This window comes from Pseudomonas lactis, assembly GCF_001439845.1.
Lineage (GTDB): Bacteria > Pseudomonadota > Gammaproteobacteria > Pseudomonadales > Pseudomonadaceae > Aquipseudomonas > Aquipseudomonas lactis.
Genome location: NZ_JYLO01000016.1, coordinates 1 through 112,655, shown reverse-complemented (window position 1 = coordinate 112,655; position 112,655 = coordinate 1). Strand labels below are relative to the sequence as shown.

103 protein-coding genes, 6 tRNA genes and 2 pseudogenes (1 of these 111 running past the window's edge) are annotated in these 112,655 nt (G+C 60.3%); 57 read left to right on the top strand and 54 right to left on the bottom strand.

All coding sequences use genetic code 11. From position 1 onward, the window contains the following. From TX24_RS25480 to TX24_RS25450, 7 genes are all read left to right on the top strand, one after another. Window positions 1–931 carry the 3' end of a 2-oxoglutarate dehydrogenase E1 component gene (locus tag TX24_RS25480; protein WP_003190008.1) on the top strand. It extends 1,901 nt beyond the left edge of the window, so only the last 931 of its 2,832 coding nucleotides appear in the window; its start codon lies off the left edge, out of view; it ends in the stop codon at window positions 929–931. Between the two features lie 44 nt (window positions 932–975). Beyond that, window positions 976–2,196 carry a 2-oxoglutarate dehydrogenase complex dihydrolipoyllysine-residue succinyltransferase gene (odhB, locus tag TX24_RS25475; RefSeq protein WP_003190009.1) on the top strand — a complete coding sequence of 407 codons (1,221 nt, stop codon included), beginning with the start codon at window positions 976–978 and terminating at the stop codon, window positions 2,194–2,196. Between the two features lie 99 nt (window positions 2,197–2,295). Next, complete coding sequence (gene lpdA, locus TX24_RS25470; RefSeq protein WP_003190010.1) at window positions 2,296–3,732, top strand: dihydrolipoyl dehydrogenase; 1,437 nt, start codon at window positions 2,296–2,298, stop codon at window positions 3,730–3,732. 204 nt (window positions 3,733–3,936) lie between these two features. Beyond that, window positions 3,937–5,103, top strand: a complete 1,167-nt coding sequence (sucC, locus tag TX24_RS25465; RefSeq protein WP_003190011.1) for an ADP-forming succinate--CoA ligase subunit beta — start codon at window positions 3,937–3,939, stop codon at window positions 5,101–5,103. After that, window positions 5,103–5,984, top strand: a complete 882-nt coding sequence (gene sucD, locus TX24_RS25460; RefSeq protein ID WP_003190013.1) for a succinate--CoA ligase subunit alpha — start codon at window positions 5,103–5,105, stop codon at window positions 5,982–5,984. The genes sucC and sucD overlap by 1 nt, the downstream gene beginning before the upstream one ends. Window positions 5,985–6,411: 427 nt before the next feature. Beyond that, window positions 6,412–7,725 carry a branched-chain amino acid transport system II carrier protein gene (gene brnQ / locus TX24_RS25455; protein WP_003190014.1) on the top strand — a complete coding sequence of 438 codons (1,314 nt, stop codon included), beginning with the start codon at window positions 6,412–6,414 and terminating at the stop codon, window positions 7,723–7,725. Between the two features lie 257 nt (window positions 7,726–7,982). Then, window positions 7,983–8,723: a DUF599 domain-containing protein gene (locus TX24_RS25450; protein WP_034135182.1), complete on the top strand. Its 741-nt coding sequence runs from the start codon at window positions 7,983–7,985 to the stop codon at window positions 8,721–8,723. A gap of 84 nt (window positions 8,724–8,807) precedes the next feature. Here the strand turns inward: TX24_RS25450 and TX24_RS25445 are convergent, their stop codons facing one another. After that, window positions 8,808–9,065, bottom strand: a complete 258-nt coding sequence (locus TX24_RS25445) for a hypothetical protein (protein WP_003190018.1) — start codon at window positions 9,063–9,065, stop codon at window positions 8,808–8,810. 157 nt (window positions 9,066–9,222) lie between these two features. On the opposite strand from TX24_RS25445, the gene TX24_RS25440 reads away from it, so the two are divergent. The 4 genes from TX24_RS25440 to TX24_RS25425 all read left to right on the top strand — a co-directional run bounded on the left by TX24_RS25440 (window position 9,223) and on the right by TX24_RS25425 (window position 13,057). After that, entirely contained in the window at window positions 9,223–9,699 is a 477-nt protein-coding gene (locus TX24_RS25440) for a PaaI family thioesterase (protein ID WP_003190020.1), read from the top strand. Next, a complete protein-coding gene (locus TX24_RS25435) occupies window positions 9,696–10,148 on the top strand; it encodes a PaaI family thioesterase (protein ID WP_003190021.1) in 453 nt (150 codons plus the stop codon). Before TX24_RS25440 ends, TX24_RS25435 begins: the two co-directional genes overlap by 4 nt. Before the next feature lie 89 nt (window positions 10,149–10,237). Then, window positions 10,238–12,142, top strand: coding sequence for a molecular chaperone HtpG (htpG, locus tag TX24_RS25430; RefSeq protein ID WP_057711607.1), 1,905 nt, complete (start codon window positions 10,238–10,240; stop codon window positions 12,140–12,142). 186 nt (window positions 12,143–12,328) lie between these two features. Further along, window positions 12,329–13,057, top strand: coding sequence for a dienelactone hydrolase family protein (locus tag TX24_RS25425; protein ID WP_057711597.1), 729 nt, complete (start codon window positions 12,329–12,331; stop codon window positions 13,055–13,057). Between the two features lie 99 nt (window positions 13,058–13,156). Here the strand turns inward: TX24_RS25425 and TX24_RS25420 are convergent, their stop codons facing one another. Then, entirely contained in the window at window positions 13,157–14,023 is an 867-nt protein-coding gene (locus TX24_RS25420; RefSeq protein WP_057711595.1) for a pirin family protein, read from the bottom strand. 63 nt (window positions 14,024–14,086) lie between these two features. Next, window positions 14,087–14,503 (bottom strand): OsmC family protein, encoded by a 417-nt coding sequence (locus TX24_RS25415; RefSeq protein ID WP_003190027.1) that lies wholly within the window; start codon window positions 14,501–14,503, stop codon window positions 14,087–14,089. Between the two features lie 139 nt (window positions 14,504–14,642). On the opposite strand from TX24_RS25415, the gene TX24_RS25410 reads away from it, so the two are divergent. The 3 genes and pseudogenes from TX24_RS25410 to TX24_RS33000 all read left to right on the top strand — a co-directional run bounded on the left by TX24_RS25410 (window position 14,643) and on the right by TX24_RS33000 (window position 17,387). After that, on the top strand, window positions 14,643–15,665 hold the full coding sequence (locus TX24_RS25410; protein ID WP_057711593.1) for an amidohydrolase family protein: 1,023 nt from the start codon (window positions 14,643–14,645) through the stop codon (window positions 15,663–15,665). A gap of 96 nt (window positions 15,666–15,761) precedes the next feature. Further along, window positions 15,762–16,532 (top strand): annotated as a pseudogene (locus tag TX24_RS33005) (MCP four helix bundle domain-containing protein); the annotation flags it as partial. Continuing rightward, window positions 16,524–17,387 (top strand): methyl-accepting chemotaxis protein, encoded by an 864-nt coding sequence (locus TX24_RS33000; protein ID WP_420865853.1) that lies wholly within the window; start codon window positions 16,524–16,526, stop codon window positions 17,385–17,387. The pseudogene TX24_RS33005 and the gene TX24_RS33000, both read left to right, overlap by 9 nt. Before the next feature lie 174 nt (window positions 17,388–17,561). Here the strand turns inward: TX24_RS33000 and fabB are convergent, their stop codons facing one another. The 5 genes from fabB to TX24_RS25380 form a co-directional block, all read right to left on the bottom strand. Next, window positions 17,562–18,782, bottom strand: coding sequence for a beta-ketoacyl-ACP synthase I (fabB, locus tag TX24_RS25400; RefSeq protein WP_003190033.1), 1,221 nt, complete (start codon window positions 18,780–18,782; stop codon window positions 17,562–17,564). Window positions 18,783–18,793: 11 nt separating this feature from the next. Further along, on the bottom strand, window positions 18,794–19,309 hold the full coding sequence (fabA, locus tag TX24_RS25395) for a 3-hydroxyacyl-[acyl-carrier-protein] dehydratase FabA (protein ID WP_003190035.1): 516 nt from the start codon (window positions 19,307–19,309) through the stop codon (window positions 18,794–18,796). Between the two features lie 249 nt (window positions 19,310–19,558). Continuing rightward, window positions 19,559–21,460, bottom strand: a complete 1,902-nt coding sequence (locus TX24_RS25390; protein ID WP_057711590.1) for an ATP-binding protein — start codon at window positions 21,458–21,460, stop codon at window positions 19,559–19,561. Next, window positions 21,457–22,386 carry an ABC transporter substrate-binding protein gene (locus TX24_RS25385; protein ID WP_057711588.1) on the bottom strand — a complete coding sequence of 310 codons (930 nt, stop codon included), beginning with the start codon at window positions 22,384–22,386 and terminating at the stop codon, window positions 21,457–21,459. Before TX24_RS25385 ends, TX24_RS25390 begins: the two co-directional genes overlap by 4 nt. A gap of 1 nt (window position 22,387) precedes the next feature. Continuing rightward, complete coding sequence (locus tag TX24_RS25380; RefSeq protein WP_087149736.1) at window positions 22,388–24,508, bottom strand: TonB-dependent receptor domain-containing protein; 2,121 nt, start codon at window positions 24,506–24,508, stop codon at window positions 22,388–22,390. A 195-nt stretch (window positions 24,509–24,703) separates the two neighbouring features. Between TX24_RS25380 and TX24_RS25375 the strand changes: the two genes are divergently transcribed. The 9 genes from TX24_RS25375 (at window position 24,704) to TX24_RS25335 (ending at window position 32,845) form a co-directional block, all read left to right on the top strand. Continuing rightward, the gene (locus TX24_RS25375; protein ID WP_003190045.1) at window positions 24,704–25,729 is read left to right on the top strand and encodes an NAD(P)H-dependent glycerol-3-phosphate dehydrogenase; all 1,026 of its coding nucleotides are present in this window, start codon (window positions 24,704–24,706) and stop codon (window positions 25,727–25,729) included. 10 nt (window positions 25,730–25,739) lie between these two features. Continuing rightward, window positions 25,740–26,087, top strand: a complete 348-nt coding sequence (locus tag TX24_RS25370; RefSeq protein WP_057711584.1) for a DUF4389 domain-containing protein — start codon at window positions 25,740–25,742, stop codon at window positions 26,085–26,087. Then, window positions 26,084–26,533 (top strand): phosphohistidine phosphatase SixA, encoded by a 450-nt coding sequence (sixA, locus tag TX24_RS25365; RefSeq protein WP_034135189.1) that lies wholly within the window; start codon window positions 26,084–26,086, stop codon window positions 26,531–26,533. The genes TX24_RS25370 and sixA overlap by 4 nt, the downstream gene beginning before the upstream one ends. 378 nt (window positions 26,534–26,911) lie before the next feature. Further along, the gene (locus TX24_RS25360; protein WP_034135190.1) at window positions 26,912–28,561 is read left to right on the top strand and encodes an AMP-binding protein; all 1,650 of its coding nucleotides are present in this window, start codon (window positions 26,912–26,914) and stop codon (window positions 28,559–28,561) included. Between the two features lie 30 nt (window positions 28,562–28,591). Then, window positions 28,592–29,035 (top strand): hotdog fold thioesterase, encoded by a 444-nt coding sequence (locus TX24_RS25355; RefSeq protein ID WP_014717751.1) that lies wholly within the window; start codon window positions 28,592–28,594, stop codon window positions 29,033–29,035. A gap of 97 nt (window positions 29,036–29,132) precedes the next feature. Further along, on the top strand, window positions 29,133–29,936 hold the full coding sequence (locus TX24_RS25350) for an alpha/beta fold hydrolase (RefSeq protein WP_057711582.1): 804 nt from the start codon (window positions 29,133–29,135) through the stop codon (window positions 29,934–29,936). Further along, window positions 29,933–30,787, top strand: a complete 855-nt coding sequence (locus TX24_RS25345; protein ID WP_057711580.1) for an alpha/beta hydrolase — start codon at window positions 29,933–29,935, stop codon at window positions 30,785–30,787. The genes TX24_RS25350 and TX24_RS25345 overlap by 4 nt, the downstream gene beginning before the upstream one ends. Window positions 30,788–30,889: 102 nt before the next feature. Then, window positions 30,890–31,708 carry a DUF4892 domain-containing protein gene (locus TX24_RS25340; RefSeq protein ID WP_034135193.1) on the top strand — a complete coding sequence of 273 codons (819 nt, stop codon included), beginning with the start codon at window positions 30,890–30,892 and terminating at the stop codon, window positions 31,706–31,708. A 72-nt stretch (window positions 31,709–31,780) separates the two neighbouring features. Further along, the gene (locus tag TX24_RS25335) at window positions 31,781–32,845 is read left to right on the top strand and encodes an AI-2E family transporter (protein WP_003190063.1); all 1,065 of its coding nucleotides are present in this window, start codon (window positions 31,781–31,783) and stop codon (window positions 32,843–32,845) included. Between the two features lie 147 nt (window positions 32,846–32,992). Here TX24_RS25335 and TX24_RS25330 read toward each other — a convergent pair whose 3' ends face one another. Next, window positions 32,993–34,024 carry a sensor histidine kinase gene (locus TX24_RS25330; RefSeq protein ID WP_003190064.1) on the bottom strand — a complete coding sequence of 344 codons (1,032 nt, stop codon included), beginning with the start codon at window positions 34,022–34,024 and terminating at the stop codon, window positions 32,993–32,995. Then, on the bottom strand, window positions 34,024–34,788 hold the full coding sequence (locus TX24_RS25325; RefSeq protein ID WP_003190066.1) for a response regulator: 765 nt from the start codon (window positions 34,786–34,788) through the stop codon (window positions 34,024–34,026). Before TX24_RS25325 ends, TX24_RS25330 begins: the two co-directional genes overlap by 1 nt. A 259-nt stretch (window positions 34,789–35,047) precedes the next feature. On the opposite strand from TX24_RS25325, the gene pyrF reads away from it, so the two are divergent. Beyond that, window positions 35,048–35,746: an orotidine-5'-phosphate decarboxylase gene (pyrF, locus tag TX24_RS25320; RefSeq protein WP_003190068.1), complete on the top strand. Its 699-nt coding sequence runs from the start codon at window positions 35,048–35,050 to the stop codon at window positions 35,744–35,746. Between the two features lie 124 nt (window positions 35,747–35,870). On the opposite strand, the gene TX24_RS25315 is transcribed toward pyrF, so the two are convergent. Beyond that, window positions 35,871–36,878, bottom strand: coding sequence for an NADP-dependent oxidoreductase (locus TX24_RS25315; protein ID WP_047710438.1), 1,008 nt, complete (start codon window positions 36,876–36,878; stop codon window positions 35,871–35,873). Window positions 36,879–37,106: 228 nt separating this feature from the next. On the opposite strand from TX24_RS25315, the gene TX24_RS25310 reads away from it, so the two are divergent. The 4 genes and pseudogenes from TX24_RS25310 to TX24_RS32990 all read left to right on the top strand — a co-directional run bounded on the left by TX24_RS25310 (window position 37,107) and on the right by TX24_RS32990 (window position 41,562). Continuing rightward, on the top strand, window positions 37,107–37,868 hold the full coding sequence (locus TX24_RS25310) for an SDR family oxidoreductase (RefSeq protein ID WP_003190072.1): 762 nt from the start codon (window positions 37,107–37,109) through the stop codon (window positions 37,866–37,868). 200 nt (window positions 37,869–38,068) lie between these two features. Continuing rightward, window positions 38,069–39,481, top strand: coding sequence for an aminotransferase-like domain-containing protein (locus TX24_RS25305; protein ID WP_003190074.1), 1,413 nt, complete (start codon window positions 38,069–38,071; stop codon window positions 39,479–39,481). Between the two features lie 80 nt (window positions 39,482–39,561). Beyond that, window positions 39,562–40,704: pseudogene (locus TX24_RS32995) on the top strand (HAMP domain-containing protein); the annotation flags it as partial. After that, complete coding sequence (locus TX24_RS32990; protein WP_373874289.1) at window positions 40,681–41,562, top strand: methyl-accepting chemotaxis protein; 882 nt, start codon at window positions 40,681–40,683, stop codon at window positions 41,560–41,562. The pseudogene TX24_RS32995 and the gene TX24_RS32990, both read left to right, overlap by 24 nt. A gap of 36 nt (window positions 41,563–41,598) precedes the next feature. Here TX24_RS32990 and TX24_RS25295 read toward each other — a convergent pair whose 3' ends face one another. Further along, window positions 41,599–42,411, bottom strand: coding sequence for an alpha/beta fold hydrolase (locus TX24_RS25295; RefSeq protein ID WP_057711577.1), 813 nt, complete (start codon window positions 42,409–42,411; stop codon window positions 41,599–41,601). 370 nt (window positions 42,412–42,781) lie between these two features. Then, the gene (locus TX24_RS25285; protein WP_032900506.1) at window positions 42,782–43,552 is read right to left on the bottom strand and encodes a hypothetical protein; all 771 of its coding nucleotides are present in this window, start codon (window positions 43,550–43,552) and stop codon (window positions 42,782–42,784) included. Window positions 43,553–43,911: 359 nt separating this feature from the next. Between TX24_RS25285 and TX24_RS25280 the strand changes: the two genes are divergently transcribed. The 4 genes from TX24_RS25280 (at window position 43,912) to TX24_RS25265 (ending at window position 44,326) form a co-directional block, all read left to right on the top strand. Then, window positions 43,912–43,987 (top strand) — tRNA-Glu (locus TX24_RS25280). A gap of 3 nt (window positions 43,988–43,990) precedes the next feature. After that, a tRNA-Gly gene (locus TX24_RS25275) sits at window positions 43,991–44,066 on the top strand. 105 nt (window positions 44,067–44,171) lie between these two features. Next, window positions 44,172–44,247: transfer RNA gene (locus TX24_RS25270), tRNA-Glu, on the top strand. 3 nt (window positions 44,248–44,250) lie between these two features. Next, a tRNA-Gly gene (locus TX24_RS25265) sits at window positions 44,251–44,326 on the top strand. 79 nt (window positions 44,327–44,405) lie between these two features. Here TX24_RS25265 and TX24_RS25260 read toward each other — a convergent pair. Next, a complete protein-coding gene (locus tag TX24_RS25260; RefSeq protein WP_057711575.1) occupies window positions 44,406–45,197 on the bottom strand; it encodes a helix-turn-helix transcriptional regulator in 792 nt (263 codons plus the stop codon). Between the two features lie 137 nt (window positions 45,198–45,334). Here TX24_RS25260 and TX24_RS25255 point away from each other — a divergent pair, with 137 nt between their 5' ends. The 3 genes from TX24_RS25255 to gltS all read left to right on the top strand — a co-directional run bounded on the left by TX24_RS25255 (window position 45,335) and on the right by gltS (window position 48,346). After that, a complete protein-coding gene (locus TX24_RS25255; protein ID WP_003190082.1) occupies window positions 45,335–46,438 on the top strand; it encodes a polyamine ABC transporter substrate-binding protein in 1,104 nt (367 codons plus the stop codon). A gap of 28 nt (window positions 46,439–46,466) precedes the next feature. Further along, window positions 46,467–46,754, top strand: coding sequence for a hypothetical protein (locus TX24_RS25250; RefSeq protein ID WP_003190084.1), 288 nt, complete (start codon window positions 46,467–46,469; stop codon window positions 46,752–46,754). Between the two features lie 380 nt (window positions 46,755–47,134). Next, the gene (gltS, locus tag TX24_RS25245; RefSeq protein ID WP_003190086.1) at window positions 47,135–48,346 is read left to right on the top strand and encodes a sodium/glutamate symporter; all 1,212 of its coding nucleotides are present in this window, start codon (window positions 47,135–47,137) and stop codon (window positions 48,344–48,346) included. A 5-nt stretch (window positions 48,347–48,351) separates the two neighbouring features. Here the strand turns inward: gltS and pdxR are convergent, their stop codons facing one another. Continuing rightward, complete coding sequence (gene pdxR, locus TX24_RS25240) at window positions 48,352–49,842, bottom strand: MocR-like pyridoxine biosynthesis transcription factor PdxR (protein ID WP_003190087.1); 1,491 nt, start codon at window positions 49,840–49,842, stop codon at window positions 48,352–48,354. Window positions 49,843–49,919: 77 nt separating this feature from the next. Here pdxR and TX24_RS25235 point away from each other — a divergent pair, with 77 nt between their 5' ends. Beyond that, window positions 49,920–51,581, top strand: coding sequence for a M24 family metallopeptidase (locus TX24_RS25235; RefSeq protein WP_057711574.1), 1,662 nt, complete (start codon window positions 49,920–49,922; stop codon window positions 51,579–51,581). Window positions 51,582–51,766: 185 nt separating this feature from the next. Here the strand turns inward: TX24_RS25235 and TX24_RS25230 are convergent, their stop codons facing one another. The 7 genes from TX24_RS25230 to TX24_RS25200 form a co-directional block, all read right to left on the bottom strand. Further along, window positions 51,767–53,506, bottom strand: coding sequence for a dipeptidase (locus tag TX24_RS25230; protein WP_003190089.1), 1,740 nt, complete (start codon window positions 53,504–53,506; stop codon window positions 51,767–51,769). Between the two features lie 166 nt (window positions 53,507–53,672). Beyond that, window positions 53,673–54,101, bottom strand: coding sequence for an allene oxide cyclase barrel-like domain-containing protein (locus tag TX24_RS25225; RefSeq protein ID WP_232964720.1), 429 nt, complete (start codon window positions 54,099–54,101; stop codon window positions 53,673–53,675). A gap of 155 nt (window positions 54,102–54,256) precedes the next feature. Next, a complete protein-coding gene (locus TX24_RS25220; RefSeq protein ID WP_003190093.1) occupies window positions 54,257–55,474 on the bottom strand; it encodes a phospholipase D-like domain-containing protein in 1,218 nt (405 codons plus the stop codon). Between the two features lie 56 nt (window positions 55,475–55,530). Continuing rightward, entirely contained in the window at window positions 55,531–56,178 is a 648-nt protein-coding gene (locus TX24_RS25215; RefSeq protein WP_003190096.1) for a MotA/TolQ/ExbB proton channel family protein, read from the bottom strand. Between the two features lie 25 nt (window positions 56,179–56,203). Beyond that, window positions 56,204–58,483, bottom strand: a complete 2,280-nt coding sequence (locus TX24_RS25210; protein ID WP_003190098.1) for a TonB-dependent receptor — start codon at window positions 58,481–58,483, stop codon at window positions 56,204–56,206. Window positions 58,484–58,507: 24 nt separating this feature from the next. Continuing rightward, window positions 58,508–59,242: an energy transducer TonB family protein gene (locus tag TX24_RS25205; protein WP_057711573.1), complete on the bottom strand. Its 735-nt coding sequence runs from the start codon at window positions 59,240–59,242 to the stop codon at window positions 58,508–58,510. Between the two features lie 2 nt (window positions 59,243–59,244). Then, window positions 59,245–59,652, bottom strand: coding sequence for an ExbD/TolR family protein (locus tag TX24_RS25200; protein ID WP_034135199.1), 408 nt, complete (start codon window positions 59,650–59,652; stop codon window positions 59,245–59,247). A 190-nt stretch (window positions 59,653–59,842) separates the two neighbouring features. On the opposite strand from TX24_RS25200, the gene TX24_RS25195 reads away from it, so the two are divergent. Continuing rightward, window positions 59,843–60,397: a GNAT family N-acetyltransferase gene (locus TX24_RS25195; protein ID WP_057711572.1), complete on the top strand. Its 555-nt coding sequence runs from the start codon at window positions 59,843–59,845 to the stop codon at window positions 60,395–60,397. Then, window positions 60,394–61,968: an alkaline phosphatase D family protein gene (locus tag TX24_RS25190; protein WP_057711571.1), complete on the top strand. Its 1,575-nt coding sequence runs from the start codon at window positions 60,394–60,396 to the stop codon at window positions 61,966–61,968. The genes TX24_RS25195 and TX24_RS25190 overlap by 4 nt, the downstream gene beginning before the upstream one ends. 137 nt (window positions 61,969–62,105) lie before the next feature. On the opposite strand, the gene TX24_RS25185 is transcribed toward TX24_RS25190, so the two are convergent. Then, the gene (locus TX24_RS25185; protein ID WP_057711569.1) at window positions 62,106–62,750 is read right to left on the bottom strand and encodes an alanyl-tRNA editing protein; all 645 of its coding nucleotides are present in this window, start codon (window positions 62,748–62,750) and stop codon (window positions 62,106–62,108) included. Between the two features lie 89 nt (window positions 62,751–62,839). On the opposite strand from TX24_RS25185, the gene TX24_RS25180 reads away from it, so the two are divergent. Then, window positions 62,840–63,772: a LysR family transcriptional regulator gene (locus tag TX24_RS25180; RefSeq protein WP_057711567.1), complete on the top strand. Its 933-nt coding sequence runs from the start codon at window positions 62,840–62,842 to the stop codon at window positions 63,770–63,772. 139 nt (window positions 63,773–63,911) lie between these two features. On the opposite strand, the gene TX24_RS25175 is transcribed toward TX24_RS25180, so the two are convergent. Next, window positions 63,912–64,319, bottom strand: coding sequence for a PA2817 family protein (locus TX24_RS25175; protein WP_003190109.1), 408 nt, complete (start codon window positions 64,317–64,319; stop codon window positions 63,912–63,914). A 75-nt stretch (window positions 64,320–64,394) separates the two neighbouring features. Next, window positions 64,395–66,842, bottom strand: coding sequence for an acyl-CoA dehydrogenase (locus TX24_RS25170; RefSeq protein WP_003190110.1), 2,448 nt, complete (start codon window positions 66,840–66,842; stop codon window positions 64,395–64,397). 190 nt (window positions 66,843–67,032) lie between these two features. Between TX24_RS25170 and TX24_RS25165 the strand changes: the two genes are divergently transcribed. The 4 genes from TX24_RS25165 (at window position 67,033) to TX24_RS25150 (ending at window position 70,210) form a co-directional block, all read left to right on the top strand. Then, window positions 67,033–67,692, top strand: a complete 660-nt coding sequence (locus TX24_RS25165; protein ID WP_003190111.1) for a transglutaminase-like domain-containing protein — start codon at window positions 67,033–67,035, stop codon at window positions 67,690–67,692. A 56-nt stretch (window positions 67,693–67,748) separates the two neighbouring features. Beyond that, a complete protein-coding gene (locus TX24_RS25160; RefSeq protein ID WP_057711565.1) occupies window positions 67,749–68,366 on the top strand; it encodes a glutathione S-transferase family protein in 618 nt (205 codons plus the stop codon). A gap of 135 nt (window positions 68,367–68,501) precedes the next feature. Next, a complete protein-coding gene (locus TX24_RS25155) occupies window positions 68,502–69,434 on the top strand; it encodes an ABC transporter ATP-binding protein (RefSeq protein ID WP_003190114.1) in 933 nt (310 codons plus the stop codon). Further along, window positions 69,431–70,210, top strand: a complete 780-nt coding sequence (locus TX24_RS25150; RefSeq protein WP_003190115.1) for an ABC transporter permease — start codon at window positions 69,431–69,433, stop codon at window positions 70,208–70,210. Before TX24_RS25155 ends, TX24_RS25150 begins: the two co-directional genes overlap by 4 nt. A 512-nt stretch (window positions 70,211–70,722) precedes the next feature. On the opposite strand, the gene TX24_RS25145 is transcribed toward TX24_RS25150, so the two are convergent. Then, a complete protein-coding gene (locus tag TX24_RS25145; protein WP_003190116.1) occupies window positions 70,723–71,262 on the bottom strand; it encodes a TetR/AcrR family transcriptional regulator in 540 nt (179 codons plus the stop codon). A gap of 91 nt (window positions 71,263–71,353) precedes the next feature. Here TX24_RS25145 and TX24_RS25140 point away from each other — a divergent pair, with 91 nt between their 5' ends. The 3 genes from TX24_RS25140 (at window position 71,354) to TX24_RS25130 (ending at window position 75,735) form a co-directional block, all read left to right on the top strand. Continuing rightward, window positions 71,354–72,541 carry an MFS transporter gene (locus TX24_RS25140; protein WP_057711563.1) on the top strand — a complete coding sequence of 396 codons (1,188 nt, stop codon included), beginning with the start codon at window positions 71,354–71,356 and terminating at the stop codon, window positions 72,539–72,541. 111 nt (window positions 72,542–72,652) lie between these two features. Next, entirely contained in the window at window positions 72,653–73,801 is a 1,149-nt protein-coding gene (locus tag TX24_RS25135; RefSeq protein ID WP_034135207.1) for a TDT family transporter, read from the top strand. 59 nt (window positions 73,802–73,860) lie between these two features. Continuing rightward, entirely contained in the window at window positions 73,861–75,735 is a 1,875-nt protein-coding gene (locus TX24_RS25130) for an MFS transporter (protein WP_057711562.1), read from the top strand. 576 nt (window positions 75,736–76,311) lie between these two features. On the opposite strand, the gene sugE is transcribed toward TX24_RS25130, so the two are convergent. The 3 genes from sugE to rdgC all read right to left on the bottom strand — a co-directional run bounded on the left by sugE (window position 76,312) and on the right by rdgC (window position 78,785). After that, a complete protein-coding gene (gene sugE / locus TX24_RS25125) occupies window positions 76,312–76,626 on the bottom strand; it encodes a quaternary ammonium compound efflux SMR transporter SugE (RefSeq protein WP_010211634.1) in 315 nt (104 codons plus the stop codon). A gap of 112 nt (window positions 76,627–76,738) precedes the next feature. Then, entirely contained in the window at window positions 76,739–77,698 is a 960-nt protein-coding gene (locus TX24_RS25120; RefSeq protein WP_003190129.1) for a bile acid:sodium symporter family protein, read from the bottom strand. Between the two features lie 166 nt (window positions 77,699–77,864). Next, entirely contained in the window at window positions 77,865–78,785 is a 921-nt protein-coding gene (rdgC, locus tag TX24_RS25115; protein ID WP_003190130.1) for a recombination-associated protein RdgC, read from the bottom strand. Between the two features lie 159 nt (window positions 78,786–78,944). Between rdgC and TX24_RS25110 the strand changes: the two genes are divergently transcribed. Further along, window positions 78,945–79,020: transfer RNA gene (locus TX24_RS25110), tRNA-Val, on the top strand. A gap of 19 nt (window positions 79,021–79,039) precedes the next feature. Further along, window positions 79,040–79,116 (top strand) — tRNA-Asp (locus TX24_RS25105). Between the two features lie 89 nt (window positions 79,117–79,205). Here TX24_RS25105 and TX24_RS25100 read toward each other — a convergent pair. After that, entirely contained in the window at window positions 79,206–80,339 is a 1,134-nt protein-coding gene (locus TX24_RS25100; RefSeq protein ID WP_003190131.1) for a catalase family protein, read from the bottom strand. A 29-nt stretch (window positions 80,340–80,368) separates the two neighbouring features. Continuing rightward, complete coding sequence (locus TX24_RS25095) at window positions 80,369–82,177, bottom strand: di-heme-cytochrome C peroxidase (protein WP_057711559.1); 1,809 nt, start codon at window positions 82,175–82,177, stop codon at window positions 80,369–80,371. Between the two features lie 247 nt (window positions 82,178–82,424). Here TX24_RS25095 and TX24_RS25090 point away from each other — a divergent pair, with 247 nt between their 5' ends. The 4 genes from TX24_RS25090 (at window position 82,425) to TX24_RS25075 (ending at window position 85,197) form a co-directional block, all read left to right on the top strand. Then, window positions 82,425–83,165 carry a BamJ family beta-barrel-assembly machinery protein gene (locus TX24_RS25090; RefSeq protein WP_005786709.1) on the top strand — a complete coding sequence of 247 codons (741 nt, stop codon included), beginning with the start codon at window positions 82,425–82,427 and terminating at the stop codon, window positions 83,163–83,165. Between the two features lie 772 nt (window positions 83,166–83,937). Further along, window positions 83,938–84,393, top strand: a complete 456-nt coding sequence (locus tag TX24_RS25085; protein WP_003190134.1) for a YkvA family protein — start codon at window positions 83,938–83,940, stop codon at window positions 84,391–84,393. Between the two features lie 97 nt (window positions 84,394–84,490). Continuing rightward, on the top strand, window positions 84,491–84,829 hold the full coding sequence (locus tag TX24_RS25080; protein ID WP_003190136.1) for a helix-turn-helix domain-containing protein: 339 nt from the start codon (window positions 84,491–84,493) through the stop codon (window positions 84,827–84,829). Next, window positions 84,826–85,197: a hypothetical protein gene (locus TX24_RS25075; RefSeq protein WP_003190138.1), complete on the top strand. Its 372-nt coding sequence runs from the start codon at window positions 84,826–84,828 to the stop codon at window positions 85,195–85,197. The genes TX24_RS25080 and TX24_RS25075 overlap by 4 nt, the downstream gene beginning before the upstream one ends. On the opposite strand, the gene TX24_RS25070 is transcribed toward TX24_RS25075, so the two are convergent. The 8 genes from TX24_RS25070 to TX24_RS25035 form a co-directional block, all read right to left on the bottom strand. After that, the gene (locus tag TX24_RS25070) at window positions 85,194–86,963 is read right to left on the bottom strand and encodes a bifunctional diguanylate cyclase/phosphodiesterase (RefSeq protein WP_057711558.1); all 1,770 of its coding nucleotides are present in this window, start codon (window positions 86,961–86,963) and stop codon (window positions 85,194–85,196) included. The two genes, TX24_RS25075 and TX24_RS25070, sit on opposite strands and share 4 nt — an antisense overlap. Before the next feature lie 117 nt (window positions 86,964–87,080). Then, window positions 87,081–89,162 carry a carboxy terminal-processing peptidase gene (locus TX24_RS25065; RefSeq protein ID WP_223816873.1) on the bottom strand — a complete coding sequence of 694 codons (2,082 nt, stop codon included), beginning with the start codon at window positions 89,160–89,162 and terminating at the stop codon, window positions 87,081–87,083. A gap of 886 nt (window positions 89,163–90,048) precedes the next feature. Further along, window positions 90,049–90,702: an HAD family hydrolase gene (locus TX24_RS25060; RefSeq protein ID WP_003190142.1), complete on the bottom strand. Its 654-nt coding sequence runs from the start codon at window positions 90,700–90,702 to the stop codon at window positions 90,049–90,051. Window positions 90,703–90,735: 33 nt separating this feature from the next. Next, window positions 90,736–91,725 carry an ABC transporter ATP-binding protein gene (locus TX24_RS25055; RefSeq protein ID WP_003190143.1) on the bottom strand — a complete coding sequence of 330 codons (990 nt, stop codon included), beginning with the start codon at window positions 91,723–91,725 and terminating at the stop codon, window positions 90,736–90,738. Then, on the bottom strand, window positions 91,722–92,522 hold the full coding sequence (locus tag TX24_RS25050; protein ID WP_003190144.1) for an ABC transporter permease: 801 nt from the start codon (window positions 92,520–92,522) through the stop codon (window positions 91,722–91,724). The genes TX24_RS25055 and TX24_RS25050 overlap by 4 nt, the downstream gene beginning before the upstream one ends. Next, a complete protein-coding gene (locus tag TX24_RS25045; RefSeq protein WP_003190145.1) occupies window positions 92,509–93,354 on the bottom strand; it encodes an ABC transporter permease in 846 nt (281 codons plus the stop codon). The genes TX24_RS25050 and TX24_RS25045 overlap by 14 nt, the downstream gene beginning before the upstream one ends. Beyond that, window positions 93,351–94,157 (bottom strand): alkaline phosphatase family protein, encoded by an 807-nt coding sequence (locus TX24_RS25040; RefSeq protein WP_003190148.1) that lies wholly within the window; start codon window positions 94,155–94,157, stop codon window positions 93,351–93,353. The genes TX24_RS25045 and TX24_RS25040 overlap by 4 nt, the downstream gene beginning before the upstream one ends. Window positions 94,158–94,336: 179 nt before the next feature. Beyond that, window positions 94,337–95,413: an ABC transporter substrate-binding protein gene (locus TX24_RS25035; protein WP_003190150.1), complete on the bottom strand. Its 1,077-nt coding sequence runs from the start codon at window positions 95,411–95,413 to the stop codon at window positions 94,337–94,339. 351 nt (window positions 95,414–95,764) lie between these two features. Between TX24_RS25035 and TX24_RS25030 the strand changes: the two genes are divergently transcribed. Continuing rightward, window positions 95,765–96,478, top strand: coding sequence for a UTRA domain-containing protein (locus TX24_RS25030; protein ID WP_057711556.1), 714 nt, complete (start codon window positions 95,765–95,767; stop codon window positions 96,476–96,478). A gap of 146 nt (window positions 96,479–96,624) precedes the next feature. Here the strand turns inward: TX24_RS25030 and TX24_RS25025 are convergent, their stop codons facing one another. The 10 genes from TX24_RS25025 to soxR all read right to left on the bottom strand — a co-directional run bounded on the left by TX24_RS25025 (window position 96,625) and on the right by soxR (window position 104,116). Then, window positions 96,625–97,578: a metal ABC transporter substrate-binding protein gene (locus TX24_RS25025; protein ID WP_057711554.1), complete on the bottom strand. Its 954-nt coding sequence runs from the start codon at window positions 97,576–97,578 to the stop codon at window positions 96,625–96,627. Beyond that, window positions 97,578–98,477 carry a metal ABC transporter permease gene (locus TX24_RS25020; protein WP_003190154.1) on the bottom strand — a complete coding sequence of 300 codons (900 nt, stop codon included), beginning with the start codon at window positions 98,475–98,477 and terminating at the stop codon, window positions 97,578–97,580. Before TX24_RS25020 ends, TX24_RS25025 begins: the two co-directional genes overlap by 1 nt. Further along, the gene (locus tag TX24_RS25015) at window positions 98,474–99,220 is read right to left on the bottom strand and encodes a metal ABC transporter ATP-binding protein (protein ID WP_034135002.1); all 747 of its coding nucleotides are present in this window, start codon (window positions 99,218–99,220) and stop codon (window positions 98,474–98,476) included. Before TX24_RS25015 ends, TX24_RS25020 begins: the two co-directional genes overlap by 4 nt. Further along, window positions 99,217–100,137, bottom strand: a complete 921-nt coding sequence (locus TX24_RS25010) for a metal ABC transporter substrate-binding protein (RefSeq protein WP_034135210.1) — start codon at window positions 100,135–100,137, stop codon at window positions 99,217–99,219. The genes TX24_RS25015 and TX24_RS25010 overlap by 4 nt, the downstream gene beginning before the upstream one ends. A gap of 19 nt (window positions 100,138–100,156) precedes the next feature. Next, window positions 100,157–100,717, bottom strand: a complete 561-nt coding sequence (locus tag TX24_RS25005; RefSeq protein WP_003190160.1) for a DUF6162 family protein — start codon at window positions 100,715–100,717, stop codon at window positions 100,157–100,159. Then, window positions 100,714–101,037, bottom strand: a complete 324-nt coding sequence (locus TX24_RS25000) for a hypothetical protein (RefSeq protein WP_003190163.1) — start codon at window positions 101,035–101,037, stop codon at window positions 100,714–100,716. The genes TX24_RS25005 and TX24_RS25000 overlap by 4 nt, the downstream gene beginning before the upstream one ends. After that, a complete protein-coding gene (locus TX24_RS24995; protein ID WP_003190164.1) occupies window positions 101,034–101,570 on the bottom strand; it encodes a hypothetical protein in 537 nt (178 codons plus the stop codon). The genes TX24_RS25000 and TX24_RS24995 overlap by 4 nt, the downstream gene beginning before the upstream one ends. After that, entirely contained in the window at window positions 101,567–102,769 is a 1,203-nt protein-coding gene (locus tag TX24_RS24990; protein ID WP_003190166.1) for a PepSY-associated TM helix domain-containing protein, read from the bottom strand. Before TX24_RS24990 ends, TX24_RS24995 begins: the two co-directional genes overlap by 4 nt. 351 nt (window positions 102,770–103,120) lie before the next feature. Further along, window positions 103,121–103,582, bottom strand: a complete 462-nt coding sequence (locus TX24_RS24985) for a VOC family protein (RefSeq protein ID WP_034135001.1) — start codon at window positions 103,580–103,582, stop codon at window positions 103,121–103,123. 84 nt (window positions 103,583–103,666) lie between these two features. Next, the gene (gene soxR / locus TX24_RS24980) at window positions 103,667–104,116 is read right to left on the bottom strand and encodes a redox-sensitive transcriptional activator SoxR (RefSeq protein ID WP_034135000.1); all 450 of its coding nucleotides are present in this window, start codon (window positions 104,114–104,116) and stop codon (window positions 103,667–103,669) included. Between the two features lie 100 nt (window positions 104,117–104,216). Here soxR and TX24_RS24975 point away from each other — a divergent pair, with 100 nt between their 5' ends. After that, window positions 104,217–104,582: an antibiotic biosynthesis monooxygenase gene (locus TX24_RS24975; protein ID WP_003190171.1), complete on the top strand. Its 366-nt coding sequence runs from the start codon at window positions 104,217–104,219 to the stop codon at window positions 104,580–104,582. Here TX24_RS24975 and TX24_RS24970 read toward each other — a convergent pair. Then, the gene (locus TX24_RS24970; RefSeq protein ID WP_057711552.1) at window positions 104,571–105,668 is read right to left on the bottom strand and encodes a sigma-54 interaction domain-containing protein; all 1,098 of its coding nucleotides are present in this window, start codon (window positions 105,666–105,668) and stop codon (window positions 104,571–104,573) included. The genes TX24_RS24975 and TX24_RS24970 overlap by 12 nt on opposite strands. Window positions 105,669–105,934: 266 nt before the next feature. Here TX24_RS24970 and TX24_RS24965 point away from each other — a divergent pair, with 266 nt between their 5' ends. The 3 genes from TX24_RS24965 to TX24_RS24955 all read left to right on the top strand — a co-directional run bounded on the left by TX24_RS24965 (window position 105,935) and on the right by TX24_RS24955 (window position 109,454). Beyond that, complete coding sequence (locus TX24_RS24965; RefSeq protein WP_003190175.1) at window positions 105,935–106,204, top strand: hypothetical protein; 270 nt, start codon at window positions 105,935–105,937, stop codon at window positions 106,202–106,204. A 231-nt stretch (window positions 106,205–106,435) separates the two neighbouring features. Then, complete coding sequence (locus tag TX24_RS24960; protein ID WP_057711549.1) at window positions 106,436–107,596, top strand: cysteine desulfurase family protein; 1,161 nt, start codon at window positions 106,436–106,438, stop codon at window positions 107,594–107,596. A 49-nt stretch (window positions 107,597–107,645) separates the two neighbouring features. After that, complete coding sequence (locus TX24_RS24955; RefSeq protein WP_057711547.1) at window positions 107,646–109,454, top strand: aminopeptidase P family protein; 1,809 nt, start codon at window positions 107,646–107,648, stop codon at window positions 109,452–109,454. 38 nt (window positions 109,455–109,492) lie between these two features. Here TX24_RS24955 and TX24_RS24950 read toward each other — a convergent pair whose 3' ends face one another. From TX24_RS24950 to rhtA, 4 genes are all read right to left on the bottom strand, one after another. Then, window positions 109,493–110,083, bottom strand: coding sequence for a 2-hydroxychromene-2-carboxylate isomerase (locus tag TX24_RS24950; RefSeq protein WP_003190179.1), 591 nt, complete (start codon window positions 110,081–110,083; stop codon window positions 109,493–109,495). A gap of 34 nt (window positions 110,084–110,117) precedes the next feature. Further along, entirely contained in the window at window positions 110,118–110,849 is a 732-nt protein-coding gene (locus TX24_RS24945) for an SDR family oxidoreductase (RefSeq protein ID WP_034134997.1), read from the bottom strand. Window positions 110,850–110,947: 98 nt separating this feature from the next. Further along, complete coding sequence (locus tag TX24_RS24940; RefSeq protein WP_003190182.1) at window positions 110,948–111,229, bottom strand: hypothetical protein; 282 nt, start codon at window positions 111,227–111,229, stop codon at window positions 110,948–110,950. Window positions 111,230–111,392: 163 nt separating this feature from the next. After that, window positions 111,393–112,280 carry a threonine/homoserine exporter RhtA gene (gene rhtA, locus TX24_RS24935; RefSeq protein ID WP_003190184.1) on the bottom strand — a complete coding sequence of 296 codons (888 nt, stop codon included), beginning with the start codon at window positions 112,278–112,280 and terminating at the stop codon, window positions 111,393–111,395. Between the last annotated feature and the right edge of the window lie 375 nt (window positions 112,281–112,655).

The following is a 112,655-nucleotide window of genomic DNA, read 5'->3' as shown; positions in this document are numbered from 1 at the left end:
TCATGCTGTATTGCACAACCAGAAAGACGCGGGCACCTACATCCCGTTGCAGAACCTGTACGAAGGCCAGCCACGTTTCGACCTGTACGATTCGTTCCTGTCCGAAGAAGCCGTACTGGCGTTCGAATACGGTTACTCGACCACCACGCCTAATGCGCTGGTGATCTGGGAAGCCCAGTTCGGCGACTTCGCCAACGGTGCCCAAGTGGTGATCGACCAGTTCATCACCAGCGGCGAGCACAAGTGGGGCCGTCTGTGCGGTCTGACCATGCTGCTGCCACACGGTTATGAAGGCCAGGGCCCGGAGCACTCCTCGGCCCGTCTGGAGCGTTACCTGCAACTGTGCGCCGAGCACAACATTCAGGTGTGCGTGCCGACGACCCCGGCCCAGATCTACCACTTGCTGCGCCGCCAGGTGATCCGTCCGCTGCGCAAGCCGCTGGTGGTGCTCACGCCGAAGTCGCTGTTGCGTCACAAACTGGCCGTTTCGACCCTGGAAGATCTGGCCCAAGGTTCGTTCCAGACCGTGATTCCAGAGATCGACACGCTGGACGCCGCCAAGGTCACTCGCCTGATCCTGTGCAGCGGCAAGGTCTACTACGATCTGCTGGAAAAACGCCGTGCCGAAGGCCGCGAAGACATCGCCATCGTGCGTATCGAGCAGCTTTATCCGTTCCCGGAAGATGACCTCATGGAGATCATCGCGCCTTACACCAACCTCACGAACGTGGTGTGGTGTCAGGAAGAACCGATGAACCAGGGCGCCTGGTACAGCAGCCAGCATCATCTGCGTCGCAGCATCGGCAACCACAACAAGGCCCTGGTCCTTGAGTACGCCGGTCGTGATGCTTCTGCTGCACCTGCCTGTGGTTATGCGTCGATGCACGCCGAGCAGCAGGAAAAACTGCTGCAAGATGCTTTCACTGTTTAACGCCTTCGCGCTGACTGAAACCGAATTTTAAGGACCTACAGATAATGGCTATCGAAATCAAAGCCCCGTCATTCCCGGAATCGGTTGCCGATGGCACCGTTGCCACCTGGCACAAGAAACCAGGCGAGGCCGTCAAGCGTGACGACCTGATCGTCGACATCGAGACCGACAAAGTCGTTCTGGAAGTGTTGGCCGAAGCTGACGGCGTGCTGGGCGCGATCGTTGCTGAAGAGGGCGCTACCGTTCTGTCGAACCAGGTACTGGGTTCGATCGAAGAGGGCAGCGCTGCTGCCGCTCCTGCTCCTGCTGCCGCTGCACCGGCTGCTTCTGCCCCTGCTGCACCGGCTGCGGGTGGCGAAGACCCAATCGCTGCACCGGCTGCGCGTCAACTGGCTGAAGAAAACGGCATCAACCTGGCTTCCATCAAGGGCACCGGCAAAGATGGCCGTGTGACGAAGGAAGACGTGGTTGCCGCCGTTGAAGCCAAGAAGAACGCTCCGGCTGCCGCACCTGCCAAGGCTGCAGCGCCTGCTGCCGCTGCGCCTGTGTTTGCCGCTGGCGACCGCACCGAGAAGCGCGTACCGATGACTCGTGTACGTGCCACCGTGGCCAAGCGCCTGGTTGAAGCTCAGTCGAACATGGCGATGCTGACCACCTTCAACGAAGTCGACATGACCGAAGTCATGGCCCTGCGTTCGAAGTACAAGGACCTGTTCGAGAAGTCCCACAACGGCGTGCGCCTGGGCTTCATGTCGTTCTTCGTGAAAGCGGCCACCGAAGCGCTGAAGCGCTTCCCGGCAGTCAACGCTTCCATCGACGGCGGCGACATCGTTTACCACGGCTACTCGGATATCGGCGTTGCCGTCTCCAGCGACCGCGGCCTGGTGGTTCCAGTCCTGCGTAACGCCGAGCTGATGAGCCTGGCCGAAATCGAAGGCGGCATCGCTGGCTTCGGCAAGAAAGCCCGTGACGGCAAGCTGACCATCGACGAGATGACCGGCGGTACCTTCACCATCACCAACGGTGGTACCTTCGGTTCGATGATGTCGACGCCGATCGTCAACCCACCGCAAGCCGCGATCCTGGGCATGCACAACATCATCCAGCGTCCGATGGCCATCAACGGCCAAGTCGTGATCCGCCCAATGATGTACCTGGCACTGTCTTACGATCACCGCCTGATCGACGGTAAAGAAGCCGTGACGTTCCTGGTGACCATCAAGAACCTGCTGGAAGACCCGGCTCGCCTGCTCCTGGACATCTGATAGAAGCAGTTGCACGTTGCGAGCTGCAAGCTGTAGGAAAAAGCAGCTTGGCTTGCAACGTGTGACTAGAAGCTTGTCGCAAATAGAGGATCTATTTTCATGACACAGAAATTTGACGTTGTAGTGATTGGTGCAGGCCCTGGCGGCTATGTTGCCGCCATCAAGGCCGCGCAACTGGGCCTTTCCACTGCTTGCATCGAAAAATACACCGACAAGGAAGGCAAACTGGCGTTGGGCGGTACTTGCCTGAACGTAGGTTGCATTCCGTCCAAGGCGCTGCTGGACAGCTCCTGGAAATTCCACGAAGCCCAAGACGGCTTCGCGATCCACGGCATCAACCATGCTGGCGTGACCATGGACGTGCCAGCCATGGTCGGCCGTAAAGCCAACATCGTCAAAGGCCTGACTTCCGGCGTTGCCACCTTGTTCAAGGCCAACGGCGTGACTTCGATTCAAGGCCACGGCAAGCTGCTGGCCGGCAAGAAAGTTGAAGTCACCAAGCCAGACGGTTCGGTTGAAGTCATCGAAGCCGAAAACGTGATCCTGGCCCCAGGTTCGCGTCCAATCGACATTCCACCTGCACCTGTTGATAACAACGTGATCGTTGATTCGACCGGCGCCCTGGAATTCCAAGCCGTACCTAAGCGCCTGGGCGTGATCGGCGCTGGCGTGATCGGTCTGGAGCTGGGTTCGGTATGGTCGCGTCTGGGCGCTGAAGTCACCGTGCTGGAAGCCCTGGACACGTTCCTGCTGGCTGCCGACACCGCGGTGTCCAAGGAAGCGCTGAAAACCCTGACCAAACAAGGTCTGGACATCAAGCTCGGCGCCCGTGTGACCGGTTCGAAGGTCAACGGCGAAGAAGTCGTAGTGACCTACACCGATAAAGACGGCGAGCAGACCATCACTTTCGACAAGCTGATCGTTGCCGTGGGCCGCCGCCCAGTGACCAACGACCTGCTGGCTTCCGACAGCGGCGTGAACATCGACGAACGTGGTTTCATCCACGTTGACGATCATTGCGCTACCACCGTGCCTGGCGTCTATGCCATTGGCGACGTGGTTCGTGGCATGATGCTGGCCCACAAGGCTTCCGAAGAGGGCATCATGGTCGTTGAGCGCATCAAGGGTCACAAGACCCAGATGAACTACGACCTGATCCCATCGGTTATCTACACCCACCCGGAAATTGCATGGGTCGGCAAGAACGAACAGCAGTTGAAAGCTGAAGGCGTTGAAGTTAACGTCGGCACCTTCCCGTTTGCCGCTTCTGGCCGTGCCATGGCAGCTAACGACACCGGTGGTTTTGTCAAAGTCATCGCTGATGCCAAGACTGACCGCGTATTGGGCGTCCACGTGATTGGCCCAAGCGCTGCAGAACTGGTTCAGCAAGGCGCAATCGGCATGGAATTCGGCACCAGTGCCGAGGACCTGGGCATGATGGTCTTCTCCCATCCGACCCTGTCCGAAGCGTTGCACGAAGCCGCGTTGGCAGTGAATGGCGGCGCCATCCACATCGCCAACCGCAAGAAGCGCTAAGCGAGATAATAAGAAACCACGGCGGAGTTGCCCGTCGTGAGCCTTGCGCGCAAGACTCACCGCGGAATATCCGCTGGACGCAGCCTTGTGCAGCTTTACGGGCCATAAGCCCCGCAAGTTGCGCAAGCAGCAGTCACAGGTGGCGCGGCACTCATAATGAGCGCAGCGCCGAATGCGCAGTACCTAACGAAGACGGTAAAAAGCATGAATCTTCACGAGTATCAGGGTAAGCAGCTGTTCGCTGAATACGGCCTGCCAGTTTCCAAGGGCTACGCAGTAGACACCCCGGAAGCAGCAGCAGAAGCTTGCGACAAAATCGGCGGCAGCGAGTGGGTTGTCAAAGCCCAGGTCCACGCCGGTGGTCGCGGTAAAGCGGGCGGCGTTAAGCTGGTTCGCAGCAAAGAAGACGCCAAGGCCTTCGCACAGCAGTGGCTGGGCAAGCGTCTGGTGACTTACCAGACTGATGCCAATGGCCAACCAGTCACCAAGATCCTGGTTGAATCGTGCACTGATATCGCTAAAGAGCTGTACCTGGGCGCTGTCGTTGACCGTTCGAGCCGTCGCATCGTGTTCATGGCTTCCACCGAAGGTGGCGTGGACATCGAGAAAATCGCTCACGAAACCCCAGAAAAAATTCTGAAGGCCACTATCGATCCACTGGTTGGCGCACAGCCATTCCAGGGTCGCGAGCTGGCTTTCCAGCTGGGCCTGGAAGGCAAGCAAGTTGCCCAGTTCGCCAAAATCTTCGTTGGTCTGGCCAAACTGTTCCAGGATCACGATCTGGCCCTGCTGGAAGTGAACCCGCTGGTGATCAAGGCTGACGGCGATCTGCACTGCCTCGATGCCAAGATCAACATCGACGCCAACGCCATGTACCGTCAGCCTAAGCTGAAGACTTTCCACGATCCGTCGCAAGACGATCCGCGCGAAGCGCACGCTGCCAAGTTCGAACTGAACTACGTAGCCCTGGAAGGCAACATCGGCTGCATGGTCAACGGTGCTGGCCTGGCCATGGGTACCATGGACATCGTCAACCTGCATGGCGGCAAGCCAGCCAACTTCCTCGACGTAGGTGGTGGCGCTACCAAGGAACGCGTTACCGAAGCGTTCAAGATCATCCTGTCCGACTCCAACGTCGCTGCAGTACTGGTCAACATCTTCGGCGGCATCGTTCGTTGCGACATGATTGCCGAAGGCATCATCGGTGCAGTGAAAGAAGTCGGCGTTAAAATCCCGGTTGTTGTTCGCCTCGAAGGTAACAACGCTGAACTGGGCGCTAAAGTACTGGCAGAAAGCGGTTTGAACATCATCGCGGCTACCAGCCTGACCGACGCTGCTCAACAAGTTGTCAAAGCTGCGGAGGGCAAGTAATGAGCGTCCTGATCAATAAAGACACCAAAGTTATCTGCCAGGGTATTACCGGTTCGCAAGGTAGTTTCCACACCCAGCAAGCCATCGAGTACGGCACCCAGATGGTTGGCGGCGTAACTCCTGGCAAAGGCGGCACCGAGCACCTGGGCCTGCCCGTGTTCAACACCGTGAAAGAAGCCGTAGAAGCCACTGGCGCCACCGCCAGCGTGATCTACGTTCCAGCTCCTTTCTGCAAGGACTCGATCCTGGAAGCAGCATTCGGCGGCATCAAGCTGATCGTCTGCATCACCGAAGGCATTCCTACCCTGGACATGCTGGACGCTAAAGTTAAGTGCGACGAGCTGGGCGTAGTCCTGATCGGCCCTAACTGCCCAGGCGTGATCACTCCAGGCGAATGCAAGATCGGCATCATGCCAGGTCACATTCACTTGCCAGGTAAAGTCGGTATCGTTTCCCGTTCCGGCACCCTGACCTACGAAGCTGTGAAGCAGACCACTGACGCCGGTTTCGGTCAGTCGACTTGCGTCGGCATCGGCGGTGACCCGATCCCAGGCTCCAACTTCATCGACATCCTGAAGCTGTTCCAGGAAGACCCGAAGACCGAAGCGATCGTAATGATCGGTGAGATCGGCGGTTCGGCTGAAGAAGAAGCGGCTGCCTACATCAAGGCCCACGTGACCAAGCCGGTTGTTTCCTACATCGCTGGTGTGACTGCCCCTGCGGGCAAGCGCATGGGCCATGCTGGCGCAATCATCTCTGGCGGCAAAGGCACTGCAGACGAGAAATTCGCTGCACTGCAAGACGCAGGCGTTAAAACCGTGCGTTCGCTGGCAGACATCGGCAAGGCCCTGGCTGAGCTGACTGGTTGGGCTGTCAAGTAAGCCTCGCGCTTAGCTGACGCTTCACCCCACAAAGGCCACCTTCGGGTGGCCTTTGTGCATTCTGGGTATACGCAGATTTGGGGATGTACCGGTTCAATGTGGGAGCTGGCTTGCCTGCGATGCAGACACCTCGGTGCATCAGCCAAACCGAGTCGATGCTATCGCAGGCAAGCCAGCTCCCACAGGGTTGTGTATTGCCCAATTAAGTATGAAAACGCGACATTGAAATGTCGCTTATCGGACAGTCCGCCCCGCAACAGTGCGTTTGTCAGGCTAATTCTGTACTCTAGCCGCCTCTTTATGCGTCCGCGTCCCAAAAGGAAGCTGCGCGCTAGACCGGTCGGTCCCCACAAGGGCCGGCAGCATTTCCCTCATCCATAGGGAAGCCCTCTCTAAATTCCGATTCAGTAGTGTGGTATTTCCTCAAATGAAAGTGTTGAAAAGCCAGGATATCCTGGCGCTGGGCTTTATGACCTTTGCCCTGTTCGTGGGCGCCGGCAACATCATCTTCCCGCCTATCGTTGGTTTGCAGTCCGGGCCGCATGTGTGGATGGCGGCGCTGGGCTTTCTGATCACTGCGGTCGGCTTGCCAGTGGTCACCGTGATCGCCCTGGCCAAGGTCGGTGGTGGCATGGATGCGCTGAGCAGCCCGATTGGCAAGATCGCCGGTGGCCTGCTGGCGGCAGCGGCCTACCTAGCCGTGGGCCCGCTGTTTGCGACCCCGCGCACCGCAACCGTGTCGTTTGAAGTGGGCTTGGCGCCCTTGACCGGTGAAAGCCCGTTGGCGCTGTTCCTCTACAGTTCGGTGTATTTCTTGGTGGTGTTCTTTGTCTCCCTGTACCCAGGTCGATTGCTGGACACCGTGGGCCGTTTCCTGGCGCCGCTGAAAATCATCGCCCTGGCCATTCTCGGCATCGCTGCGTTTGCCTTGCCTGCGGGTGAGGTAGGGGTTGCCACGCCGGAATACGTTGCCGCGCCATTCTCCCAAGGCTTTATCAATGGTTACCTGACCATGGATACCCTGGGCGCGCTGGTGTTCGGCATTGTGATCGTCAACGCGATCCGCTCCCGTGGCGTCGAGTCGCCCAAGCTGATCACCCGCTACGCGATCATTGCAGGGCTGATTGCCGGTGTGGGCCTGGCGCTGGTGTACGTCAGCCTGTTCCGCCTGGGTTCGGGCAGCCATGCCGTGGCCGCGGGAGCCAGCAATGGCGCGGCGGTGCTGCACGCCTACGTGCAATACACGTTTGGCTCCCTGGGCAGTGGCTTCCTCGCCGTGCTGATCTCCCTGGCGTGCCTGGTGACTGCCGTAGGCCTGACCTGTGCCTGCGCCGAGTACTTCAGCAAGATCCTGCCGCTGTCCTACAAGACCCTGGTGGTGATCCTGGCGCTGTTCTCGCTGTTTGTGTCCAACCTGGGCCTGACTAAACTGATCGCCTTCTCGATCCCGGTGCTGACCGCGATCTACCCGCCGTGCATCGTGTTGGTGGCCCTGAGCTTCTGCAAAGGGTTCTGGCAGGAACAGGGCCGTATTGTCGGCCCGGTGATGCTGGTGTCGTTCATCTTTGGCTGCATCGACGCACTCAAGGGCGCGGGCCTGGCGGGTTGGATGCCTACGCAACTGGTAAACCTGCCGTTGAGCGAACAAGGCTTGGCGTGGCTGGTGCCGTCGGTGATGACGCTGGTCGTGGCCGTGGTGATTGACCGTATGCTGGGCAAGCGCAGCGAAGCTATCGCGTAACACGCGGTTCGTGCTGTGCTGAAATGCCCCGTATCAAACGATACGGGGCATTTTTTTTGAGTCGATGGCAGTGTCTTTTTTTTGGGGATGGCGTCAAAAATCTCAAGTTGAAAACACTGGTCGGTGTGGGAACTGGCTTGGCTGCGATGGCGGCACATCGGTTGTGCGCGGTGGTGACTGCAAAGACGCTATCGCAGGCAAGCCAGCTCCCACATTTGGACCGTGTCGGCCCTATCATCCTGTGTACAAGGACCCGCATGTCGTTCGTTGAAGCCAATTGGATCCACCTGCTTGCCGCGCTCTGGTTTGTCATCTGCTGGGGCGGCTACACCCGTTACGCAACGTGGAAAGCCCGGGACACGGCGTGCCTGGCCAGCGTGTTGCACCTGTACCGTGAAGACTGGATGCGCCGCATGCTGCTGCGCGACAACCGTATCGCCGACGCCAGTGTGATCGGTAACCTGGAGCGCAATGCCTCCTTCTTCGCCTCCAGCACTTTGATCATCCTCGCCGGTATTCTCACGGTGCTGGGGGCTTCGGAACGCGCAGTGTCATTGCTGGCGGACATTCCCATGGTGCAGCAGGCATCCCAGGGTATGTCGGAGATCAAATTGCTGTGCCTGGCATTGGTGTTCGTCTACGCCTTTTTTACCTTCAGCTGGTGCATGCGCCAGTACAACTTCGCGGCGGTACTGGTGGGCTCGGCGCCTATGATCGGTGAACGGCACGTGTCGGAGCAGGAGCGCAAGGCGTTTGCTTTGCGGGCGGCGCGAGTGATTTCGATGGCGGCCAACCAGTTCAACTTTGGCCTGCGCGCCTATTACTTCGGCATGACCATGCTGGCCTGGTTTGTCAGCCCCTGGTTGTTCATGTTGATGAGTAGCGGGGTGGTGCTGGTGCTGTACCGCCGCGAGTTCCATTCCGATGTATTGCAGGTGATGGTGTATACCCCGACCGATATGCCAGCAGTCGAGGCTGCAAAAGAGGGTGCATCGTAGCGCTGGCAGTAAATCGCAGACAAAGAAAAGCCCGCTTAGTCAGCGGGCTTTCTTTTTGCTGCAATACAGCTTTAAACCCAGCGATTACTGCTTGGCAGGTTCTGCTGGTGCGGCAGGTGCAGCTTCTTTTGCAGCAGCTTCGTTCGATTCGGCTTGAGCTTTGGCAGCTTCGGCGTTTTCTTTCGCAGCGTCGTTCACTTTATCCTGTGCTTTAGCCATATCTTGCTGAGCTTGCTCAGAATGTGCAGCAGCGTCTTGGGCTTTGTCTTCGGATTTCTTGTCGCAGGCAGCCAGACCGAGAGCAGCGGCCAGCATCATGGAAATAGCTAATGTCTTACGCATGGGGTGTTTCTCCTTATTGAAGATATCTACTGGCCTTTCGAACCCAAGGGGCCAGTATTAGTTCCTTATGTCCCACAGATATATAGCATGTTTCGTACAGGAACTTTACCCAGCCATTCCCATCCGCCGAATTCACACTAATAAGAGTCTAAAAACAATGACCGAAAACCCGTTGTTAGAGCGTGCCACGCGCTTTGTTTCGGCCCTGCGCCATTGCCAGGTGCTGGGGGTGAGTGTTCATCAAGCCAGCGAGGAGGGCATGACCCTCGTACTGCCGTATGGGCCGCATATCGTCGGTGACCCCCTGAGCGGGGTGATCCATGGCGGCGCGCTCACCTCGTTGATGGACACCGCCTGTGGCATGGCGACCTTGTGCGTACTGCCCGAGTTCGAAGTGTGCCCCACCCTGGACCTGCGCATCGACTACATGCATCCCGCCGAACCCCATAAGCCGGTGTATGGCTTCGCGCAATGCTACCGGGTGACCACCGATGTGATCTTCACCCGTGGCGTCGCCTATCAGGATGACCCGCAACAACCTATTGCCCATGTGGTGGGCACGTTCATGCGCATGGGCAAGCGCCTCAAAGGCACCCAAGGCTTGGGCACGGTCATCAAGGGAGAGCAGGCATGACGCATCGGTTCAAGACCCGTCTGGAGCAAGCCCACGATCGTGGCAACTATGACGCGCTGCTCGAGTTGGTGCCCTATGCCAGGCTGATCGGCATCGAATGCACCCGTCTGGGGGATGAGTTGCTGTTTCGCCTGCCGGCCAACAAGGACAATATTGGTAACCCCATATTGCCAGCGTTGCATGGCGGGGTGATCGCCGGCTTCATGGAGTTGGCAGCCGCCCTGCATCTGATGGTGTTTACGGGCGCTCCGGGCCTGCCGAAAATCATCGACTTCTCCCTGGATTACCTGCGCGCCGGCCAGTTTCGTGACACCTATGCCAAGTGCCAGGTATGGCGCCAGGGCCGGCGCGTGGCCAACGTTGCGATTACCGCCTGGCAGAGCACTGCGGCCGAACCGATTGCCACCGCCCGGGCACATTTCAAGATTGAGGAATTGGCCCGCCCTTGAAATCCTGGCCTGAGCCCCCAACTTTGATGACAACCCGCCGCCAACCCTTTCGGGCGCGGCCACTGCCATCCAATTGGAGTTTGATGACCATGAGTGTGGAAACTCAAAAGGAAACCCTGGGCTTCCAGACCGAGGTGAAGCAACTGCTGCACCTCATGATCCATTCGCTGTATTCCAACAAGGAAATTTTCCTTCGCGAATTGATCTCGAACGCCTCTGACGCTGTCGACAAATTACGTTTCGAAGCCCTGTCCAAGCCTGAGTTGCTGGAAGGCGGCGCGGAACTGAAGATCCGTGTGAGCTACGACAAAGACGCCAAGACCGTCACCCTCGAAGACAACGGTATCGGCATGAGCCGCGACGATGCGATCACCCACCTGGGAACCATCGCCAAGTCCGGCACCGCAGATTTCATGAAGAACCTGTCGGGCGACCAGAAAAAAGACTCTCACCTGATCGGCCAATTCGGCGTGGGCTTCTATTCGGCCTTCATCGTCGCCGACAAGGTTGAAGTCTTCAGCCGCCGCGCCGGCCTCGACGCCAGCGAAGGCGTGCACTGGGCCTCCAAGGGCGAAGGCGAATTCGAAATCGCCACGATCGACAAGGCTGACCGTGGCACGCGCATCGTGCTGCACCTGAAAGCCGGTGAAGACGAATTCGCCGATGGCTGGCGCCTGCGCAACATCATCAAGAAGTACTCCGACCACATCGCGTTGCCGATCGAGTTGCCCAAGGAACAGACCGTTGCCGAAGGCGAAGAAGCCCCAGCGGTGGAGTGGGAAACCGTCAACCGCGCCAGCGCCCTGTGGACCCGTCCGCGTACCGAGATCAAGGACGAGGAATACCAGGAGTTCTACAAGCACATCGGGCACGATTACGAGAACCCGCTGAGCTGGAGCCACAACAAGGTTGAAGGCAAGCTCGAATACAGCTCGCTGCTCTACGTCCCGGCCCGTGCTCCGTTCGACCTGTACCAGCGTGAAGCGCCAAAAGGCCTGAAGCTCTACGTACAGCGCGTGTTCGTGATGGACCAGGCGGAATCCTTCCTGCCGCTGTACCTGCGCTTTATCAAAGGTGTGGTCGACTCCAACGACCTGTCGCTGAACGTGTCGCGGGAAATTCTGCAGAAAGACCCGATTATCGACTCCATGAAGTCGGCGCTGACCAAGCGCGTGCTCGACATGCTGGAAAAGCTGGCGAAGAACGAGCCTGAGCAATACAAGAGCTTCTGGAAAAACTTCGGCCAGGTCATGAAAGAAGGCCCGGCAGAAGATTTTGCCAACAAGGAAAAGATTGCCGGTTTGCTGCGTTTTGCCTCGACTCAAGGCGAAGATGGCGAGCAGGTTGTGTCCCTGGCTGATTACCTGGCACGTGCCAAGGAAGGTCAGGACAAGATCTACTACCTGACCGGCGAAACCTACGCTCAGGTCAAGAACAGCCCGCACCTGGAAGTGTTCCGCAAGAAAGGCATCGAAGTGCTGCTGCTGACCGACCGTATCGATGAGTGGCTGATGAGCTACCTCACCGAGTTCGACGGCAAAACCTTCGTCGACGTGACCCGTGGTGACCTGGACCTGGGTAACCTGGACTCCGAAGAAGAGAAGAAAGAAGCCGAAGAAGTCGCCAAGTCTAAAGAGGGCCTGGTTGAGCGCATCAAGGCTTCCCTGGGCGAAGCGGTGAGTGAAGTGCGGGTTTCCCACCGCCTGACCGACTCTCCTGCGATCCTGGCCATCGGCGAGCAGGACCTGGGCATGCAGATGCGCCAGATCCTGGAAGCCAGCGGCCAGAAAGTGCCGGATTCCAAGCCGATCTTCGAATTCAACCCGTCTCACCCGCTGATCGAGAAACTCGATGGCGAGCAGAGCGAAGAGCGGTTTGGTGACCTGTCGCACATCCTCTTCGACCAGGCCGCCCTGGCAGCCGGCGACAGCTTGAAGGACCCGGCCGCGTATGTGCGCCGACTGAACAAGCTGTTGGTTGAATTGTCGGTTTAACACCGTTGTAGAAAAACCCGCTTCGGCGGGTTTTTTCGTTCTGGCTCTACTGTAGGAGCGAGCTTGCTCGCGAAAAACGTGAGATCACCGCGTTCATTCAGCATTTGCGCGTTATCGTTGACGTTCTTCGCGAGCAAGCTCGCTCCTACAGGGAGCATCGTCAATCCATCTGAATTGGGGAAAATCATGAGCCAAGTCACTGTACGTTCCGTGGTCTATCAGATTGATGGCCAGTCTTATGAAAGCCGTCTGGCGTTCGATGCCAGCCACAAGGGCCCGTTGCCGGGACTGCTGATGGCGCCGAACTGGATGGGCGTGAGTGCGGGGGCCGAAGAGATCGCCAAGGCCGTTGCCGGCAAAGGCTATGTGGTGTTGATTGCCGACCTCTACGGGCAAAACGTACGTCCTTCAAATGGCGATGAAGCGGGCGCGGCGATGATGCCGTTGAAGAATGATCGCCCACTGCTGAACAAGCGTATGCAAGCCGCCTTCGAGCAACTGCAAGGCCAGACTGAAGCAGCAGTGGACACCTCGAAACTGGCCACCTTTGGCTTCTGCTTTGGCGGTTGCTGTTCCCTGGAACTGGCCCGTACCGGCGCGCCGCTGAAGGCTGCCGTGTCGTTCCATGGCACCCTGGATACACCGAACCCGGCGGATGCGAAGAACATCAAGGGGTCAGTGCTGGTGCTGCATGGCGCCTCGGACCCGTTGGTGCCCAAAGAGCAACTGCCGGCGTTCGAAGATGAAATGAACGCGGCGGGTGTGGATTGGCAGTTGCTGAGCTACGGCGGTGCGGTGCATTCGTTCACCGACCCCCATGCCAATGTGCCAGGCAAGATGATGTACGACGCCAAGACCGCTGCGCGGGCTTTCCAGTCGATGCATAACTTGTTGGATGAAGTGTTCAAGGGCTGATTTCTCAGCGCCTGATCGGACGCCATCGCAGGCAAGCCAGCTCCTACATTCTAAAATGTGTATACCCATCAAATGTGGGAGCTGGCTTGCCTGCGATAGCTATTTCACAGGCAACTCGATTCTTTCTGACTCCCCCGGCACGGTGGGCCAATCCCCGGCCGCCCAACGCTGTCTCGCCTGCTCGATCACCGCCGGATCACTCGCCACAAAATTCCAGTTGATCCGCCGTGGCCCATCCAGCGGCGCCCCGCCAAATACCATCAGGTGGCAATCACTCTCGGCATACAGGGTCATCTCCTGCCCAGTCGGCAATACCACCAAGCTGTTGACCTCCAGGGCTTCACCGTCCAACTGCACCTCACCCTCCAGCACATACACCGCACGTTCCTCATGTTCATCAGGAATCAACAGGGTGGTGGCGGTTTGCATCTGTACCTCGGCATACAGCGTCGGCGACAGTACCGGCACCGGTGACCTGAGGCAAAAACCATCACCGGCGATCAAACGCACCTGCACGCCGAGGTTATCGCTTTTCGGCAAGCTCGCCGCTGGGTGATGGCTGTAGTGTCCCGGCCCGGTCTCGTGGTCCTTGGGCGAGGCCAGCCATACCTGCAGGCCATGCAGGCTGAAACCCCTGGCCTTGACCGCTTCCGGTGTGCGCTCGACGTGGGCAATCGCACTGCCGGCGGTCATCCAGCTGACATCGCCGGCTTGCACCACCTGGTCCGAGCCGAGGCTGTCCTTATGCTGCAAGGCGCCTTCAAACAGGTAGGTGAGGGTGGACAGGCCGATGTGCGGATGCTGGCGGATATTCATGCCGGTACCCGGCGCGTAGCGGGTCGCCAGCATATGGTCGAAAAACACAAAGGGCCCGACGCTGCGGCATTCACGCGAGGGCAGGGGGCGCAGGATGGGCTGGCCTTCTACATCTTCGGGGCGAGGGCGGATCACGGTGAGGGTGGTCATGGGCATCCCAGTCTGAGCGGGTTGGATGCAACCAAGCATAACCCGCTCGATGGGAAGTTGGGGCTATTGGCTGAAGGCGCCTTCCGACAGTTTCGTTTCGATGGTGACTTCGGCAGTGGTCATCAGCTTGTGTACCGGGCACTTATCGGCGACGCGGTGCAGTTCATCGCGCTGGGCATCGGTGAGTACGCCCTTGAGGGTCAGCTTGACGTTGAGCTTGTATTTACCCTTCTGCTCCTCGGTGCTGTCGTGGGTGACCTCCACGGTCACGCCGGTCAGCGGGATATCTTTTTTCTGCGCGTAGAGCCTTACGGTCAAGGCTTTGCACGACGCCAGCGCAGCATCGAAATAATCGTGAGGGGAGGGGGCCGAATCGTCACCGCCCAGGCTCTTGGGCAGGTCGGTAAACAGCTCGTGATTATTGATATTCACGCTGTGACGGAAGTTTTCAGCGTTCAGCGTATTGACGGTAACAGGCATGGCAAACCTCGTAAGGGCGCAGGATGAAGGTCATGCAGTTATAGAGCATGCTGGCACTCCAGTGTTCCGGTTTTTTCCATGCTGAACCCTGAAGGCTGGCGCAAGGTCTACCCGTATCCGCCCTTATTGAGGTTTTACCGTGTCTGGAGCCCGCCTGAGTCTTGCCTTGTTGCTCGCCGCCAGCAGCCTTGCCGTGCAGGCTCGTGACTATGCCTACAGCGACGCGCACCTGCATTACGTGGATTTTTTTCAGGAAACCGCCGGCATGGACAAGCTGCTCAAGGCCATGGCGGACAACCGCGTAGAGCACGTCATGATTTCCGGGATCCCCGTGGCCAAGAAATGGCACGAAGACGAACCCAAGCGCCCGCGCTACTACGCCGGTGACGACGCCGATGCCTATTGGTACAGCGCCACGGATGTGATCGTCGCGGCGGCGGTCAATAAACTTTCTCCTGCGCAACGCCAGCACTTTCATCCGTTCCTCGCCGGTTTCAATCCCAACGACAAGAACTCTGCGGCCCATATCCAGCGCATGCTCGACCTCAACCCAGGGCTGTGGCAGGGCATCGGTGAAGTGTTCACCCGGCACGATGACCTTACCGCCCTGACCTCCGGCGACACGCCGCGTGCCAATAACGAAGCCATGACGCGCATCTACCACCTGGCGGCCGAAAACGACCTGCCGGTGATGCTGCACTCCAACATCACCTCCAAGCGTGAGCGCAACCCGCTGTACCTGGCGGAAGTCGAGCAGCCGTTACGCAACCACCCGCACACGCGTTTTATCTGGGCCCATGCGGGTACCAGCAAGGAAATCCACCGTCATCAAGTACAGATGGACTTTTTGCTGCCCACCTTGGCGCGCCTGCTTGAGGCGTACCCCAACCTGTATATCGACTTGTCCTGGAGCATGCTCACGCCGTATCTGCTGGATGAGGCGGGTAAACCTCGGCCTGAGTGGGTAAAGCTGGTGGAGCGCTTCCCGGATCGTTTCATGCTCGGCTCCGACGTGGTGGGGCGCTTCAATAAGCTGGGCAAGGAAATGCGCCGTTTCGATCCTTTCCTCGATGCCTTGCCCGAAGACGTTGCCCACAAGGTCGCGCGCGACAATTTCCTGGCCATCCTGCCCCAGCCGCCTCGCGATGGCGACGCGCGTTGATATCGCGTTTTGGTCTTATGCCAATGCCCTGAGGTGCCGATAACGTCCAAGAGACCCGCTGCAGGTGGATGCAGTACTTTTGGAAGGAACCCTGGCATGAATATCCGCAGTTTGAATATCGCCCCTCGCGCCGGCCTGGGCTTTGGTGTGCTGGCGTTGATGGTGTTCGTCTTGGGCGGCTTTGCCCTGTTGCAGATGGCCAACATGCGCCAGCAGTCGGACCAGGTGGAGACCAACTGGCTGCCCAGCGTGATGGCGGTAGGGGAGATGAACCAGGATGTGTTGCGTATTCGGGCGCTGACGTTGCGCTTGCTGGTCAACCGCGACCCCCAGGCGGTGGCGCAGAACGAGCAGAAAATCGCCGAGATCAAAACCGGTTTGCACCACGCGGAAGGCGTGTACGAGGCGTTGATCGTCTTGCCTGAAGAGCGCGTGCTGTTTGATCGCTTCAAGGTCGAGGAGCAGCAGTACCTGCAACGCCAGGAGCAGGTGGTGGGCCTATCCAAGGCCAATCGGCTGGAGGAGGCCATTGCGGTGGTCAATGGCGAAATGAATCAGATGGCCGACCAAATGGCCGTCACCCTGCGTGAGCTGGTCAATCTGAACAAGTCCAGCGCCAACGAGGCCGCCCGGCTGGCACAGCAGGTGTTCAGCCAGTCGCGGGTCTGGGTGATGGTCATGATTGGCGTCACAGCGTTGATCACGATCGGCCTGGCCGTGTGGCTGACGCGTAGCATCGTGCTACCGCTGGCGCAATCGTTGAAAGTAGCCCAGGGCGTTGCCAGCGGCGATTTAACTGGCGAGATCAAGCTCAGTGGCAGCGACGAGCCGGCGCGCTTGCAGCAGGCGCTCAAGCGCATGCAGGAGAGCCTGCGCGACACTATCCGGCGAATATCGGAATCGTCGAACCAATTGGCGTCGGCTTCCGAAGAGCTCAGTTGCGTCACTGAGGATGCGACCCGCGGTTTGCACCAGCAGAACCAGGAAATCGAACAGGCGGCCACGGCGGTCAATCAGATGACGGTGGCGGTGGAGGAGGTGGCGAGCAATGCCGTGGCCACTTCCCAGGCGTCTCGCGAATCCGACCGCATTGCCCAGCAAGGGCGTGAACAGGTGCAGCAGACGGTGGTGTCGATTGAAGCCCTCGCGACCGATGTGACCGCCAATGTGACCCAGGTCGAAGCGCTGGCGCAAAAGGTCTATGGCATCAGCACAGTGCTGGATGTGATTCGCTCGATTGCCGAACAAACCAACCTGCTGGCATTGAACGCGGCGATTGAGGCGGCGCGAGCGGGTGACGCCGGGCGCGGGTTTGCGGTGGTGGCCGATGAGGTGCGGGCCTTGGCCCATCGCACGCAACAGTCGACCCAGGAAATCGAACAGATGATCAGCGGCATTCAGCAGGGCACCGACCAGGCTGTCAGCTCGATGCAGCAGAGCAACACGCGGGCGCGGTCCACGTTGGACATCGCCAAATCGGCGGGCATGGCCCTGGAAGAGATTGCCTCGGCATTCACCTTGATCAACGAACGCAACCTGGTGATTGCCAGTGCCTCGGAGGAGCAGGCGGCGGTGGCGCGGGAGGTGGATCGTAACCTGATGAATATCCGCGACCTGGCGCACCAGACATCGACCGGGGCCAACCAGACCAGTGCAGCGAGCCAGGAGTTGTCGCGGTTGGCGGTGGATTTGAATTCGATGGTGGCGCGGTTTTCGGTGTAGGGCGGGGAACCGGGTTGGCCCATTCGCAGGCAAGCCAGCTCCCACATTTGACTGTATTCACAATTCAAAGGTGGGAGCTGGCTTGCCTGCGATGAAGGCGACGCGGTTTCAAATCAAAGCACAAAAAAAGCCCCGAACCAGTCGGGGCTTTTTCATGTGATCAACCTGCGGGGCTTACTTGCCCTGCCAGCGCTTCAGTACCAGGGTGGCATTGGTGCCACCGAAGCCAAAGCTGTTGCTCATCACGGTGTCGATCTTGGCGTTTTCAACGGTCTTGGTCAGGATCGGCATATCGGCCACAACCGGATCAATTTCGTCGATGTTGGCCGAGCCGGCCATGAAGTTGCCTTCCATCATCAGCAGGCAGTAGATCGCTTCGTGAACGCCAGCGGCGCCCAGGGAGTGACCCGACAGGCTCTTGGTGGAGCTGATCTTCGGAGCCTTGTCGCCGAATACCGCGCGCACGCCTTCCATTTCCTTGGCATCGCCGACCGGGGTCGAGGTGCCGTGGGTGTTGAGGTAGTCGATTGGGGTGTCGACGGTGGACATTGCCATCTGCATGCAGCGGATGGCGCCTTCACCGCTTGGCGCAACCATGTCGTAGCCGTCGGACGTCGCGCCGTAGCCAACGATTTCCGCGTAGATCTTGGCGCCACGGGCCAGGGCGTGTTCCAGCTCCTCGACCACCACCATGCCGCCACCGCCGGCGATGACGAAACCGTCACGCTTGGCGTCGTAAGCGCGGGAAGCTTTTTCTGGGGTTTCGTTGTACTGGGTGGACAATGCACCCATGGCGTCGAACAGGAACGACTGGCTCCAATGCTCTTCTTCACCGCCGCCGGCGAATACGATGTCCTGCTTGCCCAGTTGGATCTGCTCAACGGCAGTCCCGATGCAGTGGGCGCTGGTGGCGCACGCGGAGGAGATCGAGTAGTTCACGCCCTTGATCTGGAAGGGCGTGGCCAGGCAGGCGGAAACGGTGCTGCCCATGGTCCGCGTGACACGGTACGGGCCGACGCGCTTCACGCCTTTTTCGCGCAGGATGTCCAGCGCTTCCATCTGGTTGAGGGTCGATGCGCCGCCGGAGCCGGCGATCAGGCCGGTGCGTACGTTCGAAACCTGGTCTTCGCTCAGGCCGGAGTCGGCGATCGCGTCTTTCATGGCCAGGTAGGCGTAGGCGGCAGCATGGCCGACGAAGCGATAGATCTTGCGATCGATCAGTTCTTCGAGGGGCAGGTCAATGGAGCCGGAAACCTGGCTACGCAGACCCATTTCGGCATATTCCGGGTTGAAGCGGATGCCAGGGCGACTTGCACGCAGGTTAGCGGTGACGGTCTCTTTGTCATTGCCCAGGCAAGAAACGATGCCCAGACCAGTGATAACGACGCGGCGCATGCGGATAACCCTTAAAAGTTGTCAGTGGAAGTGAATACGCCGACCCGAAGGCCTTCGGCAGTATAGATCTCGCGACCGTCGACAGTCACCGAACCGTCGGCGATGGCCAGGTTCAGCTTGCCCTTGAGGACGCGCTTGATTTGAATGTTATAGGTGACTTTCTTGGCGCTCGGCAGTACCTGGCCAAAGAACTTCACTTCGCCCGAACCCAGGGCGCGACCGCGGCCCGGCAGGCCTTGCCAACCCAGGTAGAAACCGACCAACTGCCACATGGCGTCAAGACCCAGGCAGCCTGGCATCACAGGGTCGCCTTCGAAGTGGCACGCGAAGAACCACAGGTCAGGGGTGATATCCAGCTCGGCGACCAATTCACCTTTGCCGTACTTGCCACCCTCTTCGCTGATATGGGTGATGCGATCCACCATCAGCATGTTCGGGGCGGGCAGTTGCGCGTTACCTGGGCCGAACAGCTCACCGCGACTGCAGCGCAGCAGGTCTTCCCGAGTAAAGGCGTTTTGTTTGGTCATGCGAGCTCCTCAATAATCCCATGCGGCAGGGTAGGGCAAATCTTCCCGAACCGAATGAAGCGTTCATGCCTCATAGCGGCAGCCTACACATAGACTATTGCGTTGTAGTGAAAGTCACAGCGGCAAGGCACTGAATGTACACTTGTTCACTGAAATTTTAAACCGGGCCTGTTTATCGGCCCGTTCGGGTGCCTAAGACTGCCGCACTTTCGTCTTTCACGCCAGTCGCAGTTGGCTGATGGCGCGGCGCTACTGCACCCAACGCTGTAGGATTTGCTGCAAATCCGTGCGTTTGAACGGCTTGGCCAGGTAATCGTTCATTCCGGCTGCCAGGCACGCTTCGCGGTCGCCCTGCAAGGCGTTGGCCGTCAGGGCGATGATCGGTAGATCGGCGCAGCCGGGCAACTGGCGAATCTGCCGCGTGGCTTCGTAGCCATCGATCAAGGGCAGGCGGCAATCCATCAGGATGGCGGTGAAAATCAGGCTCTCGGCGCTGCGGATCGCCTCGGCACCGTCCGTGGCCAGGCTGACTTCATAGCCCAGGCTGCGCAGCATCGCTTCGACCACGGTGCGGTTGACCGGGTTGTCTTCCACCAGCAGCACGTGGCGCCCGTCGCCGGCGCTGGCTTTGCCGAGTGCGTCAGGAGCGGCCACCGGCACATGCTGCTGGTCGATGGCCAGCGGAATTTCCAGGGTGAACACCGAGCCTCGATCCTCTTCGCTCTGGGCGCGCAAGGTACCTCCCATGCGCTCGGCCAGGGTGCGCGCAATCGGCAGGCCCAGGCCTGTTCCACCGTAACGCCTGGAAATCGAACTGTCGGCTTGCTGGAATGCATCGAACATCAATTCCAGGCGTTCAGCGGAAATGCCAATGCCGCTGTCGCGCACGGTGCAGGTGAACCACACCAACTCATGGTCCAGGGTTTGCCAGTGGGGCTCGACGGTCACGCTGCCTCGTTCGGTAAATTTCAGTGCGTTGCCGATCAGGTTCACCAGGATCTGGCGGATCCGTGTCGGGTCGCCGCGCACCCGCAGGGCTTCCAGGCCCATGGGGATGGGCAACTCCAGGCTCAGCCCGCGCTGCTGGGCACTGTGCTGGAACGCCTGGGCGCAGCTGTTGATAAGGTCGGCGAGGTTGAACGGAATATGTTCCAGTTCCAGTGCGGCGCGTTCAATGCGTGAGAAGTCGAGGATGTCATTGATCACCTTGAGCAAGTGCTCGGTAGACTCCGAAGCCAGCGCCGCATACTCGGTCTGCTCCTCGGTCATCTCGGTGGTTTCCAGCAGTTGCAGCATGCCCAGCACGCCATTCATGGGCGTGCGCAGTTCATGGCTCATCATCGCCAGGAAATCCGACTTGGCATTGTTCGCCCGTTCGGCTTCTTCACGGGTCTGGATCAACTGGGCCATGGCTTGTTGCTGTTCGCGACTGGCCTGTTGAAGACCCTCGGCCAGGTTGTTGATATGCCGCGAGAGGTCGCCCAGTTCCGAGTCATCGACGATGGGCAGTGGCGTCTTGTAATCGCCTTGCTGGATGGCCTTGACCGCATGCCCCATGGCGCTGATCGGCTTTGACAGGCTCGCCGACAAGCGCCGCGCCAGCAGGAAGGTAAACAGCAGGGCGAACAACGCCAGGATCCCGGCCTTGAACAGGATCTCCTGCTGGCGCTGGCTGAACGCATCATTGGACATGCCCACGATCACCCGCCCCAGGTAGTCCGCGCGGGGGGCCTTGGGTTCGTTGAGGTTGTCCTGGAAAAAGTCATTGTTGAGCTGGATGTGTTGCAGGCGGATCGGTGCCTGGAACACTTTCACTGACAGCGAGCGATCATGTCGCTCGGACGGCTGCTCCACGTACACCAGGATGTTCTCGGCGCTGTCCTGGATCTCGAGGAAGCGTACATGGGGCGTGGCCAGGGTTGCACGCAGCAGGGATTCAAGCACGTCGTTGTTGCCGGAAATCACGCCGTACTCAGTGGCGGGCGCCAGCTGGTTGGCGATCAATTGACCGGTGTGGTCCAGTTCCTGGCGCAAATCCTGGATGCGCACAAAGGTGAAGAAGGTGATGAGCAGCAGGGTCAACAGCAGCGCGGGGCCCAGGGTGATGAGCTGGGTGCGGGTGTTGATATCCCAACGACGACGCAAGGTCATGGACGTTGTTCTCCTTCGGCCAAGCGGGCGGCAACGGCGACTTCATCGACCTGTTCGATGCCCAGTGAGCGCGCCACTTGCGGGTTGCCTACGACTTTGAAGTGTTGCGGGTAGAGCGTGTGCGGCCAATTGGCCGGCGGCTGGTCCAGCAGGTGGCCCAGCACGGCGAGCCAGTCGGCCTGATCGCTGTAGGTGCTGGCCAGGCTGCCGGCCCGCACAAACCCGGCATTGGGCCCCACCAACGGCAGTTGTTGGGCGTAACTGCTCAGCAACAGGTTTTTTACAGTCTTGGGGTTGTACAGGTTCGGGTCGTCCAGGCCCAGTAACACGTCGCTGTTCTTGAACAGGTTTTGCAGCGGGCGGCTGTCACTGGTGTTGTCCCAGAGCTGGGGCACGATTTGCAGGCCGATGGGCTTGGCGGACTGAATCAGTTCGCGCAGCAGGAACTCACTGCCCGCATCGTAAAGCACGCCAACGCGCTGGGCCTGGGGCAGGATATGGGCGATCAGGCGCAACTGACGTTCCAGGGGCGGGTCGCTCCACAACAGGCTGATTTTCGCCGGGTGCGTATTGCCCAGGCGTTGCCGGGCCTGGAGGCGGCTGATGCGCAATACCAGGGTGGGCGGCCCCTGGGTGTCCTGCAAGCGCCAGTCGAGGCCGGGCAGGTCAAGGAGGATCAAGCGGGTGCTGGCGGGCACGTCCCTGGGCGCTGGCAACTCGTTGAGGGGGGTGAAGCTGACCTGGTCGTCGGGACGCTGCTGGGCAAGAGCCTGGGTAAAGGCGCGCACGCCGGCGCTGTCTTCGGCGGCCGTCAGCAGGATGTTGGCGCTCCACGCCGGCACCGCCAGCAACAGGCACGCGAGCAGCAGGCCGCGGCGCCACAACCGTGAAACCAAGAAGAGGGTCATCCGTGACTGATCGGCCATGTCAGAAGTCCAGCTCGGCGCTGAAGTAGAGAACGTGGCGATGGTCGTAGTTGTTGTCGGCCCAGGTGGTGGGCTGGTTATCCAGGCGTTGTTGCAACATGCCCGCCAGCTCCACATTGGTTTTGCCTACGGCAATGCGCTTGGCCACCCGCAGGTCGACCCGCTGGAAGCGATACTGGTTGAGTGCGTCGTCGCCATAGTAGAACAAGGCGCTGGACCAACCCTGGCCCCATTCACGCAGCCAACCGGCCGAGCCGCTGTTACGCGCGGTTTGCGCTTTGTCCCGCGGGTTGCTGGAGGTGGCGTCTACATAAGCATAGGTCAGGCGCAGGCGGTCGGCGTTACTCACACGCCAGTCGAACTGCGACTCGGCACCGCTAAAGCGCGCACTGTTGGCGTTGCTGGCGATGTATTGGTTGTTGCGCAGCGGCGAGCTGATCATGTCGGTGATTTCGTCATAGAACAGCTTCACGTCGACATTCAGCCCCAGCTCGGCAAAGAAGCCGTTGTAGCCCAGCTCGCGTGAGCGCATCAACTCTTTGTCGAGGTTGCCGGGGCCGCGCGTCACGACAAAATATTGCCCGGCGTTTTGCCCGTAGGTCGGGGAGCTGAGATTGGTGACACGGTAGCTCCAGTTGACGTTGTTCTCGAACATGTCCGGCGAGCGGATCGCCTCGGAGTAAACCGCGCGCAAGCCGTGGCGGGGGTTGATCAGGTAATTGACCGCCACACGTGGGGTCAGCGAGTTGCCGCTCAGGTGGGTGTCTTCGTACATGGCGCCACCTTGTAGCAGCCAGTGCTCGCTGGCGCGCCATTCCAAGTGCCCGAACAGGCGCCAGGTGGTGTCGTCCAGGGTGCCATTGAAGTAGGTCTCGGAATCGGCGCGGTCGTAGCGGTAATTCACGCCGCTGACCAGGCGCAGGCTGTCGGAGAGGCTGAGCGTGTCCTGGATCTCCAGGTCGTAGCGGCTTTCACGGGTGCTCTGGTCGATATCGCCGCATACGCTCTGGTTGGCGCCGTTGCGCCACTGGTCCAGCACCTGGTTGGCCAAGGCCTGTTCGGCGGCGTTACCTGGTGGGGCGGAGCCTTGGCTGTAAGTGTCCATGTGCCGCGCCAGCAATTCGGCATAGTTGGGGTTGAGCTGCCATAGCTGGGTCAATTCAGGGCTGAACGAGACCTTGGCGTCACAGGCTTTCCAGATTTGCTTGCGGTCCCATTGCTGTGCCGAGCCCTGGATATACAGGCTGTGATCGGGGTTGAAGTCAAAGTTCCAGCGCAGGGAGCCCGCGTAGTCTTTGGCGGTGACGTCGGAATTGCTGCCGCCTTCGGTAATCCCGGCAAACACTGGGGTGTAGGTGTATGGGCGTTGGTTGGTGCCTTCCTTGACGTTCAGTTGCCAGTCGAGGCTTTGTTGCGCGTTCAAGGTCTGGCTCACCGCCAGGCTGAAACGGTTGAGACGACGCCCGTCACGGCGGTCGGCGCCGGCCGCGTCGCTGTCAAAACCATCGTCCTGTTGCCCGGACAGGGACAAGCGCAAATCGCCGGTCTCCCAGCCCACACCCTGGCTGGCATAGAAGTCATTGATGCCACGCTCGCCACGGATGACCTTTACCCGCGAGCCGTGGCTGTTGGCCGGCGAGCGGGTGAGGATATTCACCACCGCCATCAGCGCATTGGCACCGTAGCTGACCGTGTTGGGGCCGCGAAACACCTCGATGCGCTCGATATCCTCCATGGCCACCGGGATATCGCTCCAATCCACCGTGGCCAGGCCGGCGCGGTAGACCGAGCGCCCATCGATCAGCACCTGCATGCGCCGTGCATCGCTGGCGCTGGTGCCGTGGTAATTCACTGAGGCCTGGTTACCGCTGGTGTAGCCGACCATCATCCCCGGGACCAGCCGCAGCAGTTCCGAAATGTCCCGGGCGCCGCTGGCCTTGATCAGCTCACTGTCGATCACCGTCATGCTGCCGGGCACGGCGGCGGCCGATTGCTTGAGGCGCGTGGCGGTCAAGACCTGCGGCAGCGGCTGGCTGTCGAGGAATAGATCGTCGGCTTGCGCGCAGGTAGCGCACGCCAGCATCAATAACAGTGATGAGCGAGGAGGGGGGCCTAGATACACGGCACGGCCTTGTTAATTGCGGATAGCCGCCCATGTTAACCGAGGCGCGGCTATTTGCCAGTCGTAGGACTTGCAATTACTTCGCACCTCCATGGCATTTTCCGACAACCCCGCGAATTGATACGGGGGCTGGCCGCAAGCCGGGCGCCCCGTATAATGCCGCCATCGCCACTGGTATGGATTAACGGATTGCATATGACTGAACAGCGCCCTATTGCGGTCCTGGGAGGCGGAAGTTTTGGTACCGCCGTGGCTAACCTGCTGGCCGAGAACGGCCACGCGGTGCGCCAGTGGATGCGCGACCCCGAGCAGGCCGAAGCCATTCGCGTGCATCGCGAAAACCCCCGTTACCTTAAAGGTATCAAGATTCATCCTGCCGTCGAGCCGGTGACCGACCTGCTGGAAACCCTCACGGCCTGCGACCTGTGCTTCGTCGCGCTGCCTTCCAGCGCCTTGCGCTCGGTATTGGCGCCCCACGCCGAACGCCTGGCCGGCAAACTGCTGGTCAGCCTGACCAAGGGCATCGAGGCCCACACCTTCAAGTTGATGAGTGAAATCCTCACCGAAATCGCCCCTCAGGCGCGCATTGGCGTGCTGTCCGGGCCGAACCTGGCGCGGGAAGTTGCCGAGCACGCATTGACCGCCACCGTGGTCGCCAGTGAAGACGAAGCCTTGTGCGAGCGCGTCCAGGCGGTGCTGCATGGCCGTACCTTCCGGGTCTACGCCAGCGGCGATCGCTTCGGCGTCGAATTGGGCGGGGCGTTGAAAAACGTCTACGCGATCATTGCCGGCATGGCCGTGGCCCTGGGCATGGGCGAAAACACCAAGAGCATGCTGATCACCCGGGCTCTGGCCGAAATGACGCGTTTTGCGGTGAACCAGGGGGCCAACCCCATGACCTTCCTCGGCCTGGCGGGCGTGGGTGACTTGATCGTCACCTGCTCATCGCCTAAAAGCCGCAACTATCAGGTCGGGTTTGCCTTGGGCCAAGGGCTGAGCCTGGACGAGGCGGTGACCCGTCTGGGCGAAGTGGCCGAAGGGGTCAACACCCTCAAGGTCTTGAAGGCCAAGGCCCAGGAAGTGGGCGTATATATGCCGCTGGTCGCCGGGCTGCACGCGATCCTGTTCGAAGGGCGCACCTTGAACCAGGTCATCGAGTTGCTGATGCGGGCCGAGCCCAAGACCGATGTCGACTTTATTTCCACCAGTGGTTTCAACTGAGGAACGCGTCATGAACGATCCCAAAGCTGCCCCTCCTTACGAGTCGATTGTCTTGCGCATCCTGTGGATGCTGGTGTTTGCGCTGGTGTGGCAGGTGGCGCAATTCCTGCTCGGCGCGCTGGTGGTGGTCCAATTGATTTACCGGCTGATTTACGGCGCACCCAACCTGGGCCTTATGAGTTTTGGCGACAGCCTCAGCCAGTTCCTGGCGCAGATCGGCCGCTTTGGCAGCTTTCACACCGAACAAAAGCCCTGGCCGTTTGCCGATTGGCCAACCCCGCGTGCGCCCGAAGGTGAAGCGGCCCACAGCGTACCGCCGGCACCGCACCCGGTGCGTGATGAAGAGCCGAAGCTATGAAGGTATGGATTCTGCGTCACGGTGAGGCCCAAGCGCATGCGCGCACGGACGCCGAGCGCAACCTTACCGAGCATGGGCGTGCCGAAGTCTTGCGCAGTGCTGCGCACCTGATTGGCCAGCCCTTGGGCGCCATCATTGCCAGCCCTTATGTAAGGGCGCAACAGACGGCGCAGTTGGTGCGCGATGTGCTGGGGTTTCAGCCCGAAATCCGTACTGTGCCGTGGCTGACGCCCGATGGGGATGTTCAGCGAGTGCTGGAGAAACTCGACAGCGATGACGACGTGCTGTTGGTCAGCCACCAACCGCTGGTGGGCAGCCTGATCAGTTTTTTGCAGCATGGGCATCAGCGTCAGCCACAGCCGATGTACACGGCCAGCCTGGCGGAGCTTGAGGGTGATTTTCCGTTGGCGGGGTTGATGAGTCTGGTGGGTGTGAAGAATCCCTAGGCATCGTGCGACGCTGTGGCGAGGGCGCTTGCTCCCGCGACGGCCTGCCGCCGACGCCTATCTCGCTGACACCCCGCGATCCAACTGTGGGAGCTGGCTTGCCTGCGATGACGACCTGACAGGCGACACTGTTATACCGAGTACATATCCATTCCTGCGGTAACGGCCACTTAGAGTTCCGCCCTGACTTTTGGAAAAGGACCCGGAATTCCGGCCAGCGTGGTTCGACAGGGCGCCTGAGATCAAGATCAAGAGCAGATCAAGAGCGGCTCGCTTCGCATCGTGGTTAGCGACAAGCCATTTCCTTTACCTGTGCTATACCGTCAACCAAGCAAGTGCTTGGTCGGCTGTATCTCGGATCACAAAGGAGCGCGTCCCATGCCTGTCGCTTTTCGTTTGCCGTTGCAGGTCTTCTTCGAGCGTGAAGCGCGGCACCCGCGCAAAGTCTTCCTCGTTCAGCCCATCGGCGGCGGTGAGGTGCAGGCCCTCACCTGGGGCGATGTCGGCCACCAGGCCCGTTGCGCCGCGCACTGGCTGCGCGCGCGGGAGTTGCCCCAGGGTTCGCACATTGCCTTGATTTCAAAAAACTGCGCCCACTGGATCATCGCCGACCTGGCGATCTGGATGGCCGGGCATGTGTCGGTGCCGCTTTATCCCAACCTCACCGCTGAGTCCGTCGCCCATGTGCTGACCCACTCGCAGGCGCGATTGGCGTTGATCGGTAAACTCGATGACTGGCCGGCGATGGCGCCTGGCGTTCCTGAGGGGGTGCCGACTATCAGCCTGCCGCTGTGTCCGGAGGAGACTTTCGATTTCTGTTGGGCGGACCTGCAAGCCTGTTCACCGATCCAGGACAACCCGCTACCGGATGCCGCCAGCCTGGCCACTATTATCTACACCTCCGGTACTACTGGCCTGCCTAAAGGGGTGATGCACAGTTTCGGCGCCTTGGGGTTTGCTGCCACGCGCGGTACTGAGTTGTTCGGCCTGGGGGAGGGTGACCGGTTGCTGTCGTACCTGCCGCTGTGCCATGTGGCGGAGCGGATGTTTGTCGAAATGGCGTCGATCTATACCGGGCAAACCGTTTTTTTCGCCGAGAGCCTGGAGACCTTCCTCACCGATCTGCGCAGGGCGCGGCCGACGGCCTTGTTTGGTGTGCCGCGTATCTGGACCAAATTTCAACTGGGCGTCTACGCCAAAATCCCGGAAAAACGCCTCGATACCTTGTTACGCCTGCCTTTTATCGGCAAGCGCGTCGGCCATAAAGTCCTCGCCGGCCTGGGGCTGGATGCGTTGCGCATCGCCCTGTCCGGCGCGGCGCCGGTGCCCGAGGCGTTGCTGCGTTGGTATCAGCGCCTGGGCCTGGATGTGCTGGAGGTGTATGGCATGACCGAAAACTGCGGCTATTCCCATGTGTGTCGCCCTGGTGGGCAAAGGCTCGGTTGGATCGGCCAGTCCTGCCCAGGTGTGCAAGTGCGCATCGACCCGTCAGGCGAAGTGCAGGTACACAGTGGCGCGACCATGCTGGGCTATTTCAAGGACCCGCAGAAAACCGCGGATACGCTCACCGCAGATGGCTTCCTGCGCACGGGTGACAAGGGCGAGCAGGACGCTGACGGTCGTCTGCGCCTGACCGGGCGCCTCAAGGAGATCTTCAAGACCAGCAAAGGCAAATACGTGGCCCCGGCGCCGATTGAAAACCGCCTGGCCGAACATGCGCGTATTGAACAGGTGTGTGTGGTCGGCGAGGGGCTCAGCGCACCGATCGGGCTGTGCGTGTTGTCGGCGCCGGGCGAGGACCGCCACGCCCTAGGCAGTGGCCTTCAGCGTTGGCTGGCACAGGTGAATGCCGGCCTGGATAAGCATGAGCGCATGGGGCAACTGGTGGTGGTGAAAGATCACTGGGCAGTGGAAAACGGTTTTCTCACGCCGACCTTGAAGATCAAACGCAACGTGATCGAGTCGACGTACGGGCCACAATTACAAGCGTGGAGCGCGCGCGCCGAAACCGTTCTGTGGCAGGATTAGGGTCGTAATAAAACCAACAAGGACAACCGTATGAGCCTGTGGCGTACCCAACCGAATATCGAACACCTCAACGCGATCCAGAAAAACACCATCGGTGAAATGCTGGATATTCGTTTCGAAAGCTTCGACGACGAATCCCTTACCGCCAGTATGGTGGTCGACCACCGCACCCATCAGCCCTACGGCCTGCTGCACGGCGGCGCCTCGGTGGTGCTGGCCGAAAGTGTCGGCTCCATGGCCGCCTATTTGTGCATTGATGCAAGCAAGTTCTATTGCGTGGGCCTGGAGGTCAACGCCAACCATCTGCGCGGTGTGCGCAGCGGTCGGGTGACGGCGGTGGCCAAGGCTATCCATATCGGGCGCACTACCCAGGTGTGGGATATCCGCTTGAGCAGCGACGAGGGCAAGGCCAGTTGTGTCTCACGCTTGACCATGGCCGTGGTGCCGCTGGGTGAACAACCGCCGGCGCGATAGGCGTGGCGTGAGTGTCATCATTCCTGGCAGTTACAGTCATTGCTGTAGGGGCCGGGCATGGTGACAATCCCCCTCTGTTTTTGTTGATGGAACCTGTATGCCGCAGCATGTGTTTTTTACCCACGCCAATGGTTTCCCTTCGGCCACCTACGGCAAGCTTTTTGCCGCCCTGGCCCCGGAATATACGGTGGCGCATCTGCCGCAGCACGGCCACGACCCCAGGTTCCCGGTGGATGATAACTGGCAGAACCTGGTGGACGAGCTGATCCACCATCTGGAGCAGCAGCCAGAGCCGGTATGGGGCGTGGGCCATTCCCTGGGCGGCGTGCTGCATTTGCACGCGGCCATGCGTTGCCCGCACCTGTACCGGGGCGTGGTGATGTTGGATTCGCCGGTGCTCACCCGCGCAGACCGCTGGGTGATCCGCGCTGCCAAGCGCTTTGGCTTTATCGACCGCCTCACCCCAGCCGGGCGCACGCTTGGCCGGCGCGAAGAATTCACCGACCTGGAGACCGCGCGCAGCTATTTCGCCGCCAAGACCCTGTTCCGTGGCTTTGACCCCGATTGCTTTGACGCGTACCTGCAACATGGTCTGCAGCAAGTGGGCGATCGCCTGCGTCTGCGGTTCGACCCAGCCACCGAAATCAGCATCTATCGCGGCGTGCCCCACACCAGCCCGGGCCAGGTGCGCCAGTTGAAGGTGCCGCTGGCCGTGGTGCGTGGCCGCCAGAGCCGGGTGGTGATGCGTCACCATGCCAGCGGTGTCGACCGCTTGCCCATGGGCGAAATGCTCACCATGCCCGGGGGCCATATGTTCCCTCTTGAACGCCCCCAGGACACCGCTGCCTTGATCAAAAACCTGTTCGCCCGCTGGCAGGCCCGCGAGCGCAGTTGCGCATGAGTACGCCTGTCGAAGAGGTTCGCCTGAGCTTGCCGCACATCGAATTGGCCGCGCATCTGTTCGGGCCCGAGGATGGGCTGCCGGTGATTGCTTTGCATGGCTGGCTGGACAACGCCAACAGCTTTGCGCGCCTGGCGCCCAAGTTGCACGGGTTGCGCATCGTCGCCCTGGACATGGCCGGGCATGGGCATTCGGCGCACCGCCCGGCTGGCGCCGGTTATGCCTTGTGGGATTACGTCTACGACGTGCTGCAGGTGGCCGAGCAACTGGGCTGGAAACGTTTTGCATTACTCGGCCACTCTCTTGGCGCCATCGTCTCCCTGGTGTTGGCCGGGGCCTTGCCGGAGCGGGTGACGCACCTGGGCCTGATCGACGGTGTGATCCCGCCGACCGCCAGCGGCGAGAACGCGGCCGAGCGCCTGGGCATGGCGTTGCAGGCGCAATTGAGCCTGCAGAACAAGCGCAAACCCGTCTACAACAGCCTTGATCGGGCCGTTGAGGCGCGGATGAAAGGCGTAGTGGCGGTCAGTCGTGAAGCGGCGCAGCTCCTGGCCCAGCGCGGTTTGATGCCGGTACCGGGCGGTTACACCTGGCGCAGCGATAGCCGCCTGACCCTGGCGTCGCCGATGCGCCTGACCGACGAACAAGCCATGGCCTTCGTGCGACGGGTAGGGTGCCCTACGCAGTTGGTGGTCGCGGCTGACGGCATGCTGGCGAAACATCCCGAATTGCTTTCTCAGCTACCCTTCACGGTTACCACGCTGCCAGGCGGCCATCATTTACACCTGAATGATGAGCCCGGCGCGGCTCTTGTTGCAGACTGTTTCAATCGGTTCTTCTCCACGCCTTGACTTGGCGGGGTCAACTGCCGAGGCTGGGCGGATTGAAAGGGAGTCAACCATGAACACACTCAATATCGCTGTGACCAACATTGGCCAGGGCTCACTGATCCGATGAGCCTGGGCAAAGGATGTATCCGTGCCCTTGGCATTTGCTGTTTCAGCCCCCTGGTATTTGCCGCCGACCTGCCCGGCAGCCAGGATTTACCGGCGGTAGCCCGCCAGGTTGATGCGCAAATCGTCGATTACCGCCCCGCTGAAGACAAGGAACGCATCTACCCCATGGGCGCGATTCGCAAGATCAGCGGCCAGTTGCGCTACGAAGGCCAGGCCATCGCACGCGGCCCAGCCACTGCAATCACCTATGAACTACCCGCCGAACACAGCTCCAGCGCTGCCTTTACTGCAACGCGCGAAGCCTTGCAGGCCAAGGGCGCGCAGTTGTTGTTCTGGTGCAAGGCCCGCGATTGTGGCGAAAGCAGCCTGTGGGCCAACGAGGTGTTCGGCAACGCCAAGCTGGTGGGCGCCGACGGCCAACAGGAATACCTGCTGCTACGCCTGGCCGCCCCGCAGGACAATTCCCTGGTCGCGCTGTACGGCATCACCCGTGGTAACCGCCGCGCCTACCTGCATGTGGAGCAACTCGACGCCAGCGCGCCCTTGGGCGACCTGCTGCCCACCTCGGCCACCCTGCTGCGTGAACTCAAAAGCACCGGCGAGCTGGATTTTCCCGCGCTGGGCGCCGAACCGGATGACACCTGGCTGACCCTGATATCCCGCGCCTTGAACCTCGATACCACCCTGCGCGTCAGCCTGAGCGGGCCAAAGGCCGAGTCCTGGCGCCAGGCGCTGGTTGAGAAGGGCGTGCGCACCGCCCGTCTGGAAACCGGCAGCGGTGAAACCCAAGGACTGCACCTGCATCTGATACGCTAAGCACCACAGGGCGAACGGACCCGCGCCGTTCGCCTAAGCTCTCTTCCTACAGCCTTCTTCTCGAGATACCCGATGCTCAATAACGATCGCCTGCTGGTGCAAATCCTGCTGCTGGTGCTGTTTGGTGCCAGCTTCTGGGTCATGGCGCCGTTCTGGTCGGCGCTGTTCTGGGGCGCGGTGCTGGCCTTTGCCAGCTGGCCGCTGATGCGTTTGCTCACCCGTTGGCTCGGTGGCCGGGAATCCCTGGCCGCTGGCATCCTGACGTTGGGCTGGATGTTGCTGGTGGCGGTGCCATTGGTATGGCTGGGGTTCAACCTGGCTGACCATGTGCGTGATGCGGTGGCGCTGATCAAGGACATCCAGGTCGACGGCTTGCCCGAGGCGCCGACATGGTTGGGGTCGATACCCTTTGTCGGCGAGCGCCTGGTGGCGACATGGGACAGCATTGATCAGCAAGGCGCGGCGCTGATGGTGAGCATCAAGCCGTACCTGGGCCAGGTCGGCAATTGGTTGTTGGCGCGCAGTGCGCAAATTGGCGGCGGTATTCTTGAGCTGACCCTGAGCCTGGTCTTCGTGTTCTTTTTCTACCGTGACGGGCCGCGCCTGGCGATGTTTGTGCATCGCCTGTTGGAGCGCCTGATCGGCGAACGCGCGGGCTATTACATCGAACTGGTGGCCGGCACGGTGCAGCGAGTGGTCAATGGTGTGATCGGCACCGCTGCGGCCCAGGCGCTGCTGGCGCTGATCGGCTTTCTGATCGCCGGCGTACCGGGCGCGCTGGTGCTGGGTATCGTGACTTTCCTGCTCAGCCTGATTCCCATGGGACCGCCGCTGGTGTGGATCCCGGCCACGGCGTGGCTGGCGTGGAAGGGCGATTACACCTATGCGGTATTCCTGGGCGTGTGGGGCACGTTCGTGATCAGCGGCGTGGATAACGTGCTCAAGCCGTACCTGATCAGCCGTGGCGGCAACTTGCCGTTGGTTATCGTATTGTTGGGCGTGTTTGGCGGGTTGATAGCGTTCGGCTTTATTGGCCTGTTTATCGGCCCGACGTTGTTGGCGGTGGCTTACAGCCTGCTGACAGACTGGAGCGCGAGCCAGGCCCAGGTGCGCCGCGAAGACAAACCGTGTAACTGATGGGTGTAGGTGCGACGCCGTACCTGTGGGAGCTGGCTTGCCTGCGATAGCGTTGGGCCAGCCAACACCTCATCGACTGACACTACGCAATCGCAGGCAAGCCAGCTCCCACATTTGGATCGCGGCGCGTCAGGCAGGTGGGAGTTCTCAAACCCTCGGCAACCACATCACCGCCGTCAAACCACCGCCCGGTGTCTCCTCTAGGCTCAGGTGGCCGCCGAGTCGCTCGACGGCTTCCCTGGCAATGGTCATGCCCAAACCAACCCCTCCAGAATTGCGGTTGCGCGACCCTTCCAGGCGAAAGAACGGCTCGAACACCGCTTCGCGCTTATCGGCGGCGATTCCCGGGCCGTGGTCGATCACCCGTATCACCAGGGCGCCGCGGCTGTCGGCCAGTTCTACTCGGGCGGTGCCGGCATAGCGCAGGGCGTTGTCGATCAGGTTGTTCAGGCAGGAACGCAGGGCCATCGGCTGTACCTGCAACGGCGCACAGGTTCCAGAAAATTGCACGTCGCGGCCTTGGTCCTGGGCGTTTTCACTCAAAGATTCCACTAATGCCTGCACATCGAGCCAATGCCGTGTCTCGCTGGTGCGCTGTTCGTGCAGGTAACTCAAGGTGGCATCGAGCATGCCGATCATGTCGTCCAGGTCCTGGCGCATCTGGCCTTGCAGCTTGGGGTCTTCAATCTGTTCCAGGCGCAGCTTGAGGCGCGAGAGCGGGGTGCGCAGGTCGTGGGAGACCGCGCCGAGCATGCGGGCGCGCTGGCTGACCTGTTCGCGGATGCGCTTTTGCATCAGGTTGAAGGTGGAGGCCGCCTGGCGTGCCTCGCGAGGGCCGGACTCCACCAGGGGCGGGCTGTCGAGGTCGACGCTCAGGCGCTCGGCCGCTGCGCTCAGGCGCTGGATCGGCCGGCTCAGCAGTTTGGCGCCGTACCAGGCGGCGATGATCAGCGAGATAAATTGAAACGTCAGGGGCACCACCGGGCCGCCGAACCAGGGGCGAGGCGCCTTGCGCAAGGGCGTGAGGCTGCCGTCCGGTTGTTCGACGAACGCCGCGCGGGGCGGTGGCGGCGGGCCGTAGTGGTGAAACCAGAAGAACGCCAGCACATGGGCCAGCACAATCGCCACCAGCAACAGGCCGAACAGTCGCCCGAACAGCGTGTTGAAGGGGGCGCGCATCAACCGATATCCCGGGCGTCGAACAGGTAGCCTTCGCCGCGTACGGTCTTGATCAGTTGCGGAGCCTTGGGGTCATCCCCCAGTTTCTGACGCAGGCGCGACACCAGCAAGTCGATGCTGCGGTCGAAAGCCTCGATGGAACGCCCACGGGCCGCGTCCAGCAGCTGTTCGCGGCTCAGCACACGCCGCGGGCGTTCGATAAACACCCACAACAAACGAAACTCGGCGTTGGACAGCGGCACCACCAGGCCGTCATCGGCCACCAGCTGGCGCAGTACGCTGTTCAGGCGCCAAGTGTCGAAACGGATATTGGCCCGCTGTTCGGTGCGGTCATCACGCACCCGGCGCAGGATGGTCTGGATACGCGCGACCAGTTCCCGGGGTTCGAACGGCTTGGACATATAGTCGTCTGCCCCCAGTTCCAGGCCGATGATGCGGTCGGTGGGTTCGCAGCGGGCGGTGAGCATCAGGATCGGAATGTCCGATTCGGCGCGCAGCCAGCGGCACAATGTCAGCCCGTCTTCGCCCGGCAGCATCAGGTCGAGCACCACCACATCGAAGGTCTCCGCTTGCATGGCCTGGCGCATGGCGATGCCGTCGGTGACGCCTGAGGCGAGAATATTGAAGCGTGCCAGGTAGTCGATCAGCAGTTCGCGGATCGGCACGTCGTCGTCGACAATCAGCGCGCGGGTGTTCCAGCGCTTGTCTTCGGCGATCACCGCGTCTTTTGGCGCTTCGTTTACAGGGTCGCAAGGGGTATGCATAGCGAGGTCATCTGCCTGGTTGTGGCTGTCAGCATAGGCGCCCAGTTCCAGGGCTGGAAGTGCTGGGCGGGCGGTCATGTGCGCGAGGCTAGCCGGGCGGCGTATTGGGGGCGTGTCGTGAATGTATCGGGCTTGAAACAATTGCCTTGAATCGCCGGTATTGGGCGCTTGATCGGTATTTACCGATCATCGGATCCCGCAACGGCGCTGCTTGCGCTACAATCCGCGCCGATTTCGACTTGCCTGAGAGCCCATTCCAATGTCCGTCTGCCAGACTCCTATCATCGTCGCCCTGGATTACCCCACCCGTGACGCCGCACTGAAGCTGGCTGACCAGTTGGACCCCAAGCTTTGCCGGGTCAAGGTCGGCAAGGAATTGTTCACCAGTTGCGCGGCGGAAATCGTCGGCACCCTGCGGGACAAAGGCTTCGAAGTGTTCCTCGACCTCAAATTCCATGACATCCCCAACACCACGGCGATGGCCGTCAAAGCCGCGGCCGAGATGGGCGTGTGGATGGTCAATGTGCACTGCTCCGGTGGCCTGCGCATGATGAGCGCCTGCCGCGAAGTGCTGGAACAGCGCAGCGGCCCCAAACCGTTGTTGATCGGCGTGACCGTGCTCACCAGCATGGAGCGCGAAGACCTGGCGGGCATTGGCCTGGATATCGAGCCGCAGGTGCAAGTGTTGCGCCTGGCAGCCCTGGCGCAGAAAGCCGGCCTCGACGGCCTGGTGTGCTCAGCCCTGGAAGCCCAGGCCCTGAAAAACGCACATCCGTCGCTGCAACTGGTGACACCGGGTATCCGTCCTACCGGCAGCGCCCAGGATGACCAGCGCCGTATCCTGACCCCGCGCCAGGCCCTGGATGCGGGCTCTGACTACCTAGTGATCGGCCGGCCGATCAGCCAGGCGGCGGATCCTGCAAAAGCGTTGGCAGCGGTCGTCGCCGAGATCGCCTGATTTTTAGAGTGAGCAAAAAATGTGGGAGCTGGCTTGCCTGCGATAGTATCAACTCGGTATCACTTAGAAACCGAGTTGCTTGCATCGCAGGCAAGCCAGCTCCCACATTTGTTTTTGTGGTGTGTCAGCTGACTTTGAGCACCAACTTCCCGAAGTTCTCGCCGTTGAACAGCTTCATCAGCGTTTCCGGGAATGTCTCCAGCCCTTCGACAATATCTTCCTTGCTCTTGAGCTTGCCCTGGGCCATCCAGCCGGCCATTTCCTGACCCGCCGCCGCGAAGTTCGCCGCGTGGTCCATCACCACAAAGCCTTCCATACGCGCACGGTTGACCAGCAATGACAGGTAGTTCGCCGGGCCTTTGACCGCTTCCTTGTTGTTGTACTGGCTGATTGCACCGCAAATCACCACGCGGGCTTTGAGCGCCAGGCGGCTGAGCACCGCGTCGAGAATATCGCCGCCGACGTTATCGAAATACACGTCCACGCCTTTGGGGCACTCGCGCTTGAGGGCGGCGGGCACGTCTTCGCTTTTGTAGTCGATGGCGGCGTCGAAGCCCAGCTCATCGACCAAGAACTTGCACTTCTCGGCGCCACCGGCGATCCCCACTACGCGACAGCCTTTGAGCTTAGCGATCTGCCCGGCGATGCTGCCCACGGCACCGGCGGCGCCGGAGATCACCACGGTGTCACCGGCTTTCGGTGCGCCGGTCTCCAGCAGAGCAAAGTAGGCCGTCATGCCGGTCATGCCCAGGGCGGACAGGTAGCGGGGCAGGGGCGCCAGCTTGGGGTCCACCTTATAGAAACCACGGGGCTCGCCAAGGAAGTAATCCTGCACGCCCAGTGCACCGTTCACGTAGTCCCCCACCGCGAAGTTCGGATGCTTCGAGGCAATCACCTTGCCTACGCCCAGGGCGCGCATCACTTCGCCGATGCCTACCGGTGGGATGTAGGACTTGCCTTCATTCATCCAGCCACGCATGGCCGGGTCGAGGGACAGGTATTCGTTGCGCACCAGCACCTGGCCGTCCTGGGGCTCGCCCACCGACACTTCCTGGTAGGTGAAGGTCTCTCGCGTGGCGGCACCGACCGGGCGTTTGGCGAGTAGAAATTGGCGGTTGGTCTGGGCGGTCATGGCAAGGACTCTTTAGAAATGGAACATGAGTGATAGACCCTCAGGGGCAGAAGGGCAAGGGTATGCGGCGCAGGCGAATGCCCGGCAATAGGCCTCGCTGATAATCAGCCGGGCGGCTTTATCACTACGATTCATGCAGCGCCAACCGGCCTTCTGATAGTGCTGATGCGCGGCTGCCAGCGTTGGCTAGACTCGCCTCACCGCAATTAACCCCATAGGACAGTTCCCATGAGCATGACGTTTTCTGGCCAAGTCGCCTTGGTGACCGGCGCCGCCGCTGGTATTGGCCGCGCCACCGCGCTGGCATTCGCCGCCGAAGGCTTGAAGGTGGTGGTCGCGGACCTTGATGTGGCAGGAGGCGAGGGCACTGTGGCACTGATCCACCAGGCCGGTGGCGAAGGGATATTTGTACGCTGCAACGTCACGCTCGACACGGACGTGCAGCAATTGATGGCACAGACCGTCGCCACCTATGGGCGCCTGGACTACGCCTTCAACAACGCCGGCATCGAGATCGAGAAGGGCAAGCTGGCAGACGGCAGTCTTGATGAGTTCGATGCCATCATGGGGGTTAACGTCAAAGGCGTGTGGCTGTGCATGAAGTATCAGTTGCCTTTGCTATTGGCCCAGGGTGGCGGGGCCATCGTCAATACCGCATCGGTGGCGGGGTTGGGGGCGGCGCCGAAGATGAGCATTTATGCGGCGTCCAAGCATGCGGTGATCGGCCTGACCAAATCAGCGGCCATCGAGTACGCGAAGAAGAAAATCCGCGTGAATGCCGTCTGCCCGGCCGTGATTGATACCGACATGTTTCGCCGCGCCTATGAGGCCGACCCACGCAAGGCTGAGTTTGCCGCAGCCATGCACCCGGTCGGACGCATTGGCAAGGTTGAGGAAATCGCCAGCGCCGTGTTGTACCTGTGCAGCGATGGCGCAGCATTTACCACCGGTCAGGCCCTCGCGGTGGACGGCGGCGCGACGGCGATTTAGGACGGCAGGTCGCGGGGCATTCGAAAACAGGGCCAGGTGCTGTGGGGCGTTTCCATGGCGGGCAGTGGGCTGTGCTCGAATATGTTTCACTAGGTAAATAACCCAATAAAATCAATACTTTAATAAAAGTTGGCGACCGGTTTTACCGGGCTTCTGTGCTTAACTGTTAGGGGTTAACAGACAGTTGAAGTGAGTGGCTCATGGATTTAGGGATCGATCGACAAGCCCTGGTACCGGTTGTTCAGCAGATCGTCAGCGCGGTGGCAGAATGGATTCGCAAGGAGGGGGTGAGCCCTGGCACACGCTTGCCGTCCATTCGCCAATTGGCCCTCGATAACCTGCTGAGCCAGGCCAGCGTGATCGAGGCATTCGAACGATTGGCGGCCCAGGGGTTGCTGGCCCCCCGACATGGCTCGGGGTTTGTGGTGGCGTCACCCACAACGGTCCACGAAAACCATTGGTATGAAGGGGCCGAACAGGGCTGGGGTGCATTCACCGATGGCCCACTGGGCCAGCTGAAGCTGGGCTGCGGCTGGCTACCCGACACCTGGCGCGAAAGCGATGACATCAACTACGCGATCCGCGAACTGAGCCGTACCGACACCGGCGGCCTGTTCAACTACAGCACACCCTTGGGGTTGCCGACGTTGCGCGAACAACTGCTCAAGCGCCTGACCCAGATACACGTGCCCGCTAGCCTGGAACGTATCCTCACCACCCACGGCGCCAGCCATGCCCAGGACCTGTTGATACGCACGCTGCTCAAGCCCGGTGATGAGGTGGTGGTCGAGACACCCGGGTATGGCAATCTCTATCGCCAACTGGCCTTTCAGGGGGTTACGCTGCTGCAAGTGCCGCGCACCCGTGGTGGCCCGGATATCCCGGCATTGGAAGCGCTGCTGCACACCCACCGGCCCAAGTGCCTGTTCATCAACAGCCTGTATCACAACCCCACAGGGACCAGTTTGAGCCGTCCGGTGGCGGAGCGCTTGTTGGAGTTGGCACGCGAGCGCGACTTCCTGATTATCGAAGAGGACGTTTACGGTGACCTGCAACATGCCAGTTGCACACGCTTGTCAGCGCTGGCCCATGATGACCGGGTGATCTATGTGTCGAGCTTTTCCAAGACACTGAGCGGTGCCCTGCGCGTGGGTTACCTGTGTGCCAATGCCGCGATCATCACGCAATTGGCCCAGCTCAAGACCCTGACAGGCATCGGCACCTCACGTTTTGCCGAAGCCATGGTGGCGACGTTGTTGAGTAACGGCACTTACCGTAAGTGGGTGCAGCGCCTGCGCAAGCGCCTGAACGCGCAGATGGCCGCGACGTTGCAGGTGCTGGAGGATGAAGAGTGGCAGGTATTTGCCGCACCCGCAGGTGGCATGTTCCTGTGGGCGCGACCGGGCTTGGCCGACCCTTTGCGATTGCAAGCCTGCGCCCAGCGCCTCGGTGTGTTGCTGTCGCCGGGGGCGTTGTTCAGCCCCACGGGTGAGCGCAGCGAATGGCTGCGCATCAATGTGGCCTACGCGGCTGACCAGCGCGCATTGACGCTGTTCCGCGCCATGGGCGCGGCAAGATCGACCTCGACCATTCTGAAAACGACGCACGTGTAGCTTTTTGCCATTATTGCGGCGCCAGCGGCTTGTGCTCAGTGCCTCGGGGTTGCGAATCTCGCTGCTTGTAAACCTGGCTTATGGCATTTGCCATTGCAAGAGGATCAAGTGCAATGATTTCGGGCGTGCAACGACATTTCGCCAACCTCGGTATGGCAAAAAAACTCGGCTTGGGTTTTACCCTGGTACTGCTGCTGACGGCCCTGGTGGCGGCCATCGGTGTGTGGTCCCTGCAGACCATCGGCCAGCGCTTCGAAGGCCTCACGTCGATGTCGACGCTTAACAGTGACCTGCTCAAGGTGCGCTTGATCGAACAAGACTATGCGCTGCACGCCGACCCCAAGGCCGTTGATGCCCTGCATGTCAGTGTCGATGCGCTGCTGGCCCAGGCCACGCGTCTCAAGGCTCGGTCCGCCAGCAACGAGCGAGTGATGGGCGACGTTGAACAAGCCTTGGTCGCCTATCGCCAGGCATTCGATGAGTTCGTCGAGTTGACCCAGACCAAAGACCTCGCCCTGGAAATGGCCAGTTGGTCGGTGTCCAGCGTGGCCAATAACCTGGATGTGCTGCAAGCCGGGCTGGCGGATGACGGTGCCTATGGCCTTAAGGAAAGCCAAGGCAAGGAGGGCGCGGAGTTTATCGAGCAGGCCGGGCAGGTCAGCCAGGTGTCGCGCCTGATGTTGCAGGCCATGAACGAGGCGCGGGTACGCCTGGACCAGAGCCGCAGGGCAGACGCAGAGGACGCCGGGCAGGGCAAGATCGAGCAAGCCGACCAGGCCCTGGCTGAAGTCGAGAAACTCAAAACCACGGTCAAGGACCCCGGCTACCAGACCGTGCTCAATGAAGTCGCCGGGCATATCGCTTCGTTCAGTGAAAAGCTCGGTGAATACACCGCGCTGCTGGCCCAGGAAAAAGTGGTCTACACGCAATTGCATGACCGCGCCGAGCAAGTGGTGAACCGGGTCAACCAGGCGTATGCCGCCGAAGACCAGTCCATGCAAACACAGTTGCAGCACAGCACGCTGTTGATCATCGGTTCATCTGCTCTGGCACTGCTGGTGGGTTTGATCGCTGCGTGGGTGATCACCCGCTTGATTGTTGCGCCGTTGCGTGCGGTGATCGCCGTGGCCCAGCAGATCGCCTCGGGTGACCTGAGTGGGCGCATGGAGGTCAGCCGGCGTGATGAAATCGGCCAGTTGATGCAGGCGATGCAGCAGATGGGCAACAGCTTGAGCCAGATGGTCAGTGGGTTGCAGGCGGGGATCGAACAACTCGCCAGTTCCGCGCATTCGCTGTCCAGCGTCACCGAGCAAACCACCGCCGAAGTCAGCAGTCAGAAAGACGAAACCGAGCAGGTCGCCACGGCGATGAACCAGATGACCACCACCGTGCACGATGTGGCACGCAATGCCGAGCAGGCGGCCCAAGCCGCGCAGACCGCGGATGCCAAAGTCGATAGCGGCCAGCAGGTGGTACGCATGAGCCTGCAGCGTATCGAATTGCTGGCCACGTCCAGCAACAGTGCCAGCGCCAGCATCGAAAGCCTCAGCGCGCAAATCCAGAATATCGGTACCGTGTTGAGTGTGATCCAGAGCGTGGCCGAACAGACCAATTTACTGGCCTTGAACGCTGCGATTGAGGCAGCGCGTGCCGGTGAGCAGGGGCGTGGCTTTGCGGTGGTGGCCGATGAGGTGCGGGCACTGGCCAAGCGCACCCAGCAATCGACCGAGGAAATTGAACGGCTGGTCAGCACCTTGCGCAGTGCGGCGCAGTCCTCGGTGCAGCAGATCCAGCAGAGCGGCGAGCTGGTGAAGCTGGCGGTCAGTGATGCGCTGGAAACCGAAGGGGCCCTGGGCAGCATTGCGGCGGCCGTTTCATTGATCCAGCAGATGAACCAACAGATCGCCGCCGCCGCCGAGGAGCAAAGCTCGGTGGCCGAAGAGATCAACCGCAGCGTTACCAGTATTCGGGCGAGTGCCGATCATTCGGCGTTGAGCATGCAAGGCAATGCCGCCTCGAGCATCCAGTTGGCGCAGTTGGGCGCGCAACTCAAGGGGATGGTGGGGCATTTCCGCCTTTGATCGCAGCCAAGGCGCTGCGATCTGAGGGCAGGGCAATCAGCCGTGGTTGGCGAGGAAGGTCAGCAGCGCCTCGTTGACGAAATCCGGGTTCTCGCGACTGGAGATATGCCCGGCTTCAGGGATCAGGATCAGGCTGCAGCCGATCAGCTCGGCCATTTCCTCGGATTCTGCCGGTGGCCGGGGTTTGTCCTGCTCGCCGCACATCACCAAGGTGGTGTCGGAGTCCAATCCAGGTAATTGCGCCAGGATGTCTTCGCGGCTGAAGATCAGGCGGCCCAGCGGCACGATACTGTCCAGCAAGCGTTCTTTGGGGAAGCTTTGCAGTGACTGGCGAAAATCCTGGTACAGCGCGGAATCGCGGTCGATGCCCGGGCGGAAGAAGATCGGTGCGATCACATCCAGCAACGGTTCGGGGATCGCCCCGGCGTCTTCAATCATCTTGAACAGCGAGAAATAGTACTGGCGCGTTGCTTCGGGTTCGGCCCCGAGGTAGGTGTCCATCAGCACCACGCTGTTGATGCGCTGGGGAGCCAGCAGCGCCAGGCGTGCGCCCCACATGCCGCCGACCGAGAGGCCCACCAGGTTGGCCTGTGCGATGTCCAGGTGATCCAGCAGTGCCAGGGCCTGGCGGGCAAGGTCATCCAGGGAATGGGTGAGTGCTGGCAACGGGCCGGACTCCCCGTGGCCCCACAATTCGGGGACGATTACGCGGTATTGCTGCGACAGCGCTTCAATCTGCGGCGCCCACATGTCGCTGGCCCATAGGTAACTCGAACCCAGTAGCACGACGGGGCCGGCGCCCTGGTCGATATAGTGCAGCGGTTGTCCATCAATCACGGCGACAGGCATAACAGGCCTCTAATTTCACGGAGTGAGGGGCACTTTTTTACGCTAGTCGGAGGCGGGGGGATAGGTGCACATTGATGGCATGTGATGATTTGGGCGCTGTGGCAAGCAAGCTTACTCCCGCGACGGCCCGCCAGCCGCCGCTTATCTTCCGAACATCCCCTCACTTCAAATGTGGGAGCTGGCTTGCCTGCGATGACGGCCTGCCAGCCGATGCTTGCCTACCTGGCACCCCACAATCGAACTGTGGGAGCTGGCTTGCTCGCGAAAGCGGTGGGTCAGCAACATCAATGTTGCTGGGCCGACGTCTTCGCAGGCAAGCCAGCTCCCACCTTTGATCTTCGTTGCTTTGAGCATTGCGCTCGCGTTGCCATCAATCGTAAATAGCTTTCTTCTTCCACTCGGCGTCAGCGTCAACAACTTTCAAGCCCTCGGTCAACTCGTTGACTTCGTCCTCGGCAGGCTGGCTGTTGGTCAGCACTGTGGAGTTGGCGCGCGCCAATTGGGACTCCAGCAGTTGCAACTGGGCGCTGTAGAGCACCGGCTCCGGCTGTTTGCGCAAGTACTGCACGCCGCGCTCGAACGCCAGGCGAGCCTGGCCGGGTTGGCCTTGCAGCAGGGCGTGCTGGCCGAGGTTGTTGAAAAACTCGATGTGCAGCAGCACCAGGATATGCCGGATTTCCTTGATCCAATGCTTGGCCTCGTTGGTCGGCAGAAAGCCGTCCTGGGCGGCGCGGGTGACTTGGCCGTGCAGGGCTTCGAGCAAAAAGCGCACGTCCTTGGCCTTGGCTTCGGTCTGGATCGGTGCCGGCGGGTTGGCCACTGGAATCGACTCGCCTTGGGCGATCAGCGCATTCAGTTCGGTGATACGCGCCTTGAGTGGTGCGCTGGACTTGTTCAGGTTCAACAGGCGCTGGTTGACGTTCAGCTCCAGGCGAGCCAGCAACAGCTTGAGTGCTGGGGTCATCAGTTGGCCGGGGAAGGTCTCGGTGATTTCACCGCAGCGACGCAGCCGATCGTTAAGCTCGATCTCGGTGCGCTTCTTTTCCAGCTTGTTGTTTTCCACCACGTGGTTCATGTAGCCAATGGCGATCAGTATTACGATCCCGGCTATTACCAGCAGGGTGATCATGAGTGGTGTCACCGGTGTGACCTCTTTAATAGGGTGTGCTGTGGAGTGTAGTGACTGGGTCATCCGGCGGATAGGACCGATCGACCAGTTGCCCAGGTGATTTCTTCTATATAGGCAGGCGTTGTCTGAATGGATGCACATTGCCATCATTTGCCTGGGTGAACTATAGCGCCTTGTCGAACGCCAGAATATAGGCGCCAAGGCTCGGACGGTACCAATGCCCGCGAAGGCCGTGAAACCATGGCGAAGTCATTGATTTAAATAAATTTATCCTTGGGGGTTGACGACCTTTCAATCCATCCATAGAATGCGCGCCACTTACAGCGTAAAGCACACAGCGAAACGCGGTAGGGAGTGAATGTTGTACGTGTGTCCCCTTCGTCTAGTGGCCTAGGACACCGCCCTTTCACGGCGGTAACAGGGGTTCGAGTCCCCTAGGGGACGCCATATGCGGGAATAGCTCAGTTGGTAGAGCACGACCTTGCCAAGGTCGGGGTCGCGAGTTCGAGTCTCGTTTCCCGCTCCAATTTACAAGCAGTGTGGCCCTCGGGCGGCATTGAGTGAAACCAGGACCAAGTCTTCGGACAAGGCCTCTGGGCACTGGAACACACACCATGTGTTTCAGTAGCGTGTCCCCTTCGTCTAGTGGCCTAGGACACCGCCCTTTCACGGCGGTAACAGGGGTTCGAGTCCCCTAGGGGACGCCATTTGCGGGAATAGCTCAGTTGGTAGAGCACGACCTTGCCAAGGTCGGGGTCGCGAGTTCGAGTCTCGTTTCCCGCTCCATATTTAACGAAAACGCCGATCAGTGATGATCGGCGTTTTTGTTTGTGCGCAATAAATACCGCCAGCGCACCGCCCCCCTTCAAAGCGTCGATGTAATCTCCTGCCGTGGCATAAAAAACCGCGCAAACAGCTCCGACTGAGATTTGATATTCAGCTTGCTGTAGATATTGCGGCGGTGAACCTTGATGGTTTCCGTCGACAGCGACAGCTTGCCGGCGATCTCTTTGTTGGAGAACCCACTGAGCAGTAACTTGAGCACGTCTTTTTCACGCGTCGTTACGTGTGTTTCCAACTGAGTGAGTGCCTCGGCCCATGGGGTCGGCTCGGTGAGGTTTTTTGCCGGGTCAGTTTCAAAGCCCATGCGTTGATGCATCATTGCTGTTACCCACGGCTTGATCATGTCCAATACCGTTATCTGCGCCTGGGTGAAGCGCAGGTTGCTGCCAAATGACATGCACAACGTTCTGTCGGCATCGAGCCGTACGTTGTATTGCGCCTCATCGACCGAGATGTACTGCGCAAAATATTGTTGGTAGTACTCGGTTTCCCGGAAGTGTTCCGGCGCAATATCGAGCAGATGGAAGAACCCGCTCTGCGGGTTTTCTCGATCAGCGATATAGAACGGGTCCAGCAGATACAGGCCTTTCACATAGCGATGAATAAAGGCGTCGATTTCTTCGCTGTCGGCCACCTCGGGCAGGCTGATCACACGCACTGCGTGGTCACCGAAAACCAGCACCACCCAATTGTCTATCTGCACATATTCATTCAGTACCCGAATCAGCGAACTCCAGAACTCCGGGCGATTGAGCTGCATGATCAGTTTTCCAACCGATCGGTGCCAAGCCAGGCTATGAAGGTCAAACGACATGTTCTACCCCTTTAGGGTTAGGGCTTTGCAGGCCAGAGCTAAGTACTTGTAGGTATTTACTATTCGTCGAGGCTCGGTATATTCACCCCGAGCTTACGATAGCCATGAAGGCGCGTCGTGTGGACAGGGATAGTCATATGAGTCGAGCACACTTGCGAGCTATTTTTTTAGCGTCGTTTATGGGCGCTGCAATCAGCACGCCCGCAGCCGCCGCTGAAAATTCGGTGTATCTGTATAACTGGTTCGGCTTTCTTGAGCCGCAGACGCCCAAGCAATTCCAGCAGGAGAGCGGCATCAAGCTGCATATGGATGCTTTCGACAGCGCCGAAACCATGCAGAGCAAGGTCATGGCTGGGCGCACCGGTTATGACCTGGTGGTGGCCACCTCCAATGTATTGCCCGGCTTGATCAAGGCCGGGGTGCTGCAGCCGTTGGATCGTGCGCAGTTGAGTAATCTGTCGCACATCGACCCTGACATCCTGTCCCTGCTGGCGGTCAATGACCCCGGTAACCGCTACGCCGTGCCCTATGTCTGGGGTACCACCGGCATTGGCTACGACGTGGATAAGGTCAAGGCGGCACTGGGTGATGACGCTCCGGTGGACAGCTGGGACCTGATCTTCAAAGAAGAAAACATCAGCAAGCTCAAGTCCTGTGGCGTGGCCATGCTCGACTCCCCCAGCGAGATCATTTCCATTGCCTTGCACTATCTGGGGCTGCCCAGTAACAGCACTGACCCAGAGGATTACCAGAAGGCCCAGGCGCTGTTGTTGAAAATCCGTCCCTATGTACTCTATTTCGACTCTTCCAGAATCGACACCGACCTGGCAGACGGCAATATCTGTGCGGTCGTCGGCTGGGCCAATGGTGCACTGGCGGCGCAGGCGATTAATGAAAAGTCCAACAGTGGCCGCAAGATTGCCTACAGCCTGCCGCGGGAAGGGGCGTTGGTCTGGTCTGAAAACTGGGTGTTGCTCAAGGACGCTCGCCACCCCAAAGCCGCTCTGGCGTTCATCAACTACATGCTGCGGCCACAGGTGATAGCCAAGACGTCCAACTACATGCTTTATCCCAACGCCAACAAAGATGCCACTGAGTTTGTCGAGCAAAAATTGCGGGATAACCCTTGGATCTATCCCGATAAAAAGACCATGGCGACATTGGTTCCGCTTGAGCCCTTGCCGCTGAAGGCCGAGCGTATTCGCACGCGGGTCTGGACCAAGGTTAAAAGCGGTACGTGATGGGGATGGGGCCGGGGAGGGAGACAGCATGCGCCAGGGCGGTGATCAGCGCTATTTTGAGTCAGACGACTACAAGGCCTACAAAGAGATTGAAGAGCAGATCGGCCTGTGTACGCCAGAGCAGGCCTGGGCCATGTACTACGTTTCGACGGGCATGGTGCGGGAAAACATTACCCTGGCGGTGATGGAGCATATTGGCCGGGGCAATCGAGCTTTGCTGCTTGAGTTTCCAGACCTGGTGCGAGTTGCCGGGCGTGACGCTGAGCCGGGTGCGCTCGCCTCCAACTGGCCTTTGCTGCGCAGGCGTCGTCGATAACTCTGCTGGGTGTACCTCTCGAGGGGCGATACGCAACATCGATACGAAACTGAACCCGTGACGGACTGACAGCCGGCGCTGATCTAACTGACACACCACGATCCAAATGTGGGAGCTGGCTTGCCTGCGAAGACGGCCTGACAGCCGACGCCTATCTCCCTGACACCCCGCGATCAAACTGTGGGAGCTGGCTTGCTCGCGAAGGCGGCCTATAGAGTTGTATAGATACCTATGCCTATGGGGAGGCGTAGCTCGGTTGTAGGTTATTATTGTGAGGCTTGTAGGGAAAGTCTGCATTTTTTGTAGGGTCGATGCCTTTTCGCCCTGTGTTCTCTACTCTGGCCACCCATTCTCCCTGCCCACTTCAGAGAACTGACCGGATGCTTCAACTCGATTTTTATTCAACCCTCGTTGCCGCTTCACTGGTGCTATTGCTGGGACGCGGGCTTGTGGCCCGAATCGGCTTTTTGCGTACTTACAATATTCCTGAACCGGTAGCCGGTGGCCTGTTGGTCGCCATGCTGCTCCTGGCGTTGCGCGGGTTTGCCGATATCGAAGTACGCTTCGATCCTTCATTGCAAACCCCGTTGATGCTGGCGTTCTTTGCCACGATCGGTTTGAACGCCGATTTTGCCAGCCTGAAGAAAGGCGGACGTATCCTGGCGGTGTTTTTGCTGGTGGTAACGGGCTTGCTGGTGGTGCAAAACGCCATGGGTATCGCGCTGGCGTCGGCACTCGGGCTTGACCCATTGATGGGCTTGCTGGCGGGTTCGGTGACCTTGTCCGGTGGGCATGGCACCGGCGCGGCCTGGGGGGCGGTGTTCAGTGAGCAGTATGGCGTGGCTTCGGCGTCTGAATTGGCGATTGCCTCGGCGACCTTTGGCCTGGTGCTCGGCGGCCTGATCGGCGGGCCTGTGGCGCGTTTTCTGATCAAGCGGGTCGAGGTGCCAGGTATTGGGCAACCGCAGTCGAGCCTGGCCAAGGGGTTTGAACAACCGAATGAAGAGCGCCTGATCACGGCGTTTTCGTTTATCGAGACCCTGGCATTGGTCGCGATCAGCCTACAGGGCGGCAACTTGCTGAATGCCGCCATCCAAGGCACCGCTTTCGAATTGCCGACGTTCGTGTGTGTACTGTTCGTGGGTGTCGTACTGCGCAATGGGCTGTCGATGCTCGGCTGGCATCAGGTGTTCGAGCGCGAAGTCTCGGTGCTGGGCAATGTCAGTTTGTCGCTGTTCCTGGCGATGGCGCTGATGTCGCTCAAGCTCTGGGACCTGGCGGCACTCGCCTTGCCGATCGTCATTCTGCTGGCCGCGCAGGCATTGCTGATGGCGCTGTTCGCGATTTTCGTGACGTTCCGGGTGATGGGCCGCAACTATGATGCGGCGGTGCTGGCGGCGGGCCATTGCGGTTTCGGGCTTGGTGCAACGCCCACGGCGATTGCCAATATGCAGGCGGTGACGCAGCGCTTTGGGCCTTCGCAGATCGCGTTTTTGGTGGTGCCGATGGTGGGCGCGTTCTTCATCGATATCGCAAACGCCGTGGTGATCAAGTTGTACCTGGCGCTGCCTTTCCTGGGCACTGCTGGGTAAGTTTTTCAGCGCCTGCCCACGGTGTTCATCGCCTGGGCCAGGCGCTGCGTGGCTTGCTGGATTTCGTCCCGGTCGAGAGAGGCAAAGCCCAGGCGCAGCGCGTTTACCGGCTGGTCGTTGGGTGAAAACTGACGACCGCTGCGCACCACGACGCCGTGGTCCAGTGCGGCGTTTGCCAACTTATCGACGTCTATTTCTTCCTCGAAACGTACCCATAACGCCAAGCCCCCCTCGGGCTCGCGCACCTGTATGCGAGCGCCAAACGCCTGGTCCAGGCAGTCTCGCAATACGGTGCGGCGCGCCCGATATTCTTTCGACACGCGGCGCAAGTGCTTTTTCAACTCCCCGTCATTGATCAGGTCTGCCAGCATGGCTTGAGCGACCGCATCGGCATCGCCCAGCATCAGCGCGGCATTGCGCTGCAGGGCTTCAATCACAGAGGTGGGCGCGACGATATAACTGCAGCGGAACGTCGAGCCTAGCACCTTGGACAACGAGCCGATGTACAGCACATGGCGTTGGGCGCGGTCACTGGCCAGTGGTAGGTAAGGGCGGCCACTGAAATGATATTCGTGGTCGTAGTCCTCTTCGATAATGCAGAAGTCATGCAGCGCGGCCAACGTCAGCAAGTGCTGCCGGCGTGCAGCGTGCAAGCTCACGGTGGTGGGAAACTGGTGATGGGGTGTGAGGTAAATCATGCGCACCTTGTGCTCACGGCATAAGCGCTCGACCTGATCTGTGCGGCAACCTTCATCGTCGATGTCGACCGTGACCAACTGCGCGCCGAGCTTGCGGAAAATTTCCCACGCTGGCGGGTAGCTCAGGCGCTCCACCAGTACCACGTCGCCAGGCTTGAGCAGTAGGCTGGCACTCAGGTACAGGGACATCTGGGTGCCCTGGGTCAGGCAGATATTTTCGGCAGTGACCGTCAGCCCACGGTTGTTGCGCAGCATCTCGGCCAGGGCGCAGCGCAAGTGATAGCCGGTGCCTTCGCTGCCGTAGCGCACGGTATTGGAGGCGAAGCTGTTGCGCAATGCATGGCGATAGTAACGGTGCAAAACGGCTTGGGGCAGCAGGCGGTGGTCGCTGGTGCCGTTGTCGAAAAACAGCGCGTCGTGGCGATGCTCAAGCGCGACCACTTGGGCGTTATGGGTGAAATAGGGTACCCGTGGTTGCTCCAGCAACGGCGGCGCGAAAGACGGTTGGGTAACGCCGGGCAGCTGCTTGGGTGTCAGCTGCGCATTGACGAAGGTGCCACGGCGCGGCTCGCTGACCAGCCAGCCCTTGGTCATGGCTTCTTCGTAAGCCAGGATCACCGTCTTGCGGTTGACGTCGAGCAACTGCGCCATTTCCCGCGTGCCTGGCAGCAATGTTCCAGGTGGCAGGCGGCCCTCGAGGATGGCATTGACCAAGCCTTCGGCAATCTTGCGGTAGGACGCCTGGCCGGTGCCTTCTTCAAGCCGCAGCAAGGGGCGCCATTTACGCATCTGGACCATCTGAAGTATCCAAATCTGGAGGTTTTAATGGGCCTAGTCTAGCGCAACAATCAGGTCTCACTCATCCCGAGGTCTTTATGAATACACGTCATGTCATCGAACTCTCTCCCTCGGGGAAAACCTTTGACGCGGGCGACGAACTCTTGCTCGACGCCATGCTCGCCAGTGGCCTGGCCGTGCCGTTCTCTTGTCGCCGTGGCGCCTGCGGTTCGTGCAAGGTAGTGGTCGCTGAAGGTGCGTACCGGGCCAAGCGCCTGGCGCCGGGCGCGCCGCAGCCTTCTTATCCTTTGGCAGCCAATGAGATGTTGCTCTGCCAAAGCCACGCCTGTGGCGACATGCGGCTGCTTATACCCGGCTGGTCGCTGGATACGCCCGCGCTGGTAGTGGCGGCGCAAGTTCACAGCAAGCGTGCGCTGGGGCCCGATGTGATCGAGTTGATATTGACGCCCGAAACCCCAGTGGCGGTGCGGGCTGGCCAATACCTCAAGTTCCGTCTGGCGGACGATGACACGCGCTGCTTTTCGGTTGCCAACCTGCCCGCCGATGATGAAGGGCGGTTGGTCTTCCAGATTCGCCGGGTGAGTGGCGGGTACTTTTCCGAGGGGATCCTGGGTGGTCTCGTCGTGGGTGAGCGTCTGCACGTGGAAGGGCCGTTTGGTGCCTGTACCTGGCAGGACGATGATGCGGCGCCGGTGGTGTTATTCGCCACGGGCACTGGTTATGCGGGCATCAAGCCTATCCTGCTGACCGCGCTCAAGCGCGATGTCGACGTGACGTTGTACTGGGGCGGCGCGCAATCGGTGGATTTCTATGACAGCGCATTTCTCGACCACCTGATGCTTGAGCATCCTCGTTTTCGCTGGCATTGCGTGCGGTCATCCGAGGGCAGAGTGCAAGAGGTTGCAATGAGTCATGGGCATCAGTGGGAACAGGCCCAGGTTTATGCGTGCGGCAACGGTGCAATGCTCGGCCAGGTGCGCACCCATTGCCTTGAAGCGGGGTTGCCGAGCCACCGGTTTATCGCGGAGGCGTTTGTCGCCAGTGGGCGGTCAAGTGCGCAAGCAGTCTCCCTGTCGTTCGACCCGGTCTGGGAGAAAGTCGGTCCGCGTTATTCCTTGGACGGCATGTTGGCGGCGCGGGAAAAATCCAAGCGTGCCTTGGCGGCCATTGCCAGCCAGTTGAAGGTCGGCATGACCACCGGTGAGGCCCTTGAGATGGCCGCGAGGCAACTGCAGGCCATGGGCGCTTCGCACACTTGGCATCCGACGTACATTCGTTTTGGCGCCGACACTGTGCGCCCACCGCGCGAGGGCATAGATCGTCAGCGCAGGCTGGGCGCTAATGATATTGCCGTGGTCGATCTTGGCCCGGTGTGGGATGGCTACGAAGGGGACTATGGCGATACGTTTGTGTTTGGCGATGCGCCGTTGCATCAGGCCTGTACAACGGCCTTGCACGAAGTGTTCGATGAAACACGCCAAGCTTGGCTGCGTGGCCTGACCGGGCGTGAACTCTACGACTTCGCCGAGCAGAGCGCTGCGTCAAAGGGCTGGAGGCTGGCGCGCAACCTGGCGGGGCACCGCCTTGCGGATTTTCCCCATGCATTGTTCGAGAGCAAAGAGTTGGCTGACCTGGAGATCTCGCCCAGTGAAATGGCCTGGGTATTGGAGATCCAGCTGTGCCATCCCACCGAGCCGGTCGGTGGGTTCTTTGAAGACATGCTGATGTTGCAAGGCTGAAGAGCCTGCCATTGTTGCCGAGAATTGCGCTTATCTCGATTGCCCTGCAAAGCGAGATCTCGCCCACACAACCGATCCCCTGTGGGAGCTGTCGAGCTTTAGCGAGGCTGCGAAAGCGGTGGGTCAGGCGCTGAAGATTCTGCCTGTGCCGCCGCCATCGCAGCCTCGCCGGGGCTCCAGCTGCGTCAGAGCTTCGGCAACTGCCCGACGCGGCCCATCATTTCGGTGACGATCTGCAGGTCCAGCAAGAACTGCTCAACCGTCTTGAACTCGCTGTCCGTGTGCCCGGTGTACTTCTCTTCCGGGCGCGCCAGGCCGAATTGCACGCCGTTGGGCAGGTCATGCACGGAGGTTGCGCCGGCTGAAGTGCCGAACTTGTGTGCCATCCCCAGGTTTTCCGTGGCCACCGCCAACAAGGCCTTGACCCACTCGCCTTCAGGGTTGCGGTACATCGGCGTGTCGAGCGAGTACGTGAAGTTCACCTTGACCTTGGCATCCTGGTTCCAGGCAGTGAGCTTCTGCTCAATCTGCGCCTTGAGTGAATCAGGGGTTTTACCTTTCGGCGCGCGCAGGTTCACTGCCAGTTTGAAGGCTTTGTCATCTTGGCCCACAAACGTCAGCGAGGTGGTCAGCGGGCCCATGAAATCATCCGCGTAGCCCACACCCAATTTTCCGCCCAGGTAATCCAGGCCCCAGTTGTCGGCGGCATACCGCGCGGCGTCGGTGATGTGGTTGTGCTTGAGGGCGACCTTGCCATCCAGGCTATGGATCAGCTCCAGCATGCGCGCCACCGGGTTGACTCCGGTTTCGGGCTCGGAGGAGTGCGCGGACACGCCGGTCACCGTGAGTTTGACGTCCTTGCCATCGACCTTGGCCGTCACCTGGAAATTGCCACCGTTGCGCTTGGCATAGTCGGCACCGGCCTGTTGCAGGCTGGCGGCCAATTCGGCGGGTGTATCGCTGACCAGCGTGGCCACCGAGGCCGATGGGATCTGGTTGTTCGCCTTGCCGCCGGTCATCGCGATGATCTCTGCGCCTTTGCCTTCGCCTTTGCGCACCGGGAAGGTGGCCATGACCGTCCCCGAGCCTTTCTCGGCAATCACCACCGGGTAACCGCCATCCAGCGCCAGGTTGTATTGCGGCACGGGATTGCGCTCGAAATAGTAAGGAATAGCCTCACCGGAAGTTTCTTCGGTGGTGTCCACCAGCAGCTTGAACGTGCGCGCCAGTGGCAGCTTTTCTTCCTTGATCACCTTCATGGCGTACATCGTTACCACGATGCCGTTCTTGTCATCCTCGGTACCGCGGCCATACATGCGGTCGCCGATCAGCGTGACCTTGAACGGGTCGAGTTTGGTGCCGTCTTGCAGCACCCAGTTTTCCGGGGTGACCGGCACCACGTCGGCGTGAGCATGCACCCCCACGACTTCATCACCGCTGCCTTCCAGGGAGATTTCGTAGACGCGGTTATCGACGTTACGGAAGTTCAGGTTGAAGGACTTGGCCAGGGCCTCGATCTTCGCGGCGATCTTGAGGAATTCCGGGTTATTGTATTGCGGCAGGCCGTCTACGTTAAACGTAGGGATCTCCACCAGTTCACGCAGGGTTTCGAGCGCGGCTTTGCCATATTTAACGCGGGTGTAAATGCCCAGCAGGCGATTGATCTCGTTCTGCTGCTCGGCGCTCAGGGTTTTGTTGCCCAGAAACGCGCTGATAGCAGTGCCGGTGTCAGCCGATTTGCCGAACTCGCCCTTAGCCAGGGTGCCGAGGAAACTGCGAAAATCGGTGACCGAGGTCTCGCTGAACTGCTTCAAGATGGCTGCGCTTTGGTCTGCGGTGATGTTAGCGGATGCGGGAGTGGCAACTGCCGACAGGCTCGCGGCGAACAAGGTGGCAGCCACCAGTTTTTTCAGTGGAAAGTGCATGGTTAAAGGCATTCCTTTGCAAAGTGAATGTAGGAAATATTCTGATCGTTATGTCAGAAACAATTTCACACACTAACACTGCAAAGGAACAGTAGGGGAGACCTTGAACAAGGAAAAATCCTACTTTAATAAACGCACCGTTCATTAGTCGCTGGCTTTTTCAGAGTTAGGGCCGAACCAAATACAAGGTCTGAGTGAAGGTACCATCGGGGTTGGGTTCGGAGCTCATTTCGCCGGTGGAACCGGCATAGGTGCCTGTGCTGCCGACGACGGCGACCACGGATTTTCCGGCTTCCAGTTCCTGGCCGGCGACTACCACGGTACCTGTAACAGCGCCACCTGAGCCGAAGAACAGTAACGTCCATTGGCATTGGCTGTGAACGCCTGGCCGTGTGCTGACACAGTAGCCACTGTTGCTGCCGATATCACGGCGGTCCTGATCCATCAGTGGTTGGTCGAACACGAACAGATCGCCCTGGGAAGGGCCAGGAGGGCCAATATCAACCGCGCTCTTCAAACCGCGGGTGCCGTCGGCGAGGGTGACCAGCGTGATGGGCTGACGGCTGTTGATGCAAGCTGCGAGGGAGATAAGCATAAGCAGCGTACAAGTGGTGCGAAGCAAAGCGGTTTTCATGGCTGTGGTCTCGTGGCAAGTGGACTCCGGACGCAGCACCGCTAAAGCTGCAGCCGGAAAATGCTAAGACTAGCGGCCAATCAGGAAAACACAACGCCGTGCCTGCGCGCCGTCACTTACCGCGTACCTGGGTGGGGAGGCGCATAGTCGGCCGACACATCCAGCGCTTTGGCATAGGGCCCATCCCACAGCTGTTCATGCAACTGGCCTACGCGCTTGGCCATCGCCTCACTGCGCATCACCACCTCCAGATTGCGCGAATTATCCAGGTAGCCGCCCAACCAATTGCTGGTGCCAACCCACGCCACCTGGCCGTCGACCTCCATGGTTTTACTGTGGATCACCCGCGCATAAGGGATAAAGCCTTGCTTGGCTTCGGGCAGGGTGACGATCTTGATCTCGACATTCGGCAGCACCGCCAGGCTCTTGAGATAAGGCAGCTCCAGTGGGTCGGTGTTCCAGTTGGACACCATCAGCTTGATCGACACGCCACGGGCAGCGGCGGCGCGCACGGCGTTGTCGATCACGGCGTAGTACGGCCGGGTGCGATCCGGTCCGTAGGACAGCGGCGCGTAGTCGAGCAATTGCACGCGCACTTCTTTTTTGGCTTCGCCCAGCAGGCGCGGCAGTTCCAGCTGTGAGTCGCCCACGCCGGGCGGGTTGTAGCGTTGCGGGCTGGCCACCAAGTAGTTGCCGGTACGTGCAGGTGCCTGGCCGCTGGCGGGTAGCGGCACCGGGTGTTTCCCCGCCAGCGCGGCCTGAGCTTGCCAGTCTTGCTCGAAGATCGCCTGCACCTGGCCCGCCACCGTTTCGTCAGTGATGCGCAGCCCGGTTTCGTGGATGTGTTCCAGGGCGCGCCAGTCGAAATTCTGACTGCCGACAAACGCTTGCTTGCCATCCACCAGCAGGTACTTGGCGTGGATGATTCCGCCGCTCAGTTGCCCGTAAGGCAGCACGCGCAAGGTCAGGTTGGGAATGGCGCGCAAGCGTTCCAGGGTGGCGGCGTCCGACAGCTTGATGCCTTTTTCTTCGAGCAGGAAACGAATCTTCACGCCGCGTTTGCCGGCGGCTTCCAGGTGATCAAGCACCTTGTTCATCACCGAACCTGGGTGGTCCGCGGCGTAGAACTGGCCGATATCAATGCGGCTTTTGGCGCCGTCGAACAGCTCGATCCATACCGGGCCGGGCTGGCGTAAATCGTCGGTGCTAAGGGCGGTGTCCACGGGCACGGTGTGCACCAGTTCAAAGCCTGGAATGGAAAAGTCCGCCTGGGCCAGCGGACTGAGGAGCAAGCCGGTCAGGCCGGCGATACGCAACTTTATCGAAAGGGACATAAGCGTCTCATCGCACCAAAGGAAAAGGCGAGCGCCCAAGGCGCCCGCCCTGCAGGTCAGGCTGTGCGGCTGTGCAGCGGGGTGGGCACGCGATGGGGCACTTCATCCTGTGCGCGGGCGCCGGTGGCGGCGCGGATCAACAGGATCTTCAACTGGTCGTTGATGCGCTCCAGGCTGTCCTGGAAAAAGTTGTGAAACACCACGCAAAACAGCGCGATGGCGATACCTAATCCCGTGGCGAACAACGCCGTCCCGATACCCCCGGAAATCTGCCCTGGGTCCGACACGCCCGCGGTGGCCAGCGCCTTGAAGGTGTCTATGATGCCGAGAATGGTACCCAGCAGGCCCAGCAGCGGGGCGGCGGTGGTGATGGTCTCGATGATCCACAGGCTGCGGGCCAGTGGGGCGCGGGTCTTCAGGTACTGGGTATCGATTTCGTCGTCCAGGTCTTTGCGCGAACCGTGGGTTGCCTTCTGGGCCAGCACCGGCAAGATCATGTTCAGCGGCAGGCTGTCGCGACGGGTCAGGTTTTCCGGCAGGTCGCGCTCGCTGTGTACGTTGGCGCCCAGGGCGTCGATCAATGCGCGAGCCTGGCGGCGTACGTAGGCGAAGTAGATACCGCGTTCGATGGCGATGAAGATCGCAATGGCCATCGCCGCGTACATCACATAGAAGGTGACGTCGTGGAGCAGGTTCATATCCATGATGGTGGTCCTCTTGAGGTGAGTCTTAGAAATTCGCTTCCAGCGAAACCGTGACGGTACGGTCCAGGCCGACGATGTACGCAGGGTCCCCATCGCGGAAACCGCTATAGCTGGCCGCGTTGGTCTTGGTGGTGTACACGCCGTCCAGGTATTTCTTGTCGAACAGGTTGTCGACGTTCAGGCGCAGGGTCGCGTCCTTGACCACCTTCTTGTCCACCGGCAGGTAAATACCGGCGCCGAGGTTGAACACGGTGCGGCCGGAAATCGCCTCGTCGTTGGTCAGGTCACCGTAGAGCTTGCTGGTGTACTTGCCGCCGAAGGTGCCGTAGAAGCGACCGTCGTCATACCCGATGTTGGCCGCCAGCATGTTCTTGGGCACGTTGGCGAACTGCTTGCCACTGGTGGGCAGCACGATGGGTTTGCCGGCGTTGTAGACGGTCAGGTCATCCTGCTGCTCGGCCTTGGTGTAGGTGTAGGAGGTGTAGTAATTGAAGTGGTGGGGCAACTGGCCGCTCCACTCCAGCTCCAGCCCTTTGTTGACCACGGAGCCGGCGTTGATGTCGGCAAAGTCACCGTTGATGTCCCGGGACGACACCTGGCGGTTCTTGAAGTCCATGTAGAACAGGGTGGCGGCCAGGTTCATGTCGTCGCCGCTGTAGCGCCAGCCCAGTTCATGGTTCCAGCTGGTTTCCGGTTCGGCGTCGATCGAGCCGGCGCCTTTGTCGTAGAGCACGTAGTTCTGCGGCACGCGCATGTTGCGCGACAGGCTGTAGAACAACTGGTCACGCTCGTCCAGCTGGTATTTCAGGCCGGCGTTGGGCAGCAGTTTGTTGTAGGTCTGGTTACGTTTTTCCGGGCGTTCGTTGAGGCTGCCGTGGTTGGTGCCTTCACGCTCGACGTTCATGTAGGCCAGGCCTGCGATGAAGGTCCAGTCCGGGTTGATGTACCAGGTGTCCTGGGCCCAGACCTTTTGCGCCGGCGTCACGGTGAAACGGTCGCGACCCTGCACGGTGTTGCCGTTGGCATCGACGATGGCGCTGTTGGAGTCCGGCCAGGTGTCCACCGGCTTGCCGTTGCTCTTGAGCGGAATGAACGGCTGGGTCTGGCTCTGGCGTGCGCGCTCGTACCAGTAACCGAATTGCAGGCTATGATCGCCCAAGTCCCAGGTCAGCTTGGTGGTGATACCCGGACGCCAGGTTTGCGTACGTGAAGGGCGGTAGTACACGCCGCTGTTGGGTGTGCCGTCGGCGTTGTATTGGGCGGCGGTGGGCAGGTTGCCGAGGTCGAATACACCGCCCTGGTTGGAGCCACGGTTGAGGGCATAGCTGGATGAACCGACGCCGCTGCCATTGCCCCAGTAGTAATACGGGATCACCGACAGCGCGAGGTTATCGGCCAGTTTGAACTGGGTGTTGAGCACGGCGGTGAACGTCTGGAACGGGTTCTGCGCCAGGGCGTAATAGCTGTTGTACTTGCCGTTGCTGCCCACGCTGGGTGTTGCCGGATAAGGGTCGTACTTGCGGCCATATTGCTGGAACTGCGCCTTGGTCAACTGGCTGTAACTGTTGTTGTCCTGCTCGTGGTACTTGAGGATCAGGTTGGCGGTGTTGCCATTGCCAGCGTCGAAAAAGCTATTCCACTCCACCTTGTCCGCGCGTACCGCGCCCGAACCGCGCCACATCTCTCCTTCGGTATGGGACACCGACAGCCAGTTGCTCAAGCCGTTGATTTCGCCGGTATTGAGGCGGGCAAAGGTCTTGCGTGTGGCATTGCTGCCGACGACCTGTTTGACGAAGGCGCCGGTTTCCTTGGTCGGGCGAATGGTCACGATGCCAATGTTGCCGCCGCTGGAACCAATGTGCGGGCCGTCGGACTCCGAAGCGCCTTGGGTAACGAAGATCTGGTCGATGTTTTCCGGGTCGCCCAGCAGGTTGGAATACAGCGCGTAGTTGCCCGAATCATTGATCGGCATGCCGTCCACCGACATGCCCACCTGGTCGGAGTTCATGCCGCGCATGGTGAAGCGAAAGCCCGACAAGCCGGTGTTGTCTTCGCTGGAGATGTTCAAGCCCGGGGTGTACTTGAGCTTGTCGATGGCATTGCCGGTGGCCGCCTGTTTATCCAGTGCTTCCTTGGTCACCGTGGAGCGGCCCTTGATGCTTTCCTCCGGCACCATGTAACCGCCCCCGGCGGTCGCCTTGCCTTGTACCCCAATGGTGCCGACGTCGCTGGTCTCTGCCATGACCATTCCCTGGGTCATGCTGGTCGCGGCCACAAGTGCCAGATGAATACGGGTGAACTTCATCACTGTCGTCCTGGTGTCGGGTGCTTATTGCACGCTGTAGTTGAAGGTGGCGGTGAAGCGCTGCTCATTGCGCCCCCCGAAGGCTTGCTCGGGGAACGGTTTGACTTGCTTGATGCGACGCAAGCTGTTGGTGGCTGCCCGGTTGAGCAACATGCTCGAGGCCTGAGTTTGTAACCCTGAGTCGAGTACCCGGCCTTGGCGGTCTACCAGCAACCACACCACCACTTCGCCGCTCGGGCGTTCGAGGGACGCCTGACGCCCGGTGGGGTACTGCTTGTAGGTGTCCAGTTCGTTGCGCAAGCCTTTGAGATAACCGCTTTCCAGGGCCTGGCCATCGACTTTCGGTGGCGCCGGTGGGGCGGGTGTAGGTGCCGCTTGGGCCACCGGAGCCGGGGCTGGTTTGGCGGCCACCGGTGGCGGTGTCGGCGATGGCTTGGCGACCACGGGCGCAGGCTTGGGCACAGGTTTTGGCTTGGGCTTGGGCTTGGGTTCGGGTTTTGGCAGCGGCTTGGGCGGTGGCGGCGGGGGAGCAGGCTCGGCCTCTTCCTCTTCGATCACCGGCGGTGGCGGTTCTTGCTCCACCACCGGTTCCGGTATGACCTCCGGTTCCGGCTCGACCAAGGCCAATTCGACCGCCGACTCGTCATACACCGGCTCGACTTTCAACGTCTGGGACTGGATACCCAGTGCATTCAGCACCAGGGCGATCAGGGCCGGGACACTGCCCAGCAGCTGACGCGCACGAAACAGAACGTACATGATCAGGACTTACGCGTGGCGATGGACACGGAGGTGAAGCCACCCAGGCGCAGGGTGTCCATCACTTCCACCAGGCGCGAAACCTCCACGCCTTTGTCGCTGTTGACGATGATCGTCGACTTGGTATCGGGCTTTTCGGCAGCCTTCAGCGCCGGCACCAGGGCATCCACCGTCACGTCCTTGCCGTCCAGTTGCAACTGGCCTTCCAGGCCCAAAGTGAGGATGAATTTGTTCTGCGGCTTGAGCTGTTGCGAGCTGCTGGCGCTGGGCAATTGGGTCTTCATGCCGAGCGCGGGAATCACGTTCAGGCTCACCAGTACGAAAAACACCAGGAGGAACATCATCACGTCGATCATCGGGATCAGCTCGATGTGCGCCTTGCGTTTCTTGGGTTCGTCCCAGGTTCTCATTCCGTTACCCCGTCATTGAATTAGGGGCAAAACGCTAACAGCCAAAAATGACCGATTGGTTAACTTTAATTGACCGTTTAGAGGCTCTAGGACGCGTCTTTCAGAAAACTTACCGGTCAGTTTTCGGGCGTAATGAAACTGACACTCGGGGCATCCATGCTTGAGAAATTTATCTTGAGAGCCGGCCTCCATGCCTACTGCATTGCCTCAATTGACGACCCCGCGACTGTTGTTGCGCGCCCTGCAAATGCACCAGGCGCAGGTGCTTTTCACGCTTGCCAACGGGCCGAAAATTGCCGACAACACGGCGAACATTCCATCGCCCTACACCCTTGAAACCGCCCAGGATTTTATTGCCGGGGCCACCGATAAGTACCGCACCGGTGAGCTGCTGAATCTGGGGATGCATGTGCGCGGCACCGATGAATTGGTCGGCATGGTCAGCCTGCGTATCAATGCTCGCCATCGCTATGGGCACTTGGGTGGCTGGGTGGCGGCGCACTGCCGTAACCAGGGGTATGCGGCTGAAGCGGCGAGCGCGGTGATGGACTTCGGCTTCGAGGCGCTGGGGTTGCAGCGCGTGGGCAGCCAGTGTTTCGCGCGCAACAAGGAATCGGCGCGGGTCATGGAGAAGATCGGCCTGCGCTATGAAGGCTGCATGCGCCAGGCGTTTTTAAAGAACGGCGTGTATGAGGACATGCTCGGGTTTGCCACCGTGCGTGACGACTGGGAGCGCTGCCTGTGAGCGGCGAAGTCGACCACGGCCGGCGCCGGGTCCTCGGCGGGCTGGCGGTCGCTACGGCGTTTTCTATTCTCAGCCCGTTTGCGCGCAGTGCCGGGGTGGATTATCCGTTCCCCCTTGGCGTGGCGTCCGGCGACCCGCTGCCAGATGGCTTTGTGATCTGGACGCGTCTGGCGCCGTTGTTCAATGCGGCGGATGGCCGTGGCGGCTTGAGCCGCACGGTGCCGGTGCGTTGGCGGGTGGCCAGCGATGCGGCGATGACGCGCATTGTGAAGCAGGGCGAAGTACTGGCGACGCCGCGTTTTGCTCACGCCGTGCATGTCGAAGTGGCGGGGCTGGCGGCGGATCGGCCGTATTGGTACCAGTTTGAAGGGCTCGGCGCACAGAGCCCGGTGGGGCAGTCGCGCACGATGCCGCCGCTGCAGGCGATGGCCACGGCCCGGCTGGGGTTCGTGTCCTGCTCGCACTGGGAGCGCGGTTACTTCAGCGCCTACCGACACCTTGCCGCCGAGCAGCCGGACCTGGTGTTTTTTCTCGGTGATTATATTTACGACAGTTCCTATGCGGCGGAGTCGGGCAAGGTGTTTCGCTCTCACGGCAGTGGCAACGCACAAAGCCTGAGCGATTACCGCAACCGCTACGCGCTGTACAAGACTGATCCAGACCTGCAGGCTCTTCACGCCGCGGCCCCCAGCGTCGTGACCTGGGACGACCACGAAGTACAGAATGACTACGCCAACCGCTGGTCCCAGGACCCGAAGGTGGCGGTGGCGCAGTTTCTCAAGCAACGGGCCGCGGCGTACCAGGCGTTTTACGAACACATGCCCCTGCGTGCCAGCAGCGTGCCAAAGGGCTCGGATATGCGCATCTACCGGCGCCTGGATTACGGCCGGCTTGCGCGTTTCCATGTGCTCGACGGTCGCCAGTACCGTTCCGAGCAACCGTGCATCGCGGCCAATGGCAGCCACCAAGGGCATATTGTCACCACCCCTTGCAGCGACCTGCGTGACCCTGGCCGCACGTTGCTCGGCTGGCAGCAAGAGTCTTGGCTGGACCAGGGGTTTGCCCAGTCCAGGGCGCAGTGGAATATCATCGCCCAGGATTTGCTGGTGGCGCCGCTGATGCAGCGTGACTTGACCAACCATAAGCTTGGCCGCTGGACCGATGGTTGGGATGGCTACATGGCGAACCGCTCACGGATGCTGGCGTCGATCATGCGTAACCGGGTGAAGAACCCGGTGTTCTGGGGTGGGGATATTCATTCGTTCTGGGCCACCGACCTGCATGCCGACGCCGACAGGCCAGACTCGGCGGTGGTCGCCACCGAGTTTGTCGGCTCGTCGGTCACCTCCGACGGCCCGCCCTATGACGCGTTCATGAAGATCATGCCGCTCAACCCCCATGTGAAGTTCTTCGACAGCCGTCAGCGTGGCTATGTGTCGGTGGAGTTGGCGGCCAGCACCATGCAGACGAATTTTCGTGCGATCAGCGACCCGCGTGACCCGGCGGCGACGGTGTCGACGTTGAAGTCGTTCGTGGTTGAGCCGAGCAGGGCGGGGGCTATTGCCGTGTAGCCTGTTTCTCTGGGGCGATCCAATGTGGGAGGGGGCTTGCCCCCGATAGCGGTGTGTCAGTCACTGCATCTGCTACTGCACTAACGCTTTCGCAGGCAAGCCAGCTCCCACAGGGAACTGAGCTTAACTGAATGGCATTAAGGCAAGCCTCCTCCCACATTGATTTCATAGCGCACCGAGAGCGCGCCTTTTTTCTCCGACAACGCCAAGATCGTTACCTGGCCCAGTTCGCTCAACGTTTGAACATGCGTGCCGCCACAGGCGTAAGCGGGTAATTCGCCGAAGCCGACTTCGCGGGTGCCGTCTTCCAGTGTCATGTGGCGGGGATAGTCGGCGGCGATCCATGTGTTGAGCCACTGCTGGAGCGTCTGCGCATCCATGTCTTGCGCGGCCTGGCCACGGATAAAGGTGATCTTGCCTTCGCCCGGCCAATGATGCGCCTTGATCGGCATCCAGCCGAGGCGTTCGCCAGCATTGCCAATCAAGTGCCCCGCCGAATGCAGCCGGGTGTGCAAGGCCCGCCGCTGTGCGTCGACTCGCGCAATGGCGGGTCCTGGTTCCAGGGGGCGGTCGACGTAGTGCACCACCTGTTCGGCTTGCTGCATGACTCGCAGCACCTGGGTGTCGCCGAGCCATCCGGTGTCGAACGGCTGGCCACCGCCTTGGGGATGGAAAATCGTCGATTGCACAATCACGGCGAATTGCTCTTCGTACGGGGTGCAACTGAGCACTTCCAACTCGGCCGTCAGGTGGTCGTGGGTAAAAAACAGGCGCTCGGTCATTATCTACATCCGCATCAGGGTTCTGTGGGCAGTATAAATAGTGCGCAGATGAGTGATAATCCGCTCAATTATCAATGGACCTGTGCGTCATGAGCATCAATCTTCCTTTGCCGTTGTTGGGTGAAATGGCGATTTTCGTCAAGGTCGTGGAAACCGGCAGCTTCTCCGAAGCGGCGCGGCAACTCAGCGTTTCACCTTCGGCGGTGAGCCGCAGCATCTCGCGCCTGGAAAAAGCCCTGGCCACACGCCTGCTGCAACGCACCACGCGCAAGCTGCGCCTGAGCGAGGGCGGCGAGGAGGTGTTCAAGCGTTGCCAGGAGATGGTCAATGCCGCGCGCTCCGTTATGGAAGTCAGTGGGCAATTTACCCATGAAGCCGAGGGCCTGGTGCGGGTCAGTGTGCCCAAGGCGGTGGGGCGATTCGTGGTGCACCCGCACATGCCGGAATTCTTGCGGCGCTACCCCAAGGTTGATGTGCAATTGATTTTGGAAGATCGGCATGTGGACTTGATCGACGACAACGTCGACTTGAGCATCCGCATCACCGATAGCCCGCCGCCAGGCTTGGTCGGGCGCCAGCTGTTGCCCATCGAACATTTGCTGTGCGCGACGCCGCAGTACCTGGCCGAGCACGGTACACCGAGCCATCCCCATGATCTGCTCGGGCACAGTTGCATCTATCTGGGAGAGACACCGGGAGATTCACGCTGGAAGTTTCGCCAGGCTGGCAAGGCGGTAACGGTCGGCGTACGCGGCCGGTATGCGGCGAACCACACCGGGGTGCGGCTGGAGGCGGCCTTGCAGCATGTCGGGATTGCCAGCTTGCCGTATTTCACCGCGCGGCATGCGTTGGAAGCGGGGGAGTTGGTGCAGGTGTTGCCGGGGTGGGATTTTATTGCCTCGTACCATGGCGAGGCGTGGTTGCTGCATTCGCCCACACGGTACCTGCCGCCGAAGTTGCGGGTGTTTATCGATTATCTGGTGGAGTGCATGGCCAGGGAGCCCACGCTGCGCCGACGGTAGGAACGCGGTTGCTCGTTCCCACGCTCTGCGTGGGAATGCCACCTTGGACGCTCCGCGTCCTGCCTTTATGCCTGTGCGCGGGTGACGCAGAGCGCCACAGGATAGGTTCCCACGCAGAGCGTGGGAACGAGCATAGTTGTCAGTGTTTGCTCTGGTCCTGAGGCATCGCCAGCAGTTGTTTTTCCTGGTTCCAGTCGAACGGTTCGTCGTTCTGTTCGGCTTCATAGCGACGTTCTTCCAGGGCCTGGTACAGGTCCAGTTCTTCGTCGGGCATGAAGTGCAGGCAGTCGCCGCCAAAGAACCACAGCAGGTCGCGGGGCACCAGGTGGGCGATTTGCGGGTAGCGCAGGATGACCTGGCTCATCAGGTCCTGGCCCAGGTACTGGCTTTCGATCGGGTCGATTGGCAACAGGGCGCGCAGTTCGTCGAAACGCTCCAGGAACAGCGAGTGGCTTTCCTCGGGTACCTGTTCGGCTTCGCCGACGGCAACCAGGATGCTGCGCAAGTGGTCGAGCAAGACGAGATGATCGGCAACGACGTTGGACACGAGATAAGGCCTCTAAAGCAAAAACGGGCGCGAGAGTATAAGCCTCTCGCGCCCGTTTTTATATGACCGCTCGACTCAGCGGACTTTACCCTCTGCCTGCATCAGCTCTTCCTTGCTGAAATCATCCACGTCGATCACCTTGCGTCGCGCCGCCTCGGCATCGCGCAGGGTTTGCGCCTCGGCCGGTTGCAGCACGCCGGCCTGCAAGGCCGCGTCGATGGCGTGCTCGCCGGCCACCGGCTTGACCTGGCCGCTTTTGAGCGCGCTGTGGAGTTTTTTCTGCAAGGGGTGGCTGGCACCGAGCAGGTCGTAGGCATGTTGCAGGGCGCCCACGGGATCTTCTGCCGATTGCGGGCGATAACAGCCGGCCAGCAACTCTTCCAGGGTCGGGTCGCCTTTGGCGCGGCCGATCACGGCTGCCACTTCGGCATCCAGAGCGTCGGATGGCCCGGTATGACGACGCCCGAATGGGAACACGATCACCCGCAACAGACAGCCCAGCACCTTGTTCGGGAAGTTGCTCAGCAGCTCATCCAGTGCGCGTTCCGATTCACCCAGGCTTTCTTCCATGGCCCAGGCAAACAGCGGCTCCAGGTGGTCCGGCGAGTCCAGGTCGTGGTAACGCTTGAGCGCCGCCGAGGCCAGGTACATGTGGCTCAGCACATCACCCAGGCGAGCGGACAGGCGTTCGCGGCGCTTGAGCTCGCCACCCAGCAACATCATGCTCAGGTCCGCCAGCAGGGCAAACGCAGCCGCCTGGCGGTTCAGGGCACGGAAGTAGCCCTGGCTCAACCGGTTGCCCGGGGCTTTTTCGAAGTGCCCCAAGCCCAGGTTCAGCACCAGGGTGCTGGCGGCATTGCTCACGGCAAAGCCGATGTGTTGCATCAGCAGGCCATCGAATTCCTTCAACGCCTGGTCATGGTCTTCGCGACCGGCCAGGGCCATTTCCTTGAGCACGAAGGGATGGCAACGAATCGCGCCCTGGCCGAAGATCATCAGGTTACGCGAAAGGATATTGGCGCCTTCCACGGTGATGAAGATCGGTGCGCCCTGCCAGTTGCGGCCCAGGTAGTTGTTGGGCCCCATGATGATGCCTTTGCCGCCGTGCACATCCATGGCGTGGCTGATGCACTCGCGGCCGCGCTCGGTCAGGTGGTACTTGAGGATCGCCGACAGCACCGACGGCTTCTCGCCCAGGTCCACGGCGTTGGCGGTGAGCATGCGCGCGCTGTCCATCAGCCAGGCGTTGCCACCGATGCGCGCCAGGGCTTCCTGAATGCCTTCGAAGGCCGACAGCGGTACGTTGAACTGTTCGCGCACCTGGGCATATTGCCCGGTCACCAGGCTGGTGAACTTGGCGGCGCCGGTGCCGACGGCGGGCAGCGAGATCGAACGGCCGACCGACAGGCAGTTCATCAGCATCATCCAGCCCTTGCCGAGCATTTCCTGGCCACCGATCAGGTACTCCAGCGGGATGAACACATCCTTGCCTGAGTTGGGGCCGTTCATGAAGGCGGCGCCGAGCGGCAGGTGCCGACGGCCGATTTCCACGCCAGGGGTGTCGGTAGGAATCAACGCGAGGCTGATGCCCAGGTCTTCTTCTTCGCCCAGCAGGTGGTCCGGGTCATGGGCCTTGAAGGCCAGGCCGAGCAAGGTCGCGACCGGGCCTAGGGTGATGTAGCGCTTTTCCCAGTTCAGGCGCAGGCCGAGGGTTTCCTTGCCTTCCCATTCGCCTTTGCAGATCACGCCGGTGTCGGGCATGGCGCCCGCATCGGAGCCGGCCAGCGGGCCGGTGAGGGCGAAGCACGGGATGTCGTCGCCACGGGCCAGGCGCGGCAGGTAGTGGTTGCGTTGTTCCTCGGTGCCGTAGTGCAGCAGCAGTTCGGCGGGGCCCAGGGAGTTGGGAACCATCACGGTGGAGGCCAGGTCACCGCTGCGGGTCGCGAGCTTCATGGCAACCTGGGAGTGGGCATAGGCGGAGAAGCCTTTGCCGCCGTACTCCTTGGGAATGATCAGGGCGAAGAAACCATGGGTCTTGATGTGTTCCCAGGCTTGCGGCGGCAGGTCCATGGCCTGGCCGATTTCCCAGTCGCTGACCATAGCGCAGAGTTCTTCGGTGGGGCCGTCGATGAATGCCTGCTCTTCCTCGGTCAATTGCGCCTTGGGGTAGGCCAACAATTTGTCCCAGTCGGGGCGGCCACTGAACAGTTCGCCGTCCCACCACACGGTACCGGCATCGATCGCATCGCGCTCGGTCTCGGACATCGGCGGCAGCACTTTCTGGAACCAGCTGAACAGCGGCTTGGTGAAGTATTGGCGGCGCAGGTCAGGCAGCAACAAGGGCGCGGCCACCACGGCCAGGAGCACCCAGAAGATCAGCAGCAGCCAACCCGGTGCGTGGCTCCAGGCGCCCATCGCCAGCAGGTAGACGGCGACCACGCCCAGGGCGGGCAGGGGGGCAGTACGGCGGTGTGCCAGGTAGGCAATGCCGACCACCAGCACCAGTATCCACAACAACAGCATATTCAATCCTCCGTGAACCAGGGGCGAAACCACCAGGGAGCTTAGTCGGCATCCGAACAAGCCGGGTGATCAGGGTGTAACAAGGTGTACTGGGCAACCCATCAGCCGGCGCCGGCATTTGGCCGAATCGTCGTTATCTCTCGGGCAGGCCTGGTGGTTAAACTCCAGGCTCCCCTCGGAGATCAAGCTCATGAATACGTACTTGAGTCCCAGCCGCTTCATCGATAGTGACCACCCTGTGGTGGTGGAGTTCGCCGAGAAACATCGCGGAACCCGCCCGGATTTAAGTGACCAGGCAGTCAGTCTTTACTACGCGGTGCGTGAGGCCATTCGCTACAACCCCTATACCTTCAGCCGTGACCCTAACACCTTGAACGCCAGCTTCGCCCTGGCGGCTGGCGAAAGCTACTGTGTGCCCAAAGCCACGTTGCTGGCAGCTTGCGCACGTCACTGTGGTATCCCTGCGCGCATTGGTTTGGCGGACGTACGCAACCACCTGTCCACACCGCGGCTGCTCGCCCTGCTCAAAAGTGACGTGTTCGCCATGCACGGTTATACCGAGCTTTACCTGAACGGCCGCTGGGTCAAGGCCACTCCGGCGTTCAATCAGCAACTGTGCGAAGTGTTCGACGTGCCGCCGCTGGAATTCGATGGGCTGCACGACAGCGTGTTCCACGCGTTCAATCGCCAGGGCCAGCGTTCGATGGAGTACGTGGTGGACCATGGGCAGTTTGCTGACGTGCCCGAAGCATTTTTCTTCGCGCATATCCGCCAGTGTTACCCGCACTTGTTTGGCGACGATGCGCCCACCTTGCTCGGTGATATGCAGGGCGATTTAAGCCGCGGCTGAACCGGCGTATGCTGCTGCCTTCATCAAGCCATGTTCATCAACGATAAGGCGCGGTCATGCTGAAGATCTGGGGTCGTAAAAATTCATCAAACGTCAGGAAAGCACTGTGGTGCGCCGAGGAACTCGGCCTGGACTATGAAGCAATTGATGCGGGCGGGGCTTTTGGTGTGGTCGATACCCCGCAATACCGGGCCATGAACCCCAATGGCCGGGTGCCGGTGATCGAAGATGGCGACTTTGTGCTGTGGGAATCCAACACCATCGTGCGTTACCTGTGCGCCAAGCAGGCATCGGACTTTTACCCCAGCGACTTGCAAGCCCGGGCCAACGCCGAAAAGTGGATGGACTGGACCACTTCCACGCTCGCCGATCCGTTCAAAGCGGTGTTCTGGGGCATCGTGCGCACCCCGGCTGACCAGCAAAACTGGGACAGCATCAATGCCGGGCGCCAAGCCTGTATCGACGCGCTCAAAACCGTCGAACAAGCCCTCGCCGAGCAACCCTACCTGTCCGGTCAGGCGTTCGGCATGGGCGATATTCCCTTGGGCTGCTTCATCTACGCCTGGTTCGAGATGCCCATCGAACGCCCGGTAATGCCGAATCTGGAGGCCTGGTACCAGCGTTTGCAACAGCGCCCGGCCTACCGCAAGGCGGTGATGACCGCGTTGACTTAATACACACTATTAATACGGGTGACTGTACTTGTGCGGCATGGGCACGCACCATGCTCGCACTGCATCGCAGGTTGAACTACCTGGGGTGTGCCTTCATCTATTCTTTCTATTCCCTTCTTTGGTGCGTACTTCCATATGAGTTCCGCTCTGTCCATCCGGCAGCTAACCAAAACCTACGGCAACGGTTTCCAGGCCCTGAGTGGTATCGATCTGGACGTTGCCGAAGGTGACTTCTTCGCCTTGCTCGGCCCCAACGGTGCCGGCAAATCCACCACCATCGGCATTCTCTCCACCCTGGTCAACAAGACCAGCGGCACGGTGAATATCTTCGGGCATGACCTGGACAAATCGCCGGCGGCGCTCAAGCGCTCCATTGGCGTGGTGCCCCAGGAATTCAATTTCAACCAGTTCGAAAAGACCTTCGATATTGTCGTGACCCAGGCTGGCTACTACGGCATTCCGGCGAAAGTCGCCAAGGAACGCGCCGAGCAGTACCTGACCCAACTGGGCCTTTGGGACAAGCGTGACGTGCCTTCGCGCTCGCTGTCCGGTGGCATGAAGCGCCGCCTGATGATCGCCCGCGCCCTAGTGCACGAGCCGCGCCTGTTGATCCTCGACGAACCCACCGCCGGCGTGGACATCGAACTGCGCCGCTCGATGTGGACCTTCCTCACCGAACTGAACGAGAAGGGCATCACCATCATCCTCACCACCCATTACCTGGAAGAGGCTGAGCAGTTGTGCCGCAACATCGGCATCATCGACCACGGCACCATTGTCGAGAACACCAGCATGCGCAACCTGCTGGGCCAGTTGCATGTGGAAACCTTCCTGCTCGACCTGAAGAACAATCTGTCGCTGGCCCCGCAGTTGCTCGGCTACCCGAGCCGGCTGGTGGACAGCCACACCCTGGAGGTGCAGGTGGATAAAGCCATGGGCATCACCGCGTTGTTCACCCAGTTGGCGACTCAGAACATCGAAGTGCTGAGCCTGCGTAATAAAACCAATCGCCTTGAGGAGTTGTTCGTGTCCCTGGTGGAGAAAAATCTGGCGAAGGTGGCGGTATGAGTTCCGAACTGCAACCCAACCTTGTCGCGCTGCAAACCATCGTCTATCGCGAAGTGAAGCGCTTTACCCGGATCTGGCCGCAGACCCTGCTGCCACCGGCGATCACCATGGTCCTGTACTTCGTGATCTTCGGTAACCTGATCGGCCGGCAGATCGGCGACATGGGTGGTTTCACCTACATGGAGTACATCGTGCCGGGCCTGATCATGATGTCGGTGATCACCAACTCCTACGGCAACGTAGTGTCGAGTTTCTTTGGCAGCAAGTTCCAGCGCTCCATCGAAGAACTGATGGTCTCGCCGGTGTCACCGCACACCATCCTGATCGGCTACACCTTGGGCGGCGTGTTGCGTGGGCTGATGGTGGGGGTGATCGTGACGCTGCTGTCGCTGTTCTTTACCCATCTGCAGGTGCATCACCTTGGGGTCACCATTCTGGTGGTCGTGCTGACGGCGACGATCTTCTCGCTGCTGGGCTTTATCAACGCCGTATTTGCACGCAACTTCGATGATATTTCCATTATCCCGACCTTCGTGCTGACGCCGCTGACCTACCTGGGCGGGGTGTTTTACTCCATCACCTTGTTGCCGCCGTTCTGGCAGACGGTATCCCTGGCCAATCCGGTGCTGCACATGGTCAACGCCTTCCGCTACGGTATTCTGGGCGTGTCGGATATCAAGATCAGTGTGGCGATCACTTTTATGATCGTTGCCACCATCGTCTTGTATATCGGCTGTGCGCGGTTGCTGGTGAGTGGGCGTGGGATGCGTACATGATGTGGGATTGGAAATAACAAAACGGCCTCATCAGAGGCCGTTTTTTATTGGATGCACACCGAACAAATGTGGGAGCTGGCTTGCCTGCGATGCACATAGGTATCTACACAACTTTTTAGTTGTAGCCGTCAACGGTAACCATGATGCGAAGCGAGTCGCTCTTGATCTTGCTCTGCTTTTGATCTCAGGCGCCCCGTTAAACCACGCTGGCGGATTACGGGCACACCGAGCCTGGGCGAGGTGCCGAGTGGTGGGGCAAGAGCGTTTTGCTTACTTTGGCCTGGGCCGGCATCCCGGCTTTTGCAAAGTGAGCCGCCGTCAGGGCGGAACCCTAAGTGGCCGTTACCGCAGGAATGGATAGGTACTCGGTATAACAGTCTCGGCTGTCATGCCGCCTTCGCGAACAAGCCCGTTCCCACAGTGGGATCGTGGGGTGTCAGGTAGATAAGCATCGGCTGGAAGGCAGTCATCGCAGGCAAGCCAGCTCCCACATTTTGGTCGGCGCACGCGCTTTAGTTTTTTAGTGTCAGTTCGATCAGGGCGTGCAGCTCTTCTACCGCCAACGGCTGGGCCGAAAACAGAATACGAAACACCGTCGGTGCGGCGAGCAGGTTGATCAGATGGTCAACGCTCGGCGGCTGTTCCTGCGGGTAGCGGTCCACGATCACCTGCAACTGCCCACTCAGGATGCTCACGCAATACCCAGGCGTGGGGCTGCTTTGCACGTCTCGCATCATGTTGCGCCCCACTTCCGAACTCATCTCGTCCAGGTATTGCTCGGCCCAGGCTTGCAGGTCGCCGCGCAGGCTGCCGGTGTTGGCCGGCTCGCAGTCTGGACGCATGCGCGCCAAGGCCACATCGGCCAGCAGCACGGAGAGGTCGCCCCACCGGCGGTAGACAGTAGAAGGCGTGACGCCTGCGCGCGCCGCAATCATCGGCACGGTGACGCTGGACCGCTCATGGGTTTCCAGCAGTTCGCGCACCGCTCCGTGGACGGATTCTTGTACCCGGGCACTACGGCCCCCCGGGCGGAGGCCTTCTTTGATCGCCATGGGCAGGACCTTAACACAAAGAATTTGCTTTAAGCGCCAGCGAGTAGCACACTGCACAAAAGCAAAATATTAGCTTTAGCGGAGCGTGCCCATGTCCAGCGTCATCTCTCAGCGGTCCAGCCTGGCGTTTCTGGTGATCACCGTGCTGACCTTTCTCGCTGCCTCCAGCGCGCCGACGCCGTTGTATCAGGTGTATCAAGACCACCTGCATTTTTCTGCGGCGATGCTCACGGCGATTTTCGGCGTGTATGCCGTGAGCCTGCTCGCGGCGCTGCTCACCGTGGGCTCGCTTTCGGATTACCTGGGGCGCAAGCCAGTGATCTTCGCCGCGCTGCTGCTCAATAGTGTGGCGATGCAGCTGTTTATCGTTGCTGACAGCACCGCCTGCCTGCTGGCCGCCCGCGCCTTGCAGGGTTTCGCGACCGGCACGGCGACCGCGGTATTGGGGGCGACACTGCTCGACACCGACCGCGTGCGCGGCCCGATGCTCAACAGCCTTGCACCGATGCTCGGCATGGCCAGTGGTGGCCTGGGCAGTGGGCTGCTGGTGGAGTTCGCGCCATGGCCGACCCAATTGATCTATTACGCCCTGCTGGGCTTGATGGTGTTGCAGGCTCTGTATGTGTGGCGCCTGCCTGAAACGGTCAGTCGCATACCGGGCGCCTTGAAGTCCCTGGCGCCAACCCTGCATGTGCCACCGCAAGCGCGCCGCGCGTTGTGGTTGGCGATGCCATTGAATGTGGCCGTGTGGGCGCTGGGTGGGTTCTTTTCCTCGTTGGCGCCGTCGTTGGTGCGCGTCGCCACGGGTTCGACCCCGCACTTGATCGGCGGCGGGCTGGTGGCGGTGGTGACCTTGAGCGGTGCGGTGATGATCTACAGCCTGCGCAACCATGCGGCTGACAGAGTGATGCGCTTGTCGGCTGCACTGCTGGCCGTGGGCGTGGGGTTGCTGCTGGTTGCCGTAAACACCGCCAGCCTGTGGCTGTTCTTTATCGCCAGTGTGATCGCAGGCCTGGGCTTCGGCGGCGGTTTCATGGGCAGTGTGCGCAGTATCGTGGGCCTGGCGTTGCCCCATGAGCGGGCGGGCCTGATGTCGGCGTTCTACGTATTGAGCTACCTGGCGTTCTGCGTGCCGGCACTGTTGGCGGGTAACCTGAGCCGCGTGTTTGGCCTGATCGCGACTACGGACGGCTACGGTGCGGTGCTTATCTTGCTATCTCTCGGCGCGCTTGTTGGGTTGTTGTGGCGGGACACGGTGCAGGCAAGGGCAAGCGCATGATTGCGATTAATATAGGTAAAATAGATAACAGTTAGAGATATTACCCGTTATATAGATATTCGATCAGGTTCTATCATGGTTTCAACCTCAAATGAGGAAGAGGATTTACCCATGACCTGCTCGACCACTCACCGCTACAAACCCTTCAGTCACCTGACCCGTCCCCGGGAAGTGATTCGCCAGTTCACCCCGAACTGGTTCGCCGCGACCATGGGCACCGGTGTGCTGGCGCTGGCCTTGGCTCAGTTGCCAGTCAACTTGCCAGGTTTGCACGCTGTCGCCGAGGGCCTGTGGCTGTTCACCATCGGCTTGTTTGTGCTGTTCAGCGTGCTGTATGCCGCCCGCTGGGTGATGTTTTTCCACGAGGCGCGGCGCATCTTCGGGCACTCAACGGTCTCGATGTTTTTCGGCACCATCCCCATGGGGCTGGCGACCATTCTCAACGGTTTGCTGCTGTTCGGCCTGCCGCGATGGGGCGGTGATGTGATCCCGTTGGCCGAGGCCTTGTGGTGGCTGGACGTGGCCATGTCCCTGGCCTGCGGCGTACTGATCCCGTTCATGATGTTCACCCGCCAGGAGCACAGCATCGACCAGATGACCGCTGTCTGGCTGTTGCCTGTAGTGGCTGCCGAAGTGGCGGCGGCCAGCGGCGGCTTACTCGCGCCGCACCTGTTAGACGCCCATTCGCAACTGGTGATGCTGGTGACCAGCTACGTGCTGTGGGCGTTTTCCCTGCCGGTGGCGTTCAGCATACTGACCATCCTGATGCTGCGCATGGCCTTGCATAAGTTGCCTCACGCCAATATGGCAGCGTCGAGCTGGTTGGCGCTGGGCCCCATCGGTACCGGTGCTCTGGGCATGTTGTTGCTCGGTACGGATGCCCCTGCGATCTTCGCCGCCAATGGCCTGGCCAGTGTCGGTGAAATGGCCCACGGCCTGGGCCTGATTGCGGGCATCACCCTGTGGGGGTTCGGCTTGTGGTGGATGTTGATTGCGGTGTTGATCACCCTGCGCTATCTGCGTGCCGGTATCCCGTTCAACCTGGGCTGGTGGGGGTTCACCTTCCCATTGGGGGTTTACGCCCTGGCCACGCTGAAATTGGCGAGCCTGCTGCAGCTGGAATTTTTCAGTGTGTTTGGCAGTGTGCTGGTGGTTGCGCTGGCGCTGATGTGGCTGATCGTGGCCAAGCGCACCGTGCAGGGCGCTTATAAAGGCGAGCTTTTTGTTTCGCCTTGTATTGCCGGGCTAGCGAATAAGTAAGCAGGATTAGGTAAAGTCGTGGCCTGATAAATAAAGGCCACGCAGGAACACGGACGACGATGAGCCATCCTTCCCAATTCACCTTGCTGCGCACGCGGCGCTTCTTGCCGTTTTTCATCACCCAATTGCTGGGTGCGTTCAACGACAACATCTTCAAGCAGTCGCTGATCCTGGCCATCCTTTACAAGCTCACCATCGAGGGCGACCGCTCCATTTGGGTCAACCTGTGCGCCTTGTTGTTTATCCTGCCGTTCTTCCTGTTCTCGGCGTTGGCGGGGCAGTTTGGCGAGAAATTCAACAAGGACGCGTTGATCCGCGCGATCAAGATCGGCGAGATCGTGATCATGGCGGTGGGCGCGGCGGGCTTTTTGACCAATCATCTTGAGCTGATGCTGCTGGCGCTGTTTGCCATGGGCACTCACTCGGCACTGTTCGGCCCGGTGAAGTACTCGATCATGCCTCAGGCGTTGCACGACGATGAGTTGGTCGGTGGCAACGGCCTGGTAGAGATGGGCACGTTCCTGGCGATTCTGGCCGGCACCATCGGCGCCGGGATCATGATGTCTTCCACTCATTACGCGCCGGTGGTGGCGGTGGCGATTGTGGCCGTGGCGGTGCTGGGCTATTTGGCCAGCCGCAGCATCCCGCGCGCGGCGGCGTCGACACCGCAACTGCGCCTGGACTGGAATATCTTCACTCAGTCGTGGGCGACGTTGCGCATGGGCCTGGGGCAGACGCCAGCAGTGTCGCGCTCGATTGTCGGCAACTCATGGTTCTGGTTTGTGGGTGCGATTTACCTCACGCAAATCCCGGCCTATGCCAAGGAATGGTTGTACGGCGACGAAACCGTGGTGACCTTGATCCTAACGGTGTTCTCGGTGGGCATCGCCCTGGGCTCGATGCTGTGCGAAAAGCTCTCCGGGCGTAAGGTGGAAATTGGCCTGGTGCCGTTTGGTTCGTTTGGCCTGACCGTGTTCGGCCTGCTGCTGTGGTGGCACTCCGGCGGCTTCCCGCAGAACGTGCAACCCAACGATTGGCTCGCGGTGCTCAGCTACGGCCAGGCGTGGTGGGTGCTGCTCGATATCCTCGGCCTGGGTGTGTTCGGCGGCTTTTACATCGTGCCGCTGTATGCGCTGATCCAGTCGCGCACCGCCGAGAACGAACGGGCTCGGGTGATCGCGGCCAACAACATTCTCAATGCACTGTTCATGGTGGTCTCGGCCATCGTCTCCATCCTGCTGTTGAGCGTGGCCAAGCTGTCGATCCCCGAGTTGTTCCTGGTGGTGTCGCTGCTCAACATCGCGGTTAACACTTACATCTTTAAAATCGTCCCCGAGTTCACCATGCGCTTCATGATCTGGCTGCTCAGCCATTCCATGTACCGCGTGGAGCATCGCAACCTGCAAGCCATTCCGGATGAAGGCGCGGCGTTGCTGGTGTGCAACCATGTGTCGTTTGTCGATGCGCTGTTGATTGGCGGCGCAGTACGTCGGCCGATTCGCTTTGTCATGTACTACAAGATCTATCGTTTGCCGGTGCTCAACTTTATCTTCCGCACCGCCGGGGCGATTCCGATTGCCGGGCGCCATGAAGACATTCAGATCTACGAACAGGCGTTCGCGCGGATTGCCCAGTACCTCAAGGATGGCGAGTTGGTGTGCATCTTCCCGGAAGGCAAGCTGACCGCCGATGGCGAGATGAATGAGTTCCGGGGTGGGGTGACGCGCATCCTGGAGGAGACGCCAGTGCCGGTGATCCCGATGGCATTGCAGGGGTTGTGGGGGAGTTTCTTCAGCCGCGATCCTAACAAGGGCTTTTTCCATCGGATCTGGTCGCGGGTGGTGTTGGTGGCGGGTGAGCCGGTGGCTGTGGAGGCGGCGACGCCTGAGCAGTTGCAGGCTGTGGTGGGTGGTTTGCGGGGGAGTGTCAGGTAGTTTGTGGTTGTTTGTCGGGACTTCATCGCAGGCAAGCCATAGGTATCTACATAACTTTGTGGGCTGTAGCAGCAGACGGTAACCACGATGCGAAGCGAGTCGCTCTTGATCTTGATCTGCTTTTGATCTCAGGCGCCCCGTCAAACCACGCTGGCCGGAATTCGACAGGGATTTGGGGGGTAAACCGGCAGGGATGCCGGTTTAGCCGCCCCGCGCCATGGATGGCGCGTGGCGGCGGCCCCCCAAATCACTGGCGGATTACGGGCACACCGAGCCTAAGCGAGGTGCCGAGTGGTGGGGCAAGAGCGTTTTGCTTACTTTTGCGCTTTTCAAAAGTGAGCCGCTGTCAGAGCGGAACCCTAAGTGGCCGTTACCGCAGGAATGGATATGTACACGGTCCAACTGTGTTGACTGTCAGGCCGTCTTCGCAGGCAAGCCAGCTCCCACATTTAGATCGCGGTGCCTCAGCCAGATCAGCGTCGGCTGTCAGGCCGTCACGGGAGCAAGCTCCCTCGCCACAGATTTAGCGTCGTGCCGTAGTTGTGTAGATACCTATGCTGCGATAGCGGTAGTGGCTTAAGTGGAAATCTTGAGGCCAATCAGCCCGCAAATAATCAACGCCACACTGGCCAACCGAAACAGCGCCATGGATTCTCCGAACAGGATAATCCCGGCAATCACCGTGCCTACGGCCCCCACGCCGGTCCAGATGGCATAGGCGGTACCCAGCGGCAGTTCCTTCATGGCCAGCCCCAATAGCCCAAGGCTGACGGCCATGGCGGCAATGGTCAGGGCGGTGGGCAGCGGCTTGCTGAACCCGTCGGTGTACTTCAGGCCGACGGCCCAGCCCACTTCAAACAACCCGGCAAAGAACAGAATGATCCAGGACATGATGACCTCGCTTCTATCAAAGTGGGGTCGTCCCCGGGTAAGCGCTTGATAGCGTCGCGAGGTCGTCCCCGCGAAGTTCGGTAGAGTGCCGAAATTGGACCGTGCGATCAAGTTACGGCGTGGTTTCCAGCGCGCGACGGTCTTCCTTCTCGCTCATGCGCCGGAAGTAGGTCGACAGCAACGCTCCGGAAATATTGTGCCAGACGCTGAACAACGCGCTGGGCACTGCCGCCAGCGGCGAAAAGTGTGCACTGGCCAAGGCGGCACCCAACCCGGAGTTCTGCATGCCCACTTCCAGGGCCAGCGACTTGCGTTGCGCCAGGGGCAGCTTGAACAGGCGCCCGGTGAAGTAGCCCAACAGGTAACCGAAGCTGTTGTGCAACATCACCACGGCCATGATCAGCAGGCCCGACTCGGCAATCTTGCCTTGGCTTGCGGCAACCACGGCCGCGACGATGATCACAATGCTGACCACCGACACCAGTGGCAGCACGTCCACCGCATGCCTTACCCGATCACCGAGCAAGCGCTGCGCGACCACGCCCAGTACGATGGGTAGCAGCACCACTTGCAGGATCGACCAGAACAGCTCCATGAACGACACCGGAAGCCAGGCCGAGGCCAGCAGCCAGATCAATGCCGGTGTGAGCAGCGGAGCGAGGAGGGTGGTGACCGCGGCAATCGCCACCGATAACGCCAGGTCACCCCGGGCCAGCCAGGTCATGACATTGGACGACGTGCCACTTGGGCAACAGCCGACCAGGATCACGCCAACGGCTATTTCCGCTGGCAAATGGAACGCCTGGCACAGCAACCATGCCACGCCCGGCATGATCACGAAATGCGCGACCACGCCCAAGGCCACGCGCCAGGGGTGGCGAGCGACTTCGGCGAAGTCTTCCAGTTTCAAGGTCAACCCCATGCCGAACATCACCAGGCCCAGCAGTGGGACGATGGCGCTTTTCAGGCCAATGAACCAGCTGGGTTGGAGAAAGGCGACAACGGCAAAGATCAACACCCAATAGGCAAAGGTGTTGCCGACGAAGCGGCTCAAGGCGGCGAGTGCGCGCATGGGGATGTCCTTTTTTATTCGATTTCTGAGTTGTCAATGCAATCAAATGTGGGAGCTGGCTTGCCTGCGATAGCGGTGTATCAGCCAGAATAGTGGCGACTGATACACCGCTATCGCAGGCAAGCCAGCTCCCACACTGACCGTGCCCACATTGGATCGGTGTTGCTTAGATGCCCTGTGGTGTCTCTTCGCCGCCCAGTGCCTCAACCAACGCCGGCAGGAACTCGCCGAAGGTCAGCATCATCAAGGTAAAGCTGGCATCCAGTTGGCCCAGGGCTTCATCACCGCCGTCCTGTTCCGCCTGGTCTTGCAGCAGGTCTTCGAACTTCAGCCGTTTGACGGTCATCTTGTCGTCGAGCATGAAGGACAACTTGTCCTGCCACGCCAGGGACAGTTGGGTCACGACCTTGCCGGTGGTCAGGTGCAACTGGATCTCTTCGCTGGTCAGGTCCTGGCGCTTGCAACGCACGATGCCGCCGTCTTCGTGGGTGTCGCGCAGTTCGCATTCGTCGAGGACGAAGAAGTCGTCGGCCGGTTTCTGGGTGGTGACCCAGTCGGTCATGATTGCAGTTGGGGCGGTTTTTACCGTCAGCGGGCGGACCGGCAGGGTGCCGATCACTTCGCGCAGGGTCGACAGCAGGTCTTCGGCGCGCTTGGGGCTGGCCGAGTTGACCAGGATCAGGCCCTGTTTCGGCGCGATCGCAGCGAAGGTCGACGAGCGACGGATAAAGGCACGGGGGAGGAAGGCCTGGATGATTTCATCCTTGATCTGGTCGCGCTCCTTCTTATAGACCTTGCGCATCTGCTCGGCTTCGATCTCTTCGACTTTCTCTTTAAGTGCATCACGCACCACGCTACCCGGCAGGATGCGTTCTTCCTTGCGGGCGGCAATCAGCAAGAAATCGCCGCTGACGTGAACCAGGGGAGCATCTTCACCTTTCCCAAACGGTGCGACGAAACCGTAAGTAGTCAACTCCTGGCTTGCACAAGGGCGCGCCAGCTTGGTGGCCATGGCCGCTTCCAACGCCTCGGCATCAACAGGCAGATCTTGGGTCAGGCGATAGATAAGCAGGTTCTTGAACCACATGGGGTGAGTCTCTCCTCTATACAAAGGGGGGCATTATTCTCTTGATCACGCCGCAGGCCAACCCTGCCTAAGCCATTGGAAGGGCTGAAAAAAAAGATTTAAGAAAGTGCTTGCCAGACTTAAGGTCGCTCCGTAGAATGCGCGCCACACCGAAACGAAGGGTGATTAGCTCAGCTGGGAGAGCGTCTGCCTTACAAGCAGAATGTCGGCGGTTCGATCCCGTCATCACCCACCATTCGCTTCATGTGTTACGCGCAGCGGTAGTTCAGTCGGTTAGAATACCGGCCTGTCACGCCGGGGGTCGCGGGTTCGAGTCCCGTCCGCTGCGCCATATTCGGCAACTTGGAACACTGAACGCCAGGTAGCCACAAGAAACCCGCTCATTGAGCGGGTTTTTTTTCGCCTGCGATTTAACGCGCCTTACGGTGCGTTGCGGCTGTGGCGGTAATCGCTGACGGCTTCGTACACCGCTTTGCGCAGCCGGTTGATGCCGCCGATGGGGCGGTGCGCTTCCAAACCGAACCAGGGGTTGAACGACTGGTTATCGCACGCCAGGTTCTGCGCCGGCGTGTCGAAGTCCTGAGCGGGAATCCTGACCTTGGCCACGGTTTCATACGGCGCGTCGCTTTCCTTCCATTCGATGCTGGTGTCTTCTATGGGCATGAACGCCTGCGGGTTTTGCCGCTGGATCTGTAGCACAAAACACGCATCTACACGATCGGTGGACAGTTGCTGGTTGAGCGCGCTGCGCAGGAAGTTGGGCAGGTCCTCGTTCTGTTTGGGCAGCACATAATCCGGGCAGCTTTGCGGGTCGGGCGCGACGCGAAACTTGGCGTTGGCCGCGCCAAACTTGTAGGGCGACACTGAAAAGTAAGTCGTCTGCGTCGGGCTGGCCGGTGCGGGCGCCAGGGTTGCCAGGGCGATAAACAAGTGACGCACTTGCCAGCTGCGCGGGTCGAGCTTGGGAAAGAACGCCAGGACCTTCTTGCCATCCGCTTGCGCACCGACGTTTTGCGCGTATTCCGCGACATCGCTGACAAAGAAGTTCGGATGGCTGAACATCACGAAATCCTGCTCGGTACGCGCTTGCTGGTCGGCCATCAGTTGCTTGCCCGGCACATCCAACAGCTTGATCGCCATGCCGCGGGCATCACGGATGCTGTCGAATTGCGGGTAGGCGTTGCCGTTGGACAGGCGCATTGTCGCCTGCCAGGTCTTGCCTGGTTCTGCGAACACGCCCTGGCGCAAGGCCGGGTCGAGATCTGCCAGAACGCTGACCTCGGCTTTCACGCACCCATGGGCCTTGGCATGGGCATCACGCAGGTAGCGAGTGCCTTCGCGATGCTGGTCAACGATGCGCACGGCGGTCTGGATGATGCCTTGGGTCATCGCCGCTTCACCCGGCGGGATCTGTTCCTTCACCGACACCGGGCCCCTGTGCTGCCAGGCGAACCAGGCCGTGGCCAACACCCACCCCAGCAGGCCCAGGCCCAGTAGCCACAGCAGGGTTTTACCCACAAAGGCGCCAAGGCGCAGCCAGAGACGAGCAAGCATGGAGCGGTCCTTGTTTTGCGATCGGATAATCATGGCAGTTGTTGCTCCAGAGGGCCGCCCAGCACTTTGAGGTATTCGAGCAGCGCCCAGCGTTCCTGCGGCAGCAGGCCACGGCCGATAACGCCATTGCCACGCTCGCCGGCACGGAATTCGTGGCCGCTGTTGTGGTTGCCGGTGATTCTGGTATCGAACAGGAAGGCATTCTTGAAGGCGATGGTCTCAAACCCCAGGTGACGCGGGTCGTAGTTGAAGGTGCCTTTATAGAAGGTGGTGCTGCGTTCGTCCTGGGGCGAGAGCAGTTGGTAGATCGTCGGCACCGAACCGTTGTGAAGGAACGGCGGGGTGGCCCATACGCCGGCCAGCGGCCGCGCCTTGTAGGCACGCAACTCGCGCACGCCGATGGGCAGGCCGAACCCGTCCAGGCCTGGGCGCTCGGCCGGGGTGACGCCGGCCGCACGGTAGGCATGCTCTTCGACGAAGGCCGTGACATAGGCCAGGCCCTGGGCCACCGACATTTTTTTCAGGTCCATCGGCGCGGTGGGGGTGGGGTGCAGTTCGACATTGAGCCGGGCCAGTTCGGCCGGGTCCCATTGCAGGGCACTGAGGTCGTAGCGTTGGTCGGCAATGTTGTTGGCCGTGCCGGGGTCGGTGCCGATGTAGTCCACCGGCAGCATTTTCAACTGCTGCACCGGGCGGCCGTTTTCTTGGGTAACGGTGGGCAGGTGGCAGCCGGCGCAGTTCTCGGCAAAGAGTGTGCGGCCCTGGGCGGCGAGGGATTTGTCGATGGCCCCGAACAAGTCTTGCGGCCAGGTCGGCGGCTTGAGCCGTTGCAGGGTTTCTTCGATCAGGTGCAGGTCGCGCACCCGTACGCTGGACGGGTAGCGGGCATCGCCTTTGAGCGGTTGCCCGGCTGCGTCGAAGAACGCCAGGGTCGCGCCTACGCCAAGGGCTTCGCCGATGTTGCGCGCCATCGGCTGCTGGGCCGAGCCATTCCACTGCACCCAATCGAAGGTCCAGATGTCCCACAGATGCGGGTAGTCCACCGGCGCATTGGCGACGCGATAATTGTCTGGGGAAATAGCGTCGCCAAAACTGGCGTTGGCGATGCGCCCAAAGGCATCCGTACGGCCCGGGCCTTCTTCGGTGGGGTAAAGGCCGCGATGGGTGTCATTCCAGGCGACTTTGAGGAACTGGTTCAACGATTGCTTGAAGTCCGTGCGCAGTTGATCGCGCTGAGCATCGTACTGATCCCCCAGCACCTTGTGGGCGAAGCGCTCGAACTTCCATGGGTTGTAATAGGTAGCGGCCAGGCTGGCGACCAGGGCCTGGCCGAAACTGCCGCCGCGCAACGTGGGAACGCTGGAGGGCAGCACGTGTTGCGCCGAGCCGCCGTCGATGCGCAGGGCCTGGCCCTTGAAGTGCAATTCGCCGGTGTGGCAGGCCGCACAGGTGATATCCAGGTACTGAGCCTTGCTGTCGGCGTTCTGGTGCCGGGCGAACCCTACCGGCAGGTTGCCAGGGTTTTGCGCGGTGGCCGTCTGCTTGGGGTCGACCAGGAAGCCGAAGCGCGCCAGGTATTCCGGCGCGGCAAAGCGTTGCTCGGAGAACGGCAGCTCCAGGGCGGTGAACCAGTCGTAGTGCAGGCCTTTTACTTGGGTGCCCTGGGGCGTGAAGTAGTAGGTCTGGCGGTCGGCGGCACTCCATTGCTCCTGGTAGTGCACCTGCTTTACTGGAACGTAGTCCGGCAGCTTTGGGTTGAGGGTGTAGTAGAGCACCACGGCCAGAATCAGGCCCAGTGCGATCAGTATCAGGAGTAAAACACGGGAAAAAATGCGCAAGATAACTATCCTTGTCGAATTGTCGCGTTGTTATGCCACTGCGCCACAGGTGCGGCAAGTAGCAATTGGCCCGCTATCAGGCGGTCCCGCGATCCGTCGCGGGGCCCCATGATAAATGGAAATGCTTTTAAACACGTGAACTTATCAGAAGTTTCCTGCTCACATGCCGGTAGCCATTGGTCGTGGCCGCCTGATAAGCTCGCGACTTTATTCGAATGCCCTTATGGCGCATGAACAAGGAAATAGCATGAAACAGCATCGGTTGGCGGCGGCGGTGGCCCTGGTTAGCCTGGTACTTGCGGGTTGTGATTCGCAGACCAGCGTAGAGCTGAAAACCCCGGCGCAAAAAGCTTCCTACGGCATCGGCCTGAACATGGGCAAGAGCCTTGCCCAAGAAGGCATGGACGACCTGGACTCCAAAGCTGTTGCCCAGGGCATCGAAGATGCCGTCGGCAAGAAAGAGCAGAAGCTCAAGGACGATGAGCTGGTTGAAGCGTTTGCCGCACTGCAAAAGCGTGCTGAAGAACGCATGACCAAAATGAGCGAAGAGTCGGCAGCCGCTGGCAAGAAATTCCTCGAAGACAACGCCAAGAAAGACGGTGTCGTCACCACCGCTTCCGGCCTGCAGTACAAGATCGTGAAGAAGGCCGACGGCGCCCAGCCTAAGCCGACCGACGTGGTGACTGTTCACTACACCGGCAAGCTCACCAACGGCACCACCTTTGACAGCTCCGTAGATCGCGGTAGCCCGATCGACCTGCCGGTCAGCGGCGTGATCCCGGGTTGGGTCGAAGGCCTGCAACTGATGCACGTTGGCGAGAAGGTTGAGCTGTACATCCCGTCCGACCTGGCCTACGGCGCCCAGAGCCCGAGCCCGGCGATCCCAGCGAACTCCGTGCTGGTATTCGACCTGGAACTGCTGGGCATCAAGGACCCAGCCAAGGCAGAAGCGGCTGACGCACCTGCTGCACCAGCCGCCAAGAAGTAATCGGCGCCTGAACATACAACGCCCCGTCTCGACGGGGCGTTGTTGTTTTCGGCCTTGGTCAAACGACGCAAAATTCCTGTGGGCTTGCTCGCGAAAGCGGCTTGGCAGTCAACACAGTTGGATGGTGTACATATCCATTGCTGCGGTAACGGCCACTTAGGGTTCCGCCCTGACGGCGGCTCACTTTGCAAAAGCCGGAATGCCGGCCCAGGCCAAAGTAAGCAAAACGCTCTTGCCCCACCACTCGGCACCTCGCTTGGGCTCGGTGTGCCCTCACTCCGGCTTGAATCCGTGGGCCGCCGTCATGGGCCATCCTTGGCCCAGGACGGCTAACCCGGCGTCCTGCCGGGTTACCCACGGATTCAAGCCTGCGTTCGGCCAGCGTGGTTTAACGGGGCGCTTGAGATCAAGATCACAAGCAGATCAAGAGCGGCTCGCTTCGCATCGTGGTTAGCGTTGGCTGCTACAGCCTGTAGTGTTGTGTAGAGACTTATGGCAATCGCAGGCAAGCCAGCCCCTACGTTGAAGCCTCTGCAAATCCAAACGAACGTCCGCAATCGGACACAGTCTGATATAAGACTCGAGCACGGGTAGCCGCACATACATGCCAAGTCAATGAATTCTTGGGTTTTTTTTATGTGCGCAAAAAACGCCCGATCTGACTGTAGGCCTTGTAGTCCGTGGCTTTCAGCCGATAAAACAGGCTCTGTTCACAAGGTTATCCACAATTTGTGTGGATAACCTTTTATGTCGCCTGGAACTGGAGTGCCCTATGAAACCACCGTTCAATTTCACCCGTTTCCTGCCTATGGCCGCGCGCTTGCTCGGTCGTGGGCGTTTGCCAACCTTGCTGTTTGCCGTCGCTGCCAAAGGCTCAAGCCAGGGCAATCGGCTCGGCCAGCTCAAGGATGATCTCAAGTTGCTGCAGGCCCTGTGCCTGGCTTACTGGCGTGGCGAATACCGTGCGATCAGCCCTAAGGCGTTGATCTCGGTGGTGGCGGGGCTGATGTATTTTCTTAGCCCGATTGATGCGATTCCGGATTTTCTTCCCATGTTCGGCATGCTCGACGACATCGCCGTGCTGGCGTGGGTCATGAAGACCCTGAGCGGCGAGCTGAGCGCCTTTCGTACCTGGCGCGATGCGCAACGTCCGGAAAAACTTGCGGTGGTTGAGCGCCTGCCTGCGACGCCTGAGCTGTTGGCCCGGGAAAACCCGCAAAAAAACTAATGATGCCTGGTATCCCCCGGCGACCTTCGTGGCTGTTAGGATTACACTCTTAAGGAAATAACTTACTTAGTAAGTGTTTTTATCCTACGGGGCAGTCATGGATATCCAGATCATTTCACGCGATGGCGAACCCGAGTATGCGGTGTTGCCATGGGACCAGTACCAGGCGCTGCTAAAAGCCGCCGGTCAGTTGCAACCGCCACGCGCTTCTCCTTCTGTTGCACCCACCGCCTCCGAGCAGGACCTGCGCCCGCTTGCAGCCCTGCGCGGCCTGCGTGAGGCCAAGGGCCTGGCAATCGAGGCCCTGGCGCGTACCGTGGGCATCAGCCCTTCGTATCTTGGATTGATAGAAAGTGGTGAACGCCAGCCGGATGCCGCCATTCGCCGCAGCCTGGCCTGGGAATTGGGCGTTGCAGGTTGGAGGGATGAGTCTTGAGCCTACGTATCAGCCGTCAACACTGGGATGGGTTAATCAATGAACTGGACCAGGCACGTCGCCAGCGCCATTTGCTGACGTATCGTGCGCTGCTGGAGCGCCTGCAATTCCCCACGCCGGCCATGCAGACCCTGGCTGCGGCCCTGGAGCACCTGGCGGCGCTGGATGCCAAGGCGGAGCAACCGCTGCGCAGTTCCCTGGTGATCAGCCAGGGCGCGAGCCGCCTGCCACGCACCGGTTTTTTTGAGTGTGTGGAGCGCCTGGGGCGGTTCAGCGGGCCTTCCGATGGTGTGGCCGCTGCGTCCTGGCATGCATCCGAAGTGGTGCGGGTGTTCGAGTACGAGTACCCGGAATCTGCCGAGGCCTAAAGCGCCTGGGAGCAGGTGCCCATGCTGTCGATCACGTGGATGCTGTAGCCCGCAACATCCTTGGCATGGTGCTTGGCTTGTGAAGCCAGCTCTGCCAATTGGCTGGCATCGAGTTGCGCACAGGCCTGTGGATACAAATGCACCACGCCGATGGACAGCGACAGCAATGCAAATTCCTGGCGCGCGCCCTGGCGGTTGAGGGCCACGAAGCACCCAGCCTCAAGGTGTTCAGCGCGGTAGAAGCGCCGGCATTGGGTGTGGAAATCGTCCAGCAATTGGTTGAGCCGCTTGCGCCAATCCTGCGGGCCCAACACCAGCAGAAAGTCATCGCCGCCAATGTGCCCGACAAAGTCGCGGCTGGGGTCTACCCGATCGTTCAAGCACTGCGCCAGGCACAGCAGCACTTCATCCCCGCGCCCGTAGCCGTAGATATCGTTGAACGGCTTGAAACTGTCGATATCCACATAGCAGATCACCGACTCGCGCTGTTGCTGCAACAGCCTAGTGAGGCACTGCTGGATCGGCACGTTGCCAGGCAGCAAGGTCAGCGGGTTGGCGTAGCGGGCCTGCTGGATTTTCAGTTCGGTGATCAATTTGAGCACGTCGATAACCCGGCCCAGCCCCAGATAATCACCGTTCAGGGTGATGATGAAATCCTCTTCGATGCGTTGTCGTGCGCGGCTGGTCAATAAGCGGCTGACCTGCTGCAAGGACTGGCTCAGTTCCACCGCCAAAAAATCATCGCTCATCAAGCGGCTGATGGGTTTGCGCGCGAACAAGTCGGTCGCGAATGGCTTGAGCAGCGCGTCCGATAGCGAATGCCGGTGCACAATGCCGACCGGGCGACCGCAGCCGTCCAACACCGCCAGCGAGTTGAGGTTGGCCTGGCGGCGGAACGATTCCAGCACTTGGGCGGTGGCGGTGTCTTGATCCACGGCGGGCTGCTCATTGAGCAGGGCGCTCAGGTCACTGCCTTCATCATTGAGGGCCAGCATGGCGTTATCCGGTTTGGGCAGCATCAGGCGCGCTTCCTGCGGGGGCTGTTCCTGAGGGCGGCAGAGCAGGTAGCCCTGGACCAGGTCGACGCCCATTTCGGTCAATACCGCCAGTTCTTCCGGCAACTCGATGCCCTCGGCAATCACTTGGGCGCGGGACGCCTTGGCGATCTGCAGGATGGAGCCGACAAACTCGCGCTTGAGGGCGTCCTGGTGAATGCCGTCGATAAAATGCCGGTCGATCTTCACGTAGTCCGGGCGCAGTTCCGACCACAAGCGCAAGCTGGAATAACCGGCGCCCAGGTCATCGAGTGCGATGGCAAAACCCATGTCGCGGTAGTGGTGCAAGGCGGTTTGCAACAGCGCGAAATCGTCGGTGGGCGCCTGCTCGGTGAGTTCGATCACCACCTGGCTGGGAGAAATACCGAAGTCGCGCAACAGTTGCAGGGTGCGCCCTGGCTGATGCGCGTGCTCCATCAACGATTCCGGCGAGATATTGAGGAACAGCTTGCCCGGCAGTTTCTGCTCGCTGAAGCGTCGGCATGCACGCTCTCGGCACGCCATGTCCAGCTCGCTCAGGCGCCCGGCATGGCTGGCCACCGAGAACAGCGCGACGGGGGAGTGCAGCGGGCTGTTGGACGGGCCGCGACTGAGGGCTTCGTAACCGAGGATGCGCCGCTCTGACAGGCAGATGATCGGTTGGAACAGGCTGTGCAAACTGCCTTGAGCCAGGATTGAGCCCAATGCATTCAGCTGTTCGGTCATGGTCATGGCGGTCTCGATCAAAAAAAAGGACCGCAGGCGTAAACCTGCGGTCCTTTTATTTCACGACAGAATGATGTCTATATGATGACACTCCGAGGAGCGATCACATTAAATCGCCATCATTTACTGCTTGGCCACCTGCTTGGTGATCTTCAGGTAATCCAGCAGGATCCGGCCAGTCTCGGCCAAGTAGGCGTCGTCTTCCGGCTTGGTTTTATCCGCCTCGGTCGGCAGCGCGTCTTCATCTTCTTTCTTCAGCTCTTTGAGCGGGTCTTCACCTTTGGCCTTGCGGCGGGTGTTTTCCAGCACCAGTTGCTGATTCTCGATGCTGGAGTGCTGTGCACGGCGATCCGCTTCGTTGAGGCTGACGGTCTTCTCTTCCATCAGCTTCTTGGCCAGGGCCAGCTTGTCGCGGATAAACACGAACTCGGCATCCTTGGCAGAGCGGGTGTCGTGGTCAGCCTTCAGCTGTGCCAGGAACGGCTTGAACGGATCCGACGCCGGCTTGATCGCAGGGCGGATGGTGTCCCACGGCATGGCTTCAGGCAGGGCGCTTTCGCCAATTTCCTTGGTGTCGATGATCGACGGGAAATCGATATCCGGCAGTACGCCCTGATGCTGGGTGCTCTGCCCGGAGACCCGGTAGAACTTGGCCAGTGTCAGCTTAAGCTCGCCATGGTTCAGCGGCTGGATGGTCTGCACGGTGCCTTTGCCGAAGGTCTGGCCGCCGATGATCAGTGCACGGTGGTAGTCCTGCATGGCACCGGCGAAAATCTCCGAGGCCGAGGCCGAGAGGCGGTTGACCAGCAGCGCCATCGGCCCTTTGTAGAAGGCCCCCGGGTTCTCGTCTTCGAGCACGTCGACACGGCCGTCAGCGTTGCGTACCAACACGGTCGGGCCCTTGTCGATAAACAGGCTGGTCAGCTCGGTGGCTTCCTGCAGGGAGCCGCCGCCGTTGTTGCGCAGGTCGATGACCACGCCGTCGACTTTCTCTTTCTGCAGTTCTGTGAGGATTTTCTTCACGTCGCGGGTGGTGGACTTGTAGTCCGGATCACCGGCACGGAACGCCTTGAAGTCCAGGTAGAAAGCCGGGATTTCAATCACCCCCAGCTTGTAGTCCTTGCCATCCTGCTTGAGGTTGAGGACTTTCTTCTGCACGGCCTGGTCTTCGAGCTTCACCGCTTCACGGGTGATGGACACGATCTTGCTGGTCTGGTCGTTCGGTGCATTGGTGTGCGGAATCACTTCCAGGCGCACCACGCTGCCTTTAGGCCCACGGATCAGCTTGACCACTTCGTCCAGGCGCCAGCCGACCACATCGACCATCTCTTTGTCGGCCTGGGCCACGCCGATGATCTTGTCGGCCGGTGCCACTTGCTTGGTTTTGTCAGCCGGGCCTGCCGGCACCAGACGTACAATCTTCACCTGGTCATTGTCGCTTTGCAGGACGGCACCGATGCCTTCCAGGGACAGACTCATATTGATATCGAAATTTTCCGCGTTATCTGGCGACAGATAATTGGTGTGCGGGTCGTAGGACATCGCAAAGGTGTTGATGTAGGCCTGGAAGATATCCTCGGCACGGGTCTGGTCCAGGCGCGCCAGCTGGTTTTTGTAGCGCTTGGTCAACAGCTCTTGAATGGCCTTGGGCTCTTTGCCGGCGATCTTCAAGCGCAGCACTTCGTCCTTGACGCGTTTGCGCCACAGGTCGTCCAGGGCTGCGGTGCTGGTCAGCCAAGGGGCGTCCTTGCGGTCCACCAGAAGGGTTTCTTTCTGGGTGAAATCGAGCTTGTCGACGCCTTTGTTCAGCTCACCCAGGGCGAAGTCCAGACGCGCTTTGACGCGGTCCAGGTAGCGCTTGTAGATGGTGAAGCCAGGCTGCAGGTCGCCGCTCTTGAGGAAGTCGTCGAATTGCGTCTTCCACTTGTCGAACTCAGCGATATCGCTGGCCAGGAAGTAGCTGCGCGACGGGTCCAGCAGCTTGAGGTAGCTGTCGTAGATGATCACTGAGCGAGCGTCGTCCAGCGGCGGCTTGCTGTAGTGATGGCGCTTAAGCAACTCGACGACGTTAAGGCTGGCAATCACCTCATCGCGATCAGGCTGAAGGTTGTCCCAGCTATTGGCTGCGAACGTATTGGTCGACATCGACGCGAAGCCGAGACCAATGAAAAAAGCGAGGGCGGTGCTGGGGAACAGATGCTTCATGCTGATTCGACGCGGGGGCAATTGATAACGCATATTAGGCCGTCTTTGAGGGAGCCGGTTCCATATGGTCCGGTCGCATAATGCAAAAAGCCCGGCGCTACAGCACCGGGCTCAGTCCAGACTCACTATGGAGGCACTGTGAAAGCATTGCAAGGCGTTGACGGTGATGTGGGGGGCTAGAACAACCCCGTCCTACGTTCGGTGTAGTCCATATTGCCAATAGCCTGGCCGAAACCTAGATTGAAATGCAGTCAGTGTGGGAGCTGGCTTGCCTGCGATGGCCATAGGTATCTACACAAATCTGTAGCGCTCAACGGTAACCACGATGCGAAGCGAGCCGCTCTTGATTTTGATCTGCTTTTGATCTCAGGCGCCCCGTTAAACCACGCTGGCCGAACGCAGGCTTGAATTCGTGGGTAACCCGGCAGGACGCCGGGTTAGCCGCCCCGCGCCATGGATGGCGCGTGGCGGCGGCCCACGGATTCAAGCCTGCGTTCGGGCACACCGAGCCTAGGCGAGGTGCCGAGTGGTGGGGCAAGAGCCCTTTTGGTTACTTTTGGGGCTCTTTTCCAAAAGTGACCCGCTGTCAGAGCGGAACCCCAAGTGGCCGTTACCGCAGCAATGGATATGTACACAATCCAGCTGTGTTGACTGTCAGGCCCTCTTCGCAGGCAAGCCAGCTCCCACATTTGAATCGTGGGGTGTCAGGTAGATAAGCGTCGGCTGTCAGGCCGTCGCGGGAGCAAGCTCCCTCGCCACAGGTCCAGCGTCGCACCAAAGTTGTGTAGATACCTATGCTGCGATAGCGGTGCACCAGATGAAGAATTCTTCACTGTTGCACCGCTATCGCAGGCAAGCCAGCTCCCACAGGTTGATCTCTATTGATTCAGGTCCAATGGTGGATCGGCCAGCCGGCCTGTTCGGCATAGGTGCGCAATACGGGGTCCGGGTTCACCACCTGCGGGTGATCCACCTTGAGCAGCAGCGGCAAATCATTGCGCGAGTCCGAATAGAAATAGGCGCCTTCAAGGGTTTCACCTTCCTGCTCCAGCCATTCCAGCAAGCGCGTGATCTTGCCTTCACGGTAAGTCAGTACGCCCTCTGTCTTGCCGTCGTATACCCCATGGCTGACGCTCAAGTTAATCCCCAGCACTTCCTCGATACCGATACGCGCCGCAATCGGCGTGACCAGGTGAGTGCCCGACGCGGAAATCACCAGGATCCGGTCGCCGTTCGCGCGGTGGCGGGCGATGGTCTTGGTGGCGTCGCTGTAGATCAGCGGCTCGATCACGTCCTCGACCCACGGCTCCACCAGGTGCTCGATTTCTTCCGGAGTGCGGCCGATCATCGGCTCCAGGCTGAAATCCATGAAATCTTCCATCCGCAGCTGGCCCTGGCTGTAGGCGTCCATCAGCTCGTTGTTCCGGCGCATGAACGACTCAGGGTCTACCCAGCCGAGGCGGCCCATCTGTTCGCTCCACAGCGTGGCGCAGTCGCCGTGAATCAGGGTGTCGTCCAGATCAAAAATTACCAATGCCATCCTTCATGCTCTCTCTCAATAGGTCGCTGCCTGTCAGGCTACTTCACACAGTGCGCTGGGGTCGATGGAAAGTGCCAGGCGCTGGCCATCCGGGTGCAGGTCGTCGGCCGAACGATTGAGTACGTCCACCACCAGCTCGACACCGCGGGCTTCGATGCGGTAGCGAATCACGTTACCCAGCAGGCTGTGGCTACGCACCAGCGCATCGAGTTCGCCGCTGCGGCTCAACTCGATGGCTTCGGGGCGAATCGCGATGCGCCCGCTGATCGGCCGTTGCAGCAGTTGGCTGGCCTTGTCGGCATCGAGCAGGTTGTAGTTGCCGATAAACCCGGCAGCGAACGCATCCACCGGCGCGGTATAGAGGGTTTCGGCATCGCCGCTCTGCACGATCTTGCCCTGGTTCATCAAGAAGATGCGGTCGGACATGGTCAGGGCTTCTTCCTGGTCGTGGGTCACGAAGATCGTGGTCAACCCCAGTTCGCGCTGGATCTGGCGGATCTGTTCGCGCAAATGCTTGCGAATCCGTGCATCCAATGCCGACAGCGGTTCATCGAGCAGCAGCAGGCGCGGGCGGGTCACCAGGGAGCGGGCGAGGGCGACGCGCTGGCACTGGCCACCGGACATCTGGTGCGGGTAGCGGCCGGCCAGGTCCTTGAGCTCCACCAGTTGCAGCACTTCTTGTACGCGCTTGTGGCTGTCGTCGGCGTTGACTTTCTGCATGCGCAGGCCGAAGGCAACGTTCTGCTCTACGGTCATGTTGGGGAACAGCGCGTAGCTCTGGAACACCATGCCGATCTGGCGTTTCTGCGGGCTCAGGGGCACGATGTCCTGGCCATCCAGGAGGATTTGGCCACTGTCCACCGGGGTAAGCCCGGCGATACAGCGCAGCAGGGTGGATTTGCCGCAACCGGACGGGCCGAGCAGGGTGACGAACTCGCCTTTGGCGATCTCGCAATTGATATCGCTGAACACCGGGGTGCCGGTGTAGCCTTTTTGCAGGTGTTGGACGCTGACGAAGCTCATTGGCTTTTGTCCTTGTTCAAGAGCGTGGCGGCCCAGGTGAGCACCAGCACAAAGAAGAAATAGGAGATCACCACGGCACTGGTGAAATGGCCGCTGCTGTTGCGCATGTTGTTGAGGTACACCTGCAGGGTTTCGTAGCGGGTGCCGACGAGGATGTTGGCGAACACGAACTCGCCGAACAGGAACGAGAACGACAGCAGCAGCGCCACCATCAGGCCCTTGCGCAGGTTGGGCAGCACCACCAGGATCGCGGCCTGCCAGGTGCTGGCGCCGAGCAGTTGCGAAGCGTCCATCAGGTCGCGCAGGTTGATGGCTTGCAGGTTGTTGGTGATCGCGCGGTACATGAACGGCAGCGCGACGGTGAAGTAGCAGCCGATCAAAATCCACGGCGTGCCCACCATCGCCAGCGGCCCGGACCCGTACAGTTGCAGCAGACCCACTGAGGACACCACCGGCGGCACCGCGAAGGGCAGCAGGATGAGGATGTTCATCAGCGCGTCGAGCTTGGGAAAGTGGTAATGCACCACGAACAGCAGCGGCAAAATCAACACCACCGAAAGGATCAGTGCGCCCACGCACACCAGCAACGATTGCCCGAAGGCCATCAGAAAACGCGGGTCGCTCCACAGCTGTACATACCACTTCACGCTGAAGCCGGCGGGAAGGATGGTTGCCGACCAACTGCTGGAAATCGAGTAGACAAAGGTGCCTACCAAAGGCAGCACCAGGATCAGGAACAACAGGTACACCACCACCCGATGGTAGAGGGAGGCCGGGCCGGCTTCAGCGCGAGACATGGTAGCTCCTCTTGAGCAGCAATTGATGCACCACCGTGACCACGGTCATCAGCGCCACCAGCACCACGGCCAGGGCACTGGCCATGTTCGGGTCCAGCGACACATCGCCGGACACCAGGCCCGCAATGCGAATCGGCAGCACGTTGAAGTTGCCGGTAGTAAGCGCATAGACCGTGGCGTAGGCGCCGAGGGCGTTGGCCAGCAGGATCACAAAGGTACCGAGCAGGGCCGGGGTGAGCACCGGCAGGCCGATATGCCGCCAGAACTGCCAGCCATTCGCGCCGAGCAGGGCGGCCGACTCGCGCCAGTCTTCGCGCAGTGCGTCGAAGGCCGGGTAGAGCAGCAGCACGCCGAGGGGAATCTGGAAGTAGGTATACAGGATGATCAAGCCGGTCTTCGAGTACAGGTTGAAGTCTTCTATGATCCCGGCCTGCTTGAGCATGAGGGTGATGCTGCCGTTGAACCCCAGCAGGATGATAAACGCGAAGGCCAGGGGTACGCCGGCGAAGTTGCTGGTCATGTTGGCGAACGCGGTGACAAAGTTGCGCAGCGGCGAATCCACTCGGCGCAGTGAATAGCTACCCAGGGTGGCGATGATGATGCCGAAGATGCTGGAGTAGAAACTGATCTCCAGGCTGAACTGGATCGCCTGCCGGTAGAACTTCGAGGTGAAGATGCGGGTGAAGTTTTCCAGGCTCCAGCCGGCCTCTTCGGTTTGCAGGCTGCTGATCAGCACCCACACCAGCGGCGCGATTTCGAACACGATAAAGAACAGTGCGAAGGGCAGCAGGCATAGCAGGGCCAGCCATTTGCCGCGGGTCAATGCATTCACTTGAGCAACTCCCGGCACACAGGTTTGTCGTGGGGCACGCCCAGCAGTTCGCAGACCGTGCCGCACAGGTCGGTCTGTTTCGGCGCAGCGTCAGTGTCCAGGCTGAAGGCGTCACCCAGGACAAACAGCGGCACTTCTCGTTCTTCGCGCAACAGGCCGTTGTGGGAGCGGTCGTTGTTCATGCCGTGGTCAGCGGTGACCAGTACCTGGTAGCCGGCATCGAGCCAGCCTTGCAGGTAGTCGGCCAGGATGATGTCCGCCGAGCGTGCGCTGTTGCGGTATTGCGCGGTGTCGAGGCCGTGCTTGTGGCCGGCATCGTCGATGTTCATCGGGTGCACCAGCAAAAAGTTTGGCGCGTGCTTGATCCGCAGGCTTTCCGCATCGGCGAACAGGTGGGAATCAGGGTAGTGGTCATTCCAGTAGAAATGCCCATGCTGGATCGCCAGCGCCTGGTCGTCGGTGTGACGATCGCGGGCGGCGAGAAAGGGCGTGCGGTTATACAGCTCGCTGACCCAATGGTAAGCCGCTGCCGCGGTGCTCAAGCCTGCGTCGGTGGCGTAGTGGAAAATGCTGCGCTGGTTGGACAGGCGCGAGACGTTGTTGTGCACGATACCGCTTTGAATCGGCGGCACGCCGGTGAGGATGCACTCGTACAGCGGGCGGGACAGGGCAGGCAGTTCACATTCCAGTGTGTAAAGGGCTGCGCGTCCTGCGCCGACATAGGCCTGCAAGTGCCCCATGGCGTGCCGGGCGACCTCGAAGTTGAGGCCGTCGAGCACCACAAGGATGACATTGTGCTTCATGGGGGACTGGGGCTCCGCAACAAGATGGTATGGCTCAGTATCAACTTGGAATGGAATCAAATGTGGGAGCTGGCTTGCCTGCGATGGCGGTGTATCAGTGGACACAAATATTGAGTGTCAGACCGCTATCGCAGGCAAGCCAGCTCCCACACTGACCGCACCTCGATCAGAGAGACCGATTACTTCATTTCTACGATGACCTGCTCGTTCCACATCTGTGGCAGCTTCTTGGACGTCGCTTCCCAGGCATCGGCATCCTTGATCGGCTGCGGGTTGGCCTTGGTGTACTGCTCGCCCGGGATCAGGTTCTTGGCAACGTCCGCCGGCAGTTTCAAGTCGGTTTCAGCGCGGATCGGACGCGCGTTGCCACGTGCCAGGTTGAGCTGGCCGGCATCGCTGAAGATGTATTCGCGGGTCAGCTTGGCGGCGTTCGGGTGCTTGGCGTATTTGTTGATGATGGTGGTGTAGCCGGATTTCACCGAGCCATCCGAGGGGATCAGCACCACGTAGTCATCCGGGTTGGCCATCTTGGCCTTGTAGCTCAGGCCGTTGAAGTCCCAGACGAGACCCACTTCGACTTCGCCTTTTTCCATGGTGGCGATGGTCGGGTTGGACAGTGAGAGGCGACCCTGCTGGGCGATCTTGGTGAAAAATTGCAGGCCCGGCGCGATGTTTTTCTCGTCGCCTTTGTTGGCGATGGCCGCGGCGAGTACTGCGTTCGAAGCCTGGGCGGCGGTGCTCACGTCACCCACCGATACCTTGTACTTGCCGGTTTGCAGGTCAGCCCAGGTGGTAGGCACTTCGGAGCCGTGCAGCAGTTTCTTGTTGACGATAAAGGCAATGGTGCCGGTGTAGGCCAGGGCCCAGTGACCGTCTTTGTCTTTCGCCCAATCCGGCACCTGGGCCCAGGTAGACGGTTTGTACGGCTGGGTGACTTCCTGCTTCACCGCGATCGGGCCGAAGGCCGCGCCCACGTCACCAATATCCGCGCTGGCGTTGTCTTTTTCGGCTTTGAACTTGGCGATTTCCTGGGCCGAGCTCATGTCGGTGTCGATGTGCTTGAGGCCGTAGGTTTTAGCCAGGTCTTCCCAGGTGCCTTTCCAGTTGGCCCAGTCATCGGGCATGCCGACGCTGTTGACGGCGCCTTCCGCTTTGGCGGCGGCTTCCAAGGTTTTTAGATCGGTATCAGCAGCCATGGCGGCGGTGCACATGGCAATGGTCGAGCCTAACAGTGATGCCAGGAAAAGCTGTTTCATCCGAAGCTCCTTTGGGCGTTTTCAACGCGGCGTTTTATCTGAACGTTAGCGGTGGTTTGGTCTAGGTCAGCAATACCTGAGCCAATCTAGGCCCCCGGGATGACAGTTTCATGTCGATGTCGTTTTTGAAGCGCTGATGTCGTTCAGCTCCGACTTAGCGTAGACCATGCCCAAGTGCCCGCAGGCCCTGGACTTGGCCGATGTATTGCAGGGTGTGGTAGAGGCAGTCGACAGCCTTTGTCATCTGTCGGTCATCTGGAGTGCCTAGGCTGGCATACAGCAGCAAAAGCCCAGATAGAGCGCGTTTTGTGCACCTGAACGGTGCTGGTCTAGTCCAGATAGGTAACGTTGATGCGTGATGAGGCAATCAAGGCGGTAACTTCCATCGGCCTGGCGCTGCAAGAGCAGATCGACCATGGCCTGTTGCCGCCTGCCAGCAAACTGCCCGCCGAACGCAAGCTCAGCGAGTTGTTTGGTACCACTCGGATTACCGTGCGGGAAGCCTTGTTACAACTGGAAGCCCAAGGGCAGATCTACCGCGAAGAGCGTCGGGGATGGTTCGTCTCGCCGCCACGGCTGGCCTATAACCTGATGCAGCGCAGCCACTTTCACGCGATGGTCAGCGATCAGGGGCGTGAGGCTTCCACGCAGGTCATTTCCGCACGCTTGCAACCGGCGTCTGCGGCGGTGTGCGCTTGGTTGCAATTGCCGGCGTTGTCGAGCGTGATCCAGATTTGCCGGGCGCGCAGGATTGACGGGCGCTTGGTGTTGTATGTGGAGCACTACCTGAACCCGCAGTATTTTCCGGGGATCCTGGCGTGTGATTTGAATCAGTCGATGACTGAGCTGTATGCGCGCAAATATGACTTGCACTACGGTCGGGTGCGTTTCGAGATTGTGCCCACCTCACTGCCGGTGGAAGCGGCCGCTGCGCTGCGCGTCTCGGTGGGCAGCCCGGGCTTGCGCATCGCCCGGGTCAACTACGACCAGCATCAACGCCTGATTGATTGTGACCTGGAGTTCTGGCGGCATGATGCGATTCATGTGGGGGTGGATGTGGTGTAGCGGCTGATGCACCGCGATCCAATGTAGGAGCTGGCTTGCCTGCGATGGCATCGACTCGGTATGCCTGATAAACCGAGGCGCCCGCATCGCAGGCAAGCCAGCTCCCACATTGAACCGAGTTTATCGCTGACGGATCGGTGGCTCGCCTAGGGCGTAAGTGCCTTGATCACTTGGTCCACATTGGTTTCCAATTCCGTCACCGGGTCGGCACCGTCCACATTCAATACCGATAGTCTGGAGCCGCCGGCATTTACGGCGGCTTTGACCGCATCACTCGGTTGACGGTGATGCAGCACCACCGCCACGTCGTTGTCCTTCAACTCGGCGCTGAGTTTCTGCAGCGCCTCAGGCGTCCACTCGGCATCGGGGCGTGCTTCGGTGCTGAGCACTTCTAGGTTCAAGCTGCTGACCAGGTACGCGAAGTGATCGCTCAAGCTGACCACACTCAGGTTGTCGGCCGTGGCCAATCGCGCCTCGCTGTCGGCGGTGAGCTTGAGTAAACGCTGTTTGAGCGCGGCCAGGTTGGCGTCGATCCTGGGTTTGGCTGCCGGGGCCAGGCGGCCCAGGTCGGCGGCCATTACGTCGGCCATGCGCCCCATATTGTTGCTCGATTGCCAGGGTTGGCTGTTCAAGCCATCGGTGACCCCCGGTTGTACTGCGATACCCGGCAAGCCACCGTCCACCGGGCGTGCGGCATCGACTTCGACGATGCGGATATTGCTGCGCCGTGCCACGGGGTACAGCGGGTCATCGGCCCACAGCGAGCGCAGGCCGATGGCCGCGTCGGCGTCCAGCGCCAACTTGTTCAATGCCGCAGCACCGCGGCCGGTGAAGTAGGACACCTGCCGCGAGCCGGGTAAATTGGCCGGCGCGGCGCGTTCAAGCGCTACGTTGGTGCCTTTGAGCAGCGCTTCGGCCAGACCATAGGTAATCGGCAGCGAGGCCAGCACCTTGACCGGCGGCTTGGTCTTGGTCAGGGCTGCGTGACCGAGGCCCTGGTTGACTTTGAAGTCCTTGGCGTCGAAACCGTCGACGGCCAGCGCCGACGTACTCATCAAGCAAGCGATGGCCAGGGCCAGTGGGCGAAAGACAGGGCGCATTATCCAAGATTCCCTTTGAGGCTGGGCACAACGCCACGGGCGATGGCGGCGAAGGCGAAGGCGATCCCGGCAACCAGAATGATGGCGGCGCCGGAGGGGATGGGCAGGTCAAAGATGATCGGCAGCAGGATGCCGCACAGGGTGCTGACGGTAGCGATCAGCACCGAGATCCAGAAAAAACCTTTGAGTGACTGGCTCAACAGGCGCGCCGCCGCGGCAGGAATCACCAGCAAGGCACCGACCAGGATTGCGCCGATGACCTTGACCGCAGCCACGGTGATCAGGGTCACCAGGATCACGAACAGGTAATCCAGGCTTTTCACCGCCACCCCACGCACTGCCGCCAATTGCGGGTTGAAACTGGCCAGCATGATGCGGTTGTACAGCGGCAATGCCAGGGCCATCACCAGCGAGCCGACAATGGCCAGCACCAGCAGGTCGTTGCCGTTGACCGTCAGCACCGAGCCAAACAGCACGTTCTCAAGAATGTGCACGTTGATCTTGCCGGCCAGGATCAGCAGCAGGCTTGCCCCCAGTGCCAGGGACACCGACAGGAACACGCCGATCAAGGTATCGGGGGCCAGGCCGGTGCGGTTACGCAGGTAATTGAGCAGGATGCCGAACAGTAGGCAGTAGCCAAACAGGCTGCCATAGGGCCCGGTATAGGGTTCGCCCAGCAGGATGCCCACGGCCACGCCGGTCAGCGCGGCATGGCCGACCGCTTCGGAGAAAAACGCAAAGCGCTTGACCACCACCAGCGTCCCCAGGCCGCCGAGTACCGGGCCGATCAACAAGCCGGCGAGCAGGGCGTTGACCACAAAACCGTAGGCCAGGGCTTCGGGCAGGTAACCGGAAGAGGCCCAGCCCTGGACCATCAAGCGAAAGGCTTCATAACTCATGGCGCCGGGCTCCGAGGGTGAGTGGAGAACAGAGTGAGCAGGCGGTCCGGGATCAGCGCCTCTTTCGGTGTGGCGTCGAACAGCACGCGGCGGTTAAGACCGGTGACGCGGTCGGCCAGGCGGCCCACGGCCTCCAGGTCGTGCTCGATCCACAGCACCGTAATCCCGGCCAGGCGCCAGTCGTTCAGCAGCCGTTCGAACACCTGGATACCCGCCTCGTCGAGGGCCGACATCGGCTCGTCCAGCACCAGCAACTGCGGCGCAGGAATCAGCCCCTGGGCCAGCAGTACGCGCTGGCGCTCACCGCCGGACAACGCGCCCATGCGGCGCTTGCGCTTGTCTTGCATGCCGACGCGCTCGAGGGCATCGCCAATCGCCGCCGCGTAATGCCTGGACAGGCCCAGAAACGCCGGGCGACGCTGGCACATGGCAGCCATGAAATCGTCCACGGTCATCGGCAGGCCCCGATCAAATTCCAGCGCCTGGGGCACGTAACCGACGGTGCCGGGTGTGGTTGGCCACTCCAGGCTCAAGCGCCCCTGGTGCGGCGTTTGCCCCAGCAGGGTCTTGATCAGCGAGCTTTTGCCGCCGCCATTGGGGCCGACCAGCGCATGGATGCTGCCCGGCTGTACCTGGAAGCTCACGCCATCGAGAATCACGGTGCGCCCCAGGGTCAGCGAGACCTGGTCGAAGTTCAGGGTCGGGCCGACGCTGGCGGCGTTCAGTTGCTGCGCGGCGGTCATGCTCCCGACTCCTGAATCGCGCGGACCACGGTGTTGAGGTTGCCGGTCATCTCCACTTCGTACTTCTCGGCGCTGTATTCGCCGTAGGAAATATGCGACAGCGGGTACAGCTTGACTCCAGATTCACGCTGGATGGTATCGACGTAGGTGGACGGGAAGTCCATCTCCGAGAAGATCACTTTCACATCCAGGGCGCGCAGTTCATCGATGGTCTTTTTCAGCTGGCTGGGGCTTGGCTCGATACCGTGGGCCGGCTCGACCACGGCGGTGACTTCCAGGCCAAACTCGCGCAACAGGTAGTCATAGGCCGCGTGCACAGTGGCGACGCGCAGGTCCGGGTTGGGCGCGCTGGTCAGCTTGGCCAGGGCGTCGGCGCGCATCTGGCGCAGGCGCTTGCCATAGGCGCGGGCGTTCTGGGTGTAGGTTTTGGCGTTGTCCGGGTCGAGCTTGCCCAACTCACGGGCAATGTTATTGACCTGGGCAATCGACGCGCTGATCGACAGGAAGGTGTGCGGGTTGACCACCTTGCCCGCACCGCGTGCCGCGTTACCGGTGGCGGCGAGCAACGGCACGTTGGCGTTTGCTTCGATCACCTTGATGTCCGGGCGCTCGCTGGTGGCGATCATGCGGTCGGCGAAGTCGTCATGGCCGACGCCGTTGAGCACGATGACATCCAGGGTGCCGATGCGCTTGATGTCTTCGGCGCGCGGCTCGTAGGCGTGGGGGTTGAAACCGGCGGGAATCAGCGGCACCACTTCGGCCTTGTCGCCCACGATATTGGTTACATAGCTGTAATAGGGGTGCAAGGTAATGCCGATACGCAGGCGCTTGGCCGCCTCGGCGTTGGCAAGGGGGGCGAGCATCAGGCTGAACAGGCCAACCATTAACAGGCGTAACAGGGGCGATGACATAGACATGGGCAATCGGTCTTCTCGTTCAGTGACGGTGCTGGCGGGTGACGCCGGCATCGAATTGCGCGACCACCTGCTGCCAGCCGGCCGCGATCAGCGCTTGGTCAGTGAGGTCGGACGGGGCGGCAAGGTTGGCGCTGCGGTTGAGCCAGATATCCGGCTCGCTGCCTTGCACGCGCATCAGCAGCGAACCGCTGGTGGCCGGCGCCTGGCTCAAACCCAGGTAGGCGGCGGGTGCCAGCAACTCCCAGCGATGGCCACCACGGCTGACCGAGCTGGCGTCCTGGGCAAACGGCGCGAAGCCTTCTTCGGCCAGTTGCTCAGGCGTCGGCAGGGCGCTGTGCTCCTGCTGCAACAGGTGGATTTCATCCAGGGTCACCCGCAGGTCGGCGTAGATGCCTTGCTCGGCCGCGCTCAGGTCGCGGCGGGCGTCCAGCTGGTGGCTTGGTACCGCCGCGACTTCCTGGGTTTCCCCGTGCAGCGCCACGACCGTGCCCGCCACCGCGAGGATGATCAGACACAACAGCAGCACATAAAGGGTTTCGTGGCCCGCCCCGGCGGGGCGTACAACCTGTGTGGTACTCATTGCGACGGGATATCCGCTTGGTCGATTTCCACCACGTGGCCGGGGCCGGCATCGAACAGCACGTAGAACTCGGCGGTGGGCTTCTTGAAGGTCAGGGTCGAATCCTCGCCGAGCTTGCCCGGCACCAGGATGGTTTCGTCGTAGCCGATCACATCCAAGGTTACGCCGGGGGCGCCACTGCCGTCGGAAAAACCGCCTTTGCACTGGATCTGCTCGCCGGGGATTTCCTTGCATTCGCACATCGGGTTATGGGCGAAGGCGGTGGTGCTCAGGCCGGCGCACAGCAACAGCGCGGCGCGGGTGAGGCGCTTGAACATCATGGTTTGACTCCTTGCTTGTTCAGCCAGGCAATGGTGGCAGGCGAGGCCTGGCTCAGCGGGATGGAACCCTGGTGCATGCTTCCGTCCCAGCCTTCCATGGTCACCCATATTTCGGCGTCCGCCGGGGTGCGTTCGGGGATTGGCAGGGCGGCGCCCATGCGATACGGCGTGCCGAAGAAGATCACTCCGGCGGCGCGCAGGCTGCGGGGTTTGCCGATACGCAGGTAAGTGGCCTTGACCTGCTCGGCGCAGGTGTCACACAGGGCAGCGTTGAAGAACTTCATCGGGCCAGCCGGATCCGGGCTCGGGCCTTCGTTGCGAAACTCAGCCAGCGTCAGGCTCCAGGGCCCGACTTGCACTTGCCCGGCCACGCGTTCGCCGATGCCGGTATCCCCGCGAAACAGCGCGGCGTCGGCAAAGTACTTGGGCATGAACCCCAACGGCACCAGCAACAGCAGGATGTTGATATGGAAACGCCATTTCAGCCAGAAGGCGCGCAGCGGGGACGGCGGTACGGTCGCGACCTTGCTCATCGCTGGGCCTCCGAGGTTTCGGCGTGCATGGCCGGGATGGGCGCGGTTTGACGTTGCGTCTTGGCCTCGCGCTTGAGGGCGTTGAGGGTGGCCAGGGCAGTGCGCTTGGTCCAGATCAGCAGGCCGCTCAATACCATCATGCTCAGCACCAGGCCGAAGAACGCCCAGATCAGCTTGATCCACAAACCGCCAAAGTCCCCGGTGTGCAGCGGGCGCATCGACTCGGTGACGAACTCCAGCGGGGTGCGGTCGGACAATAAGTTCGAGAGCGCGATTTCACCGTCATAGGGGTTCAGTTGTGCGGTCTGGAACATCAACGGGTACCAGCCACGCCCGCCGATCTGCAGGTGGCTGTAGGCGTTGCTTGGCATGAACACAAAGCTGGCGTCCAGGCCGGGGATTTTCTCGGCGGCGATGTCGATCGCCTTGTCGATGGGGATCATCGGTGCCGGTACGCCCGGTGCCGACAACGGCACCTTTTCCCGCGCAATCACTGGCACGATGGGTTCGCTGGAAATGGATATCTGGTTGTCGCCCAGAACAGCCTCGATCAGGAACCAGGTGCCGGTGATTGAAATGACCGCGATAAACCAGATCGACCAGATGCCGCTCAGACGGTGAAAGTCGCCCCAGAAGATTCTCGCGCCGTGGCGGATGCGCAGGGTAGGGCGCAGGAAGCCTTTCCAGAAGCGCTTGTACACAACCAGCCCGGTGACCAGCGAAGCGAGCAGCGGCAAGCCCAACGCAGACACCAGGTACCAGCCCCAGCTGTACCCATTGGTGAACGGCACCAGCCACCAACCATGCAGGGCGCGGGTGAATTGCTGGAAGTTGAACGAGGGGCTGATGCCCTGGATCGCGCCGGTATAGGGGTTGGCATACACCTCCACGGAGCGCCCATCCGGGTAGCTGAGGCCAACGCTTAGCGCGAAGTGCGATTCATCCGGGCGGATGATGGACTGGACAATAGCCTTGGGCTCATCGCGCTTGATGGCCGCGATCACTTGGTCAAAGCTCAGCGGCTGAGCATCATCCGACGGCTTGCTGGCGCGGATATCCGGGTTGGCCAGCCACACGATTTCCTGGCTCACCACGGCCAGGGTGCCGGTGACGCACACAATCAGTACAAAGAACCAGATGGGCAACGCCAGCCAGCTATGGACGAGAAACCAGAGTTTGGAGCGTGACTTCTTCGACATATGAATGAGGGTCTTGATCGGAGGGGGCGATGGAGGCCCGGAAAAGGCCAGTCGTAGCTTTTGCTGACGCGACAGGCTGTATCTAAGTTAAGACGGATGAGAATGAGAAATCCCTAAGGGGGATATGAAAGAAAATGTTTCAGGATCGCTTTCAGGGTGTGTGGCGTAACCTTTGAGACATAGCTGCCTGCCAGCCGACGCCTTTCTATCTGACGCGCTGAGGTCTAAATGTGGGAGCTGGCTTGCCTGCGATGGCGGTGGTTCAGTTGCAGATTAATTGACTGATCCGTCGCCATCGCGGGCAAGCCCGCTCCCACAGGGGATTGATGCCGGGCGCTGATTGCGCTGCAACTATCCGCCTTGCTTGAACATTTGCATGGCACGCTGGCGGATCTGTTCCTCGCTCAGGTCTTCCTTGTGAGTCGCCAGGAACCACAGGTGCCCGAACGGATCCTTCACACTCGCCGAGCGATCCCCATAGAACTGATCCTGCGGCTTGGATACCACGCTGGCGCCGGCATCAATCGCCTGTTTGAATTGTTCGTCCACGTCATTCACATACAGGTGCAGGCCGACACTGGGATATGCGTCGGGATTGCGCAGGGCCGTTTCGTCGCAGGGCGTGCCCAGCATGATCACCGCTTCGCCAATGCGCAGTTCCGCATGGCCGACCCTGCCGTCAGGCATGTCCAGGCGCATGAACACTGAGGCGCCAAAGGCCTTCTTGTAGAACTCGATTGCCTTTGCGGCCTCGTTGATGCCCAGATAGGGGGTAATGCCCTGATAACCCTCGGGAATAGCTTTAACGCTCATAACGTTCTCCTTGAGTCGAGGTACGAGCATTTCACTATAGGCCACGTAATGCGTGGTCTGCGGGCAACCGACGAGGTGCTTTTATCAAGGCTGTGTGGTGGGCTCCAGCAACTGGGCGCCTGGCCCATACTCAGCGAGCTTATCGTCCTGATTGCGCAACGGGCACGCCTCCATCGACAAGCACCCGCAACCGATGCAGCCATTGAGCTTGTCGCGTAGCAGCATCAGCTTGTTGATGCGCTCATCCAGGTCTTCACGCCACAACGCCGACAGGCGCTCCCAGTCTTGAGCATTGGGTGTGCGCCCATCGGGCAAGGCCTGCAATGCCTCGCCAATGTTGGCCAGCGGAATGCCCAAGCGCTGGGCGATCTTGATCAGCACCACGCGCCGCAGCACATCACGTGGATAACGCCGCTGGTTACCGGCATTGCGATTACTCTTGATCAGCCCTTTGGCCTCGTAGAAGTGCAGGGCGGTCACCGCCACGCCGCTGCGGGCTGCGAGCTGACCGACGCTGAGTTCCTTAGTGAGCATGAACCTCTCCCAAACAGTGCTTGACCTCGACTTAACTAGAGGTTTTACCCTGCGTGGCATCGAATCGCAAGATTCTGCCTACAGAGAGAGGGGAGTTTTCATGCCGGTATCAGAGAAGAGTCGCAGCTTCACTCAACTGATCGAATTTCACATCGAACCCCGTCAGCAATCCGCCCTGGTGGCCGCCTTGGCCACCCAGAGCGAGCGTCTGGCCGTGCGCCATGGCGGCTTCTTGAGTGCCAGCGTACAGGTCAGCGATGACGGGCGCAGGGTGCTCAATTATTTGCAATGGCAGTCGCGCGAGGAGGGTGAGGCCGCCTTTAAATGTTTTGAGCAAGGCGGCGAAGATTTCTGGACGCTGATCCGTGCTCACCGGGCCACGGCCGTGACCTTTGGCGCATTCCAGGTACTGCGCAGTTTTGAGCGCAATCAGGACGATGCCTTGCACTGCCGACTAAATGGATAGGTGCAGCATCCGTTCGCCTTGCACATTTTCCCCGGGCCTGCGCTTGTTTACCGCCAGTTCGCCGATCTTGATCAGGCGAGCGCGAGCGACGTTGCGGCTCAGTCCCAGCAAGTTGGCGGTGTGCACTTGGTTGTGGTGGCTGAAGTGATAAGCAGCGCGCAATAAAGCGTCCTCGACCTTTTCATGCAGGGCGCCGGCCTGTTCCTCGAAGAGCTTTTGAAACGCCCGCGCCAGCAGGGCTTCTGCACTGGGATCGGTGTCGTTGTCGTTCTGGCGTTCGATGCGCAGGCCCGACAGGCGCAGGTCGTCGGGTTCGATCACAGCGTTGCGGCAGATCAGCAGGGTGTGATGAATCACGTTCTCCAGCTCACGGATATTGCCCGGCCAGCTGTAGCGCTTGAGCTTATGCTCGGCCAGGTGGCTCACGCTGATCGGGCCGTAACCCAGGCGCTGGCTGTAGGTTTGGATGAAGTGCCGGGTCAGTGGCAGGATATCGCCGGTACGTTCGCGCAGCGGGCTCAATGCCAGGCTGACTACATTGAGGCGGTAGTAGAGGTCTTCACGGAAACGCCCAACATTGATGGCCTTTTCCAGTTGTACATTGGTGGCCGCCAGGACTCGCACATCGATAGCAATGCGCTTGCGCGAACCCAGGCGCACCACTTCGCGCTCCTGTAGCACCCGCAGCAGCTTGACCTGGATGGCCATCGGCAAATCGCCGATCTCATCTAGAAACAAGGTGCCGCCGTCAGCCTCTTCGAACCAGCCGGCCTTGGCGCCGAGGGCACCGGTAAAGGCGCCTTTCTCATGGCCGAACAACTCGGCTTCCACTAGGGATTGCGAAAAGGCCCCGCAGTTCACCGCCACGAAGGGCCGGTTTCGCCGCGCACTGAGGTGGTGGATATGCCGCGCAACAAGTTCTTTGCCGGTGCCGGTTTCGCCGTTGATCAGCACGCTGGCTTCGCTGGGGGCCACTTGCTGGATATGGTCGAGCAGGGCCTGGGACTTTGGGTCTTCGAAAACCTGGGCTGTGGCGCGGATCGAGGTGGCTAGGGCAGGCGAGGGCGGCAGGGTGAACAGCTGCATGGTGACCTCTCATGGGAGTTCGGGCTTTGTTGAAGGGCTGTTGCCTGATGGGCAGCGGGCTGCACGCAAAGTCTTTATAGAGGTAGCGTCTTAATTCGTAAATGAAGGTGTTTCTATATTTATAGAACTTAAATGAATATGGAGGTGTTTCCGCCTAGGCGCCGATACGCGTGATAGCGACTATCACGGACGATGATTTTTCAGCGAGAGGGGCCGGGAGTAGCCTGTGTTCATTGACTCGAAACCACCTTCGCAGGGCCAACGCCATGAACCGTTTCCTCGCTGTTTCCTTTTTACTTGTCACCTCTGTCCTTGCGGGTTGTGCGACCCAGCCTTCCCCGGAGTTGCGTCCCTATACGGCCGAGGAAACCAAGCAGTTGGCCCTGGAGGCCCTGGGCCGTCGCGGCTTGTCGTTTGACGACTATCAACGCCAGCGCGCCGCGTTGCTTGGCCAGCCACAAAAGCCTTTCGGTTTTGATCGCCAAGGTGAAATGAACGCCGAGCGCAGCGTGGTCCTGCATGGCCGCCCCAGTTGAGCGCGCTTCTTGCATCAAAAAGCCCGAGGCTTCCCACAAGGAACCTCGGGCTTTTTGTTTGCCATGGGGCTACTTCAGCCTGTTAAGCTCAATTCCAGGAGCGTTCCTACGCACATTTAAATAAAGTTACCTTCTTTAATGGCATTCGATCGGTTAAACCTGACGACCTCTGTTCTGGTCGATGCCCCCGAGACGCTGCTCTTGGGAATACGCTCTGCGAGTTTTAACCTCATGAATAAACGTCCGTTGTATTTCGACTACGCCGCCACCACGCCGGTGGATGAGCGAGTTATCCAGGTGATGGTCGAGTGTCTGGGTTTCAACGCCCATTTCGGCAACCCTGCGTCCAGTTCCCATGCATTCGGCCAAGCGGCTAGGCAGAAGGTTGAACAGGCGCGTCGCCAGGTGGCCGATTTGGTGGGCGCGCAGGCCGAGCAGATCGTCTGGACCTCCGGTGCCACAGAATCCAACAACCTTGCGCTCAAGGGCGTGGCCCAGGGCCGTGGTGTGGCGGGTGGGCATATCATCACCAGCCAGATCGAACACAAGGCCACGCTGGACACCGCGCGGCAATTGCAGGAAGCCGGTGTTGCAGTGACTTACCTGGTACCGGATGCAGACGGCTTGATCAGCGTCGAGGCGGTCAGCGAAGCCTTGCGCGAGGACACCTTTCTTGTCTCGCTGATGCTGGTCAACAACGAACTGGGAACCCTCAACGATATCCCGGCCATTGGCGCGCGGGTGCGTGAGCAGGGCGCGTTGTTCCATGTGGACGCGGCGCAAGGGGCGGGCAAGGTGGCTATCGACCTGGCCCAGTGGCCGGTGGACCTGATGTCGTTCTCTGCTCATAAGTTGTATGGGCCCAAGGGCATCGGCGCGTTATATGTCGGGCCGCGGGCGCAGCAGAAGGTATTGGCGCAGATTCACGGCGGTGGCCACGAAGGCGGTTTGCGCTCCGGCACCCTGGCGACCCATCAGATTGCCGGTATGGGCACGGCGTTTGCCCTTGCGGCGGCGTCTTTCGCGGATGAGAAGGCCACGATTGTCGCGCTGCGCCAGCGCTTGCTGGATCAGTTGGCGTCGGTTGCCGGCTTGCGTCTTAATGGCAGCCCAACCCAGCGTATTCCGCACACATTGAGCCTTACCTTCAGCGAAGGCGAATTCAATTCAGCCGCATTGAGTGCAGGCATTGCCTTTTCCGCGACTTCAGCGTGCAATTCGGCCAGCAATGCGCCGTCCCATGTGCTCCTGGCCTTGGGGCATGACGCCCGCAGTGCCGCTCGCACTATTCGCTTGAGCCTGGGCCGGTTCACCACCGAACAGGATATCGACCAGGCCGCGCAGTTGATCAAGGCCGCGTTGGCGAGTGCGCCGGCATTCTGGGCGGTCTGATTTATCATTCGCAACACATAACAATTATTAGTGGTTAGCAGGAGACACAATGAGTACGCAGCCTTTGACCCATGGAACGGTTCCCCAGCGCCTGGCGCACACCCGTGAACTGATGCGCCGCGAAGGCATTCATGCCCTGCTGGTGCCATCGGCGGACCCGCACCTGTCCGAATATTTGCCGGGTTACTGGCAAGGGCGTCAGTGGTTGTCCGGCTTTCATGGTTCGGTGGGCACCCTGATCGTCACGGCGGAGTTTGCCGGGGTCTGGGCGGACAGCCGTTACTGGGAACAGGCGACCAAGGAACTCAAGGGCAGCGGTATCGAGCTGGTGAAGCTGCAACCGGGTCAGCCTGGGCCGCTGGAGTGGCTGGCCGAGCAAACCCCTGAGGGTGGCGTGGTGGCGGTGGACGGTGCGGTCATGGCCATGGCCTCGGCACGTACCCTGGGTGGCAAGTTGGCCGAGCGTGGCGCGCGTCTGCGTACCGATATCGATGTACTCAATGAAGTCTGGCAAGACCGCCCGGCATTGCCGAACCAGCCGATCTATCAGCATCTGCCGCCCCAGGCCACGGTCAGTCGTGGCGAGAAACTGGCCGCTTTGCGCGCCAGTTTGAAAGACAAGGGCGCCGACTGGCATTTCATCGCGACGCTGGATGACATCGCCTGGCTATTCAACCTGCGCGGCGCTGATGTGTCGTTCAATCCGGTGTTTGTGTCCTTTGCCTTGATCAATCAGCAGCAGGCGACTTTGTTTGTGGCGTTGGGCAAGGTCGATGCGCCTCTGCGGGCGGTGCTTGAGCAGGATGGCGTGACCCTGCGTGATTACAGCGAGGTGGCGCACGCGCTGCGAGCGGTACCGGCGGGCGCAAGCTTGCAAGTAGACCCGGCCCGCGTCACCGCCGGCTTGCTGGAAAACCTCGACGCGGGCGTCAAGCTGGTTGAAAGCCTCAACCCCACCACACTGGCCAAATCCCGCAAGAGCCTGGCAGACGCGGAACATATCCGCCAAGCCATGGAGCAGGATGGTGCGGCGCTGTGCGAATTCTTTGCCTGGCTCGACAGTGCCCTGGGCCGCGAGCGCATTACCGAACTGACGATTGACGAACACCTGACCGCTGCGCGTACCCGCCGCCCAGGCTATGTATCGCTAAGCTTCAACACCATTGCCGCCTTCAATGCCAACGGCGCGATGCCGCATTACCACGCCACCGAAGAAGAGCATGCGCTGATCGAAGGTGATGGCTTGCTGTTGATCGACTCGGGCGGCCAGTACCTGGGCGGAACCACGGACATCACGCGGATGGTGCCCATCGGTACACCGAGTGAGGAACAGAAGCGCGATTGCACGCGGGTACTCAAGGGCGTGATTGCCCTGTCCCGTGCGCAGTTCCCCAAAGGCATTCTTTCACCGTTGCTGGATGCCATTGCCCGGGCACCGATCTGGGCAGAAGGCGTGGACTACGGTCACGGTACAGGCCACGGCGTAGGTTATTTCCTCAACGTGCATGAGGGCCCGCAGGTGATTGCCTATCAAGCCGCTGCGGCGCCACAAACGGCGATGCAGCCAGGGATGATTACGTCAATTGAGCCGGGTACTTATCGCCCTGGCCGTTGGGGCGTGCGCATTGAGAACCTGGTGTTGAACCGTGAAGCGGGCAAGACCGAGTTTGGCGAATTCCTCAAGTTCGAAACCCTGACCCTGTGCCCGATTGATACCCGGTGCTTGGAGCCGTCGTTGCTGACGGCGGATGAGCGTGAATGGTTCAACGCGTATCACGCCCAAGTGCGTGAGCGTTTGAGCCCGCTGCTCAATGGTGCAGCGCTTGAGTGGTTGCAGGTGCGCACTGCGGCGATTTGATCGGTTGCAGCCAAGGCATTGCCGGCTGCAATCGATATCTAGCTGAGCGCTTCACGCACAAAGTCCAGACGGTCCTGGCCGAAGAACAGCTGGTTTCCTACAAAGAAACTGGGAGCGCCGAACACGCCGCGCTTAATGGCTTGTTCGGTTTTGTCCTTGAGAGCGTCCTTGACGGCTGCATCGTTTGACAGGGCCAGTACCTGCTCGGGATCGAACCCCTGTTCGGTGAGCACATTGGCCACGACCTCTGGGTCGCCCAAGTGACGGCCTTCCACCCAGAGTGCTCGGAAAAGGCAGTCGATGAAGTCGAGGAAGCGCTCAGGCTGGTGGATTTGAATGCCGGTGACAGCGCGCATCAGCAGCAAGGTATTGATGGGAAAGTGCGGGTTGAACCTGAGCGGCACGTTGTAGCGTTTGGCGTAACGCGCCAGGTCATCGAGCATGTAGCGACCCTTGGCGGGCACCGTGATCGGCGAGGCATTGCCCGTGGCCTTGAATACACCGCCCAATAGCATGGGTTGATACACCACCTGTGCGCCGGTTTCGGCACACAGCGCCGGCAACTGGGTATAGGCCAGGTAAGTGGCGGGGCTGCCGAGATCAAAGAAAAACTCCAGGGTTTTACTCATGGTCTGTACTCGCTGCTTATTGTTATAGGGGGCGTCACCAGGTTTCGTTCCAGGGGCGCAGGTCCAGTTCGAACGTCCAGGCGTCCCGTGGCTGGCGATGCAGGAACCAATAGTTGTCGGCAATATGGTCAGGGTTGAGGAGGGCGTCCTGATCCTTGAGGGCGTACTTTTGCGGGAAATTCTCGCGAATGAAGTCGGTATCGATGGCGCCGTCGACCACCACATGGGCGACATGGATGTTCATCGGGCCCAACTCCCGCGCCATGCTTTGTGCCAGGGCGCGTATTCCGTGTTTGGCGCCGGCGAAGGCGGCAAACCCGGCGCTTCCACGTAAGCCGGCGGTGGCGCCGGTGAACAGGATAGTGCCGCGGTTACGCGTGACCATGCGCTTGGCGACTTCCCGTGCGTTCAAGAAGCCAGAAAAGCACGCCATCTCCCAGATCTTGAAGTACTTGCGCGCGGTTTCTTCCAGAATGCTGCAAGGTACATTGGCGCCGATGTTGAAGACGAACGCTTCAATAGGCCCCAGCTCGGTTTCGATTTGCTCGACCAGTGCGATCACGTCTTCTTCTTTACGTGCATCACAGGCAAAGCCATGGGCTTCACCGCCGGCTGACTGAATGCTGTCTACCAGGGGCTGCAGTTTGTCGGCGCTGCGACGGGTGACGCAGGCGATGTAGCCTTCGCGGGCAAAGCGTTTGGCTATGGCGCCGCCGGTTGCGTCTCCGGCACCCACTACTAATACGATTTTCTTGTTGTGCGGCATGGGAACTCCATTGGCTCGATGGTCGAGCAGGAGTTTAGCCTTCATGCCGCAAATGGCCGGGATTTAAGATGAGCAGTCAGGACAGACTGCTCGGGCAACTATTTGCAGATGACGATCATGCTACGGCTGGTATAGCCGGCAGGGTTGAGACCGAAGGGGTAGTCCCCAGGCTCCTCGGAGTTATCGCCGGATTTGGCGATCACCCGGTAGCCCTTGGCGCCGCATGAGTTGGCAGCACTGGTGTAGCACTGGTCCCAGGAGGAGGACAGGCCCGAACAGTTGATATGCAGCCCTTTCTTACCCCGTTTCACTTCTGTTTTTGTGGTTGCAGCACAGCCAGCGATGCCCACAACCAGCAACAGTATCAAAATTCGTTTCATTCCCATCCTTAATAGCCGCCCTGCAAAAGAACAGAGCCGCTTTACTCGCTCTCGAGCGAAGCGTTCATGCTGTCCGTGTCGAAATTCTCCATGAATGACATTCGGTTACGGCCTAAACATGGCCTAAATGAGCGGCAAATACCAGCGCTGGCTTCAAAGACGATCAGTCGGCGGGCACCAGCGGTTTGGATTCGTTACGCATCGTCAACGTGGCGCCTACCGAAGCCAGGATAATGCAGGTGATGGCCAGCCATTGGGCTAGAGATAAATGCTCATGCAGAAAGAACAGGCCGGAAAGGGCGCCGAACGCCGGTTCGATACTCATCAACGTGCCGAACGTGCGGGCGGGCAGCCGAGTCAGCGCGACCATCTCCAACGTATAGGGCAAGGCCGTGGAGAGAATCGCGACGCCGATGGCGATAGGGATCAGGGCAGGTGTCAGCAGCGCGGCGCCCGCATGCACGATGCCGATCGGTGCGACGAACAGGGCGGCAATCATCACGCCGAGTGCGGCGGTCTGAACACCATTGTCGTTCCCTGCTTTTTGGCCGAACAAAATATAGAGTGCCCAGCATCCGCCTGCGCCCAGCGCGTAAGCCGCGCCGATCCAGTCGATACCGCTACTGGCCTCACCCATCGGAATCAACAGCAGTAGGCCAATGATTGCCAGGGCAATCCACAGGAAATCGACAGCTCGGCGCGAGGCATAAATAGCGACGGCAAGCGGGCCTGTGAATTCGAGTGCTACTGCAATCCCCAGCGGTACGGTGCGAAGGGACATATAGAAGAGGAAGTTCATGCCACCCAGCGCCATCCCGTAAATGATCACCGTGCGCAAGGACTTGGCTGTCAGCGTGGCGCGCCATGGGCGTAATAGCACCAGCATGATCACACTGGCAAAAATCAAGCGCAGGGCAGTGGTGCCCTGTGCTCCGACGATAGGGAACATGCTTTTGGCCAATGACGCACCGGATTGGATGGACGCCATGGCGATTAATAGCAGGCCGATCGGAAACAATGCGGATGCCAGGCTGCGAGGAGGGGTGGTCATTGCGGGAGTTCTTCCGAAGTCATGATCGATAAATACGTGGCGCTATGATGCTTAACTGCCGGCGAATGAGCAATATATTGCGCAAAAACTGTCTCGTTGCTATCTATATAGTGGAAGTTTCGAGTTTTGGAGGTTTTTGATAGGAAAACTGAATAATTGGGTTGACGGCAGATTCTGGAAGCCTATAATTCGCCCCACTTCCGGCGCAGTCGAAACGGAAAACTCCTTGGTAAACAATGAGTTACGCAGTTCTCGACAGCAAGTTGCTTCAGTTCATCGAAGCCAAAAGGAAGTTGAAAAAGAGGTGTTGACAGCAGCGTGTAACGCTGTAGAATTCGCCTCCCGCTTACGAGAGATCGCAAGCGCAAGTGGTTG

Excerpts from the sequence above, each read along its gene's own strand:
- odhB (WP_003190009.1), top strand. The coding sequence starts at position 976 with ATGGCTATCGAAATCAAAGCCCCGTCATTCCCGGAATCGGTTGCCGAT.
- lpdA (WP_003190010.1), top strand. The coding sequence starts at position 2,296 with ATGACACAGAAATTTGACGTTGTAGTGATTGGTGCAGGCCCTGGCGGC.
- sucC (WP_003190011.1), top strand. The coding sequence starts at position 3,937 with ATGAATCTTCACGAGTATCAGGGTAAGCAGCTGTTCGCTGAATACGGC.
- sucD (WP_003190013.1), top strand. The coding sequence starts at position 5,103 with ATGAGCGTCCTGATCAATAAAGACACCAAAGTTATCTGCCAGGGTATT.
- brnQ (WP_003190014.1), top strand. The coding sequence starts at position 6,412 with ATGAAAGTGTTGAAAAGCCAGGATATCCTGGCGCTGGGCTTTATGACC.
- TX24_RS25450 (WP_034135182.1), top strand. The coding sequence starts at position 7,983 with ATGTCGTTCGTTGAAGCCAATTGGATCCACCTGCTTGCCGCGCTCTGG.
- TX24_RS25445 (WP_003190018.1), bottom strand. The coding sequence starts at position 9,065 with ATGCGTAAGACATTAGCTATTTCCATGATGCTGGCCGCTGCTCTCGGT.
- TX24_RS25440 (WP_003190020.1), top strand. The coding sequence starts at position 9,223 with ATGACCGAAAACCCGTTGTTAGAGCGTGCCACGCGCTTTGTTTCGGCC.
- TX24_RS25435 (WP_003190021.1), top strand. The coding sequence starts at position 9,696 with ATGACGCATCGGTTCAAGACCCGTCTGGAGCAAGCCCACGATCGTGGC.
- htpG (WP_057711607.1), top strand. The coding sequence starts at position 10,238 with ATGAGTGTGGAAACTCAAAAGGAAACCCTGGGCTTCCAGACCGAGGTG.
- TX24_RS25425 (WP_057711597.1), top strand. The coding sequence starts at position 12,329 with ATGAGCCAAGTCACTGTACGTTCCGTGGTCTATCAGATTGATGGCCAG.
- TX24_RS25420 (WP_057711595.1), bottom strand. The coding sequence starts at position 14,023 with ATGACCACCCTCACCGTGATCCGCCCTCGCCCCGAAGATGTAGAAGGC.
- TX24_RS25415 (WP_003190027.1), bottom strand. The coding sequence starts at position 14,503 with ATGCCTGTTACCGTCAATACGCTGAACGCTGAAAACTTCCGTCACAGC.
- TX24_RS33000 (WP_420865853.1), top strand. The coding sequence starts at position 16,524 with ATGCAGGAGAGCCTGCGCGACACTATCCGGCGAATATCGGAATCGTCG.
- fabB (WP_003190033.1), bottom strand. The coding sequence starts at position 18,782 with ATGCGCCGCGTCGTTATCACTGGTCTGGGCATCGTTTCTTGCCTGGGC.
- fabA (WP_003190035.1), bottom strand. The coding sequence starts at position 19,309 with ATGACCAAACAAAACGCCTTTACTCGGGAAGACCTGCTGCGCTGCAGT.
- TX24_RS25390 (WP_057711590.1), bottom strand. The coding sequence starts at position 21,460 with ATGACCTTGCGTCGTCGTTGGGATATCAACACCCGCACCCAGCTCATC.
- TX24_RS25385 (WP_057711588.1), bottom strand. The coding sequence starts at position 22,386 with ATGGCCGATCAGTCACGGATGACCCTCTTCTTGGTTTCACGGTTGTGG.
- TX24_RS25375 (WP_003190045.1), top strand. The coding sequence starts at position 24,704 with ATGACTGAACAGCGCCCTATTGCGGTCCTGGGAGGCGGAAGTTTTGGT.
- TX24_RS25370 (WP_057711584.1), top strand. The coding sequence starts at position 25,740 with ATGAACGATCCCAAAGCTGCCCCTCCTTACGAGTCGATTGTCTTGCGC.
- sixA (WP_034135189.1), top strand. The coding sequence starts at position 26,084 with ATGAAGGTATGGATTCTGCGTCACGGTGAGGCCCAAGCGCATGCGCGC.
- TX24_RS25360 (WP_034135190.1), top strand. The coding sequence starts at position 26,912 with ATGCCTGTCGCTTTTCGTTTGCCGTTGCAGGTCTTCTTCGAGCGTGAA.
- TX24_RS25355 (WP_014717751.1), top strand. The coding sequence starts at position 28,592 with ATGAGCCTGTGGCGTACCCAACCGAATATCGAACACCTCAACGCGATC.
- TX24_RS25350 (WP_057711582.1), top strand. The coding sequence starts at position 29,133 with ATGCCGCAGCATGTGTTTTTTACCCACGCCAATGGTTTCCCTTCGGCC.
- TX24_RS25345 (WP_057711580.1), top strand. The coding sequence starts at position 29,933 with ATGAGTACGCCTGTCGAAGAGGTTCGCCTGAGCTTGCCGCACATCGAA.
- TX24_RS25340 (WP_034135193.1), top strand. The coding sequence starts at position 30,890 with ATGAGCCTGGGCAAAGGATGTATCCGTGCCCTTGGCATTTGCTGTTTC.
- TX24_RS25335 (WP_003190063.1), top strand. The coding sequence starts at position 31,781 with ATGCTCAATAACGATCGCCTGCTGGTGCAAATCCTGCTGCTGGTGCTG.
- TX24_RS25330 (WP_003190064.1), bottom strand. The coding sequence starts at position 34,024 with ATGCGCGCCCCCTTCAACACGCTGTTCGGGCGACTGTTCGGCCTGTTG.
- TX24_RS25325 (WP_003190066.1), bottom strand. The coding sequence starts at position 34,788 with ATGCATACCCCTTGCGACCCTGTAAACGAAGCGCCAAAAGACGCGGTG.
- pyrF (WP_003190068.1), top strand. The coding sequence starts at position 35,048 with ATGTCCGTCTGCCAGACTCCTATCATCGTCGCCCTGGATTACCCCACC.
- TX24_RS25315 (WP_047710438.1), bottom strand. The coding sequence starts at position 36,878 with ATGACCGCCCAGACCAACCGCCAATTTCTACTCGCCAAACGCCCGGTC.
- TX24_RS25310 (WP_003190072.1), top strand. The coding sequence starts at position 37,107 with ATGAGCATGACGTTTTCTGGCCAAGTCGCCTTGGTGACCGGCGCCGCC.
- TX24_RS25305 (WP_003190074.1), top strand. The coding sequence starts at position 38,069 with ATGGATTTAGGGATCGATCGACAAGCCCTGGTACCGGTTGTTCAGCAG.
- TX24_RS32990 (WP_373874289.1), top strand. The coding sequence starts at position 40,681 with ATGCAGGCGATGCAGCAGATGGGCAACAGCTTGAGCCAGATGGTCAGT.
- TX24_RS25295 (WP_057711577.1), bottom strand. The coding sequence starts at position 42,411 with ATGCCTGTCGCCGTGATTGATGGACAACCGCTGCACTATATCGACCAG.
- TX24_RS25260 (WP_057711575.1), bottom strand. The coding sequence starts at position 45,197 with ATGTCGTTTGACCTTCATAGCCTGGCTTGGCACCGATCGGTTGGAAAA.
- TX24_RS25255 (WP_003190082.1), top strand. The coding sequence starts at position 45,335 with ATGAGTCGAGCACACTTGCGAGCTATTTTTTTAGCGTCGTTTATGGGC.
- TX24_RS25250 (WP_003190084.1), top strand. The coding sequence starts at position 46,467 with ATGCGCCAGGGCGGTGATCAGCGCTATTTTGAGTCAGACGACTACAAG.
- gltS (WP_003190086.1), top strand. The coding sequence starts at position 47,135 with ATGCTTCAACTCGATTTTTATTCAACCCTCGTTGCCGCTTCACTGGTG.
- pdxR (WP_003190087.1), bottom strand. The coding sequence starts at position 49,842 with ATGGTCCAGATGCGTAAATGGCGCCCCTTGCTGCGGCTTGAAGAAGGC.
- TX24_RS25235 (WP_057711574.1), top strand. The coding sequence starts at position 49,920 with ATGAATACACGTCATGTCATCGAACTCTCTCCCTCGGGGAAAACCTTT.
- TX24_RS25230 (WP_003190089.1), bottom strand. The coding sequence starts at position 53,506 with ATGCACTTTCCACTGAAAAAACTGGTGGCTGCCACCTTGTTCGCCGCG.
- TX24_RS25225 (WP_232964720.1), bottom strand. The coding sequence starts at position 54,101 with ATGCTTATCTCCCTCGCAGCTTGCATCAACAGCCGTCAGCCCATCACG.
- TX24_RS25220 (WP_003190093.1), bottom strand. The coding sequence starts at position 55,474 with ATGTCCCTTTCGATAAAGTTGCGTATCGCCGGCCTGACCGGCTTGCTC.
- TX24_RS25215 (WP_003190096.1), bottom strand. The coding sequence starts at position 56,178 with ATGGATATGAACCTGCTCCACGACGTCACCTTCTATGTGATGTACGCG.
- TX24_RS25210 (WP_003190098.1), bottom strand. The coding sequence starts at position 58,483 with ATGAAGTTCACCCGTATTCATCTGGCACTTGTGGCCGCGACCAGCATG.
- TX24_RS25205 (WP_057711573.1), bottom strand. The coding sequence starts at position 59,242 with ATGTACGTTCTGTTTCGTGCGCGTCAGCTGCTGGGCAGTGTCCCGGCC.
- TX24_RS25200 (WP_034135199.1), bottom strand. The coding sequence starts at position 59,652 with ATGAGAACCTGGGACGAACCCAAGAAACGCAAGGCGCACATCGAGCTG.
- TX24_RS25195 (WP_057711572.1), top strand. The coding sequence starts at position 59,843 with ATGCCTACTGCATTGCCTCAATTGACGACCCCGCGACTGTTGTTGCGC.
- TX24_RS25185 (WP_057711569.1), bottom strand. The coding sequence starts at position 62,750 with ATGACCGAGCGCCTGTTTTTTACCCACGACCACCTGACGGCCGAGTTG.
- TX24_RS25180 (WP_057711567.1), top strand. The coding sequence starts at position 62,840 with ATGAGCATCAATCTTCCTTTGCCGTTGTTGGGTGAAATGGCGATTTTC.
- TX24_RS25170 (WP_003190110.1), bottom strand. The coding sequence starts at position 66,842 with ATGCTGTTGTTGTGGATACTGGTGCTGGTGGTCGGCATTGCCTACCTG.
- TX24_RS25165 (WP_003190111.1), top strand. The coding sequence starts at position 67,033 with ATGAATACGTACTTGAGTCCCAGCCGCTTCATCGATAGTGACCACCCT.
- TX24_RS25160 (WP_057711565.1), top strand. The coding sequence starts at position 67,749 with ATGCTGAAGATCTGGGGTCGTAAAAATTCATCAAACGTCAGGAAAGCA.
- TX24_RS25155 (WP_003190114.1), top strand. The coding sequence starts at position 68,502 with ATGAGTTCCGCTCTGTCCATCCGGCAGCTAACCAAAACCTACGGCAAC.
- TX24_RS25150 (WP_003190115.1), top strand. The coding sequence starts at position 69,431 with ATGAGTTCCGAACTGCAACCCAACCTTGTCGCGCTGCAAACCATCGTC.
- TX24_RS25145 (WP_003190116.1), bottom strand. The coding sequence starts at position 71,262 with ATGGCGATCAAAGAAGGCCTCCGCCCGGGGGGCCGTAGTGCCCGGGTA.
- TX24_RS25140 (WP_057711563.1), top strand. The coding sequence starts at position 71,354 with ATGTCCAGCGTCATCTCTCAGCGGTCCAGCCTGGCGTTTCTGGTGATC.
- TX24_RS25135 (WP_034135207.1), top strand. The coding sequence starts at position 72,653 with ATGACCTGCTCGACCACTCACCGCTACAAACCCTTCAGTCACCTGACC.
- TX24_RS25130 (WP_057711562.1), top strand. The coding sequence starts at position 73,861 with ATGAGCCATCCTTCCCAATTCACCTTGCTGCGCACGCGGCGCTTCTTG.
- sugE (WP_010211634.1), bottom strand. The coding sequence starts at position 76,626 with ATGTCCTGGATCATTCTGTTCTTTGCCGGGTTGTTTGAAGTGGGCTGG.
- TX24_RS25120 (WP_003190129.1), bottom strand. The coding sequence starts at position 77,698 with ATGCGCGCACTCGCCGCCTTGAGCCGCTTCGTCGGCAACACCTTTGCC.
- rdgC (WP_003190130.1), bottom strand. The coding sequence starts at position 78,785 with ATGTGGTTCAAGAACCTGCTTATCTATCGCCTGACCCAAGATCTGCCT.
- TX24_RS25100 (WP_003190131.1), bottom strand. The coding sequence starts at position 80,339 with ATGCTTGCTCGTCTCTGGCTGCGCCTTGGCGCCTTTGTGGGTAAAACC.
- TX24_RS25090 (WP_005786709.1), top strand. The coding sequence starts at position 82,425 with ATGAAACAGCATCGGTTGGCGGCGGCGGTGGCCCTGGTTAGCCTGGTA.
- TX24_RS25085 (WP_003190134.1), top strand. The coding sequence starts at position 83,938 with ATGAAACCACCGTTCAATTTCACCCGTTTCCTGCCTATGGCCGCGCGC.
- TX24_RS25080 (WP_003190136.1), top strand. The coding sequence starts at position 84,491 with ATGGATATCCAGATCATTTCACGCGATGGCGAACCCGAGTATGCGGTG.
- TX24_RS25070 (WP_057711558.1), bottom strand. The coding sequence starts at position 86,963 with ATGACCATGACCGAACAGCTGAATGCATTGGGCTCAATCCTGGCTCAA.
- TX24_RS25065 (WP_223816873.1), bottom strand. The coding sequence starts at position 89,162 with ATGAAGCATCTGTTCCCCAGCACCGCCCTCGCTTTTTTCATTGGTCTC.
- TX24_RS25060 (WP_003190142.1), bottom strand. The coding sequence starts at position 90,702 with ATGGCATTGGTAATTTTTGATCTGGACGACACCCTGATTCACGGCGAC.
- TX24_RS25055 (WP_003190143.1), bottom strand. The coding sequence starts at position 91,725 with ATGAGCTTCGTCAGCGTCCAACACCTGCAAAAAGGCTACACCGGCACC.
- TX24_RS25050 (WP_003190144.1), bottom strand. The coding sequence starts at position 92,522 with ATGTCTCGCGCTGAAGCCGGCCCGGCCTCCCTCTACCATCGGGTGGTG.
- TX24_RS25040 (WP_003190148.1), bottom strand. The coding sequence starts at position 94,157 with ATGAAGCACAATGTCATCCTTGTGGTGCTCGACGGCCTCAACTTCGAG.
- TX24_RS25035 (WP_003190150.1), bottom strand. The coding sequence starts at position 95,413 with ATGAAACAGCTTTTCCTGGCATCACTGTTAGGCTCGACCATTGCCATG.
- TX24_RS25030 (WP_057711556.1), top strand. The coding sequence starts at position 95,765 with ATGCGTGATGAGGCAATCAAGGCGGTAACTTCCATCGGCCTGGCGCTG.
- TX24_RS25025 (WP_057711554.1), bottom strand. The coding sequence starts at position 97,578 with ATGCGCCCTGTCTTTCGCCCACTGGCCCTGGCCATCGCTTGCTTGATG.
- TX24_RS25020 (WP_003190154.1), bottom strand. The coding sequence starts at position 98,477 with ATGAGTTATGAAGCCTTTCGCTTGATGGTCCAGGGCTGGGCCTCTTCC.
- TX24_RS25015 (WP_034135002.1), bottom strand. The coding sequence starts at position 99,220 with ATGACCGCCGCGCAGCAACTGAACGCCGCCAGCGTCGGCCCGACCCTG.
- TX24_RS25010 (WP_034135210.1), bottom strand. The coding sequence starts at position 100,137 with ATGTCTATGTCATCGCCCCTGTTACGCCTGTTAATGGTTGGCCTGTTC.
- TX24_RS25005 (WP_003190160.1), bottom strand. The coding sequence starts at position 100,717 with ATGAGTACCACACAGGTTGTACGCCCCGCCGGGGCGGGCCACGAAACC.
- TX24_RS25000 (WP_003190163.1), bottom strand. The coding sequence starts at position 101,037 with ATGATGTTCAAGCGCCTCACCCGCGCCGCGCTGTTGCTGTGCGCCGGC.
- TX24_RS24995 (WP_003190164.1), bottom strand. The coding sequence starts at position 101,570 with ATGAGCAAGGTCGCGACCGTACCGCCGTCCCCGCTGCGCGCCTTCTGG.
- TX24_RS24990 (WP_003190166.1), bottom strand. The coding sequence starts at position 102,769 with ATGTCGAAGAAGTCACGCTCCAAACTCTGGTTTCTCGTCCATAGCTGG.
- TX24_RS24985 (WP_034135001.1), bottom strand. The coding sequence starts at position 103,582 with ATGAGCGTTAAAGCTATTCCCGAGGGTTATCAGGGCATTACCCCCTAT.
- soxR (WP_034135000.1), bottom strand. The coding sequence starts at position 104,116 with ATGCTCACTAAGGAACTCAGCGTCGGTCAGCTCGCAGCCCGCAGCGGC.
- TX24_RS24975 (WP_003190171.1), top strand. The coding sequence starts at position 104,217 with ATGCCGGTATCAGAGAAGAGTCGCAGCTTCACTCAACTGATCGAATTT.
- TX24_RS24970 (WP_057711552.1), bottom strand. The coding sequence starts at position 105,668 with ATGCAGCTGTTCACCCTGCCGCCCTCGCCTGCCCTAGCCACCTCGATC.
- TX24_RS24965 (WP_003190175.1), top strand. The coding sequence starts at position 105,935 with ATGAACCGTTTCCTCGCTGTTTCCTTTTTACTTGTCACCTCTGTCCTT.
- TX24_RS24960 (WP_057711549.1), top strand. The coding sequence starts at position 106,436 with ATGAATAAACGTCCGTTGTATTTCGACTACGCCGCCACCACGCCGGTG.
- TX24_RS24955 (WP_057711547.1), top strand. The coding sequence starts at position 107,646 with ATGAGTACGCAGCCTTTGACCCATGGAACGGTTCCCCAGCGCCTGGCG.
- TX24_RS24950 (WP_003190179.1), bottom strand. The coding sequence starts at position 110,083 with ATGAGTAAAACCCTGGAGTTTTTCTTTGATCTCGGCAGCCCCGCCACT.
- TX24_RS24945 (WP_034134997.1), bottom strand. The coding sequence starts at position 110,849 with ATGCCGCACAACAAGAAAATCGTATTAGTAGTGGGTGCCGGAGACGCA.
- TX24_RS24940 (WP_003190182.1), bottom strand. The coding sequence starts at position 111,229 with ATGAAACGAATTTTGATACTGTTGCTGGTTGTGGGCATCGCTGGCTGT.
- rhtA (WP_003190184.1), bottom strand. The coding sequence starts at position 112,280 with ATGACCACCCCTCCTCGCAGCCTGGCATCCGCATTGTTTCCGATCGGC.